The organism is Deinococcus sp. YIM 77859 (genome assembly GCF_000745175.1).
In the GTDB taxonomy this organism is placed as follows: domain Bacteria; phylum Deinococcota; class Deinococci; order Deinococcales; family Deinococcaceae; genus Deinococcus.
In genome coordinates this window covers 891,863-1,002,043 of the sequence record NZ_JQNI01000002.1, presented here as the reverse complement: position 1 = coordinate 1,002,043, position 110,181 = coordinate 891,863, and the positions used below count along the sequence as shown (strand labels likewise).

The following is a 110,181-nucleotide window of genomic DNA, read 5'->3' as shown; positions in this document are numbered from 1 at the left end:
AAGCACGCTGCGGCCAAAGCGGCGGTCCCGCAGCAGCGCCGCGATGTCCCCATACCGGGTCAAAAAGACGCGTTGAAGCACCGGATCACGAAAGGCGGGGGTTTCTTCACGAAGCTGGGCCAGCAGGGGATACGGGTCACGCACAAAGGCCGGATCGTGAAGGGGCAGCGTGAATGTGGGGAGGGCCATGGGTCTAGCGTAGAGCAGCTGGACCTCGGGCCGCCTCACCGTTTGGCAGAATGCAGGAGTGGGTTTTCTCCTGTGGCTTCCCGGCACGCTGCTCATTCTGTTGGCGCTGGGAGAAGCCCTGGCTGGTGCCATGCAGTCCGGCGAGAGCCCCTTGACGCGCTCGGTACACCACGCGCTGCATTCCGCGCTGCGGGGAGTTTCGCGCCTTACGGGCCGCCGCGGACCGCTGGTCTGGTCGGGCTTGACCCTGGTGATCGGCACGTTCGTGGTTTGGCTGCTGCTCACCTGGTTGGGGTGGACGCTGATCTTCCTGTCGAGGCCCGGCGCGCTGGTGGGGGCTTCGACCGGCACGCCTGCGGACCCCTGGGACGTGGTGTATTTCGTGGGCTATACCCTCTCCACCCTGGGGTTGGGCGACCTGAGGGCGGTGTACACCGGCTGGCGACTGCTCACGGACCTGACCGCGCTCAACGGCTTTATTCTGATCACGTTTGCGATCACCTTTATCGTGCCGCTCGCGCAGGCCCAAGAGGCCCGGCGCATCTTCGCGCTGCGGCTGCACCGGTCGGGCGCGACGGCACAGGGTCTGGTGCTGACCGCCTGGCATGACCATCCCAAGGGCCTCCAGGGCCTGCTCGACGATGTCGAGGCGAGTCTGCTTTCGCTGGACGTGCAGCACTGGAACTACCCTGCCCTCCACCGCTTTCACACCGCTCTTCCGGCAGAGGCCCTGGAACTCGCGCTGCCCGCCCTCGACGAAGCCCTGCACCTGATCGAGTTTGCGCTGGACGTGCCCCCGCCCAAGCGGCTGCGGGTGGTGCGCGCGTCCATCGACAGCCTCCTGGATACCTACCGCCGCCTGCGGCCGGGGCTCAACCTCGCGCCCCCGCCCCTGCCCGACCTCACGCCGCTGCGCGAAGCCGGGTTGCCGCTCCGCCCCAGCGCAGAGGTCGAGGCCCGCTTTGCCGCCCTGACAGAACGCCGCCGCCTGCTGCGCCGAATGGCCGAGGGTGGCGGCTTTTCCTGGTCTCAGGTGGAGCGCTGAACGCTCCCGGCGCCCAGTTAGGCAAAGGACTGTTCGTCCCGCCGAGCAAGGCCATTCGAGTCCTCTCCGGCCAGCGGGACATCCAGCGCCAGCGAAGCGGGGCGGCCAGGCAGCGTGGTGGCCGGCAGGCTCAGGTCCTCCTCGGCGGGGAGATGGCGGGCACTGAGTTCGGCAAAGGACTGCACCAGGGCGCGGTACTGGCTGACAAACTGGGTGTACTCGGTGCGAACAGCGCTCAGGCGGGCCGTCAGCTCGGCGTGGCGCTCATGAAAGGCGCGCTCCAGGTACACGGTCCGCTCGGCGTGTGCTCGGTCGCGTTCTAGGGTGAGCTGGTGGTACTCGCTTTCCAGGTCTGCAAAGCGCCCGCGGAAGGCGGCTTCCAGTTCCTGCATTCGGGCCTGATGGCTGGCTTCCAGTTCGGCTTGCCGGGCCTCCGCCTCGCGGTCCAGCGCCTCTCGTCGCTGCTGCGCCTGCGAGAGCAGCAGTTCGCACTGCCGAGCCGCGTTCTCCCGCAGGTCATGCCCGATGCGCTCGGCCGCCACCACGGCTCGCCGGATCTCATCTTCTGCCTGGCGGCGCTCTTCAAGCTCGCGTTCCAGGTCCTCCACCCGAGCAAGCAGGGCCTGGCGCTCGTGCAGCAGCGCTTCGACCTGGTCGGCCACCTGTTCCAAAAAGGCCCGTACGCCCGCGCGGTCGTAACCGCCGGGGCGCCCCGGAAACTGCCGCTGGCTGATGTCGAGGGGGGTGAGGGGCTCGTGCTTGTGCGGATTCATGTGCTGGCTCATGAAAAAAGGCTCCTTCCGACGCGCACCAGGGTCGCGCCTGCTTGCACGGCGAGCGGGTAGTCGCCGCTCATGCCCATGCTGAGTTCCGGGAGGCCGAGGTCGTGGGCGCGCTCGGCGGTGTCCCTAAAGATCCGCCGCGCGGCGTCCGCGTCCCCCTCGGGGGCCATCACCATCAGCCCCCGCACGTCCAGTCCGGTCTGCACCACTTCAGCGTAAACGCTGCGCAGCGCCTGCGGGTGAATGCCGTGCTTCTGCGCCTCCCCGTTGTGCACCTGCAGCAGCACGGCGGGTGCGTGGCCCCACTTCGCCCCCGCCTCCGCAAGGGCGCGGGCCTGCCGCACGTCCTCCAGCGAGTGAACAAGCCGCACTGAGCGCAGGTACTTCACCTTGTTCAGCTGCAGCGGCCCGATGAAGTGCCATTCGATCTCGGGCCGTTCGGCTGAAAGTTCGGCCGCCTTGTCGCGCAGCTCCTGCCCCCGGCTTTCGGCCAGCGGGAAGCCGCCGGGCTGGAGCGCGGCATGGGCCAGGATACGGGTGCGGATCTCGTCCGGGCTGTGCCCCTTGGTGACGGCGACCAGGCGCACGCTGCCGGGAGCGCGCCCCGCCGCCCGCTCGGCCGCGCGAATGCCCGCAAGGACGTCGGGCAGGCTCACGCGGACACGCTCCCCGGCTGGGCTTGAGGAGAGCTCATCTGCAGCTCCTGAGGGGGTGGATCACGTTCGGCATTGTGGCCTGTTTGCTCGCGGGCCTCAAGTCCAGCGCGAGAATTCCCGGGCGCGTGAGAGGTGGAGACCCGGTCAACATTCCTTCACCCTTCTCAGGCGCCGAGCAGGAAAGGTGACGCAAGGCACCTGCGCCTTTTCTCTCGCCAGGAGAAAGGGCCACTGTGCAACACTAGGAGACGCATGCGACACCCCCACACGCTCGCCCTGACCCTCCTCCTCGCCGCTCCCGTCGCCTTCGCGCAGCAGGCCGGAACGGTGCAGGACGTGGTCGTGAACGGCACCACCGACCTGCTTGCCAACTACGTCAAGGCCGTGCTGAGTATTCAGCCCGGCGCGCCCCTTTCCAGTGTCAACCTGCGCCAGGTTGAGCAGGACGTGCTCGCCAGCGGCTATTTCAAGGCGGCGACCGCCGAACTGCGGACCATTGGTGGCCGCGACACGCTGGTGATCAGGGTCACGCCCAATGCCACCATCAAGACGGTGGAGGTGAGCGGCCTGACCTTTTTGGCCCCCGAAGCCTTTAAGGAACGCGTCGCGGAGCTGCTGAACATCGCGCCCGGCGCCACGCTGAACACCCAGCGCATTGACCAGGCCAAGGAAGCCTTGGCGCAGAACTACCGCTCGGAGGGCTTCCCCTTTACGCCCAGCATCAGCGCGACCACCAAAACCAACTCGGACGGCACCGTCACCGTCAGCTTTGTGGTGGACGAGACGGCTCCCCTCACTCGGGTGGAGGTCGAGGGCGTGACCCTGCTGCCCGCCTCCACGGTCACCAACATCTTTAAGCCGCTCTACGACGCCCGCAAGTTCACGGTGCCCGCCTACTACGGGGCCGTGCAGCAGCTTCAGCAGGCGTATGACGCCGCCGGCTACGTGCAGAGCGGCGTGAATGTTCAGGCCAGCACGCTGGAAAACGGGGTGCTGCGCGTGCGCGTGGTGGAGGGCCGCGCGGCCAGTGTGAACTTTGACGGGATCGACCCCACGGGCGTGACCCTCCAGACCAGGGTGGGAGAGCCCCTCTCGGTGGAGCGCCTGCGCGCCGACGTGCGGACCCTCGCCAACAAGACGGGCAAGCCGGTGGGCTTCGCGCTGCAGGCCGACCCCCAAAACCCCGGCCAGGTCGCGGTGTATTTTGGCGCGGCAGACGTGGCCAGCGGTCCGGTGCGGCAGATCGTCTTTAGGGGCAACACCCGCGTGCCGACGGCGACGCTCGCCGCCGCCATCAAGACCAAGGTGGGGGACGTGTACTCCCCGCAGCTCGCCCAGGAGGACTTCCTGGCCCTGCGCGACGTCTACCGCAAGGCGGGGTTTGAAATCAGCACCCGCGACGCGATCACCTTCAACGAGGGAACCCTTACCTTTAACATCCGCGAGGTGCGCCTCAGCGGCTACGAGCTGCAGTGGCAGGGGCGGCACCGGACCCAGGACCGCGTCATTCTGCGCGAGCTGCCCGCTCCCGGCGGCCTCTTTAACCTCAATGACCTGCGCGCCGGCCTCGCGCGCGTGAGCCGCCTGGGCTACGTGCAGGTCGTGGGCGAGAATGTTCGCAGCGATCCCCAGAATCCGGAGAACGTCACCTACGTCCTCACGCTGGCCGAGAGTAGCCAGGGTATCCCGCTGGGCCTGAGTGCGGGCTACGACAGCCTGACCGGCTTTAGCGGCGAAGCCTCCTATTCCAACCCGAATGTCTTTGGCCTCGGTCACAACCTCGCGGTGACGGCAGGAGCTCAGCAGAATGACGCCGGTCAGAACTGGTACGGCAACGTGTCCTACACCATTCCCTGGCTGGACCTGAATTTCCTCGACTTCCGTGAGAACCGCACCAGCCTCAGCACCTCGGTGGGCAGCTCGGTGGCCGGAAACCTCACCCTGAACGACAAGAGCAGCGGCAGCGCCGTGGACACCGGCCGTCAGTACACCGTTCGCAGCACCGGCTTTAGCGTGCGGGCCGGGCGCAACCTTACCCAGAATCTGGCTGCATCGCTGGGAACGGGCTTCAGCTACCGCACCTACTTCCTCGAACCCCTGAAGGGAGACGAGCAGAGCAGCTACACCGACGCGCAGGCCCAGGCGCTCCTTCCGCCGACGAGCCGCATCACCAACGTCAGCGGTACCCTGAACTACGACACCACCGACAACCCCGAGTTCCCCAGCCGCGGCGTGCGCGCCAACACCGAGGCGTCCTACAACTTCGGCGTGTCCGGCACGACCCCGGTGGCTTGGACGGACGTGCAGGGCGGTGCGAGCACCTACCTGGGCCTGGGCCGCACCCTCGACAAGGGCTTTGGTGTGCAGACCCGCCAACAGGCCCTGGCGGTGCGGGTCAACGCGGGAAGCATTCTGGGCAATCCGGCCAGCGGAACGGGATACAGCGTCGGCGGTGGCAGCTCCCCCGCGGCGGCCTACCAGATTCGCGGCCTGGACAACAACCAGCTTTTTGGCACCAACTACTTCACCGCGAGCGCCGAATACCGCTACGACTTCAACCTCAGCAACTCCTTTACCCAGGGCCTCTACGGCGTGCTCTTTGCCGACGCGGGCGACGCCTGGAACAGCGGCGAGACCTTCCAGCTCAACTACGGGGTCGGCGCTGGCGTTCAGCTCAACCTGGGCTTTGGCGGCGCGCGCCTTCCCAGCCTGCGCTTTGACTACGGCTTTAGCCCCCAGAGCGGCAACGGCAAATTCTACTTCCGCATCGGAAACTTCTTCTAAAGGCGAAGAGGGAAGAGGCGGGCTTCCTGCGGGGGCCTGCCTCTTTTGGTGGGCTGCCTTGATCCGTTGACTCTGCCCTTGGGGCGACCTTCAGACTGTGGCCGTGACCGAACACTCAGGACCACGCCTTACGACCGGCCATTTTGCAAGGCTGGCTCGCCTCTCCTCTAAGGCCCTTCGGCTTTACGACGCTCTAGGCTTATTGCGACCCATTGATGTTGATCCAGAGACTGGCTACCGCTTCTACGCTGCCCAACAGCTAGAACAGGCGCGCCTCATCGGAGTACTCAGGCGATTGGAGATGCCTCTTGCTCAGATTCAAGAACTGTTGCAAGCGCCTCGCGGAGACCAGCTGAAGGTGCTGGAGCGCTACTGGCAGAGCCTGCAGCAGTCGATGAGTGAAAAGGAGGGTCTTGTTGCCTACCTCACTGCCCATCTCAGTCAACAGGAGGTCCGAATGTTTGAGATTTTTGACCGCGAAGTCCCATCGGTACAGGTTCTTGGTTTTCGAGGAAGGGTTAATATAGAAGCCTTGCCAGATTTTATTGTTACAACGTTTCAACGTTTACAGCAGCATTTAGCTGCTCAGGACATACCATTTGCTGCGGCGCCCTATGTTCTTTTTTATGGTCATGTGGGTGCGGATGCGGATGGACCAGTGGAAGTTTGTATTCCTTGTTGCGGTCGGGTGACACCCGGTAAAGGCATGGCGGTCCGGCAAGAACCTGCCTACCGGGAGGTTTATGTCTCGCTCACCCAAGAGCAGCAGAGGCGGGTGCAAACCATCTTGAGGGCCCACGATGAAGTTGCGCGTTCGCTCCAGTGGCAAAGCACCCTTCCAGTGCGTCCCGCTCGTGAGGTCTACCTTCAGCCCGCAGCGGAGCAGGACCCAGCGTTGGAGGTGGCTTACCCCTTCTGGGTTGCCCCCCTCAGGCCGCAGGGACAGCGGAATCTGAGCGCCTCTCCTTCTCGGCCCGCTACCATGCCCCGGTGAACCGCTGCCGACTTCCCGTTTCCGAGGCTTCCACATGGAAGGGTTGATGCTCGCGCGGGTGCTGCGTGAGCTCGCGCCGCACCTCCCCGCCCGCCATCTGGGCTGGGTTTTTCCCGACGAGACGACGGCCGCCCTGCTGCTCGACGGGGTCGGAAACCTGGTGCTGAGTTATCGCCCGCCCCAACCCGTGGTGTTCGTGTCACGCGAGCGGTTGCGCGGCGAGCCGCATAATCCGTTTCAGCGCTTTCTGGCTCACCGAGTGCGCGGCGACCTGGTGAAAGCCGAGCAGCTCAAGCTCGACCGGGTGTTCGCCCTGCACTTTGCGGGCGAGACGGGCTTTGTGGACCAGCCGCCCACCCGTCTCGTCTTCGAGGTGACGGGCCGCAACGCCAATCTGCTGGTGCTCGAAGGGGGAGAGGGTTTCGGCGGGCGCATCCTGCAGGCCGCGCGCGAGATCACGGGGAGCCGCAACCGCTTTCGTACGGTGCGAACGGGCGGAACGTACACGCCCCCGCCCCCCTATGAGAAGCTTGACCCCCGCACCCTGACCGAGGCGGAGGCGCAGGCCCTCGCGGGTGTGCCGCTTGGGCGGTGGCGCGAGCGGCTGGACGGGCTGGGGCCGCTGCTGGGGGCCGAACTCGTGCGCCGCGCAGGCCTGGACCCCTCCGAGGCCCCAGGCGAACGCTGGCCCCAGGCGCTCGCTGCTCTGCGTTCCCTGGTGCATGATCCCACGGTCAGCGAGGGCGTGATGCAGGAGGGAGCGCGCGAGGCGGCGCGAGTGGAAAAGGCTGCGCAGCTTCGCAAGGCGCTGCGCGAGCCGCTGGAAAAGCGGGTGACCCTGCTTCAGAACCAGCTTGCGGACGTGGCCCGTGCCGAGGCAGGGGTGGACGCCGCTGCCCAGGACCGCGCTGAGGCCGACCTGCTGATGGCCTACGCGCACACCCTGGAGCCGGGTGCGGCGTCTGCCCTGCTCCCGGCTTTTGATGGAAGCGGTGAGGTGGCGGTGACGCTCGATCCTCAGCTCAGTGGGGTGCAGAATGCCGAGAAACGCTATGCCCGCGCCCGCCGACGCGAGGAGGTGTACGAGCGGCTCGCCGAGCGTGAACCCGCCCTGCGCGCCGAGCTGGCGGAGGCGCAGGAGCGGCTCACGCAGCTGGAAGCGGCGAGCCTGGAAGAGTTGGAGGCGCTCTCCGCGACCCTTCAGGCCGAGCGGCCCGCCAAGAGTCCCTACGGTCTGCGCTTCACCACGCCGGGCGGCTTCGAAGTGCTTGTCGGCCGCAACAACAAGGAGAACGCGGCCCTGACGCACCGCATCGGGCGCAGCCTGGACTACTGGTTTCATGCCCAGGGCTATCCCGGCAGCCATGTTCTGGTCCGTACGGGGGGGCGCGACCTCTCTCTTCCCGACATCCTCTATGCCGCGCAGCTTGCCGCCGCCCACAGCAAGGCGCGTGGCAGCAGCAATGTGCCGGTAGACTATACCCGGATCAAGCACGTCTGGCGGCCGCGCGGGGCACCAGCCGGGCAGGTGCACTACACTGGTCAGAAGACGGTGTTCGTGGACGGAACGCCGCCCGAGGACTAGGAGCGAGCACAAGGGCGGTGGAGGAATCCGGATGCCCGTCACGTCCCCCCGTGTCCCCAGCGCGTACAATGCCGGGCTGTGGAACGCATCATGTTCAGGGCCAAGATTCACCGCGCGACCGTCACGCAGGCGGACCTCGACTACGTCGGGAGCGTGACCATCGACCAGGATCTGCTGGACGCGGCGGATATCCTGCCCCATGAGCGGGTGGACATCTACAACATCACCAACGGGAACCGCCTGAGCACCTATGCCCTTCAGGGGCCCCGCGGCAGCGGCGTGATCGGCATCAATGGAGCCGCCGCGCACCTGGTGCGTCCCGGCGACCTGGTGATTATCGCCGCCTATGGCAACTTTACCGAGGAAGAAGCCCGCACCCTCGAGCCGCGCGTGGTTCTGGTGGACGCCCAAAACCGCCTCCTCGACCCCCAGCCTGCCTGAACCCGACCTCCTGCCGCTGGCCACCGCCAAGCGGGACACGAGTGGACTTTAGCTTACCTTTACAAAAGTGGTAGCGTAGCGCCGTGTTCCTTCCTCCGCCGTGGCTCTTTCTGATCCTGCTTGGACTGCTGGGGTTCCTGTTGGTGCGCGACTGGAGGGCGCGGCGCGAGTTGGCCTGGAGGCGTGAGGTCACGCGCGCGTTGCAGGTCGGAAGTGAACGTCTCGCCTCCGCTCAGGGCACGCATGCCATCGTTCGCGTCGCGGTAGAGGTGCTGGGCGGCCTGCGCGTCGCGCCGCACATCGCCTTTGTGGCCTATCAGCAGGGAGTGCCCTGTATCCTCGCGGGGCAGGGCGGTTTTGGAGGGCAGGTGACGCGAGCGCTGACGGCGGCCAATGACAGCCGCAGCGTGCAGGCCGACCACTGGGTAGCGGCCGAGGTGCTGACCCTGCTGCGCCCGGAAGACCGCCGGCATACGTGTGTCCTTCCGGTGTACGACGGCACGCAGCGGCACCTGGGGCTACTTGTCCTGGCCCGCGCTGGCCGGGTATGGCGGGACGAAGAAAGGGAGACGGCGGCAGCCTTCGCGCGGCTGCTGGGGGCGCAGCTCGGGCAGTGGCAGGCCATGCAGGATCTGCGGGACGCGAATGACCTCACCCTCCGGTCGCTGGGGGCAGCACTGGAACGCCGCGACGACGGTACCGGTGGCCACACCACCCGAGTGGTGGGCCTCAGCGTGCGGCTGGCGCGGGCGCTGGGTTGGGATGAGGACCGGGTCAAGGCGCTGCGCTGGGGAGCCTACCTGCACGACATGGGCAAGCTGGGGATTCCTGACCGCATCCTGTACAAGCATGGTCCCCTCGACCCCGAGGAACGCCGCATCATCCAAAGCCACACCACCCAGGGGTATGACCTGCTGCAGGACCTGCACTTCCTGCCCGCCGAGACGCTCGACCTCGTGCGCTACCACCACGAACGTTGGGACGGAAGCGGCTATCCTGCGGGGCTCTGCGGTGAAAACATCCCCGAGGCCGCTCGCCTCTTTGCGATCGTGGATGTCTACGACGCTCTCACCAGTGCCCGCCCCTACAAACCCGCCTGGTCGCGCGAACGCGCTCTACAGGAGATCGGCGCGCAGGCCGGACGGCACTTTGATCCCCACTACGTCGACGCGTTCCTGGCCCTGATGACCGAGCAGGACGACGTGCGCCTGGTGAGCTGAGCGCTCCTCCTTAGCCGGGCAGCGCGGCGAGATCAGCGCGGGTCGGCGCGTAGGCGCCGGTTTGAGTACAGGCGGCAGCGGCGGCTTGCAAGCCCAGCCGGAGGTGTTCTGTCCACAGCGCCTCGGGGCGTTCGGTGGCGCTGACCAGGAGCCCGGCGCAGAGGGCATCTCCCGCCCCAACCGTATCGGCGACCTGCACGGGCACGGCGGGTACGTCTGCGCGGCCCGCCGGTTGATACAGGGTCGCGCCCCTGGCCCCACGCGTGATGACGATGGGGCAGCGGGCATTCAGACCACGCAGCTGCCGTAGCGCGTCCTCTTCGGACAGGACCGGGAAGAAGAAGCGCAGGTCCTCGTCGCTGAGCTTGATCAGGTCTGCCTGCCGCGCGACCGCCTCGAACACGGCGGGGTAGTCCGGGTGGCGATGCGTGACCCGGGCGTTGGGGTCGAAGCTGATGCGTACCCCACAGGCCCGCGCCTCTCCGACAAGTTCCAGCAGGGCAGTGGCCAGTGGCCAGCGGCTCAGGCTGATCCCGCCCACGTGCAGCCAACGGGCGCTCTGCAGCCACCCTGGTGGCAAGCGAGTGGGATCAAAGTGGAGATCGGCGCTGTTCTCGCCCAGAAAACGGTAGGCGGGCGGGTCGAGCCGGTATACCACCGCCATCAGGGTGGGCTGCGGGACCCGCTGAAGAAAGCGCAGGTCAAGGCCTGCCGCCGCGCTCTCGCGCCAGAGATCGTCCCCGAAGTTGTCCTCGCCCACCGCTCCAGCAAAAGCGCTGGGGGCGCCCAGCCGCGCGCAGGCCCGCGCCACATTCCAGCCTGCACCCCCCGGATGCGCGCGCCACAGGTCTTCTCCAGCCGTCACCAGGTCGGTCAGCGCCTCCCCGGCGCTCACGATCAGGGGGAGAGAGTCACTCATGGGACCAGCCTACGGGATGGGGAGAGGACCCGGACGGAAGGCCGCGTCTTGTTCAAGGCTCGAAGAAGGTATGGGGCGCTGCTGCGCCTGCCCTTTGTGTGGGCGAGACTAGAACTTGTGTCCGCGCCTGTTGCCTTCTCTCACCCCTTTCGGGCCTACACGCCTGCCGCCTACACCTTCCCACTCCCGGAGGGACACCGCTTTCCGGCCTACAAGTACGCGGGGGTGGCCGAGCGGCTGAGGGGGCTGCTGCCCGTGCTGGACACGCCGCCCCTGCGCTGGGCCGACGCCGCGCGCGTCCACGACCCGGCCTGGCTGCGGCGCTGGCGGCGCGGAGAGGTCACGGCGGCCGAGGAACGCGCCTTTGGTTTGCCCTGGAGCCCGGAGGTGGTGGAGCGGGCCCGGCGGGCGGCGGGTGGCAGCCTGGCCGCCCTGCACGACGCGTTGGCGTTGGGCTGGGGGGCAAATCTCGCGGGCGGCACCCACCACGCCTTTCGGGACCGCGCCGAAGGCTTTTGCCTGGTGAACGACGCGGCCATTCTCACCCGGGTGGCGCTCGATGGGGGCTGGGCGCAGCGGGTGGCTGTGCTGGATCTCGACGTCCACCAGGGAAACGGCACGGCGGCGCTGCTGGCCGGGGAAACGCGGGCCCTGACCATCAGCGTGCACGGCGAACGCAACTATCCCTTTCGCAAGGAGCGCAGCAGCCTTGACCTGGGCCTGCCCGACGGCGTACAGAACAGCGAGTACCTGCGGGTGCTGCGCGAGCAGGTGCTGCCCGCCCTGCATGACTTTCGCCCGGGGCTGCTGCTGTATCTGGCGGGGGTCGACGTCCTGGCCGGGGACCGCTTCGGGCGCTTCGCCCTCACGCTGGAGGGCGTGCGGGAACGCAACCGCACCGTGCTGAGCTGGGCCAAAAGGGCAGGCGTGCCGGTCGTGACCATGTTGGCCGGCGGGTACAACCGCGATCCGGCCCTCACCGTCGAGGCCCACGCGAGCACGGTGCTCGACGGCCTCGAGGTCTTCGGCTGACGGGACGTTCACGCGGGTTGAGCAGGACTTCACAAAGTGGAGGCAGAACGGTTTCGCTTTGTTCAAGGTTCGTACAGTGAGAACGCTAACGCCCTGCCCCCTGCCCCTTGAGGAGCGTGCCATGACCCTGTCTGCCCACCTTTCTGCCCCCCTCGACACCGCCCACCGCCGCCCCCTGCGCCGGGGGGACACGCTGTATCACGCGGGCGACCCCGCGCCCAACCTCTACCGACTGGAAAGCGGCCTGCTGCGCGCAGTGCGCCTGACCGCCCAGGGCCGCACCCTCACCGTCCGGCACATCTGGCCGGGGGACATCTTTGGGGAGGAGGTGTTGCACGGCCTGCCGCGCGGGCACCAGGTGACAGCGCTGTCTGACGCGAGCGTCACGGCCCTGCATCCCCAGAGCCTCGGCAACGCCGAACTGTGGGAGGTGACCCGCAGCCTCAGCGCCCAGCTTCAGCGCGTGATGACCGACGGCGTTCATATCCAGGACGGTGAGTTGCGCGAACGCATCGCCCGTTACCTCCTGAATCTGGCGGACAGCAGCCTGGGCGGGCGGCACGGCAACGGAATGCGCTTTGTGCGCGCCACCCACGAACTGATTGCCGAAGGCACCGGCGCCACCCGTGAAAGCGTCAGCAAGCTGATCGGCGAGATGCGAGACGACGGCCTCCTCACGCCCGCCTACCGCTGCCTGACCCTGACGGACGAGGCGGGCTTGCGAGCGCTGAGCGGGTATCACGAGGAATAGAAGCACGCAGGACGCGGGGCCGAAGCGCTGCCTGTTCTGGGTGTTTCGCCGCACAAACGCTGAGCCGCACGAGGACAAAAGCTGGCCTCGCTGCGGCTGTCTCTCTTTTGTCTTCATGGTGGGGGCAACAGGCCTACAATGCGCTCCATGCGCATTCGCCTTGACCCCTGGCCGGTGGATACCCACGACGGACAGTTGACCTTAAAGCCGTTTGCGGGGCTGGTGATGGATGCCGAGACCAACCGCTGGGCCGCTCTTCCTCCCCGCGGGGTGCCGCAACGGGTGCGGCGGGTCCTGGTTGTGGACGGCAAGCCGCGCATGGAAGCCCGGCTGCTGCTGGACGATGAGGCAGGCCATCTCAGCGTGGCCGGTTTTGGTGCCTACGTCGTGGGGGCAGTGGACCTCTGTCCGCACGGAACGCGGCAGGCCAGCCTGCAGGATGTGGCCGCGCGCCGAGTGCTCGCCTACAGCGGAGACGTGCCGCTTGAACCGGCCCAGCTCAGCCCCCGCAACCCGCACACGGGACGCCTAGAGTACCAGCCGCAGCCCTTTCGCGGCGCGCAGGTGGAAGGCGCGCGGAGTCAGATTCAGCGCCTGATGCTGGATGCCGAGCAGCAGCTCAGCGCGGACCTCGCTTCGCCCCTGCCCCTCGATGAGACGGAGCCGGACGCTCTGCCGGACACGCTGGTGCTGCAAGACGGTCCGGTGCGGGTGGGCGAGGCCGGACGCGCGGTGGTGGGCTACGTCAAGACGCTCCACACCGACTACCTGGGTGCCGACCGCATCGGTCTGCTGACCGAGCTGAAGCCGGGCGAACGCACGCCCATTCTGCGCTTCTCGGTGGGCGACCGCGGTGAGGGCGGGGGAGGCCGCGAGCAGCGCTTTACCTGGTATGTCCGCCTGTGTCAGGCCCCCTTCTACCAGCATCCCCTCGCGGGCGTGATGCGGCTAGAAATGCACGCCCCCGAGGATGTGGAGTTCGTGCCGCGCGGCGTGCGGGACATCGCGGACCTGTCGGGCGCGCTGCTGTGCCGCCTCGCCAGCCAGCCGCACAAGGACCCCCGCGCGCCCCAGAACCTGATTCCAACCGCCGCGCTCGAGCAGGCCATGACCCGCGCGCTGGGCAGCCTGGAACTCGTCACCCGGCGTATCCGCATGCACCTCGCCGCGCAGTACGGGTCGGGGGTGGTCGCGTGACCTCGGTGGAGCGTCTGGGACGGGTGCTGGGCACCGAGGACGTCACGCCCACTGTCTTCTGGTTCGCGGTGGCGGCGGGCGCGAGCGTAGGCCTAGATGATCTGGTGGTGGTGGAAACCCGCAGGCCGGATGGCCGCAGCGTGCACTTCTACGGGCTGGTGGACAATGTTCGCAAGCGGCATGAGGGCGTTACCTTTGAGTCGGACGTGGAGGACGTGGTGGCGGGGGTGCTGCCCGCTTCGGTCAGCTACGCGGCGCGGGTGCTGGTGACGCGGGTGGACCCCGAGCACTTCATTCCGCCGCAGCCGGGTGACGAGGTGCGCCGGGCCCAGGGAAACGCGCTGGCGATGGCCCTCAGCGCCGACAAGATGAAGGAGGCGGCCTTTCCGGCGGGCCTGCTTGCCGACGGACAGCCCCTGCCGCTCAACTTCCGCTTTGTGAACGGCGAACAGGGCGGGCACATCAACATCAGCGGCATCTCCGGCGTGGCGACGAAGACGAGCTACGCCCTTTTCCTGCTGCACTCCATCTTCCGCAGCGGCGTGATGGACCGGGTGGCGCAGGCAAGCGGCGGACGAACCGCGGGCACGGCGGGTGGACGCGCCATCATCTTTAACGTGAAGGGCGAAGACCTGCTCTTTCTCGACAAGCCCAACAGCAACGTTCGGGGGCGTGAAGCTGCGGCTTGTGCCGAAAAGGGCCTGAGCGGCGACCGGTATGCCCTGCTGGGCCTGCCCATGACGCCCTTCCGCGACACGCAGTTTCTTGCGCCGCCCCGCGCCGGGAATGGGGCCATCGTGCCGCACACCGACCAGCGTTCGGAGGGCGTTACTCCCTTCATCTTCAGCCTGCGCGAGTTCTGCGAGCGGCGGATGCTGCCCTACGTGTTTGCGGATGCCGGAAGCAGCCTCAACCTGAGCTTCGTGATCGGCAACGTCGAGGAGAAGCTCGCGCGCCTGGCAGCGGGGCAGACAACGCCCGGCACCGGTCTGCACGTGGACGACTGGCAGGTAGACCGCAGCGAGACGCCTCCCGAGGACCTGGAATTCGGAGACATGGGCAGCGTCAACATCCGCACCCTCGACCAGCTCATCTCGTACCTGGAATTCAAGCTGCTCGAAGAGCGCGACGGCGAAGGTGACCCCAAGTGGGTGCTCAAGCAGGCGCCGGGAACCCTGCGCGCCTTTACCCGGCGCCTGCGGGGGGTGCAAAAACACCTCTCGCCCCTGATCCGCGGCGACCTAACGCCCGCTGAGGCTGCCCGCTACCGTCCCAACCTGCTGGGGGGCGCGCAGCTCAGCGTGGTGGACATCCACAACCTGTCTGGCCCCGCGCAGATGTTTGTGGTGGGGGTGCTGCTGCGCGAGGTGTTCGAGCACAAGGAACGCTACGGGCGGCAGGACACGGTTTTTGTGGTGCTGGACGAGCTGAACAAGTACGCCCCGCGCGACGAGGGCAGCCCCATCAAGGACGTGCTGCTGGAGATCGCCGAGCGGGGCCGTTCGCTGGGCATCATCCTGATCGGCGCTCAGCAGACCGCCTCTGAAGTCGAGCGGCGCATTGTCTCCAACGCGGCGATTCGTGTGGTGGGCCGCCTGGACCTGGCCGAAGCCGAGCGCCCCGAGTACCGCTTTCTGCCGCAGAGCTTTCGCGCTCGCGCGGGCATCCTTCAGCCGGGCACCATGCTCGTTTCGCAGCCGGACGTTCCCAACCCCGTCCTGGTGAATTACCCCTTTCCTGCCTGGGCCACCCGCCGCGACGAGGTGGACGATCTCGATGGCCGCGCCGTCGAGGATGTCGGCGAGGAATGGCTGCGGTGACGCGAGCACGGCAGCCCGGGTGCGCTGCGCCGGGGTCACCCCGCTGGACACCCCGGCCCATTTTCGGCTCCGCACCCCTACACTGAATCCATGACGAGCACGAACGCGAAGGCAAGCAAGTGGCTCGACGCCGAGATGCGTTTTGATTCCGGCGTCTACAACAAGCATCAGGTCGTGATGGTGCGCGGCCAGGGCGCCACGGTCTGGGACGAGGGGGGCCGCGCGTACATCGACTGCGTGGCCGGGTACGGCGTGGCGAATATCGGTCACTGCCACCCCGACGTGGTGAGGGCCATTCAGGAACAGGCCGCCCGATTGATCGTGATGCCGCAGACCCTGCCCAACGACAGGCGGGCCGAGTTCCTCACCGAACTGGTGGGCGTGCTGCCGCAGGGTCTTGAGCGCGTCTTTCTGTGTAACAGCGGCACCGAGGCGATGGAGGCGGCCAAGAAGTTCGCCATCACGGCGACGGGCCGCTCGCGCTTTGTCAGCATGAAGCGCGGCTTTTCGGGCCGCTCCCTGGGGGCGCTGGCCTTTACCTGGGAACCGAAGTACCGCGAGCCCTTTGGGGAGGCGGTCGACAACAAGCACGTAGACTTTGTGACGTACGGGAATGTCGGTGAACTGCGCGCCGCGGTGACGGACCAAACCGCCGCTGTGATCATGGAACCCGTACAGGGCGAGGGCGGCGTGCGTCCGGTCAGCCGCGAGTTCATTCAGGCAGCGCGCGAGATCACCCGCGAAAAGGGTGCCCTGCTGATTCTCGACGAGATTCAGACGGGATTTTGCCGCACCGGCAAGATGTTTGCCTCCGAACATTTCGGCGTGGTGCCCGACGGCATGACCCTGGCCAAGGCGATGGCGGGCGGCGTGCCGGTGGGGGCCTTTGCGATGACGGGGGAGGTCGCGGACCGCATGCCCGCAGGTGGTCACGGCACCACCTTCGGCGGGAATCCGCTCGCGATGGCCGCTGGCATCGCCGCCATCCGCGCCATGAAGCGCGAGAATATGGCCGAGCAGGCCCGCGAGAAGGGCACCTACTTCATGGAGCGGCTGCGCGCCATTCGCTCCCCCAAGATCCGCGAGGTACGTGGCCTGGGTCTGATGATCGGCGTGGAACTCAAGGAAAAGAGCGCCCCCTACATCGCCGCCCTCGAACACGAGGAGGGTGTCCTCACCCTGGCCGCCACGCCGCTCGTCGTGCGCTTCCTGCCGCCCATCACCATCAGCCGGGAGCAGATCGATCAGGTGGTCGCCGCCTTCGAGCGTGTGCTGAACACGGTGAACCCACGTGAGGTCCCCGCGCAGGAGGTGCGGGAGGACAAGCAGACGGAATAGAGACCTGCGGGCGGAAGGCTGGAGGTCTCTTCCGTCATTCGGCTGACGTTCGGTGACGGCCAGAGGTGTACCCTGACCCGACATGTCTGCTGCTCCTGTTCTCCCCTCTGAATCGATTCAAGCCCGCGCGCCCGCACGCGAGGTGGCCGCCATCGCCGTTCCTGTCAGCCTGGAGATGGTGCTGCAACTGGTGCTCACCTTTGTGAATCAGGTGGTGGTGGGGTCGCTGGGGGCGGTGGCCGTGGCGGCGGTCGGGCTCTCGGGGAGTGTGGGCTTCCTGTTTTTCGTGACGCTGGGGGCGCTGGGCTCGGGGACCAGCATTCTGATCGCTCGGCGCGCCGGGGCGGCAGACCAGGCGGGCGTCAACGGAACGCTGGCGGTGGCGCTGGCCGTCAGCACGCTGCTGGCCGTGCTGGTGACTGTGCTCGTCATTCCCGGCGCGGCGGGCCTGCTGGGGTGGGCGGGCGGCGCGGCGGACGTCACCACCCTGGCCGTGCCGTACCTCCAGGTGAGCATGCTGGCCCTGGTGCCCGGTGTGATCGGCGGGATTCTGAGTGGCGCGCTGCGGTCCCTGGGCCACGCGCGAACGCCGATGGTCGCCACGATGGTCACTGTCCTGGTGGAGAGCCTTGCCGCATTGGGCTTGGTGTTCGGGGTCGGCCCGCTCCCGCCGCTGGGGGTGGTGGGCGCGGCCTGGGCGCTGGTGCTCGCGCAGACGCTCAAGGCTCTGCTGCTGGCCGGGCTGGTGTACGGGCCGCGCCGCCTGGCCGCCTTCCGCCTGCCCAGCCCCGGCACGCGCCGCGCTGTTGCTGGGCCGCTGCTCACCCTCTCTGCGCCCATCGGCCTGACCGAGTTTCTGTGGAGCCTGGGGGGCTTTCTCTACGCCGCGGTCTTCGCGCGGGTGGGCACGCAGGCGCTGGCGGCCAGTCAGATCGTGGGCACCCTGGAGGGGATCTTCATCGTGGGGAGTTTTGGCCTGATGAGCGCGGCCACGGTCCTGATCGGGCGCGCTTTGGGCGCGGGGGACGCCTCTGGGGCGCGAGGCTGGCTGAACCGTGTCTCCCGCACCGGCCTGCTGACCGGGCTGGGCTTTGGTCTGCTCTTTGCCCTCAGCGCGCTGCTGTTGCCGCTGCTGTTTCCCGCCGTTGGCGCAGATGTGCGGGCCATCGCCGCCGGGGGCATCCTGATCAACGCCGCCGCGCAGGTCATCAAGGTGCGGAACATGATTTTGGGAGGCGGCGTGCTTCCCAGCGCCGGTGACGGAAAGGGCGTCATCACGGGTGATGTCGTCGGGGCCTTTGTCGTCGGCTTGCCCCTGGCTATTCTCCTGGGCCTGTATACCCCACTGGGCGTGTGGGGTGTCTTTCTGGCCCGCGTGCTGGACGAGGTCGCCAAGGTGCTGATTTTCGAGTGGCGGCGCCGCCGCGTGAACTGGGAGGCGCTGGCGGCGGCGCAGGGAGGTGCCCCCTGAGACAAGCGCTACCCTTCCAGCATCTCCCGTAGTTGCCCTACGCTGAGTTCTCTGGCTGCTGCGTCAAGGGCGATCTCCCCGGCGCGCAGGGCCACGACGCGTTGACCGAGGGCGAGGGCCTCTTCGAGGTGATGGGTCACAAAGACGACGGTGATCTTGCGCGCCCACCAGATGGCAAGCAGTTCGTCGGCAAGGACCGTGCGCGTGCGGTCGTCCAGGGCGCTGAAGGGCTCGTCGAGCAGCAGAAGCTGGGGCTGTACGGCCAGGGCACGGGCCAGGCTCACGCGCTGCCGCTGGCCACCCGAGAGCTGGTGCACGCGGCGGGGGCCGTAGCCGCCTAGGCCCACGAGCTTCAGGGTGTCTTCTACGCGGGTGGCCCGCTCCGCGCGCGGAAGGCGCTGACGTTCCAGACCAAAGGCGACATTTCCAGCAACCGTACGCCAGGGAAAGAGCGCGGGCTCCTGCTGAACCAGGGTCAGGCGGGGGTCTGGGCCCCGAAGTGGCGTGTTTCCCAGGCGAATCTCACCTGCCTGGGGGTGCAAAAAGCCCGCGAGCAGGGACAGCAGCGTGCTCTTGCCGCTGCCGGAGGGCCCGACCACGCACAGGAACTCTCCGGCCCGCACCTGGAGATCCAGGGGCCCCACACCCGCGTGGCCGCGGCCGTACCGGTAGGTCACGCGGTCCAGCGTGAGGGGAACTCCCTGCGGAGCGACGCCGGCACTGGTGGTGGAACGGGTCATCGTGGCCGTCATTGTTGCACCTCCAGGCCGTAGTCACGGCGAACGCGGCCTTCCAGCCCACGCAGCCCCGCGTCAAACAGGCCGCCGATCATCCCGATGATCAGGATGGTGGCGATCACGAGCGCCATATTCGCGGTGTTGCGCCCCACTTCGAGCTGTGCGCCTAGGCTGGCACTCGCGCTCACAAGCAGTTCGCCGCCCACCAGAGCACGCCAGGCAAAACTCCAGGCGGTGCGCAGTCCGGTGAGGATGCTGGGCACCGCGGCGGGGAGGAGCACACCCGTGGTGAGCCCCAGGCCCCGAGCGCCCAGCGTTCGCCCGGCAAGACGCAGCGCCGGGGGCACGTTCAGCAGGGCCCCGGACACAGCAAGCGCGACGGGAATAAAGCCCTCCAGAATCACCACGAACAGCACCGCCCGTTCGTTGAGTCCAAAAAACAGGATCGCAAAGGGCACAAAGGCGATGGAGGGCACGCTCTGGATGCCCGTCAGGTACGCGCCCAGCGTGTCTCGCAGGGGTCGCCAGGCGCTCATCAGCAGCCCGATCACGCCGCCAAGCAGGACGGCGACCACATACCCAAGAAGCACCCGGCGCAGGCTGTTGCCGATGGCGGCCAGAAGCTTGCCGTCTTGGGGGCCACTGCCCCACAGCCCGTAGCTGATCTCGGTCCAGACGGCTCGGGGACTCGGGAACACGTAGGGCGGATAGAGCCTAAGGACATCGGTCACCAGCCACCACAGCGCAAGGAGCAGCAGCAGACCCAGCAGTTGCCACAGCAGCACCCGGCCCCGGGGACGGCGGGGAGCGGAGGTGGTGTCCAGCGAAGAGAGACTCGTCATGTCTTTACTTTTTCAGGAATGCGGTGTTGATAAAGCGCTGGAGGTCCGGCACGCTGCGGGCATACCCAGCTTCCACGTTCAACTGCGCGTACTCGTTGAGCGCTTCAGCCCGGAGGGCGGTCGTGAAGCGCGTACGCGTCATGGCGCGTTGCAACACCCGCAGGTCGAGCTTCTGCCCGGTCAGCTTCTCAAGCTGGCTGTTTACGGCCCGCTGCGCCGCCGCTGGGTTCTTGTTCAGGAAGGTGACGGCGTCGGCATGGGCCCTAAGAAAGGCTGAGACCAGCGCAGGGTTGGCCTGGGCAAAGCGCGCATTCACGATCACGATCGTGGTGGGGTACTCCCCTTCGCGCCACACCGTCTTCTCGTTGCCGACCAGGCGATGACCCTGAGATTCCAGCAGTGCGCCCCACGGTTCTGGGACCAGCGTCGCGTCCACCCGCTTGGCGGCAAAAGCCGCCGCGATGTCGGCGGGTGGAACGGGCGTCACGGTGACGTTGCCGCCGTCCGTCTGTGCCTTCAAGCCCTGTTCACCCAGGAGGTGGCGCAGGCTGATGTCCTGCGTGTTGCCCAGGCTGGGCACCGCCACCCGCTTTCCAGCGAGGTCCTTGTACGTCTTGATGCCGCTATCCTTGCGCGCGATGAGGACAGCCCCCGCCTCGCTCGCTCCCGCGACAATCTGAAGGGGCATGCCGCGCGTGGCCCCGTTGATCGCCGGACCGGGACCGACATAGGCGAGATCCAGCTGACCTGCAGCAAAGGCCTCCATCAGGGTGGTCCCGGAGACGAACTCGCGCGCGTCTAGCCGCACGTTGCCCAGCGCCTTTTGAAAGGTGCCCCGCTCCAGCCCAACCAGGGCGGGGGCATGGGTGAGGTTGGGGAAAAAACCGAGGCGGACCGTCGTGGCGGACTGGCCGTGAGCGGCGGTGGCGAGCAGGGCGGCCAGCAGGGCCAGGGTACGGCGCATGAATCCCTCCTTGGGCTGAGTGTGAGTCAACACGGCTCCGGTAAGGTCAGGAGCCCATTGAGAGAGAACAGAGATTAATCCTGAGTGGTATACGCTTCGCGCAGCACCTCGGCCACCTCGGGCCGAGTGAATTCGCTGGGGAGTTTCTCCCCGGCGCGCAGCCGCTCGCGGACCTTGGTGCCGCTCAGCACCAGGTGGTGCGAAGCGTCGTGCGGGCAGGTGCGCGGGCTGACAAGCTGTCCGCAGGTGCGGCAGTAGAAGGTGTGCTCGAACTTCAGGATGCGGATCCCCAACTCCTCCGGGGTGTACGCCGAAAAGATTTCCTGCGCGTCGTAGGTGCCGTAGTAGTTCCCCACGCCCGCGTGGTCACGGCCCACAATGAAGTGGGTCACCCCGTAGTTGCGCCGCGAGAGCGCGTGCAAGATCGCCTCGCGCGGTCCGGCGTAGCGCATCGCGGCGGGGTACACGCTCAGCAGGGTGCGGGCTTGCGGGTAGTACTTCTCCAGCAGCACCTCGTAGGCCTTGACGCGCGTCGCGGCGGGGACGTCGTCCCCCTTGGTCTGCCCGACCAGGGGGTGCAGCAGCAGGCCGTCCACCAGTTCCAGCGTGACCTTGTGCAGGTACTCGTGCGCCCGGTGAATCGGGTTGCGGGTCTGGAAGGCGACGGTGGTGCGCCAGCCGCGCGCCTCGATCACCTCACGCACTTCTGCGGGCGTGCGGTGATGCTGCGGAAAGGCGCCGCGCGGCACCGCAAACAGGGTGACCGGCCCGGCCAGGTACACGTCGCCCTGGGCGTACAGCGCCGCTACACCGGGGTGGGCGGGGTCTTCCGTGCGGTACACTTCACGCGCCTCCAGGCTCTTTTGCGCCTCAAAGCGTTCCTGCACGTCCAGTGTGCCCACCGGTTCTCCGCCGCGCGTCAGCACCACGCGGCCCGTGTACTGTCCCGCTGCCTCGCGGCTCACCGGCAGGGTGATGGGAATGCTCCAGGGCGTGCCGTCTGCGAGCCGCATATGCTCGATGACGCTGAGGTAATCCGCCTCACCCAGAAAGCCTGTGAGCGGGGAGTAGGCCCCCGTGGCCAGCATCTCCAGATCGGCATAGGACCGGGCACTCAGTTCCAGCTGGGGACAGGCAGCGAGTTCCGCCCCATCGAAGTCATGGCCAGGGCGCCGCACCCGGTTCACCAGGGTGCCGCCCAGGGGAGTCGGAAGGAGAAGAGAAGAGGAGAGCGTCGTCATGAAGAGCCTCGCAGAACAAGAAAAAGAAGTGGATGAATAAGGTCAACTTTAAGAGCACAGGCGGGAAAGCGGGGCGATCTTACAGCCTGTTTTCCCCGGTCCACAGCCCGCACTCGGTTTTGCCCTTCCCGGCCCAGCGGCCCGCACGGGCGTCCTCACCGGGCCGAACGGCGCGGGTGCAGGGCCAGCAGCCGATGCTCAGAAAGCCGTCCCAGTACAGTGGGTTTACCGGCAGGTCGTGTTCTCTCGCGTAGGCTTCTAGGCGCTCGCGGGTCCAGTAGGCCAGGGGATTGACCTTGACGCGCGCGCCGCCGGTTTCTACAAAGGGGATATCGGCGCGGGTGCTCGCTTGGTCGCGGCTGCGGGCATTCAGCAGGGCGGAGGGCATTTTCTCCCGAAGATAGGCCTGGAGGGGCGCCACCTTGCGCGCCGCACAGCAGGCGTCGGGGTCACTCGCGTACAGGTCGGGTGCGGTCTGCCCGTCTTCGGGATGTGCGCCCCCGTGCAGCGTGACAAAGGTGAGTTCCGGGTAACGGGCCGCGAGACGGTCACGCGTCGCTAGCGTCTCGGGGAAGTGGTAGCCCGTGTCTACAAACACCACCTCACCCCGGTAACCCGCCCGCACAGCCAGATCAAGCAGCACCACGCCGTTGAGGTTAAAGGCACTCGGCATCAGCAGGTCGGGGTGCTGTGCCAGCGCCCAGCGGATGATCTCGCGGGGGTCGGTGTCGGGGGTAAAGCTCGGCGCGGTCGCCAGCGGTTCGCCTCCCTGTTCGGGCGTCCGCACCTCGGCGCGGTTTTCCAAAGCGGTCATGCCCGGCCCTCCAGATGGGCGAGCAGTTGTCGCACGCCTTCTTCCACCGTGATGCGGTCGGTGCGCAGGTGCAGGTCAGGGTTCTCGGGGGCCTCGTAGGGATCCGAGACGCCGGTGAAGTGGGGGATCTCTCCGGCCAAAGCCCTGCGGTACAGGCCCTTGACGTCGCGCTCGGTCACGACTTCCAGAGGCGCGTCCACAAACACTTCGGTGGCGTTGGGCAGGGTGGCGAGCACCTCGCGCCGGGTGTCTCTGTAGGGGCTGATCGCGCTGACCAGTACGGTCACGCCGTGCTTGGCAAGCAGGCCCGCCACAAAGGCGATTCGCCGGACATTGGTGTCACGGTCGGCCTTTGTGAACCCCAGCCCCTTGCTGAGGTTCTCGCGAACCGCGTCACCGTCGAGCAGTTCTACCCGCTCGCCCCGTGCGGCGAGCTCCGCGTACAGGGCGTTTGCCAGGGTGCTTTTGCCCGCGCCCGAGAGGCCAGTCAACCACACGACGCGGCCGGTTCCGACTTCAGGACGGTTGAGGGTGCCGGTCATGCGAGGACGGCCTCCTCGTCGGGCTTCAGCAGGGTGTCGGGCGCAAAGCGCTCGTGGCCCACCCGGTCAGCGTACTCCACAAAGCTCTCGCCGGGCCGCTTGTTCGCGCGGAAGTCGGCCAGCACCGCCTCGGTGTACTCGTTCAACCGGGTGCCGGGCACAAAGCCCTTCAGCTTGGTGCCTGTGCGCTGCGCTTGCCCGATGCTGCCCGCCAGGTGCACCTGGAAGACTTCCTCTTCTCCGCGGAGCGAGCCCATAAAGCCCAGGTCGGCCACCTGGTAACGGGTGCAGGCGTTCGAGCAACCCGTCAGGTTGATGGTAAAGGGCACGTCCAGGTCGCTGAACTTGGGCTCCAGGTCATTGACCAGGGCGGCGGTGCGGGCCTTGGTCTCGGTGAGGGCCAGGCGGCAAAACTGCGTGCCGGTGCAGGCGATGGTGGTGCCGCGCAGGGTGGTCTTGGGCGCGAGGTCGATCGCCTCCAGCTCGGCGCTGAGCGCCGCGAGATCCTCTGACTTCACGTGGGGAATCATCATGTTCTGGAAGGCGGTGGTCCGCAGCACGCCCTGGCCGTAGCGGTCGGCAAGCTCCGCCAGCCGGCGCGCCTTGAAGGGATCGATGCGCCCCACGGTGGTCGCGACGACCACGTAGTTCAGACCGTCACGCTGGGGATGGATGCCCAGCACGTCGTTGCCGCCAAAACGGGCCACGGGCGCGGGGGGACCGTCCGTGAGCCTGCGGCCCAGGTACTGCGTCTCCACCATCTCGCGGAACCGCTCCACGCCGATGTCCTTGATCAGGAACTTCAGGCGGCTTTTCTTGCGGCTCACGCGGTAGCCGTGGTCACGGTAGGCGGCGGTGATCGCCTGGCCCACCTCCACCACCTCTTCCGGCCGCAGAAACACCCCCAGCCGCTTGGCGAGGTGCGCGAGTGCCCCCAGACCGCCGCCTACCCACACGTCAAAGCCGACCTCATCGCCGACGCGGTGGGCCAGAAAGCCGATGTCATTGATGAGGTGAACGCCTTCGAGCTCGGGCGTCCCCGTCAGGCTGATCTTGAACTTGCGGGGCAGGTCCTGGAAGTCGGGGTTGCCGCTCAGCGTTCCTTCCATCGCGGCAGCCAAGGGCCGTACGTCGATCACCTCACGGGCGTCGAGGCCCGCGAGCGGCGAGGCGATCACCGCGCGCACCGTGTCGCCGCAGGCCCCCTTGGTGTGCAGCAGGCCCGCGTGTTCCAGGCGCTCAAAGATCTGCGGCACCTGCTCGATGCGCAGCCAGTGGAACTGAAAGGCCTGGCGGTCCGTCACGTCCAGAAAGCCGCGCCCGAACTCTTCCGAGATGCCCGCCACCACCCGCAGCGTGTCCGACGAGAACTCGGCGGTCGGGACCTTGACGCGCATCATCAGGTAGCCGTCTTCCTGCGGGCGCTGGGGATAGACGCCCGCCCACTTCAGCAGGTCGATCTTGTCGGGGTCAATAAACCCCTGGGCGGCGAACTGCGGGATCAGCTCAAACACCTTAAAGGGCGGAATCTCTTTTTTCAGGGCTTCGATATCGCTCATCAGAAGGCTCCGTGGGGTTCGGGGAGGCGAGAGGCAGAGCTGTGGGGCCAGAGTCAGCGACTTCCACGACCGGCGGACGGCCGGGACCTTTGCAGGGGACAGTGACAGTGGAGCGACCGCAGCATCATTGATAAAAATGGTAATCTTCTATGGCGGATAAAACAAGTCAACTGTTCTAGGTCTCTTTCAGACCGGGGGGGTCAAACTGGGCTGGCCGTTCCCGGCTCCTCAAGCATTCGGCTTGAGCAGGTGCCCCAGGCAGTGCCCGTAGCTCACGCCCTGGCGGGCATCCTGCACGAGGTCTTCGACGCTGAATTCCTGCAACACGGCGAGCATCGCGTCACGCATTCGCTGGTAGACCGTCGCGCGGGCGTGACAGCGGTGTTCCTCCACGCACGGCTCGTGCCAGTTCAGGCTGATACAGGAGAGGGGGGCGACCGGGCCGTCGACCGCCCGCACCACCTCACACAGCGAGATCAGCTTTGGCTTGCGGCTGAGGGCGTACCCGCCGCCGATGCCCTTTTTGCTTTTGACGATGCCCCGGGCGGTCAGCGCGGCCAGGATGCGCACCAGGTAGGGGCGGTGAACGCCCGTCGCCTCACTGATCTCCTCGCTGGACACCCAGCGCGCGTTGTCCTGGAGCCCCAGGTAGCCCAGCGCTTGAAAGGCATAGACATCGGTGGCCGAAAGCCGCATGGGAGGAGGCTACCAGCTTCCAGCGGCCAGCCGCCAGCAGGAATGGGGGCGAGCCGCTACCTTCCAAACCGCTCCCGCAGGTATGCGAGCGCCACCGGGTCGAAGCGGCCCCCCGGTACCCAGCGCTCCTCCAGGTTCTCGGTGCCGAAGAGGGCCCAGGCCGCGGCTTCCGTGTCGGGGTCCCAGGGACCGGCGGGAAGCGAGGTCGCGTAGTCCTCTTGGATCAGCAGGGCGCGCAGCCACTCCAGTTCCTCCCCCGTCAGTTCACGGGTGCGGTGAGGGCGGCCGAACAGCAGGTCATGGAGGTCAAGGAGCCGCGCCAGCTCCGCGCAGGGGTCGGGATGGTCGTCGGCGCGCAGGTTCACCCAGTCGTCGCTGAGGCCGCCGTACCCCCGCCCCGGCCCCACGCACAGGAGCGCAGCCGATTGCCGACCGCGCCGGTCCCCGCCTGCCCCGTCTCCAGCCCGGAGCGCGGCGAGCAGGCGCCGGGGGAGGGGCTCTTCCGCCGCGGCGGTCCAGGCCGCCAGCATCGCCTCCAGCACCTCCGGACCGGTCAGGATGTTGCCCTGGAGCGCCACGTTTTCGCGTGCTAGGCCGCCTGCCCAGGCGTGGCAGCCCTCGCCCGTAAAGGTCACGCTGCGTCCGTCGGCCCCCACCATCCCGAACTGCCGCTGCCGGATGTCGGGGTCCGTCGCCTGGAACTTGGCCGCCACCTCCGCGGGGGCCAGACCCGCCGCCAGTTCGCGCAGGCCGTCCGGACCGTACTGGGGATTGACGTAGCTTTGCGTGGCGACCGCGCCCACGCCCGCCCGCGCGAAGGGAACCAGCGCCCCCACGGCCAGGAACTTGCTCGCCACAGCGACACCTAGGTCGCCCGTTACCGGGTCGCGGCCCACGATAGAAAAGGTCATGGGAAGACGCTAGCAGTTGCCAGCCCCGGCGGTGGGTTGCGCGTGTTAGCCTCGGCCGGATGACCTTTGCCGCCGCCGTCACCGACCGCACCCGCCGCCTTCAGTCCCGGCTGTGTGTGGGTCTCGATCCTCGTGCGGGCGCCTACCGTGACCACGCCCAGCTGCGCGCCCACACGCTGGACGTGCTGGAGGCGACCGCGCCCTACGCCGCCTGCGTCAAGCCGCAGCTCGCCTTTTTCGAGGCCCTCGGTCTGCCCGGGTTCGCGCTGCTAGAAGAGCTGTGCGCCGCTGCCCGCACGCTTGGTCTGCCGGTCATTCTCGACGGCAAACGTGGCGATATCGGCTCCACCGCCGCAGCCTACGCGCAGGGGTGGCTGACGGGCACGCACGCGGGAGATGCCCTCACGGTGAATCCCTTCCTGGGATTTGGGACCCTCGCGCCCTTTGTGGAGGCTGCCCGCGCGAACGGCGGCGGGGTCTTTGTCCTGGTCAAGACCAGCAATCCCGATCAGGCCGACCTTCAGGGCCAGGGGGTCAGCGAGCGCGTGGCGGTGGAGGTGGCCCGGCTGGACGCCGAGGAGGCAGGGGAATACGCGAGCGTCGGTGCGGTGGTGGGCGCGACCCACCCCCGGGACCTCGCCACCTTTCGCGCGCTGATGCCGCGGGCGCTGCTGCTGCTGCCCGGCCTGGGGGCCCAGGGGGGGCAGGCCGCGGACCTCGTCCCGGCCTTTCATACGGGCGGAACGGGCGCGCTGGCGAGCGCGAGCCGTGCCGTGCAGTACGCAAACGGATTGGAGGTGGCGGCGAGCCGCGCTGCCGCCCAGAGGCTCCGCGACGAGCTGAACGCCGCGCTTGGCCTCTAACTCCCCTCCCCGTGCGCTTCCCGCAGCTTGCGCCAGCGCCCTTCTACCCGCGCCTCCCAGCCCTCGCCCGCCGGGGCGTAGAGGTCTAGCCGCACGCCGTCCGGAAGGTAGGCCTGCGCAAAAGACCCTGCGGGATCGTCGAAGTAGTAGGCGTACCCCTCACCGTACCCCTGCGCGCGCAGAAGCGAGGTGGGCGCGTTGCGCAGGTGAAGCGGCACGGGGAGCGTCTCGCCTTCGCGCACCGCGTCCTGTGCCCGCTTCCACGCCACGTACACGCTGTTACTCTTGGGCGCGAGGGCGAGGTACACGACGGCCTGCGCGAGCGCGAGTTCGCCTTCTGGGCTGCCCAGGAAGTCCACCGCGTCCCGTGCGGCGATGCTCAGCCGCAGCGCCTGCGGGTCAGCGAGGCCGATGTCCTCCGAGGCCATCCGCACGATGCGGCGAGCGACGTAGAGGGGGTCAGCGCCGCCTTCGAGCAGGCGTGCCAGCCAGTACAGGGCGGCGTCCACGTGCGAACCCCGCACGCTCTTGTGCAGCGCCGAGATCAGGTTGTAGAAGTCTTCGCCGTTCTTGTCCATGGCGGGGAGGTGCCGCCCAAAGGCTTCGCGCACCGCCTCGGGCGTCACCGGGTTGGCGAGGGTCGCGGCTACTTCCAGCGTCCCCAGCGCCCGGCGCGCGTCCCCCTCCGCCAGGCGCGAGAGCAGGTCGAGCGCCTCGCTGGAGGCGGTGACCTCCGGTAACCCGCGCGGGTCGTGCAGGGCCCGTTCGAGCAGGCCGCGCACATCCTCGCTGGACAGCGGCTCGAGCACCAGTGTCCGCGCCCGCGACCGGAGCGCCGGGTTCACCTCGAAGCTCGGGTTCTCGGTCGTCGCGCCGATCAGGGTGAGCAGGCCGGATTCGACATGGGGCAACAGGGCGTCTTGCTGGGCCTTGTTGAAGCGGTGAATCTCGTCCAGAAAGAGGATGGTGCGTTGCCCGCGCGCTCGCAGGCGCTCGGCCTCCGCCACCGCCTCGCGCACGTCCTTGACGCCCGCCGACACCGCCGAGAGCGGGATGAAGTGGGCGCCGGTTTCGTGCGCGATCAGCCGCGCCAGGGTGGTTTTGCCCACGCCGGGCGGTCCCCACAGAATCAGCGAGCCCAGCCGCCCGCTGTGCAGCAGGCGCGTGAGCGGTTTGCCTGGCCCGAGCAGGTGCCCTTGGCCCACCACTTCCGCGAGCGTGCGGGGGCGCAGGCGCTCGGGCAGGGGGGCGGGCGGATCGAAGAGCGTCACCCGGCGAGGATAGCGGGGCGCACAATGGTTCCGTGGACCTTCAGGCACAGATCGAACGGGAAGGCTTTCCGCCCGGCACCTCTGTCATCCCGCTGGCCGAGCCCGGCGGGCAGCTTTTCCGAGCGACCCAGGACGGGGGCACGCGCGGCCTCGAACTCCTGCTGACGAACGAGGCCGTTCGGATGTACGGCGCGGGCCCCTCGCTGGCCCTGGTGCTGAGCCGCCTGCGCGAGCGGGCCGAAAGGGGCTTGCCGCCCGCCCTGGCTCCGGGCGTCTATGAGCGGCAGGTGTTTGTGGGAGACTAAGCGTCCCGCTTGCCGAACACGTCCCGCAGCGCCGCACGTGCCGCCCAGAAGCCGCACATCCCGTGGATTCCGCCGCCCGGGGGCGTTGCGCTCGAGCACAGGTACACGCCGGGGACGGGCGTGCGGTACGGGGTAGGGGAGGGGACCGGCCGAACAAGCAGGCCCCGGAGGTCACCCCTTCCACCGTTCACGTCGCCCCCCTCAAAGACCGGGCTCAAGGCCTGAAGCTGCCGGGCGTTCGTCGTGCTCCGCGCGAGCACGAGGTCACGGAAGCCGGGGGCCGCACGTTCGATCTGGGCCTCGATCACTTCCGCGTAGGCGTCCGGCGTGCTTGGCGGCGTGTGGGCATAGGCCCAGAGGACGTGTCTGCCGGCGGGAGCGCGGGACGGGTCAAACAGGGTGGGCTGTGCGGCCAGCACGAAGGGCCGCTCTGGGGCCCTGCCGCGTGCCACGCTGGCCTCTGCCCCCGCAATCGCTTCCAGCGTACCCCCCAGGTGAACGGTCCCTGCGCGCCGTAGGGCGGGGTCACGCCAGGGCACCGGACCGCTGAGCGCGTAGTCGAGCTTCAGCAGGCCGGGGCCATAACGGAAACGGCGCAGCCAAGCACGGTAGCCGGGTGTTCCCCTCTCCCCCAGGATGTTCAGCAACACGGCGGGACTGGAATCCACCAGAACCGCGCGGGCGGGGGGCAGGTCACGGGCGGTTCTCACCTCCACGCCCAGTTCGATCTCGCCGCCCAGAAAGCGCAGGTACTCGGCCAGGGCATTCGCGAGCGCCTGCGCTCCGCCGCGCGGAAAGGGCCAGCCCGCCGCGTGGGCCAGCGTGCCCAGCAGGAGGGCGTAGGCTCCGGTGCCGAGCGCGGAGAGGGGCAGGGTGCTGTGTGCCGCGAGGCCTGCCCAGGCGGCCCGCGCCTCCCGTGTGTTCAGAAGCCTTGCCGTGAGGGTGGCCGGAGTCAGCCCCCGAATGCCGAAGTGAGCGAGCGTCCAGGGGTGGCGGGGAAGCCGTGGCAAAGGCCTGAGCACGTCGTCGAGCAGGCTGCGCCAGTCCGCCACCAGCGGACCGAACAGGGCCAGCCAGGTCGGCGCGTCCCGCCCAAAGGCCGCCGCCGCCGCGTGCAGGTCGCGTTCCACCACCACACCCGTCCCGTCCTCCAGCACGTGGGCGAAGGGGGCGTCCGGCTGTATCCAGCTCAGCCCAAAGGCGCAAAGGGGCCAGTTCCGGAAGGCTGGGGAGGCGATGCCCAGCGGATGCACTGCGCTCCCCACGTCATGCCGGAAGCCCGGGAGGGTGAGGGGAGCGCTGCCCAGGCCTCCGCCGACCTGGCAGCGACGTTCCAGCACCCGGACCCGCAGGCCCGCGCGCGCGAGCGTGATCGCCGCGGCCAGGCCGTTCGGTCCCGCGCCGACAACCACGGCGTCGAGGGCGGGCTGCCCGGTCTTCACCTCCCGGCGCGCCCGGCGGACTGCACCGCGTCCACCGTTCGTAGGGCTGCGTCCACCGTCTCCCGGATCAGGGCGGGGTCCGCCAGCGTGTCCCCCGGCTGGTGGTAATTCGCGTCCAGCCCCCGGTGGAAGAACAGGGTGGGAACGCCCGCCGCGCTAAAGGAGGCGTGGTCACTGTCCCCGCCCGCGCGGAACGACCCCAGCGCCGGTGTTCCCCGAAGCGCCGCGTCCACCAGGGCGCTGTCTCCACCGACCGCGAGGGGCGCGGCGTTGACGCCCACCATGTCGAAGTTGAACATGGCTTTGAGGCTCTGGAGAACGGCGGGGTTCGCCTTGACAAAAGCCCGCGAGCCGCGCAGTCCGTCCTCCTCGCCGTCGAACAGGACGAAGAGGCTGCGGGCCGCGAGGGGCGTGTTCACGGCGCGGCGGGCCAACTCCAGCACGGCCAGGCTGCCCGAGAGGTTGTCGTTGGCGCCGGGTGCGCCGGGCACCGAGTCCAGGTGTCCGCCGAACAGAAATTCGGGCGGCTCCGCGCTCGCCTTGTAGGCCACCACGTTCACGCCGTGCACCTCGCCTTCCCGCACGCGCACCCGCAGGCTGACCGTCTGCCCTTCCCGCAGGGCCGCGCCCACGGCGGGGGGAACGCCCAACACCGGCAACTCCACCCGCTCGCCCAGGCTGCCGCGCAGCTCTCCCGCCTCGCTGTTCACCACGATCAGGCCTGCTGCACCCGCCGCCAGGGCGTTGCGGGCCTTGTGCAGGAAGGAAAGCTCACCGCGCCGCACGACCGCGATCCTGCCGCGCACGTCCACCTTCCCGAAGTCGCTGGGCGTACCGACGCCGGGCACGGGGACGGCGGGGGCGGTGACCTCTCCGCCCACCGTTCCCTGAAGGGCTCGCCCGGTCAGGACCCGCTCGCCCACCCGCACGTCCGAACCGAGGTCCTCGAAGCGGGGGTAGGAGAAGGCCTCCCGGCGGGTGCCGTAGCCCAGGGCGCGAAACTGCGCCTCAAAGTACGTGCGGGCCTGTTCGCCTGCGGCGCTTCCGGCCACCCGGGGACCGAACGGCAAGACGGTGGCAAGGTCGGTTTCAACGTCCGCTCGGGCGAAGGAACCCAGGGTCAGCGCGGCCAGGAGGGCCCGCCCGTTCAGTGGCCACATGGAGACAGCAAAGCATACAGGGCCAGGGCGAAGGTGAGCGCAGGCCTGCCTCGGTGTTCGCCGCGCTACACTCCCTGCGATGGAGATCGGCGCGACCATCGCGGGCCGCTACCTTCTGCACGCCCTGCTTGGCGAGGGCGGCAGCGCGAAGGTCTACCGCGCGCGCGACGACCTGTTGGGCCGTGAGGTGGCCGTCAAGGTGCTGCACCCGCACCTGCCCGAGGGCGACCGGGCCCGCTTTCTGCGCGAGGTGCGCACGCTCGCGCGCCTGACGCATCCGGGGGTGGTACCGGTGCTCGACCTGGGCGAGGTGACCGACGCGAGCGGTCTGCCGCGCAGTTTTTTCACCATGCCGCTGCTCACCGGTGGGCCGCTGACCGCCCTGGGGCCGCTGGAGGACGCGCCGCGCCCGCTCGCGCACTTCCTGACGGCGGCGGCTTTTGCCTCGCGCGCGCTGGGGTACATCCACGCGCAGGGGATCATTCACCGCGACCTGACGCCGGGAAACATCCTGCTTGACGCCGCTCGGATGCCGCGCATCATGGATTTCGGGCTGGTGGCCCTCAGCGAGCATTCTCGGCACCTCACCCGCAGCGGGGTCACGCTGGGTACCCCTGCCTACATGGCGCCCGAGCAGGCGCGGGGTGTGGGTGTAGGGCCGCGCAGCGACCTGTATGCGCTGGGGGCCGTGCTGTACCGGGTGGCCTGCGGCTCTCCCCCCTTCGTGGGTGACAGTGACCAGAGCGTGCTCTTTCAGCACGTGTACGAGCCGCCCCCGGACCCCCGTGACCTGAACCCGGCCGTACCGGACGCCGTCGCGCGGGTGCTGCTCGCGCTGCTTGCCAAGCGCCCGGAGGACCGCCCGGAAAGCGGCGAGGCGGCGGCGCACCTGTGGGCCCTTGCACGGCGGGACGTGTGGGCACGGCACGCGCGGGGCCAGTACCGCGGCGGCCGCACCCGCACGGGCGAGCACCCCGACGGTCCCGCTCGCCCGGAGCACCTGCGCGAGGCGTGGAGCGTGCCTCTTCCCGGCGAGGTGACCTGGCCCGCCGCCGTCGTGGGCGAGGGTGACCTGCTCGCGGTGGGCACACGCGGCGGTCAGTTGGTCCTGCTGCACACCTCCGGGCGGCCCTACGCCACCTACGCCGCCCGGGACGAGGTGACGGCGCCCGCCACCTTTCAGGAAGGCCACGTCCTCTACGGCGCGTGGGACGGCACCCTGCGCCGTGTTCGGCTGGACGGACAGGAACTGTGGCAGCATCAGGCCCGCGCCGAGTTCACCGGGGCGCCGACCCTCTGGGGCGGGCGGGTGCTTGCCGCCAGCCGGGATGGTCACCTGCACGCCCTCGACGCTCGGCGTGGCGAACTCGCCTGGGCCTACCGCGCAGGTGGACCGCTGGCCGCCTCGCCCGTTCTGTGGGCCGGGGCCGCCCTGCTGTGTGACGAGAACGGCTGGCTGCATGCCCTGGACGCCCGCAGCGGCAGTCCCCTGTGGAAGGTAGAGGTCGGCACTGTTCATGCCACACCCGCCCTGCTGCCGACCGCACCGGGCGAGGCCACCCTGATCGTTCCCACCTGGCCGGGAGAGGTCCACGCCCTGGGCCTCAGCGCCGCTTCGGGCCGCGCGCAGCTCGCCACGCCAGAGCCCACCCTCTGGACGTACGACCTCGAGGATGAGATCTGGGCCGCACCCGCCCTCACGCCCGGCCTCGCCCTCGTCGCGGGCTGGGGCGGGACCGTTCGTGCCCTGCGCCTCGCAGACGGCGAGGACGTGTGGAGCCATACCCTGCAAGGCCGGGTCACTGCCAGCCCCGTCGTCAGCGCTGGACTGGTTTTCCTCGCCTCCGAGGCGGGTGAACTGACCGCGCTTGACGTGCAGACCGGCGAGGTGCGCTGGCAGCAGCGGGAGCGGGAAGGCGTGCAGGCCACGCCCCTCGCGGCGGGCGGGACGCTCTACGTGGCCTTTATGAACGGCACGTTGCGTGCCTACCGGGAGAAGCCTGAGCCCTGAGGTTCTCATATCCCCCTGACATTTGCCTGCACGAGCGCCCCTACACTTGAAACTGGACGCCGCCCTCAAGCTCCGTCCCCGTCACGGAGGTAGGAACATGCCCAACATCGGACCCGGTGAACTGTTTGTCATTCTTCTCATCGCCCTGCTCGTCTTTGGCCCCAAGAAGCTGCCCGAACTCGGCAAGAGCCTCGGTGCGGGGATCCGCGAGTTCCGCCGCGGGACGCAGGGCCTCAAGGAAGAACTGGAAGGCAGCTTCCGCGAGGCGCCGTCTCAGGCTGCGGCACCGGCGCAGACCATCACCGCGCAGGCCGTCGTGCCGCCCGCTACAGCCCAGGTGGTCACGCCTGCCCCGGCTGTGGTTGAAGAAAAGCCGCACGCTTGACGTCTGAAGGGAAGTCGCCTCCTGAGGTGGAGGCGGCTTTTTTTGAGGGGCAGGGCTTCTTGCTTCGGTTTGCTCTCTCCCCCCAGACGGGCACAGCTGCGGGGAAGCGGCGCTGCGCTGGGCAAGCGTGGTTCTGGACGCTGACGGGGTTGCCTCGCCCCGAACGGCTCGTCTGCCTGGCAAGCGGATTGGGAAGGGGAGAACGTGGACGCGCCTCTTGCTCCTCTCCCCTTGCGGGGGAGGCTGGGAGGGGGTGGCAAGCAACGCTTCCCCTCACTCCAAGCCCCTTTGAACCGGAATGCCGCGCACCCTTCCCCCCGAGCTGAAATGTTGCCTGTCCGGCGGCGGGCCGGGCTGCTAGATTGTCCGGGTGATCCCGGAACGTGTGGCGCTGGTGACGGACAGCACGGCGGGCCTGGGCGCGGCGGAGGGCGCGGCGCTCGGCGCCTTTGTGGTGCCGCTCACGCTGGAGGTGGGCGGTACGGTCTACAGCGATCCCGGCACGCTGGTTCGCCCCGAGCTGTCCGTCATGACGAGCGAGGCCCTAGCGGCGCAGATGCTGGCCGGTGCCCTGCCCCGCACCAGCCAGGGCACCCCGCAGGACTTCGCCCGCCTGTATGAGGCGGCGCTTGTGGAGGCAGACCGCGTGCTGTGCCTACCGGTCGCCTCGACCCTCAGCGGTACGTACGCGGCGGCGGTGCGGGGGGCAGAGGCGTTCGGGGGCCGAATCCGGGTGGTGGATACCGGGCTGGTCAGCGCGGGGCTGGGAGCGGCGGTGCGGCAGGCGCGCGCCTGGCTGAACGCAGGCCGTGACCCCGAGAGCGTCGCCCAGGCGCTCGCCCAGTACGGAGAACGCGTCTTTCTGCGCATTGTGCCCCAGGATCTGCGCTGGCTGATCGCGGGCGGACGGCTTTCACGGGTGGCCGGAGCTGCGGCGCGGGTGCTCAAGGTCCGCCCCATCATTCGGGTGGAGGGCGGAAAGGTGGAAGCGGCAGCCCGCGTGCGTGGCTTTCACGCCGCCCTGCGCGAAGTGGTGCGAGCATTCCCCGCAGGCCTTGAGGCGGTGGTGCTGCATGCGGGCAACCCGGCGGACGCCCGCTGGCTGGCTGGAGAACTCGCCCTGCGCAACGTGCGGGTGCTGGGCACCCAGGAGGTGGAGGCCGTGCTGCTGGTCCACGCGGGGCCAGGCACCGTGGGGGTGGCGGGCGTGCCGCCGGTGGAACGCTGATGCTGGCCCGCGCCCGCAGCGTGGCCCTGATCGGCGTGGACGCCGTGCCCGTCGAGGTGGAGGTGGATGTCAGCCCGGGCCTCCCGGCCTTTACGGTGGTCGGTTTGCCGGACCAGGCGGTGAGCGAGGCCCGCGAGCGGGTGCGAGCGGCGGTGCGCAACGCGGGGCTGCCCTTTCCTGCCGCGCGCATCACCGTGAACCTTGCTCCCGCCGACCTGCGCAAGGAAGGACCGCTGTATGACCTGCCCATCGCGCTCGGGCTGCTCGCGGCGCAGGAGCTGCTGCCCGCCGGGGCCCTCTCCAGGGTCGTGAGTGCCGGAGAACTCGCGCTCGACGGCTCGCTGCGGCCCATCGCGGGGGCGGTGAATCTTGCCCTGCTCGCCGCGCAGGAGGACCGGCCCGCCCTGCTCCCGGAGGGAAACGCGCCGGAAGCCGCCCTGATCGGCGGCTTGAGGGTGTACGGCGCGCGCACGCTGCTCGATGCGGTGCGCCACCTCAGCGGCGAGCGTCCGTTGCCCCAGGCGGTGCCCCCCGAGACGGCCCCCAGTGAGGACACGCCCCTTGACCTCGCGGACATCAAGGGGCAGACGGCGGCCAAGCGAGCGCTTGAAATTGCCATTGCGGGCGGCCATAACCTGCTGCTTGTCGGCTCGCCCGGCAGCGGCAAGACCATGCTGGCCCGGCGCGCCCCCACGCTCCTGCCGCCCCTCACCCGCGCCGAGGCACTGGAGGTGACCCGCATCCATTCCGCAGCGGGGCTGCTGGCCGTGCGCGCGGGCTTGGTCAGCCAGCCGCCCTACCGCTCTCCTCACCACACCGTGAGTGACGCGGGGTTAATCGGCGGCGGGAGCGTGCCCAAACCCGGTGAGGTGAGCCTGGCGCATAGAGGCGTCCTTTTCCTGGACGAATTTCCGGAGTTCTCGCGCAAGGCGCTTGAGAGCCTGAGGCAGCCCCTGGAGGACGGGCAGGTCACCATCAGCCGCGCCCGCGCCACCGTGAGTTATCCGGCCCGCTTTCAGCTGATTGCCGCCATGAATCCCTGTCCCTGCGGTCACCACGGTGATCCCGAGAGGCCCTGCACCTGCACGCCCACCGAGCGCACCCGTTACGCCGCGCGCCTAAGCGGGCCGCTCCTCGACCGCATCGACCTGATTGTGCGCGTTCCCAGGTTGACGGTGGACGAGCTTGCTCGCGCGCCCGAAACCGAGAACAGCCTCACCGTGCGTGACCGCGTGACCCAGGCCCGCGCCGTGATGCTCACGCGGCAGGGGGGACGCAACAGTGACCTCACCGGACAGGCCCTGCGGCGACACGCCCCCCTCGCGCCCGGCCCGGAAGCCTTTTTGCGTGCGGCGGCTCGGCAACTGAACCTCAGCGGGCGGGGCTTTGACCGGGTGCTGCGGGTGGCGAGAACCGTGGCTGACCTGGCGGGTAGCGCTGACATCCGTGAGGCACATCTGGCAGAGGCGGTCACCTACCGCCCGCGCGAGCTGGGGTGAGGCCATGCCCCTGATCCTGCTGCCTGACCTGGGCGACCTGCTGCGCCTGCACCCGCAGTTCAACGCGGGCACCGTGGCCGAACTCCTTCACTGGCTGGCGGGCCAGGGGGTTCCGGCGCGGGAGCTTCAGTGGGCCAGCGGCCCCGACCCCGATCATCCCTTGCGCGACGCGCTGCCCGCCGCCGGGGTGACGCTGCGCGAGGTGCCCTTTCGCTGGGCGGAGGCCGAGGCCGATCACGGGCAACTCCTGACCTTCCTGAGCCAGTACCCCCAGGGCCGCGAACGCCTGCGCGAGGCGAAGAGGGCCGAGCAGGCCTTTGCGGCGGTGCTCACCGCGCCGCTGACCCCCCAGCGTGCCCTGAGCCGTGAGGTGCAGGACGCGGCCCAGACCTACCACGCCGCCCTGCGTGCCGCTCTGGGCGAGGGACCGGGAACCCGCTGGCGAGCGCGGCGCCTGGAGGAGACCGCCGCCGCCCTGCGTGGCGTGGCCGAGGGGGTGGCGCTTCTTCCTCTGGACGACCTGCACGACCTGCTGCCGCATCTGCCCGCCGCCCGGCTGCCAGACCTCACGGGCTTTCTGCCCGGTGAACTGTCCCGCGTTCGTGCCCTCGCTGACCGGGCCTGGCAGCTTCGCGAGGAAGACGACGTGGGAACGCTTCTCGCTGCCCTGGAACGTGAGGCGGGTAACCGGGTCACGCCCCGCGCCGAACTCGATGCCGCTGCGGCCGGGGTGTACCTGGCTGTCGGGGAGCTGGAGCGCGCCCGTAGCCTGCTCGAACGCGCTGCCCACGCCCTGAGCGATAACCTGCCGCGCAGCCTGCCGGGGCTGGTGCTCGCCCGGCTGGGGCAGGTGCGGGACGCCCTGGGGGAGCGCGAGTTGGCCATGCGCACCTACCGCGGCGTGCTGGCCCTCCCGTACGCGCCTGAAGTCGCTCGGCACACCGCGCAGGAGGGGCTGCGGACCCCCTTCCAGGTGGAGCGGTAACACCGAACGCGGGAAGGGGTTTCCCACGTTCGGCGCGGTCCTGCCTGCTTATCCCCGCTTGCGCCGCCGCAGACGTTCCATCGCCGCTTCCAGGCTCAGGCGCATGCGTTCGAGGGCCTGGGCCAGGTCGCCGATCTCGTCGTTGCGGTCCGCCTGGACCGGGCGGGTGAGGTCACCCATGCTGATGGCGTCGGCCGCCTGCACCAGACGCTCGATGGGCTGCACGACGCGGCGGGTTGCCCGCAGGGCCAGGACCGCCGCGAGGATCAGCGCGAGCAGCGACACCCCCAAGACGAGCAGCAGCGTGTTGCGCAGGTTGGCGTCAGCCTCGTTGGTGGGCACGCCGACAGCGATGCGGTACAGCAGGTCCGCGTTGTTCTCGCTGCCGGGGATGGTCGTGCGCTGGTTGTTCTCGGTTTCCACCACGCCCAGACGGCTGACCACGTAGCTGTTGCGCTCGGAGCGCTGGTTCTCCTGAGCTTCGGCCAACTCGCGCAGCGTCTTGGCCTGCGGGGTATCCGCCGCTCCAACCGCTTCCAGCTGCGCGAGCTGTTCGCGGTAGGCCTCGGCGGCGCTGCCCCGGGTGACAAAGGTGCCGGTTTCCGGGTGTTCGCGCAGGAAGGTGGCCACCCGCCCTTGCAGGATGCTGTCAAGCTGGGGGGTTTGGCTGCGGAAGTAGGTGGTGCCGTCGGGGAGCTCGACGCGCACGAAGCCGACGTTGGAGCGCCGCAGCAGCGCGTCGAGCTGCGCATTCACCGTCTCCTGGTCTCGGGTGTCGAGGCTGGTTCCGACCGCAACCGCAACCGCCTGAGCGTTCTGTCCCACGAGTTGCCGTTGGAGGCTGGGCAGGATCGCGGTGAGAAGCCCCAGCGTCAAGGCCGTCGACAGGGCAAGCGGTGCCAAGGCCCCAAAGGTCATCTGCCGCGCCAGGCTGCGGCGACGGCCAAGCGGTCCACGCCCCTCTTCTACAGGAGCCGCCGTCAGAAACTCCTCGGGGGACGTGGTGGGTCCCTCCTGCGGCTTGGCCCCCTCAAGGGTCAGGGCGCCCGTGAAGTCCGACCAGATGTCTCCGTCCTTGGACTCGGAGGCGGCAGGCTGAACGGGGGCTGGGGAAGACGGGGCCGCCGTAGCGACCGCAGGAATCGCTGCGCCAATCACGGTCGGCGTCGCAAAGGGATCCGTGTTCACAGCGGTCGGCGCAAAGGGATCAGCCGCCAACTCGGCCCAGGGGTCCTGCGGGGGCAAGGTCAGCACGCCCGGCTCGGCCCGGCTTGAGGCGGCGGAGGCAGAGGCGCCTGCTGTCTCTGCCCGCGTGGTCCCGGCGGGGTCAAACGCCGCGGCATCCGGGACGGGCAGCATGGGGGCTGCGGCTTGAAAGAGCCCCTCGCGCCCGGCGTCTTCCTCGTGCACCTCCTCCAGGGTGACCTGTGCGCCCACCTCCTGAAAGACGCGCAGCAGCAGCTCGGCGCGGGCGTGCCCGGTCGGCTTCATCAGGCGGCCCGACCGGCGGGCGGCCAGGCGGGCGGCCTGTTCTTGGGACAGCCCAAAGCGTTCCACAAGCTGCCCTTCGAGAACCGGACGCACCTCGTCCGGGACAGGTTGACGGATGACGACCGTGTACTTCATGCGTTGCCCCTCCTGGTCCCGGGCAGCACGCGTTTCCCCTCAGACGCGTCGCCGGACCACCACTGCTGAATTTGCCGCTGCCGAACAGCTCCTTGCGGAATGGGCCGGGGACCGCGGGGGAGGCGGATCACGCGATCCCCCGCGCCCGGAGCTGCCGAACAAACGCCTGAACCTGCGCTCCTTCCAGTTGTGCCGCGACCCCGGAGAGAAGCGCCCCGAGGGTGGCTCCCTCCCCCAGCTCGTCCAGCACGTCGTCCACCATGAATTCGCCCATCGGACCCACCACGGCGATCACACACTGCGTGACGGCCTGTGCCGCGGCGTCCGTGACCGGCTGGCTGCGCTGTGCCGCGCGGCCCACCCAGGCGGCGGCCTGCGCGAGCGCAGTCCCTACGTCCTGGGGCGTGACTTGGGCCAGCTCCGCGACCTGGGCCGCGCTGCGCTTGCCGTCCACGTGATGCAGCACGCGCCACAGCGCAAAGGGCAGCGGCGTTGCGTCGGTCAGCCCGGCGGGCCAGGCGGGCACGCTGCTTTCCGGGGCAGTCATGCGCGCTCCAGTCCGGCCGCCCGCCACTCGGGCCGCGCGCGCAGTTCTGCGAGCGGCAGGTCAGCGAGCCGTTGGCCCAGCCGGGCCAGGGTGGCTCGGAAGGCGTCCAGCAGGGCGGGCTGGACCTCGGTCGGGGGTACATCCGGATCCACGTGCAGCTGACCGTTTTGCACAGACACCTCCCGAGCGAAGGGATCGAGGCAGGGATGCTGCTCGGCCAGGCGCATGCTGACCCCCCGCCACGCCTCGTCGAGGGGCGCGGCGCGGTGAACGGTGGCGATCAGCTCCGTCCAGAAGGCCAGCAGCGCCTCGGGACCAGGCGCGAGGGGGACAGCCGAGGCGAGGACGCTGCAAGCCGCGCCGGGTGAGGGCAAGGTCCCCGCGATCCTCTCGCCGCCCACCCAGAAGCTGCACGCCTGTTCGCCCAGCAAAACGCCGCTGAAGCGCTGGCGGGTCAGGTCCGCTTGCGGCTGTGGCCAGGCGCCCTCCAGCGGCTGCGGCGCCTGCATCCGGCTTCTCCACACCAGCTCGGCGACAGCCGGGTTCAGCGCGACCAGCGTGACCTGGGCGCGGGGGAGGGCCGCCATGGCCGCAGACCAGGTGAGGTCACCAGCCGGTGTGAACCCGCCCTGCAGGGTACCCTGGACCCACACGAACCGCGCCCAGTTCGGGCCCTGCTGCGCGTCGAACACGGCGCTCAGGCCCTGGGCCTGCCGGGTGGCGAGGTCCAGCGTGACCTCCGTCCAGGGGTAATGGTCGGTGTGCAGCCCGGTATAGACCGCTTGCTCGAGGGGAACGGCGAGGCGGGTTGGAAGGATCGGCATGGCAATCAGGGATTCCGTGGCGGAGAAAAGAGCGAAAAACTTTCTGGCCGTGGCCCGTACCCGGAGCGTCACGGCGGCGTGAACGACACTGCCCCCCCATCACACCGCACCAGCTCTTACGCGCCGCTTACATTTGGCGGGGAGTTCACGCGGCTGTCACCCTTTCCTCATGCCAGCGGCACAAAACACCCGCCGCAGCGGGGGGCTGGGCGGGACAGCAGCGGGGCAGCAATCAGCCGAGTTCTGCGAGGAGGGCCTGTACGCGGGCCCTGAGGTCGCCGCGCGCCTGCGGGGCCCCGAGCTGGTGCAGGCCGCCGTGGTAGGCGTCGGGGTCGCCGAAGAGGCGGGAGAGCAGCTCGAATTCGCGCTGGCTGCGCAGGCTGGCGTCGTCGCGGAACAGGGTCACGTACTGGTCCTGAAAAGCCCAGTCGCTGAGCTGTCCGTCAAGGTAGGCGCGCATCAGCCGCCGGTACGGTTCGACGTTGTCTTCGGTGGCTACGGTTCCTGCTTCGTCGCGGCGGGGAACGAGCCGCTCAAACACCGGGGCAAGGGCTTCGGGCGTGATGTCCCAGTTGTTGACCTCGAACTGCGGCTCACCGTCCTTAAACAGGATAAACTGCGGGCTGTGGTGCACGATCCCGGTTCGCTCGGCCACGTGGTTGCTGGCGGGCCGCCACTCCACCACCCGAATAAAGCCCACGGGCAGCTCGTGCCGTTGCAAGAAGCTCTCCACCACGCCGAACCCCTGCATCGTCTTGTGGCAGGTGCCCGCCTTGAACACCGCGGCCAGCGGGTATTCCTGCAGGAAGTCGTCCACCTCTTCCGGGGTGGTGAGGGGGACCAGCACCTGCCTCTGCTCGGCTGCATTCTGCGTCATGGGGACAGCATACCCCCTGCTTTAGACAACGAAGTGAGGTGGACCACAGGGCCGGGACGTGGGGGCTTCAGTCCAGGCTCCACACCTGCGCCTTGAGGTGCGTCGCGCCAGGGTAATCCTCGCCCGCGCCGAGGTGTTCGGTGAGTCGCCCGTGCCGTTCGGCCTGCTGCACTCCGGCGCTGACCATCCGGGCCAGGGCATGGGCCGTCACCCCTGCGTGGTTGGTGGTGACAAGGAGCCGCCCACCGGGGTTGGTCACCGCCGCGGCGAGGGCCGAAAGGCGGGCGTAATCGCGCTCAGCGCGCCAGATCCCCGCCTTGCTCCGCGCGAAACTGGGCGGATCGAGAATCACCAGGTCGAACGTGTCTCCCCGTTTGGCAAGCCGCCGCAGCCACTCGAACACGTCCCCAGAAAGGAAGTCCGTCGCCGGGGCGGGCAAGCCGCTGAGGGCGTAGTTCTCCTGTCCCCAGGTCAGAACCTTGCGGGAGAGGTCCACGTTCTTGACGTCCCCCGCTCCGCCCAGCGCGGCCTTGAGCCCGAACCCGCAGGTATAGGCAAAGGTGTTCAGCACCCGCGCGCCCGGCGGCACGTGCTCCCGCACCCAGGCGCGCAGCGGGCGGGCATCGCTGAAAAGGCCAATGCTGAGGTCCGCGCCGGGCCGCAGCAGGAACGGCACCCCTTCTTCAAGCGCGATCACCTCGGGGCGGGCCTCGCCCCAGACCGGTTCCGGCGGCGAGAGCCGGGCCCGCGCCACGTTCGCCGCGTGCCGCGCCTCCACCGGGCGGCGTTTAAGGTACACGCCGGCCACGCCGGGCAGCGCTCCGCAGGCCCCCGCCAGCCGCGCCTCCTCCTGCGGCGTGAGGTCAGCGTACAGGCTCAACACCGCAGCGTCCCCCGCGAGGTCAAGCGCGAACACCCCGCCCGTCTCGGTCGTGTGCGCCGCCCGAAAGACGGTTGTGCCCTGGGCGGGCAGGTGCGCGCGGCGGGCGAGGAGAGCGGCAAGGTCGGGGAGGGGACGGGTCACGTTAGGGCCTTCCCCCCAGCACCCACCACACCGCCGCCGTCGCGACCGCCGTGATCACCCAAAAGCGCGCTGTGACGTGCGTTTCCGGCCAGCCGCTCAGCTCGAAGTGGTGCTGAATGGGACTCATCTTGAAGATGCGCTTGCCGCGCGTGCGAAAGGAGACGACCTGGAGCACCACGCTGAGGACCGCTGCCACCGGAATGATGGCGGCGAGGGGCAGCAGCCACACGTCCGCATGGAGCACGTAGGCTCCGGCCGCGACCGCGCCGATGGCGTGGCTGCCCATATCACCCATAAAGACGCGCGCAGGGTGTGCATTGAACCACAGGAAGCCCAGCAGGACGGCCACCAGCAGCGCGCTGACCGGCGAGACAGCGACCAGCGGCAGCAGCACGATGATCGCCACGCCCGCGAGCAGGCCGTCTAGACCGTCGGTGAAGTTAAAGGCGTTCACGGCGCCCACCATCACCAGCGTGAGCAGGATGATATCGGGCACCGTCCCCAGGCTGGGTAGCAGCTCGTGGCTGGCGAGCGGTGCGGCAAAGAACGCAAAGACGAGCCCTACCAGGAATTGCAGGGGAAACTTCTCGCGGGCCAGCAGTTCCTTTTTGCCGCGTCCACGACTGCGCGACACGATCTTGAGGTAATCGTCGATGCCGCCGATCACGCCCATCGCCAGAGCGGTCAGCATGATAAGCAGTTCCCGTTCACCGCCCGCTCGGCCGGTGAGGTACAGCGGAAAAAACACCAGGGCGAGCGCCAGAACAAAGGCCACCCCGCCCGCGGTCGGCGTGCCTTCCTTGAGCAGGTGCGTCTGCGGGCCGTCCTTGCGAACGGGCTGACCCCAACCGCGCGCCCGGCTAACGCGGAGAAAAAGCCCCACCAGGAACCACGACAGCAGCGCCGCGACGACGGTCACGGACGCCTCCCAACGGAGAAAAGAAGCCTCATCTCAAGCGGGGAGCCTAGCACGTGGGGCGAGGTGCCCGCCCGGCGGCAGGGGGCCTCGCCTTCCTCAAGAAGTTCTTCAGGCGGGTGATGGGGGGCCTGGCGTAGTGTCAGCCCATGCACATGCAGGGGACAGGGGTGAGGCCGACATGATCAAGCCCCAGCGCGTCAGCGACCTGGACATCACGCAGGATCTGGAATTCCACCGGCGTGAGCTGCGAGCGGAGAAGATCGGCTGGCTCCTCATGCTGCTGGTGGTCGTGGCAGCGCTCCTGGGGGTGTTTGGCAGCGGGCCACTCAGCAAGGGCCAGGTGCGAGCGGCGGGCGGCGCGTTGTCTGCCGAGTACCCCCGCTTTGCGCGCTACCTTGCTCCCGCCGAGCTGCGGCTGACCTTTGACCCCGCCGCGGTGCAGGAGGGGGCGCTGCACGTCTGGCTGAGCCGCGAGTTTCTCGACGAGGTGCAGGTAGAGGCGATCACGCCCGAACCGGACGCCCAGCAACTCGAGGGAGACCGCCTGACGTACACCTTTGGGGCTCGCAACACGGGTGAGCCCGTCGAGGTCGTCTTTCAGCTGCGGATGGCTGACATCGGCCGTCTCCCGGGCCGGGTGGGTCTAACGAACACCACCGCTGAGGAACTCCGCTTTAACACCTTGATCTATCCCTGATCCGGAGGTTTTGATGGACGCTGTCTTGCGAGCGACTGCCATCTACCTGGTGTTGCTGCTCCTTTTCCGCGTGGCGGGCAAACGCACGCTGGCGCAGATCACCACCTTTGACCTGGTGCTGCTGCTCATCATCAGCGAGGTGACGCAGCAGGCCATGATCGGCGACGACTTCTCGGTCACACAGGCGGTGCTGGCGATCGTCACCCTGATCGGGCTGGACGTGGCCCTGTCCCTGTGGAAGGAGAAGTCGTCGCGGCTCGAACGGCTGGTGGACAGTGTTCCGGTCCTGATTCTCGAAAACGGCCGCCCCATCAAAGACCGGATGCGGCAGCTGCGGGTTGATGAGGCGGATATCCTGAACGCCGCCCGAGAACTTCAGGGCCTAGAGCGCCTCGAGCAGATCAAATACGCCGTCTTGGAGCGCTCGGGCAATATCAGCATCATCCCCAAGGCGGGCGAGGGGGGCTGATGCTCGCTGCGCTTGGGGTTCGTGCTACTTCAGCTGCGCGATCACCGCATTCGTAAATTCCTGCGTGCTCGCCGTACCGCCCAGGTCGCGGGTGCGCGGGCCTTCGGTCAGCACGGTATTCACGGCATTGTCGATGCGCCGGGCCACGTCGTGCGCGCCGATGTGGTCGAGCATCAGCACGGCGGCGAGGATGGTCGCGGTGGGGTTGCTGATCCCCTGTCCGGCGATATCCGGCGCGCTGCCGTGCACGCTTTCGAAGATGCCGAAGCGGTCCCCGACATTGCCGCTCGCCGCGATGCCCAGGCCGCCCACCAGACCGGCGGCCAGGTCGGAGAGGATGTCTCCGAACATGTTGGTCATCACCATGACGTCGAACTGTGCGGGGTTGCGAACGAGCTGCATGGCCGCGTTGTCCACGATCATGGTGCCCACGTTCAGCCCCTCCATGTCCTTGGTCAGGTCGAGGATGGTGTTCATAAAAAGGCCCTGCGTGACCGGCAAGACGTTACTCTTGTGCACCACCGTCAGCTTGCCCCGACGCTTGAGGGCGAGCTCCGCCGCAAAACGGCCGATGCGCTCGCTGGCCTCGCGCGTGATGACCGTATCCGCGATGGCCGTGTCCCCGTACCGCCGTTCCTGCTCGACGTACAGGCCCTGGGTGTTCTCGCGGACAATCACCAGGTCCACGTTCTCGTAGGCACCGGGGACCGGACGGGTCTTGGTGGGGCGGACGTTCGCGTACAGGTTGTACTTGCGGCGCAGGTGGCGGATAGCGCCGAAAAAGCCCGCGGGTTTCTCACCGCTGGGGCTGGTGGCCGCGCCGAACAGCGTGGCATCGGTGCTCTCGATGGCCTCGTAGGTGGCTGGTGGCACGCTCGTGCCGTGCTCGAGGAAGTACTCGTACCCGGCCTCGGCCGTCACGTACTCGGCGTCCAGCCCAGCAGCTTCCAGCACGCGGCGGGCAGCAGGAACCACCTCGTGGCCGATGCCGTCCCCTTCAATCAAGCAGATGCGGTATTTCGCCATGACGCTGCCAGTCTAGATGGTCCCCGGAAGGTGCGTCACACGGTCAGGTGCCGCAGCACGTCACCGGCAACGTGACGCGCCAGGAGCGGCCCCAGCAAAAAGCCCTTGCTGCCCAGACCGGAAAGCCGCCACACCCCATCTGCGCCTCGCTCCGCGACAAGCTCGGCAAGCCGCGTGCCGCTCCACCGCCCGGTGACCTGCAGGCCGCCCAGCGCCGTCAGCGCCTCCCCCTTGCTCAGCAGCCAGCGCAGGGACGAAAGGGGGAGGGCAGGCTGCTGCCAGGTGGGCGTAGGTGCCTCGAAAGTTGCCCCCAGCACGCCGCCCTCGGCCGCCGGGGCGAGGTACGCCCCAAAACTCACGGGGACGTCTGTCGCTGCTCGGTGGAGGGTCAGCAGGGTTCCGGCTCGGTGCGTTCCGCGCTCTCCCGCCCAACTGGAGCCCACCGCACCACCGCACCAAACCACCGCGTCGCCGCGCAGCACGCCTCCCCCCTTCAGCGCGACCGAGCGTGCGTCCCAGGCCTCTGCCCGCGCCCGCACCACCTGCGCCCCGCTTGCGCTCAGGAGCCCCGCTGTAAAGGCGGCGCCGTCCAGCCAGCCGCCCTCGGGGAGGTGCAGCACGTGGGTCCAACCGGGAGCCAGAGGAACAGGCACCCTGGCAGGGCTAAGCCACGTGTGGCGCACCTGTGGGGAAAGGTGGCGCTCGAACTTCTGCCGGATGTGGTCGTCAGGAATGGGGCGCAGCACCCCCGTCTGTCCGTGGGGGACCCGCACCCCGGCTTCTGCGAGCGCGGTCACCAGGGACCAGGTCAGCCGCAGGCCCGCCACCGCCCGCTTGTCCACCTGCCCAGCTTGTCCGCGTACGGGGTTGACCAGCGCGGAGGGAACGTGACTTGCCGCGTGCCAAGCGGCGTCCACCACCGTGACCCGCGCGCCTCCCCGGGTGGCGAAGTAGGCGACCGCCGCGCCGGCTATCCCGCCGCCGATCACCAGGACATGGGGCGTGCTCATCCTTCCCGCACCGCCCGCAGGCACTCGCGTTTGCCGGGGGGGCCGGGGCGTTTCTCGACCTTGAGGCCGGTGGCCGCCAGCGTGCGGCGGACGTGCCCGGCGGCACTGTAGGTGGCGAGGATTCCCCCGGGCGCCAGCGCACGTGCCAACCGGGCCAAAAGCTCCGGTGTCCACACCTCTGGGTTACGCGCTGGTGAGAAGCCGTCGAGGTAAAGGGCGGTCGCCCACCCCACCGGGAGGGCCGCTGTCCGCACGTCCGCGAAGTGAACCGTCAGGGCCACGTGTTCGGTGCGGACCACCAGGGGTGACTGCTGCCCCCACGCCGCGAGCAGGGCGGCCCAGGCAGGGTGCTCCGCTCCCTCGCCGCCTTCCCCAACGGCCCGCAGCAGGTCGGGGGGGGCGGGATCAAACTCGTAGGCGACGTAGGTGAGCGGAGCGTTTCGCTGGGCGGTATGGGCGAGCGTCACCCGGAAATTAACACCCAGGCCAAAGCCAACCTCCAGCACGCGGGGCGCGGGGTGAGTCTGCGTCTGCGTGCCCTCTAAAAAAACGTGCCGGGCCTGCGCCGCCGCGCCGTGCCGTGAGCCGTACGCCTCGCCGAACCGCAGGCTGAAGGCGGTCCGCGACCCGTCTGGAGTCAGGATGATGTCACCCGCCGCACATCCCCGTTTCACAGAAGCAGGATAAGCGCGGCGGGCAGAGAAGAGACAGCTGTTAGCGTTGGGAATCGTTCGTGCGCGGGGTCGCGTCGGGCGTGACGTTCAGGTGCTGGACATCAAGCTCCTCGCGCCGCAGGGTCACCTGCTCGTCCTGGGTAAAGCGGCGCAGCTCCTTGGCGATGATGACCTCCTGAAAGGGGTACACCTGCTTGCGAACCTCCGCCCGCTCCTCGCTGATGGGGATCTCGTAGGTGCGTCCCGGTTCCAGGGCTTCGCCGTTCATCAGGACCTGACCGCCGCCGTCCTTGACGGTGATTTCCAGCACCTCACGGTACAGGGTGATGGGAACGGTCTCCTGCCGCTCGGTCACCACCCGGCGCACCTCCACGCTGCCCGCCGCCTCGCGAACCACGTCCACCGTGGCCCGCTCCTCGTGCAGCACCAGACGCTGGACGATCTGCCGCCCCTCGCTGTCCCTGACAACCTCTCCCGTTTCCCGTTCGTCCATGGCTCCTCCTGTAGGGCAGGCCGCGTGGAAAAAAGGCGGGGTTGCCCCCGCCCACCGCCCACGCGACGCTCAGCGGTTGTTGCGGTCGCGGTCCGTCAGGGTGGTGTCGGTCGTGGTGCTCGTGCGGTCGCCCGTTTCCAGGCGCACGTCACCCGTCTTGTTCACGTCCAGCACCTCGCGGCCCACGGTATCCGTCACCGTCTGGGTTTCCGTGACGGTGCGCTTGCCGATCTCGACCTCCTCGGTCACGTAGGCCTGTTTGCTGACATTGGCGCGCTCGGCTTCCAGGTCCACCCGAACGGTCTCGCTGCCTTCGCCCAGCACCGCGCCCTCGACCGGGCGAGCATCGGTCACCGCGTGGCGCTCGATGACGACCTCCTCGCGCTGGAGGGGCACGTTCACCGTCTCCTGACGGGTTTCGACGTGCTTGCTGATCTCTACCGCTCCCGCGCGGAAGCGTTCCTTGTTGACCACCAGGCGCTCTTCCAGCAGTTGCAGGCGCTCGGGCGTCCGGTAGGCGCGCTCGCGGTAGCTGGTGTCGGTCTCGGTGGTGTTGGCCGCACGCAGCACACGCTCGTCGGTCGAGGCGTACGTCTCGTCGGTGTACGTCTGGTCGTAGCGGTACTCGCCCAGGTCGCGCACCTGTTCCTTGGTGAGGTCGTCAAAGTACACGCCGTCTTCTGCAAAGCGCGCGTGCCCGACGGGCACCATCACTTCCTTGGAGGAAAACCAGCCGCCCACATCCACGATGAGGTAGCGAATGCGTCCGGTGCCAGGGTCAACAAGCGCGTCTTTGACGCTGCCCACCTTCTCACCGTTGTACCCGTAGGCCGTGTTGCCCACAGGGTTGTACACACCCTGCCCCGACAGATCAAGCTGGTAGTCGCGGTTGAGGTCCGATAGGCGCATCAGGGCATTCTGGTTCTGAGTCATAGGAAGCCTCCGGTACTGCTGAGATGGGGTGTCAGGGTTGTCCCTGTACCGTTGCAGTCTGCGTGCAGAAGCTCACGTTCTGCTGAGCCCGACCTAAAGCCTTCCCTCAGCTGACCTTGAGCGCAAGGTCATGATGATTCGGGCCCACCGGCCTGCTTCTTGCGGGGGCTCACGCCCCGACGTCCTGGCTGCTCTGGGGTGTAAGCTCTGGGCACCTTCCCTTACTGGTCTTGGTGTGGTGGCCGTTCGCCTGCCTGCCTCTCTTGTGAAAGGTCTGGTGGTCTTGATGCCGTCTGAGTTCGTCTCCTCTGAGCACATGCCGGTTCGGATTGTGAGTCTGGCCGCCCACAGCGGCGCGGGAAAAACGACGCTCTCCGAGGCCCTGCTCGTTCACAGCGGGGCCTTGCCACGCATGGGCCGCGTCACGGACGGCACCACCCAGAGTGACCACACCGAGGCCGAGAAGCGGCACGGTTTTTCCATCACGACGGGGGTGCTGCGCCTGCAACACGACGGGACCGACATCACCCTGCTGGACACGCCGGGCTACGCGGATTTCGTGCGTGAGATTCGGGGCGGCATTCGGGCGGCGGACTCCGTGCTTATCCTGGTCAGCGCGGTGAGCGGCGTGGAGGTGGGCACCGAGCGGGTGTGGGCCACCGCTGACCGCTTTGCCATGCCGCGCCTCGTGGTGGTTTCCAAGATGGACCGCGAGCGGGCGAACTTCTCTGCGGTCCTGGCCGATATCCGCGCGTCCCTAAGGGGCCCGGTGGCGGCGGCCTTCCTGCCGGTGGGGGAGGGGCCAGACTTTCGGGGGGTGGTGGATGTGCTTGCGGCGGACCCGAACGAGGTGCCGGGTGCACTTCGCCCCGCCCTCGCAGAGGCGCGCGAAGCCCTGGTGGACGCCATCGTCGAAACGGATGACCACCTGATGAACCGCTACCTGGAAGGGGAAGAGATCAGCTCAGACGAGCTGCGCGCGGCCTTGTTGCGGGCTGTGCATGCGGGCACCCTCTACCCGGTTATTCCCGTCAGCGCCGAGACGGGCGTGGGCGTGCCCGAACTGCTGAAGCTGATGGTGCAGGGCCTGCGCAGCGCTGCTGAACGTGGGGTGCTGACCGGCCTGGACGGACAGACGCGCGAGCCCACGCCGAGCGCGCCCGCCAGTGCCCGGGTGTGGCGGGTCTCGGTGGATGCCTTTGTGGGCAAGCTGGCGTACATCCGCGTCTGGAGCGGCACCATCCGCCCCGGCGACACGCTGCGCAACACGACGCGGGGCGTGGACGTGAAGCCCGCTCACCTCTATGTCGTGAGCGGCAAGGAACTCACCGAGGTGCCCGAACTGCGTGCCGGAATGATCGGCGTGCTGACCAAGGTCCCCGAGCTGCACACCGGGGACACCCTGGCCGACCCCGCCCATCCCATCGAGTATGACCCCCTCGTCCTGCCCGATCCGGCCCACACCGTCGCCCTCTTTCCGAGGACGCGCCAGGATGAGGACCGCCTCAGCACGGCCCTGGCCCGCCTCCTCGACGAGGACCCCACCCTGCGCTTCGAGCGCCAGGAGCAGACGGGCGAACTGCTCCTTTCCGGCATGGGTGACATGCACACGACCATCGCGGTGGAGAAACTCGCCGCACTCGGCGTGAACGTGGAGACCGGCACGCCGCAGATCCCGTACCGCGAGACGATCCGCGCCGTCTCGCAGGCGCAGGGCAAGCACAAGAAACAGACCGGCGGGCACGGCCAGTACGGTGACTGTCACCTGCGGCTCGAGCCGGGTGAGGGCTTCAGCTTCCGCTCCGAGGTGGTGGGCGGCGTGATTCCCTCCAAGTACCTTCCCAGCATCGAGAAGGGCGTGCAGGACGCCCTGCAGAAGGGACCGCTGGCGGGCTACCCCATGCAGGACGTGCACGTGACCGTTACCCACGGCAGCTACCACGACGTGGACAGCAGTGACGTCGCCTTTCGCACCGCTGGGGCGCTGGCCTTTCGGGCCGCGGTGGAGGGGGCGCGGCCGGTCCTCCTCGAACCGGTGATGCTGCTCAAGGTGCGCGCGCCTGCGAGCTTTACCGGCGACCTGATCGGCGACCTCCAGACCCGCCGTGCCCGCGTGCAGGGCATGGACCCCGAAGGGACCGTGATCACCGTTACCGCTGTTGTTCCGCAGGCCGAACTTCAGACCTACAGCGCTGACCTCCGCTCGCTCACGGGGGACCGGGGCGCCTTTAGCGTCAAGCCCTACGGCTACCAGGAACTGCCCGAGCACCTCGCCAAAAAGGTGATCGAGGCGCGGCGGGCCGCAGCGGCGGGATAGGGGAGACAGGTTCCTGCACCCGCTTTCCACGCGGCGTAGCATGCCTCCCATGACGGCCACCCTCCCCCGTGTCATCGCCGACCTCCGTTCCGATACCGTAACCACGCCCACACCCGAAATGCGCGAGGCGATGGCGCAGGCCCCGGTTGGGGACGACGTGTACGGCGAAGACCCCACCGTGAACGCTCTCCAAGCCGAAGTGGCGCGCCTGACCGGGTTTGAGGCGGGGCTTTTCATGCCCAGCGGCACCATGACCAATCAGGTGGCGATCGCGCTGCACACCCGCCGCGGCGAGGAGGTGATCTGCGCTGAGGGTTCTCACATCTACGAGTGGGAACTGGGCATGATGGCGACCTTTTCGGGCGTGGTTCCGCGCTTTGTGCCCGCGCCCCTCGGGGTTCCGGACCCGGAGGGGGTGCGCCTCGCGGTGCGGCACTCCGTTCATCAGTCGCCCACGGGCCTGATCAGCCTGGAAAACACCCACAACAAGGCGGGGGGCACGGTGCTGCCGCTCGACGTGCTGGCGGCGATCCGCGAGGTGGCCACCAGCGAAGGCCTGCCCCTGCACCTGGACGGCGCGCGGGTCTTCAATGCCGCCGCCGCGCTGGACGTGCCTGTCTCCGAGATCACCCGGCACTTCGACACCGTGAGCGTGTGCCTCAGCAAGGGCCTGGGTGCCCCGGTAGGCAGCGTGCTGGTGGGAAGCGCCGCGCAGATGCGGCAGGCGCACCGCTACCGCAAGATGATGGGCGGCGGGATGCGGCAGGCCGGGGTGCTGGCTGCCGCCGCGCTGGTCGCCCTCCGCGACGGTCCTGCCCGGCTCAAGGAGGACCACCGCCGGGCCCGCCAACTCGCGGAAGCGTTGGTGGAGGCCGGGTACACCGTCAATCTCGCCGCCGTTCAGACGAATATGGTCTACGTGACCCTGCCGGATGCGGCGGCCCAGGTGGAGCGCTGGGCGAAGAAGGGTGTGCGAGCAAGCGCCCTGGGCCCGGACAGCGTGCGCTTCGTGCTGCACCATCAGGTGACGGACGAGGCGTTGGCGGAGGCCATCCGCGTGCTGACGACCTGAGGGATCCCCTCGGTGGAGGTTCCTCGGGTGCGCGGCGCGCTACGCTGCGTCCTATGACGGCCCCGGATGTCCCCCCCGCCCCCTCCCTCCCTGCCCCGGATGCCCCCGCGCCGCCCCTTCCCGGCATTCGTGCCGTGGACGGCAACCGAGCCGCCCTGACGCTGCTGCTCACGCAGAATGTCGTGTCGGCGCTGCTCATCGGGCGGGGCGTACCGCTGGGTACGGCGCTGCTGGGGGCCTTTGTCGCCACGGTGCTGCTCGGCCTGCTCTGTTTTCGGCGCACCCTGGGCGCCTTGCTGCGCGACTCGCGCTGGCGCACACCGCCCGCCTGGGGGTTGGCACTGGCGGCCTTCCTGCTGGCTTTCCTGGCGTCGCGGGCCTTTACCCTCGCGTTCGTCACGCTGTGGCCGCAGGGTGCCGATACCATTCCGCAGTTTCTGAGCCGGGGGCCGGACCTGTGGGTCCTGCTGCTGGCGGCGGGCCTGCTCGTTCCCTTTGCGGAAGAGGTGGCGTTTCGCGGCCTGATGCTGCGTGGTCACGAGCGGGCAGCGGGTTTCCTGGTCGCGGCGCTCACCACTTCCTTCGCCTTTGGCATCGCCCACGGGGTTCCGGCCAGCGTGGTGGGCATCGTGCCGCTGGCCTACGCGCTGGCTCGCCTCACCCAGCACACCGGCAGTCTGTGGAATGCCGTGATCGTCCACGCGCTGAATAACAGCATCGCTGTCGCCGCTGGAGCCTTTCTCGCGGGCCGCGAACTGGGCCAGACGGGCCGGGCTGCCCAGATGCTGCGCGACCCCACGTTCGCCGTGCCCGTCGCGGGAGGAGCGCTGCTGTTCGGAACAGTGGTGCTCGTCGTGCTGCACCTGTGGCTCACCCCCAAACCCGACCCACAAGCGCGCAGTGCGCCTGGCCCGTGGCTGAGTGCCGCCTATGTGGTGATCGTGCTGTTTGGCCTGGCGTCCGCCGCCTTTACCCTTCCTACCGTGCAGGAGACGCTGACGCATCTGCGCGGCGCACTGCGGTAGGCCGGATGCTCAAGCGCTCGCTGGAACGGTTGCGCAGGCTCGCCCGGCACCTCAGGGGCGAGCTGCTCGCCCTCCACCTCGCCGCTCGTGATCCGCGCACGCCCTGGCCTGCTCGCCTGCTCGCGCTGCTGGTGCTCGCCTATGCCCTGAGCCCCATCGACCTGATTCCGGACTTCATCCCCGTTCTGGGTCAACTCGATGACCTGCTGCTGGTCCCCGCCGGGCTGTGGCTGGCCCTGCGCCTGGTTCCTCCCGCCGTCCTGAAGGAAGCTCGGGCACGGGCCGCCGCGCACCCTGCCCGGCTGGAGCGCAGCCTGGGAGGGCTGCTACTCATCCTCGCGCTGTATGCGCTGGCCGCGTTTCTGCTGTGGCGGTGGCTGGGCCGCTAGAGTGGCCCGGTATGGCCCGCCGTCCCCGCCCTGCCCCGCCCGCCGCCGAACTGCTGACCGCGCCCCGAACCTTTTTCGAGCGGTTGAGGGCCGCCGAGCCGCGCGTGTGGCGCTACCTCGCACCCGTCCTCCTCTCCGCGCTGCTGGCGGGCGTGCTGTACGCGCTGCTGCTGCGGCCCGTCGTCGCGGCCCTCGCGGGTGCGGCACACGCGGCCCCCGCTTTCACCGCGCACGTCACCAACGCCTTCGGCTCCTTCTTCCTGACCGTGCTGGGGGCGGGGGCGATGGCGGGCCTGGGTGCTCTGGGTGCAGGGCGGGAAGGGCGCGCGGCCGAAGTGTACGGGGCCACCTTCGTCCTGCTGCCGCCCGTGTACCTGCTGCTTGCCGTGCTGCTGCTTGTACTGCCGGGGCCGGAGGCGACGGCGGCCGCTCCGGGCACGGACCTGCTCGCGGCCCAGCGGGTGGCCCTGCGTGCGGTGGCGCAGGCTCCGCTGACCCGCCTGACCGTCCTCGTGCTGCTGCTGGCGACGCTCGCCCAGTGCGTTCTGGCCTACCCGGGCTTCCTTGTCCTGACGGGTGACCGCCGCCGCGCTCTTCTGGGGACGCTGCTGCCCCTGTTGCCCGCGCTGGGGCTGACCGCGCTGAGCCTGGCCCCGCTGCTGACGGCGATGTTCTAACGGTTATCCGAAGATGCTCTTCGCCGGGTCCCACAGCCGCCACAGTTCGTAGATCCCGATCAGCAGGTGCAGCACCAGCTTTGCGGCGATGCCGGTCAGCAGGCCGATCAGGGTGCCCCACGCTGCCCGCACCGCGGCGCCAAGCGGTTTGCGAACCACGAACAGTTCTGCGGCAAGCGCCCCGGCAAGCGGCCCCAGGATCAACCCAAAGGGGAGAAAGATTCCCGCCAGCCCGCCCAGCAGGGCACCCCACCCCGCCTGAGGGCTGCCGCCGTAGCGCCGCGCCCCCCAGGCCGAGGCCACGTTGTCGATCATGGAGATCAGGAAGGTGATGACCGCGAATGTCAGCAGGAAGGGCAGATCCGGCCACACCTGAAAGCCGTTGATGAAGGTGGCGGCGACCGTTCCGGCAAAGATGATGAGGGTAGCGGGCAGCGCGGGGACAAAGGTGCCGATCATGCCGGTGACCCACGCGAGCAGAAAGACGAGAAAGGCGAGACTCATACGCTGGGCAGGTACGGGGTGAAGAAATCGGGAGTTCCGAAGCTTCCTAACGGGCGTTAGGCCCCTTGCGGTAAGCTGGAGGCATGACCACAACCCAGGCTGATGCCCGTACGAACCGCCTCTCGTACCTGCCCGTTCCCGACGAGACGCAGGTCCCCGAGGGTGTCCGCAAGCTGTGGAGCAAGGCCGAGGCGAACCTGGGCTTCGTGCCCAACGTGTTCCGCGCGCAGGCGGTCAACGGCGAGCAGTTCTTGGCGTGGTGGAACTACTTCAACCTCCTCCTGAACAAGGAGGGCTACCTGACGAACGCCGAACGAGAACTTGTCGCCGTCGTGGTCAGCGGGGTCAACCGCTGCCTGTACTGCGCCGTCTCGCATGGGGCGGCCCTGCGCGAGTTTTTGGGCGATCCGCAAAAGGCCGACGCGGTGGCGGTGAACTGGCGCCACGCCGACCTGACCGAGCGCGAACGGGCCCTTGCCGCCTACGCCGAGAAGCTCACCCTGCACCCCGCCGAAGTGACCGCCGCCGACCTCCAGCCGCTGCGCGATGTGGGCCTAGATGACCATCAGATCGTGGAACTCGTGCAGGTGATCGGCATGTTCAACCTGACCAACCGCGTGAGCAGCGCGCTGGGGTTCGTGCCCAACCCGGAATACTACCGGCAGGCACGTTGAGGGCGTCTTAAGCTGGCCTCCTTCTGCCCCGAGCAAAGGCTAGGCTGGGAGCCAGAAGGAGGCCCGCCATGACAGATCCCAAAGGCGAAAGCGAAAGCGGCCAGCTCTCCGAAAGCGCCCGCTCGCGCACTCGAGAGAAGAGCGAGCGTGAGTCCACCCATGAGACGCTACGCGGCGCAGACGAGCAGGACGAGAACCCGGGCAAGCACGGGCGGCCCACGGATGACTCCGACCCCGGCCACAGCTGAGGGGCCAGCAGAATGAGGAGCAAAGAGGCCTAAGCCTCTGCTCCTCTGGCTTGCGCCACGGCCTCAGTACCGGTAAAACCCCTGTCCGCTTTTGCGGCCCAGCAGCCCCGCCTGCACCATCTTCCGCAGCAGGGGAGAGGGGCGGTATTTGTCGTCACCCAGGCCCTGGTGCAGCACCTCCATGATGGCGAGGCAGGTATCGAGCCCGATGAAGTCGGCCAGCGTCAGCGGTCCCATGGGGTGATTCATCCCCAGCTTCATGATCTGGTCGATCGCTTCCGGCGCGGCCACGCCCTCCATGACGCACTGGATGGCCTCGTTCAGCATGGGCATCAGGATGCGGTTGGAGACGAAGCCGGGGTAGTCGTTACACTCCACGGGCGTCTTGCCCATCGCCCGCGCCGCCTCGGTCACGCGCTGCGCCGTCTCGTCGCTCGTGGAGTAGCCGCGAATCACCTCCACCAGCTGCATCAGCGGCACCGGATTCATAAAGTGCATGCCGATAAACTTCTCTGGGCGCCCCGACGCCGTGGCGAGGCTGGTGATCGGGATCGAAGACGTGTTGCTCGCCAGGATCCCCTCCGGCTGGACGATCTCGCCCAGTTGCCGGAAAAGCTGCGTCTTGATCGCCTCGTTCTCCACGATGGCTTCCACGACGAGGTCACAGGCCGCGAAGTCTTTGAGGTCAGTGGTGAACCGGATGCGGCCCAGCACCTCGGCGGGCGTTTCTGTGAGCTTGCCTTTCTCGTGCAGCTTGGCGAGGCTTTTTTCGATGGTGGCCTGCCCTCGCGAAAGAAATTCATCTTTCACGTCGTGCACGGTGACGCCAAAGCCGCTTTGCGCGGCCACCTGCGCGATACCGCTCCCCATCTGTCCTGCTCCGATGACTCCGAAGTTCATGGTTCTCCTTTCAGGAGGCTTCCAGCAGCCAAAGCGGGCGACGGGCTGCTGTTCACTCCACCAGCGGCACGCCCTCCAGCATGAGCGCCCGCCCCCGCTTGACGGGCGTGAAGGGCGTGTAGCTGTACTGGGAGCAGCCCTCCAGCACAAAGGGGTCATCCCGGAAGACCTCTTCGAGCTGCTCCTGGCTCTCGGCCTGTGCCAGCAGCACGCCGCCCGTGCCGTCCACCTTGCGGCCCGACACGAGGAAGAGGCCCGAGCGGTAGTGCTGGTCGAGCCACTCCCGGTGGCGGGGCGTGACTTCCGCCAGTTCCTCTGGCGGCTTGAGGTAACGGCTCTGAATCACCCACAGGGTCGGGGCGCCGCTGTGTTCGTTGGGATTGGGCGTCATGCGGCCTAGCTTAGCCGCTTGACGCTGAGGGCAAGGCCATTGCCGCCGCCCATGCACAGGGTCGCCACGCCCGTTTCCTTGTCCTGCTGCCGCAGCGCGTACAGCAGCGTGACCAGGATGCGCGCCCCCGAAGCGCCGATAGGGTGCCCCAGGGCGACCGCGCCGCCATTGACGTTCACCCGCTCGGGGTCGAGTCCCAGCTCGCGCTGCACGGCGAGGCTCTGTACGGAAAAAGCCTCGTTCAATTCCCAGAGGTCCACGTCGTTCACGCTCATGCCGCTTTTTTCCAAGAGCTTCTTCGTGGCGGGCACGGGCGTCATCATCACCCACTCGGGGGCCAGGCCGCCCGTCGCGTAGGCGGTGATCTCGGCCAGCGGGGTCAGGCCGTGCGCCTGCGCCGCCTCTTCCGACATGATCAGGAGAGCGGAGGCACCGTCGTTCAGGCCGGGCGCGTTCCCCGCCGTGACCGTCCCGCCCTCCTTGAAGGCGGGTTTCAGCTTTGCCAGCGTTTCCGGGCTGGTATCGGCACGCGGTCCCTCGTCGGTGTCCACGACCGTCTCTCCCTTGCGGCCCCGCACGGTGACGGGCGCGATTTCTTCCTGAAAACGCCCGGCCTGCTGCGCGGCGACGGCGCGCTGATGGCTCTGTGTCGCGTAGGCGTCCTGCGCTTCCCGCCCGATGCCGTACTTCTCGGCCACCCGCTCGCCGGTCAGGCCCATGCCCTCGTCATTGATGGCGCACCACAGGCCGTCGTGGGTGTTGGCGTCGAGCACCTGCGCGTGTCCCAGGCGGTAACCCTTGCGTGCGCCGGGGAGGAGGTGGGGCGCGTTGCTCATGCTCTCCATGCCGCCCGCCAGCACCACCGACTGATCCCCGGCCCGGATGCTCTGCGCGGCCAGAATCACGGCCTTGAGGCCCGAGCCGCACACCTTGTTGACCGTCACGGCGCCGACTTCGGGGGTGAGGCCCGCTTTTAGGGCCGCCTGGCGCGCCGGGTTCTGCCCGCTTCCCGCCTGCACGACCTGGCCCATGATGACTTCCTCGACAAGTTCGGCGGGAATCCCGGCCCGTTTCAGCGTCTCGCGCAGGGCGGTGGCCCCCAGGTCGACGGCGGTCACGTCCGACAGCGCTCCCAAGAACTTCCCCGTTGGCGTGCGCGACGCCGAGACAATCACGGCTTTGCTCATGGGGGCAGTGTAACGCGGGGAGGCGAACGGGCGTTCGGTTGGGTATGGGTGGGAACCGCGCAATGCCCCGTGCACCACAGGCCCGCTCCTCTCCCCGCGCTAGACTTCATCCATGTTTGAGGCGCTCGGAAACAAGTTGCAGGATATCCTCGACCGGATAGGGCGCGAGAGCAAACTCACGGGCGAACAGGTCAAGTCTGCCATGCGCGAGATTCGCATGGCTCTCCTGGAAGCGGACGTGAACTTCACTGTCGCCAAGGACTTTGTTGCCAAGGTGAGTGAAAAGGCCGTCGGGCAGGAGGTCGCGGGATCGCTGACCGCCGGGCAGACGGTCGTGAAGCTCGTCCACGAGGAGCTGATCGAGACGCTGGGCGGCGAGGCGAAGCAGCCCACCCTGAAAAACGACGGAAATCTCTGGTTCATGGTCGGCCTGCAGGGCGCGGGCAAGACGACCAGCGCGGGCAAGCTTGCCGCCTTCTACAAGAGCAAGGGCCGCCGCGTGCTGCTCGTGGCCGCCGATACCCAGCGCCCCGCCGCGCGCGACCAGCTCGAAGTGCTGGCGAAGCAGGTCGGGGTGCCGGTCCTCAAGGTGCAGGACGGCGAGACGCCGCAGGAGACGCGGCGCCGCCTTGACGAGTACCTGAAGACCGACTACCGCGACCTGGTGATCGTGGATACGGCGGGCCGCCTCCAGATCGACGAGGCGCTGATGGACCAGCTTGCGGACCTCCAGGCCGAACTCCAGCCCACCGAGACCCTGCTTGTGGTGGATGCGATGACCGGCCAGGAGGCGCTCAACGTCGCCCGTGTGTTTGACGAGCGCGTCCATCTCTCCGGCCTGATCATCACCAAGATGGACGGCGACGCGCGCGGCGGGGCGGCTCTCTCGGCACGCAGCGTGACGGGCAAGCCGATCTACTTCGCAGGCACCAGCGAGAAGCTCACCGGCCTCGAACCCTTCTATCCAGACCGCGTGGCCGGGCGCATTCTCGGTATGGGTGACGTGCTGGGGCTGATCGAGCGGGCCCAGCAGGCCGACCTCAAGGCGATGGAGGTCAAGAAGCCGGGGGACTTCGACCTCGAGGACCTCCTGATTCAGCTGCGCCAGATTCGCAAGATGGGGCCGCTCGGCGACCTCCTCAAGCTGATTCCCGGCATGAGCCGCGCGCTTCCCGAGGGCTTCAGTGTGGATGAGAAGCAGATTGGGCGCATCGACGCGATGATCTCCTCGATGACGCTGCAGGAGCGCCGCAACCCCAAGATCATCGATGGGCGCCGCCGCAAGCGCATCGCGGCGGGCAGCGGCACCAGCGTGCAGGAGATCAACCGCTTGCTGAAGATGCACGAGCAGATGAAGGAGATGATGAAGCTCTTGCAGCGCCTCAGCGGCCCCGGCAGCAAGGGCATGAAGCCCCCCAAGATGCCGCCCCTGCCGCCGCAGATGAAGCGCTGACGGCAGATTGCATTGACACCTTTCGGCTCGCTCCCTATACTCAGGCCCGCTGCTTCGGCAGCCCCTGAGGCGGCGGGTCGTTAGCTCAATCGGTAGAGCAGCTGACTTTTAATCAGCGGGTTGTAGGTTCAAGTCCTACACGACCCACCAGAGAAAAGCCCGTTCTAGACGGGCTTTTGCTTTTTGGGGCTGGCCCGCTGTCAGGGGCGAGGGCGAGGGCGTGGGCCAATCGCGGCCCATTTGCTTTTTGGGGGGGCGGAAAGATGCCCCTTTCACCCCCCCCAGAGGTCCGGCGAAAGGAAAGGGGCACCCGTGCCCTTTCGCCCCCACTCGCGCCCCACTTTCACGCTGCAAAAACACCTATGCGTCTCTAGGTTCAAAAATGGTGGGATAAGTGGGATAAACGGAAAATACGCCGTTACAGACGATAAAAAACTTATCCCACCAGGTGGGATAGTTCTTTGAACTACAAAGTGGTTTCGGGGCGCTCCCAGACGGCAAAAACGGGTATGCCCATTTATCCCACCAAAAAAGCCCCCCGGTGGGATAAATCGCCTACCCCCGTTCCGGGCGGCCCGTCCGGGGCGGGGCTGAGGCGTCCGCTGCCTCTGCCTTCGCCGTCTGGGGGCGCAGGTCTGCCACCCCGTAGGCCAGAGAGCGCAACTTGTCCGGCAGGGCGTGGGCGTAGATGTTCAGCGTTGTGGATACCTGTTTATGCCCCAGCAGCGCGGCCACGCTCACCGGGTCATGCCCCCGTGAAATGAGGTAGGTCCCCGTGCTGTGCCGCAGGGCGTGGGGGGAGAGCAGCGGCACCCCCGCCCGCTCGCAGGTCCGGCGCATAACTGCCCGCAACACGTCTTGCCGCATGGGGCGACCGTCTACCGCCGCAAAGAGGGGCGCGTGTGGGGCCGTCCCCGCGCCCCGGTAGCCGTCTGCCCGCGCTTCGATGCTCACCCTTCGCCGCATGTCTTCCACGATGCCCAGGGCTTCGGGCCACAGGGGGACACGCCGCGCTCCAGACTTCCCCCCGCCCGTGTAGTACCGCCCCTGAAACTCACTGCGGGTCTTCAAGACTTCCACGAAGTAGCCCCCCGCCGCGTCCGGGTAGGGCTTCACATCCCCCCAGGTCAGCCCCAGCGCCTCGCCTATCCGCATTCCCGTTAGCGCAAGAAAGGCCAGCGGCAGGGCGTAGCGGTCTTCGAGGGCCACCGCAAGAAAGCGCCCCAGGTCTTCGGGGGTGAAGTGCTTGACCCGCCCGGCCACAGGTGCGCCCGCTTCCCGTACCGTCTTCGCCGGGGACACGGGCCGGGCGTGCTGTGCCGGGTTCTCGCGCAAGAGGCCGTCTGCTATGGCCCGCTTGTACGCCCCGGACAGCAGCACGTGTAGCTGCCGCTGCCCGCTGTACCCCAGGGGCACGGGGCGCTGTTCGTCATGGCGGGGCCGGGGCGTGCTCAGCAGTTCCCAGTAGGCCCGCAGTCGCCGGGGGTCTACCCCCGCCGCTTTCAGGTGCCCCAGGTGCGGCAGCAGGTGGCGCTCAAACAGGGCCGTGTTATTCCACAGCGTCCGGGGTGCCCAGCTTGCCGCCTTCGCCGCCATGTACTCCCGCACCATCTCGCCCACCGTGAGGGTCTGCGAAGTGGGCCGCTGCCCCGCCTGTGCCTCTTTCTGCGCCGTGATAATCGCTTGCTGTGCTTCCGTCCGGGTCCGCACCGTGCCCCCGCGCCGCTCGCGTGTCCCGTCCGGATACGTCACCCGCACGCGCCACCGGAAGCGGCCCGAAGGCAACTCTTCAATCGTGCCCGCGTGCCAGCCCCGCCGCCCCTTCGCCTTCCCCCGCCCCGTCATGGCCCTCAGGGTAAGACAGGCCCGGACAGCATGGGGCGTGCCCGCACGTGCCCGGAAAGGGGCGGCCCCCGTCTTCTCTTCGCCGCCTACACTTGGGGCGTGTGAGTCCGGGCGCACTTACGGGCACGTCCCGAAGTGCTAGAATCTGTCTACATTTGGCGTTAGCCACTGATCCCCCTGGCGAAAGTCGGGGGGTGACTATTTACAGGCCCATGAAGGCCCGGAAAGCGGCCCGGAGTGCCCGGAAGTCTGAGTCTGGAAGTTCCACCATGCGGGACCGGAAGCGGGCCGCGCTCACCATGCGCGTTTGGTGGAGCATGGCCCATTGGTCCCGCCCGCGCCAGCGCATCGGGTGATACCAGTCACTCACGCGGGCCGCCCGCCGCGTGTAGTGCCTTCTTTTCCTCATTCCAGGCGTCAAAGTCCGCCGCCGTGGGGCCGCCCGGCGTGCCACTGCCCCCAGTCACCCGGCCCCTTCCTCTTCGCCGGACTCCTTCGCGGCACCGGGGGCCACGGTCAGCCGCAGGTCTAGGGCTTCGAGGATGGCCGCCCACAGCGGGGGCACCTTCCCACCGTCTGGAAGGCCATTTAAGGCACGTGTGATGTGGTTAGGGTGTTTCCCCACAGCGCGGGCGAGGTCTGCCCGGCTCATGCCTTTCTCTTTCAGGCGGGCGTTTACTGCCGCCCGTATTTCGTCATTCATGCCTACAGTCTACCGCCCCCCGGTATCTACCGGAAGGTGGTTGACATACATACCGTTTTCCGGTAGTATCAGGCCAGCAGAAAGAGGGCAAGCATCCGCCAAGATTCCGCCCCCTGACTGACTCCCCCCTAACGAAAGGAAGCACCGTGAACACTATCACCCCCACCCCGAAAGACGGCACCTACAGCTACCGCGCTCCCCTGAGTGGCGCTTCAATGCTCGCCCGCTTTGAGGGCGGCAAGCTGGCCTACCTCGCCCGCAACGGCGAAGCTCAGCCTCTCACCCCCCTGGCCGCGCTGCACGTGGCCCATGAACTGAGCTACCTCGACGGCGTGGCGTTCATGCCCCTGGCCCGGCCCATCGGGAAGGCCGCCGGGTGCCGCCTTCACAAGCACATGGCGCGGGCGGGCATCCCCAGCGGGGAACATTACGCCTTCGCCGCCCGCACCCTGGGGCGGCCCGTGGCGAGCCTCGCGGCCCTGTCCCCCGTAGAAGCCCGGCGGGTGTGGCGTGACCTGTGCGCCTACGCCCCACGCCTGACCGCCTGAGCCGCTGGGGGGCCACCGTGCCCCCCACCCCCTGCCCCCGGCTGGAAGCCGTGCCCGCGTGACTGATTCCGGCGAAGAGAGAGGCCGCGCCCCCTTCGCCCTTCCGCTTCCAGCCCCGGCCCCGCCGCTGTATTCCTCGCCCTGGCCCTGACCGTGGGCCGCCTCACCCGGAAAGGACGTGCCGCCCGTGTCTGACCTCGCCCACTCTCCCACCCTCGCCCACCTGCCCACCGTGGCCCATGTGGAAGCCCTGCCCGGCCATGCGGCCCGCCTCACCCTCGAAGACGGCACCGCCCGCACGATCAGCAGCGCACAGCCCCGCGCCTACTTCCTGCCGCTGCCCGGTGCCCTGGGGGGCGTCTTCGCGGAAGACTGGAAAGACCCCGCCGCGCCCGTCTATCACGTGCCCGCCGCTGCCCTGCCCGCTTTCCTCGCCGCGTTGCACCTTCGCCGGGTGGAAGCATGACCGCCCCCATGACTGACCGCACCCTGCCCAAAGGCGGCGAAGCGTGAGGCGGCAGGGCAGGGGACGGCCCCTCTTTCCGGGGGCTGTGGCCGTCAGCACCGCCGCTGTGATCTTCGAGGGGGACGGGCGGCCCGCCCTGTACCTGGGGACACTGACCGCCGGGGGGCATCCGCAGGTCTTCCGGGTGCCTGAAGGGGTGGGCGTGACCGTGGAAGTGCCCCACCCGCTGCCCGAAGGCAAGCGCCGCGTCTTTCTGCCCGCCAGGTCCGGCGTGACCTTTGAGGGCGAAGGGGGCCAGGGGCAGCGCCTTGCCCTGCACGCGGTCCGGGCGGCCCGTGAGCTGATAGAGGCCCTGGGGACGTATGCCCATGCCCGGCAGACGTGGGAAGAGGCCCGGCAGGTCTTCGCGGGTGAGGGCGCGGGGGCCGCGTGACGGCGAAGAAGGAAGCCCAGCCCGTGCCCCACCTGCCCAACTGACCTGCCCCATCAAGGCCCCCCGGACCTGCCACCGGGGGGCTTTCTCTTCGCCGCGTCATGCCCCCACCGATGCCCGCAAAAATGCGGTGTCTGCGCCCCCACGCACGCGGGCGAGAGGCAACCCTCAAGCAATTCTGCGGCAAACGCGGAGGGCCGCCCACGCGCACGCGGGCGAGACATCTAACAAATTGTTATTTTTGAAGACCTCGCCGGGCCGCCCACGCGCACGCGGGCGAGACCATCTTGAAAAGTTTTCAAGATGGGACCGAGTCCTCGCCCCCACGCGCACGCGGGCGAGACGTCGCCAGTCGCCACTGATTCGCCACCAAAAAAGGGCCGCCCCCACGCACGCGGGGCGAGACCTGCTATCTGCGAGAAAAACGCAGATAGGCTCAGCGCGGCCTATCCGCCCAGGTGGTGGCTTTCACGCACTTATCCCCCGTAATTGCCACCCCAAAAAAGACTGCGGATAGCGCGCTCGCTACCTAACCGCTACCAGCTCGCCGCGCGCCCAGCAGCGCCAGGAGGAACCCGAACAGCGCGTTCGCCATCAAACCGCTACCGGCTCGCCGTCGGCGCTCGGCTGTTAATAAATGTTAAGGTCGCTCTCGCCCGCATGGGGGCCGCGCTATCTGTCATTCGATGACAGACGCGCCCGCTCTCTCGCCCGTGTGCGCGCGGGGCTGAGCTAGAGGCGACTTGCGAAATTAGCAAGTCAAACGAGCGCGCAGCTGACTTCGCAATTTGCGAAGTGGACTCAAGCTCCTCACCTCTACTGGGCAAATTGCCCAGTCAACCGAGCGCGTAGGCCGCGATGGGCGCACATTTTCCGACATTTTCCTACTAAAAAAAGAGCGCCCACCCTCGCCGCGTCATGGGGTGTCCCCGTACTCCACAAAGACCCGCAGGGCGGGCCGGGGCCGCCGGGCTTGCACCTGGGGCGCGGTCAGGGCGTCCCCCGTGCCCTCACCCCTGGGGAAGACCTGCCGGAACTCTCCCGGCGCGTCTTCGGCTTCCTGCCACACTTCCACGCCGCCGCCGCCCTGCCGGGCTTCCAGGCGGGCGAGTCTGCCGCGCCGGGTCATGCGGGCCACCCTTCCGCCCCCTCAAAGGACAGCCGGGCCAGTTCCGGGGCGCTCAGCCCGGCGAGGTCCGGCAGGGGCAGCCCCACCTGCCGGGCCAGGGCTTCGAGTTGCGCCGCCGTCTTCCCCTGGAGGGCACTGAGCACCCGCCCCGCCTGATATTCGACGATGCCCCGGCCCACCCGCGCCCCCACGTCCGCCCCGGCTTCCTCGCCTACCACGGACAGCACGGCGAAGAGAAAGCCGGGGATGTCTGAGCGCCGGACGTGCCGGGCTTCCCACTCGCGCCGCTTCGCTTCGAGGGCGGCCACCCGCCGCACCCGGCCCCGCGTCACGCCGCCCCCCTGCCCAGCCGGGGGCCGGGCGTGCCTTCCTCTTCGCCGGGCTGCCCTTCGAGGGCTGCTATCCGGGCTTCCAGCTCGCCCACTTCCACAATGCGGGCATAGGCCGCCGCGCCCTGTGAAACCGCATGAATCGCTTTCAGGCTCAGCAGCGGGTCTTCTTCTTCCAGCAGCTCGCCCGCCCGCGTGAGGGCACGCCACAGCAGGGCGCGGGCATCTTCCAGCGTGCCGGGCTTGCCGCGCCGCTTCCTTCGCTTGCCCATCCGGGCCTCTACCGGGTTGCTGTTCATGCTCACCTCGCCCCGCGTGGGGGCCGTGAATAGACGGGGGGGGGGATGGAGATACCCCGCAGGTATTCCAGCGCGTCCCCGCGCCCTTTCGCGGTCAGTTTGCCCGCCCGCAGGTGGCCCGTAACGTGCGCTTCCAGGGCCGCCCGGCGCAGGTGGGCGGGGTGCGGTTCATGGCGGCGAAGGAAGGCGGCCCAGGCCACCCGGACGGGCAGGGGCACGCTCTCAGAATCTGAGAGCAGCGCCAGGGCCAGGGCGTAGCCGTGGGGGGTGAGGGTCTTCTCTTCGCCGCTCATAGCCCCAGCCCTTCCCGGCGCAGGTAATGGCGGGCCACCGCCTCGCCCTGGGGGGTCAGCTTGCCCCGGCAGAGGTAGCCCAGCCCTTCCGCCGTGCCCAGGGCCACCCCCTGCCGTGTGGGGCGGCCCGCTAAGGCCAGCGCCCGCACCCGTGACCGCGTAGGACCGGGGGGCAGCGTCCGGGCGTAGGCGGCGAGACACGCCCATTCCACCCCCGTCACGGGGCCACCCGCCGGGGCCGGGGGCGCGGGGCTGGGGCCTGCCCCTTCGCCCGGTAGCCGCGCCCCACCTCTTCGCCCTCTTCGCGGTAGGCCGCGCATCTGTGCCCGGCGTGTATGGCGAGGGGCGGCAAGCCGCCGGGCCAGGCCGCCGGGGGGCAGCCGCAGACGCCCATCAGCGGCCCCCAGTCCGGAGCCTCTTCCCAGCGGGCGCAGCTTCCGCAGTGGCCGGGCCGGGCAGACAGCGCCCCCCAGTCCGGGCGGGGCGGGCCGCGCCTTTCCTGCGCCGGGGGCAGGGCTGCCCAGGGGGCCACGTCCGGCGAAGAGGAAGCCGGGGCCGGGGCTGCCTCTTCTTTCGCCGCGCCCCGCAGGTGGGCGAGGAGGGCCGCCCGCTCTGCCCGCACCGCCTCCAGCAGGGCCGCCGGGGGCCGCTTGCCGCTGAGGGTCAGGCCCTCGCCGTCTTCGGAAAGGGCCAGCCGCGCCCCCGCCGCTTCCAGGGCGGCGAAGAGAGATGCCGCGCTCACAGCGTCACCGTCCCCGGCAGGTCTGCCCCTTCCGGCAGGTCTTCGAGGTCTTCCAGGGTCAGGGCACGGGGGGCGGGCGGCGAAGAGAAAGGGGCCTCTTTTATCCCATTTATCCCACTCTCTTTCTTGAAAAATAGAGTTAATGGGATAGAAGAGAACGCCGTCTCAGTCGTACTTTCTTCGCCATTTATCCCATTTATCCCACTTATCCCACCATGGAAGATATCGGGGTCTATGGGCAAGCGCAGGGTCAGCAGACGGGGCTGCCCGCCCATGCCGTAGACCGTGGCTTTCCACATGGGCCGCCAGCCCGTGACCTGCCCGCCTTTTTTCACCGCTTCGCAGCGCATGGCCCCCAGGGGCTGTAAGCGGTCGCGCATGTTGGCCCACAGCGTTCCGGCGTCGGGAAGCTGCCCCGCGCCCTGCCCCGTGGCCGCCCGCTGCAAGGCTTCATGCAAGGCGTCCGGCTGGAAGTACCCCCACTCATCCCCGCCGTCTTTTTCGTGCCAGCCCACCCGCGTGGCACCGGGCCGCGTGCGCCACTCGCCTACTTCTTCGCCGTCCCGGTCCCGGCGGGGGTGGTATTCCCAGCCGTACCTTTCCGGCGTGACCTGGGGCGGGCCGCCTTCCCTGCGGTCTTCAAGAAAGACCCGCCCGGACCCCAAGAGGCCCGCCAGGATGGAGAGCGCCCGCTCTACCGGGTCTTCTGAGCGCAGGTGCTCGCCCTGGCCCCGCGCCACGTCCCCCAGCGCCGCGAGCACCCGGCCCCACAGGGCCTCGCCTTCGCCGGGCGTGACCGCCCCCACCTCCAGAGCAAAGGCGAGGAAGACCCCCCACCCGTAGGCGAGTTCAGCCACCGCCGGACCCGTGCGCCCGTGGAGTCCCGCGAAGTGCCCGGTCATCTGCCGCACCGCGTCCCGGTGCCCCGGCGCTTCGGCCATGAGTTCCCCGAAGTGGCCCGCGATGTGCCGGACGTACCCGGCGAGGGCATGGGCATAGACGCCCGCCGCCCCCAGGTCTTCCGCCGCGTCAAAGGCCGCCTTGAGAGCGGGCGAGTGAATCAGCCGGGCCGTGACGGGCACCGCCAAAAGCCGCGCCCGGTTGCTGTAGCCCTGGGGCAGCCGCTCACTGGAAGACATGACCGTACCGCGCGGGTACAGGGCCGCCCGTTCCCGGCGGTCTGCGGTCAGGGTGCCGCGCCCCTGCCCGTCTGCCACCCCATGGAGAATCCGGGCCGCCGCCGCGTGCATCCGCGCCGCCTCACCCGCCTGACCGGACGGCTTGAAGTCATCAATCAGAAAGAGGGCATCTTTCACCCGGAAGGCCGCGCTTTCCAGGGCGTTGGGCGAGCTATTCCAGCCGTCCGGCAGGTGCCGCCTGTGCCACCCGGCCCCGAAGTGCGCCATAGCGAAGGCGGCGAAGGCGGTTTTATGGCGGCCCGTCTCGCCCGTGGGCCACACGGCGAAGTCTGACCGCCCCAGGGGGGCGCGGTACACCGCCCCCAGGATGGGCACGGCCACCGGGTCCGGGGCGAGGTTCAAGAGGGCCAGAGAGTGGCGCACCGCCGCCCGCAGGTCGCTTCCTTCGCCGGGGTCCGGCAGGGCGTAGGCGTTGAGCCGACCGCCGAGGTCCACTTCCACGCCGCTCACCGCGCCCGCCCGCCCAATCACCGCGCCCGCCGTGAGGTACAGGGGGCCGTGCTGGGGGTACTGTATCCATCCCGTATGGCGGTAGACCGTGCGCTCTGCCACGCCACGGGCCGCGCTGAGCAGTTGGATAGCCGCCCGCGCCTTGTCTTTCTTGCCCTGCCCAGCGTGAACAATGCCGCCCGCGCCCCACTTCGCCACAGGCCAGCGCATCCCTTCAAACTCTGCCGCTGTGACCCGGACGCGGGGCAGCCTTCCCCCATCCGGGCGCGTGCCTTCCAGCTCGAAGAGGCGGGCCGCCTCACCTGCGCCGTCTTCTTCGAAGACTTCCGCCGTGATGTACGCCGTGAACTCCGCGAGTGTTTCCGCGCTTTCCCACTCGCGCCCGTCTGCCGATTGAATCTTGAGGGCGCACAGCTTCCCGCCCCGCACCCCATAGCCGCTCACGTCGGAAAGCCACACGTCCCCGGCTTCGCCCTGGCCCTCTTCGGGCGTGGCCTCTTCCTTCGCTGGGGGCTGCCACGTGCCCGCCTCTTCAAGGGCTTCGAGCAGCCGCGCCCCCTGCCACGCGGCCACGTCTTCCGCTGTCCCGAAGTCCGGCACCCGCCCCAGGGCGTCACAGGCATCCCCACCCGTCACGTCCCCGGACCCGGACGGCGAAGGAAAGGCGAAGGGGATGACGTGCGCCCCCGCGCCGCCCCCGCGCCCCACCTGCCGCACCGTGGCCCCCGCACTTGCGCACAGGGCCGCCCACGCGCCCCGCGCCGCGTCCCCTTCCGCGTCCGGGTCCGCATAGAGGTAGGCCACGCGGCCCGCTTCCAGGCCGTGCAGGTGGGGCCACGCGGAAGCGCTCGCCACCCCCTGCACCCGGTAAGCGTGGCCCTGCCCCGCCGCTTCGAGCATCACCTGCACGGCTACCGCGTTCAGTTCGCCTTCTATGGCGAGCATGGGCCGGGCGGCGTCCCCCTCGAAGCCGGGGGCGCACCATGCCGGGCTGTGGCCGCCTTTCGTGAGGTAGGCGTATCTGTTTGCCTTCGCCGCTTCCAGGTCTGCCTTACTGCCGGGGTTCCGCACCTTGACCGCCCAGGCTTTGCCGTCCGGGCCGCGTACCTCGAAGGCCACGGCACCGGGCAAGACAAAGCGCGGCAAGCGGTAGGTCTTCCACGGGCCACCTTCCCGCCCCACCTTCCCGGCGAAGCGGTAGGCCCGCAGGATGCCGGACTCTAGGGCAGGGGAGAGGCCGCGCCGGGCGAGTTCCGCATGTTCCGGGCTGTCTTCCCCCGCTTCGATGGGCACCCACCCCCGCAGGGCGTGGGCCAGGGCGTCCGGGGTGAGCGGTCCCTGGAGGGCCAGCTTTTCCCGCACGGTGTCCGGGCTAACCCGTCGGGGGGCGACCGTTCCCGGCGACCCGCCCTGCCGGGCTTTCTTGCCCTCTTCCTTCGCCGGGCTGGGGGACTTGCCCCGCTTCCGGTCCAGCGTGGCCCGCCCCCGTCCCTTCCGGTCTTCGGGGGGCGTGTCGGGGATTCCGGCCCACTCAATCAGCAGCCGCGCCGCCTCGCCTTCGCTTATCCCCAGGGCCGACGCGGTAAAGGCGAGTGCGCCCCCCTCGAAGCCGTCCCCGCCAAAGCGCTTGAAGACCGCCCCGTCCCTGCCCATGCTCACCGACAGGGACGGGTCTTTCTCTTCGAGACCGGGCCGGAAGTCGCACACCACGCCGCCCCCGTCTTCCAGGCCGCGTAAGTCTGCCGCCGGGTTGACGATGCCCGCCAGCCGCCGGACCAACGCCCCCGGACGGTTCGCGGGGTGCCGCAGGGCGTTCATTAAGGCGCTCATCGCCCACCCCCCAGGCGAGGGGGACACAGCGGGCCGCGCTGCCCGTTATGCTGTGTCCGGAGCCACCCCGCTTCGCCCACTCGCCCGGTCTTCCCGCCGGGCGTCATTTGTTGCCCTTCGCCGCAGGGGCCACCCGCAGACTTTCGCGCCACGTGAGGAAGTCCGGCAGGGCGACCAAATAGCGGGGCCTACCCCGCCGGGCCGTGTTGTAGGCGGGCAGCTCGCCCTCTCCAATCGCCCTGTAAATCAGGTCACGGGGCAGCCCGTAGCGCTTCCACAGGGCTTGAGGGCTGAGCATCCGGTCTTCTGCGGGCAGCACGTCCGGGCGGGCCGCCGCGTGAGGGTCTAGGTTCAGCGTCATATGTTCCCCTGCCCCTGACCGGGCTGTATCAAAGCCGGGTCAGGGGTGCATGTCTGAGGGGCCGCGCCTGTCCACTGGGGACAGGGGCCACACGTCAAAGCAGGGCCGGGCCTACCGCGTGCCGCTTCGCCATACTCGAAGCAGCCCGGCAGCTCAGGCCAGGGGGGGTGCTAGGGGTGCGGTGGGGGGCCGTGGCCGGGCGTACAGGGGCCGGGGGGCACGTGTGCGGCGAGAAACAGGCTTAACCCGCCGGGCGAGGTGGGCGCGGTAGGCGGCAGCTTCAAGGGCGCGAAGGGCGAGGGTGAGGGCGAGGGAAGCCTGCCGCGCCTGCCGCTTCATAGCCCGCATGATGGCCCGCGCTGCCCGGCTGTCATGGGTAAGCAGGGCATAGGCCAGCATGTCCCGCGCCCCGCCTGCCTTCCAGAAAGTGAACTGCTCCGGCTGTTCTTCCGGCTGCCATGCCACATAGCAGTTATCGGCAAGCTCCCGCAGGTACTCCCAGTCCACGCCATCCGGGTTGCTTTCATCTGCCCACGCGGGGGCGAGTGCCCGCAGCCTTTCCATACGGCGTTCTTCTTCAATGGACCGCCGGGCCTTCTTCTTCTCCGAGGGGCTAAGGACAACGCACTGGGCCGTAGCCCCTCGGAGACCCGCCACGCGGCGGGCTTCTCTCATGGCAAGAAACACAACCCATGCAAGGGCCTGCTTTTTGATATAGCCAAGCTTAGACCCCAGCTTCATACGCCATAGGACCAACATCCCCACGCGCCGCCCCCGGCGCGGCCCCTTTGAGATGTGCCCCCGCCCCCGCGTCGCCCGTTGGAAGGCCAGAAAGTGCGGGGCCATGTTCAGCCGGGCCGCTGCCACTTCCAGCGGCGAGGGCTGGGGCGGCCCCAGGTGCGGCAGGTCTTCCCCTTCGCCGCCCCCTTTGGCCCAAACAATCAGCGGCCCGCGTACAACTTTCGCGCCGAACATACCGCCGGGCGTCAGGGTGTGAGCTGCCCACGTCACCGGGGACGCCACCCGCGCCCATGTTCCGGGCGCGTAGGCGTTCAGGCTGGGGGCGGGTGCCATGCCGTACAGCGTAGCAGATTACGTAAAGGGCCGAATACTACAGGGCACCCGTGGGCCAAGCGTGGCCCATATGGGCCAGAAAGTGCCCCTTTTTCGCCGGAAAGCCCCGGATGGGCTTTCGCCATGAATGCCCTCCCAGACAGCGCCCAGCGACAGAAAAGGGGAAGGGGCAGGGCATCCCCGGCCCGCCCTTACGTCTCCTTTTAATCAGCGGGTTCCGGGTTCGAGTCCCGGGCGACCCACCAAGAAAAAGCCCCGCTACACGCGGGGTTTTTTGTTTTTGCCTCACCCGCTGACAGGTGTGAGGAGGCCAAATGTAGCCCATGTGGCGCCTCTGTATACCAACAGCAGGAACGCATGAGCCGAGATCGTGGCGGGTATGGGATCGGTACGAGAGATTCATGCCCTGCTGGAGGTGGATGATGACGGTTCTGGAACGTAAACGGGTTGACTCGCGTGCCATGCGCGAGCTTTCTGATCGTGTGGACGGTCTCATCCGTGCCGGACAATGGGACGAGGTCGCCTGTAACGCGGCGCTTGACGAGGCTACCGCCTATGCAAACGGCATTCGGGGCGCTCGGGATTGGCTCGCCAGTCTGGCAGAACCTGAGTGGTCGGATCGGCGTATTACGACCACACCTTCGCCCTACGCCTGACTGTTCTCCGCAGGGAACGTTGAGCCCCCCCTCGGGGCGGTTTTCTTCTGCCGGGTGTCACTGCTCCCCGCAGACTGAACCCATGCCCGCCGACACCCGTTCCTTCCTGACCCTCCGTACGCCGGGGGGGTTGTGCCGCTGCCTGCGCCCGCTCGCGTTGGGCATTCCTGGGCAGGCGGGCACCGTTGCGCAGGACCAGCCCACGCACACCACCCCGGTCTCGGAGGCGATCATTCCCCACCCGCCGACCTCGCGAACAACGTGACGGTGGACGTGGGGCCGGGCGAGCAATACGCAGAGGGCGGCCTCTCCACGCAGGTCATGGTGCTCGTCAGCGTCAGCGGCCTGGAGGTTCACGGACAGCCCCTGACTGCGTACAGCGAGAAGCAGGGAGCCGCCTTCCTGCGCCACCTCCCCTCTCTGTGCCTGTCGCTGTTCTTTTCGGCAGCTCTACACAAAGGAGGCAACTTCTTCTCAGCCTCTACCGCCGCCGCACCCCGCAGCTCCCCAACGGGACTTCTTTGCCCTCCTCCACCCGCACAAAGTCGCCCGAGAGGTAGTCGAGTCCGGGTTCGCCCGCCCGCACGCGGCAGCGGTACACGGCGCCGGCCTGTCCGGCGTTCCAGAGGAAATCCGTCTCACCCGTCGCCACGGTCTGCACGATCATGGGCGTGCTGCCGGGAAACAGCAGGCGCAGGGTCATCACCGGGGTGAGGTTGCTGCGGACCCGAATACTGGCCTGTTCTCCCCCCGCGGGCACGTCGCTGCGGTCCATGTCATAGGTGCCGAAGCGGCCAGTCGCGACCTCGGCACTGACCAGCCGCTCACCGTCGCGGCCCTGCACCAGCCAGCTCTGACCAGCGGCAAAGGTCGTGGGTCGAGACAGACCAGGCAGGTTTTGGAGGCGGGGTGTGCAGGCACTCAGGAGCAGCAGGCACAGGCAGGCGGGAACGGAAAGAAACCGGGCCATGGCTCCCAGTCTAAAACCCGGCACCGGCGCTTAGACCGGGGCGGGCGCCCACTCCTCGTCGAGCGGGGCAAAAAGCACGTCGAGGTCGCGCGAGGTGAGCTGCGTGGCGCTGGTGAGGCCGCCGTCCAGCACGCCCTTGGCCAGCGCGGCCTTCCTCTGCTGAAGGTCCAGAATGCGTTCCTCCACACTGCCCGCCGCGATCAGCTTGTACACGAACACCGGCTTGTCCTGCCCGATGCGGTAGGCGCGGTCGGTGGCCTGGTTCTCGGCAGCGGGGTTCCACCACGGATCGAGGTGAATGACGGTATCGGCAGCGGTGAGGTTGAGGCCGACGCCCCCGGCCTTCAGGCTGATCAAAAAGACCGGGACCTCGCCGTTCTGAAACCGCTCCATCGCCGCGGCGCGGTTCTTCGTCTGCCCGGTGAGCTTGGCGTACCCGATGCCCAGCTCGGTCAGGGTCTCTTCCAGCAGGCCCAGCAGCGTGGCGAACCGCGAGAAGATCAGCACCCGGCGGCCCTCCTCCACCATCTGCGGGAGGTTCCCCGCGAGCCAGTCGAGCTTGGCGCTCCCCTTGACCCGGCGGGCGGCCTCCAACTTCACCAGCCGGGGATCCGTCGCCGCCTGCCGCAATTTGAGCAGCGCGTCGAGGATGGCGACGGTGGAGCGGGCCAGGCCGCGCGCGCCGAGCTCCTCGCGCACCCGCTCCAGCATGGTCACGCGCACCGTCTCGTAGAGGTCGCGCTGGTCGCCGTCGAGCGTGACCCGCACCGGAATCTCGGTCTTGGGCGGGAGTTCCTTGGCCACGTCGCGTTTCTCGCGGCGCAGGATAAAGGGCTTGACGCGGGCGGCGAGGGCGGCCTGACGGGCACGGTCGCCCCCCTTCTCGATGGGGGTGCGGTACAGCTCGCGGAAGGTCTGCTCGTCGTGCAGCAGGCCCGGCACGAGGAAGTTGAACTGCGACCACAGCTCGCCCAGGTGATTTTCCAGGGGCGTCCCGGTCAGGGTGAGGCGGTGACGCGCCCTCAACGCCCCGGCCGCCTTCGCCGCCGCGCTCCTGGGATTCTTGATGTTCTGCGCCTCGTCGAGCACCAGGAGGTGAAACTCATGCTGGCGCAGGGCGTCAACATCGCGCGGCAAAAGGGGATAGGTGGACAGCACGAGGTCGTACTCGGGAATGCGGGCGAAGTCGGCCTTGCGCCCCGGACCGTGCAGCGTCAGGACGTTCAGGCCGGGGGTGAAGCGGGCGGCCTCGGCACGCCAGTTGCCCAGGACGCTCGTGGGGGCGACCACCAGGCTGGGGCGGTCGGCGCGTCCGGCCTCCTTCTCGGTCTGGAGGTGGGCCAATGTTTCGAGCGTCTTCCCCAGTCCCATGTCATCCGCCAGAATTCCGCCCAGATCGTACTCGCGCAGGAACTGTAGCCAGGCGAGGCCCTGGCGCTGGTAGGGGCGCAGCTCGGCCCGCAGACCGGCGGGCGGCGTGACCTCCGAGACGCCCTGAAAGGACCGCAGGCGGCGGCCCAGCTCCAGCAGGCGTTCGGTTCCCAGCCAGCGGGCCTTGAGGGCCTCTTCAAGCGCAGCGAGGCGAACAGCGTCGAGGATGGGCAGCCTCAGGGGCCCTGGGGGCAACTCGCGCAGGTGCAGCTCGACAAGCACGCTGAGGATCGCCCGGACGCGCCCGGCGGGAAGCGGCAGCCGGCGCCCGTCGGGGAGGCGCGCTGTGATGAGGTCATCGTCCCCCAGCGCAGCGAGGGCTTCGGGCGTAAACAGCTCGGGATGCTCGGCGATCAGGGAAACGAGGATGGGAATGAGGCTGTGGCGCTGGCCGTCCACGATCACGCCGAGTTCGAGAGTGAACCAGCCGCCCTCCTCCTGCGCCTCGCCGTACCAGTCCTCGACCTCCGCGAAGCGGTAGGGGAAGCTGTCCTCCACCACGACGCGAAAGCCTTTTGCCCCCAGCTTGGGGACGGTGTCCTTTAAAAATGCCTGCCAGTGGCCCTCGTCGGCAAAGGCGTACAGGAACGCAGCAGCGGGGTGACGCAGGAGGTCGCCGCGCGGGCGCAGGTTCTGAAGCCGCCGCAGGCCCGTGCGGGCAAGCTGCGCGGCGGCGCGCTTCTCGGCGGCAGGATCGCGCGCGGCCAGGTGCAGCACGCCGTCCTCAAAGCGTTGTCGCTCGGTGGTGAGGGGTTGACCGTCATAGAGGTGGGTGAGTCGGGCCACACCAAGCCGCTCCTCGGAGGTGACCCGGCGGCCTCCCCGGCGGCGGGTCACCTCCACCCGTTCCTCACACAGCGTCAGAAGCGGCTGATAGGCCAGCGGGACGCGGCGTACCGGAATAGGGCGGGGGGTGGGCACCGCCAGCGCCGGAAAACGCTCCTGCAGAGCCCGCGCGAACCCAGCCGCCTGGGCGGGCGGCACGGGCGGCACGCTCAGCAGGGCCTGTTCTAGGGCGGGCGGCAGCGGGGAAGTGACGCGGCCCAGCGTCCCCGCTGCCTCGTTCAGGTACCAGCGCGGTGAGACGGGCAGGACGCGCACCCCCTCCGGCAGCGTGAGCCGGGGCCGCTGCACGCCGCCCACGTCCATCGCCCATTCGAGGGTGGCGGGCAGGTCGGGACCAGACACGAGGGGCGCTTGCCGCCCCGTCCAGAAGAGCCGCCCGGTGTCCCTGAGCCGCGCAAGCAGCGGGTCCGTGAGGGGGTGGTCTCCCAGGAACCACGTTTCCTCGCCGCCCCGCACGCTGCTCTCGGCCCCCAGCGCGAGGAGCTGAAGAAGGTCGTGGTCAGGACGGATGGAGTCGGGCAGGGTCTGGACCCGCTCCCCCCGCGGCCCCTGGGCCCAGCGCAGCGTGGGCGGCAGCGTGAAGCTCGCGGTGCGTTGCCACTCGCCCCGGTGCTCCAGCACCCGCCACACCCGCAGCGCGAGCACCTCTTTCCCCGAACGGCTCAGCAGGCTGAGGTCGTAGCGCAGGCTCTGCCGCCCTCCCGCCGCCAGCCCCGCTGCCCTGTCCAGCCAGGTCCGCAAGGGGGTGGCGAGGGGCAGGGGTTCAGCCTCGGGTGCGTCCGGCACGTCCGGCACGTTCGCCTCCGGCTCCTCCGCGCCCGCCTCCGCGAGCGCCCGTTCCAGCGCTGGACTCAGCAGCACGCGGGCGAGGTGGGGGCAACCCTTCTTGCCACAGCCGCATTCGCCCCCCGTCAAGATGCCCTCAGGATTCAGCAGGAAAGTCTGCCGGTAGAGGCGCCCGTTTTCTTTCACCTGCGCCTCACCCGTGTAGCCGAAGCGGGTCCGGGTAAGGCGCAGGTCACGAACCGCCTTCGCGCTGAGGTTCAGCGCCGCGCTGACGGCGGACATGCTGAACAAGGTGGCCGGGACACGCTCCAGCTTCATCGGATCACACCCGCGTCAGATCCCGGGGCAGCGGCAGGAACTCGATGTCCGGGTGCTGCTCCTGCGTGTACTCCAGGTCGTAGCGGGAGCGAAAGAGCATCACCGGGCGGCCCTGGTCGTCCTCCACGTGACGGGCAAAGCGGGCCACGCTCCCCGGATCACCCGCCAGCCAGCGCACAAGCTGATAGCCGGTCACGTGGAGGTCCACGTCCACGCCGTATTCTTCCTGCAAGCGGGCCTGAAAGACCTCGAACTGGAGGGGACCCACCGCGCCCAGGTAGGGCTCACGGGCGCCGTCGGTCGGGTAGAAGACCTGCACCACGCCTTCCTCGGCGAGCTGGGTGAGGCCCTTGATGAACGCCTTGCGCTTGCCCACGTCCTTGAGGGAGAGGGTGGCAAAGGTTTCCGGCGTGAAGCGCGGGAAGGAGGGCAGCGTCACCTTGGGATCCACGCTCACCACGTCCCCGATCTGAAACACGCCGGGGTTCACCAGCCCCACGATGTCACCGGGATAGGCCTCCTCCACCTTCTCGCGGTCCTGGGCAAAGAGGCTGTGGGCCTGCGAGAGCCGCAGCTTGCGCCCGGTGCGGGTATGGGTCACGTCCATGCCGCGCGTAAAGTGGCCGCTCATCACCCGCATATAGGCGGTGCGGTCACGGTGGGCCCGGCTCATGTTGGCCTGGAGCTTGAAGATAAAGCCCGCAAAGGGCGCGTCCGGGGCCCGCTGCCCCAGGTTCGTCTCCACCGGGCCAGGGGGCGGCGCGAGCTCCACGAAGTTCTTTAGGAAGTGCTCGACGCCGAAATTGTTCATCGCGGAGCCGAAAAAGACTGGGGTAAGGTCACCCGCCAGGAACGCGCCCGCGTCGAATTCGGGCACCGCCCCCTGGATGAGTTCCACGTCTTCGCGGAGTTTGGCGGCGAGGTCCGGCCCCACCAGTGCCTCGAGCTGCGGGTCCGTGAGTCCTGCCGTCTGCACGGGCGCACGGTGCTTGCCGCCCGACGTGCGCTCGAAGACGAGCACCTGCTCGGTCTGGAGGTCATAGACACCCTTGAAATCGGGGCCGTCGCCGATGGGCCAGGTGAGCGGCACGGCGGTGATTCGGAGCGTGTTCTCCACCTGCGCGAGCAGCTCAAAGGGGTCGAGCGCCGGGCGGTCCATCTTGTTCACGAAAGTGAGGATCGGAATGCCCCGGTTGCGGCACACTGCAAAGAGCTTCTCCGTCTGCGACTGCACGCCGCGCGCCGCGTCGAGCACCATCAGGGCCGAGTCGGCGGCGGTGAGGGTCCGGTAGGTGTCTTCAGAAAAGTCCTGGTGGCCGGGCGTGTCGAGCAGGTTGATGTGGCGCCCAGCGTACTCAAAGGTGAGTGCGGAGGACGAGATAGAAATCCCGCGCTGCTGCTCGATGCTCATCCAGTCGGACCGCGTGTGCGAGCGGCCCTCTTTGGCCGTCACGCTGCCCGCCTCCTGAATCGCGCCGCCGTACAGCAGCAGCTTCTCGGTGATGGTCGTCTTCCCGGCGTCCGGGTGGGAAATGATCGCAAAGGTCCGGCGGCGGGCGATCTCGTGGTCAAGCTGGGCGGTGGGGATGGTCACGGCAAACTCCTGCGGGCAGACAAGGGTGCCCGGTTTGAAGGGAAAACAACGGAAGAACGCGGCACCTGCGACTCGCGCTACGGGGGCGGGAGGAGGTGCGTCATCGGGACATGATACCGCAGGGAAGGAAGCGCCGGAACGGAGGGTGAGGAGCCAGCGCGTGGAGATGACCACGTCGTCCAGCAAGGGAAGTCGCGCCTGGTCCACGAATTCACGCGGGAGAAACGGGCGGCGGGGAGGAGGCCCGGCCGCGGGAAACGCGGTTCAGGCCGAGGAAAGAGCCGGGTCATGGGTGCAGGGTACGGCGCAGGCCCCTTAAGCTGACACCATGAATCCCCTGATGGAACGCCTGGGCCTGCGCGTTCCGGTCATCCAGGCCCCGATGGCGGGTGGACCGACCACGCCGGAACTCGTGGCGGCGGTGTCGCAGGCAGGCGGGTTAGGCAGCCTGGGGGCGGCGTACCTCACCCCGGCTCAGCTTCGGGAGGCGGGCGAGGGGGTGCGGTCGCGCACAGCTAGGCCCTTTGCGGTCAACCTGTTCGTGCCCGAACCCCCGCCGCCCGTGACAGAGGCGGAGGTCACGGCGGCCGTGGCTGACCTCGCGCCGCTGTACGCCGAACTGGGGCTGCCCCCGCCCACGCTGCCGGAGCGCGTGCAGGAAGACTTCGGCGCGCAAGTAGAGGCTGTGCTGGAGCTGAGGCCTGCCGTCTTCTCCTTCACCTTTGGCCGCCTGGGCACGGCTGAGCTGGCGTCCCTGCACGCGGCGGGCATTCTGGTGATGGGCACAGCGACCGGCGTAGAGGAAGCCCGCGCGCTCGCGGCAGATGGCGTGGATGCGGTGGTTGCCCAGGGCGGCGCGGCAGGCGGACACCGGGGCGGCTGGTGGCACGACGAACGGGCGGACACGCTGGCCCTCACGCGGGCGGTGGCGCAGGCCATTTCGCTCCCGGTGATCGCGGCGGGCGGCCTGATGGACGCAGCGGACGTGCGCGCGGCGCTGAACGCCGGGGCCAGCCTGGCCCAGTGCGGCACGGCCTTTCTGCGGGCCGCCGAGGCAGGCACCTCCAGGCCGTACCGGGCGGCCCTCGCCACGGCGCAACCTGGCCAAACCACCCTCACGCGGGCTTTTTCTGGCCGAACGGCCCGTGGCCTTGCCAACCGGGTGACCGCAGAGGTCCGGCACCCGCTTCCCTATCCCCTTCAGAATGCCCTGACGCGCGACCTGCGGACAGCAGCAGCCAAAGCGGGCCGCGCCGAGTTCCTGAGCCTCTGGGCGGGTGAGGGCGCGCATCGGGGACAGGAAGGGTCGGCGGCGCAGCTTCTGGCGGGGTTGTGGCCGGATTGATCCGGCGTCACGGCGCGGGGGCTGGGCTGCTACCCTAGGCCGCGTGAGTGTTCACCTGAATGCCAAGCCCGGCGAGATCGCCGAAACCGTCCTGCTGCCCGGCGATCCCCTGCGCGCGCAGCACATCGCGGAAACCTTTTTTGAGAATCCGGTACAGCACAACACCGTGCGCGGCATGCTGGGCTTTACCGGCACGTACCGCGGCCAGCGGGTCAGCGTGCAGGGGACTGGCATGGGGATCGCCTCCTCCATGATCTACGTCCATGAGCTGATCCGGGAGTACGGCTGCCAGAACCTCATTCGCGTGGGCACCTGCGGGAGCTATCAGCCGCAGGTTCATGTCCGCGACCTCGTGCTTGCCCAGGCGGCCTGCACCGACTCCAACATCAACAACATCCGCTTTGGCCCGCGCAATTTCGCCCCGATCGCGGATTTTGGCCTCCTGCAGCGCGCCTACCAGATCGCTCAGAAACGCGGCTTGGCCACCCACGTCGGCAACATCCTGTCTTCGGACACCTTCTATCAGGACGATCCGGAGGGCTACCGACTCTGGGCGCAGTACGGCGTGCTCGCGGTGGAGATGGAAGCCGCGGGGCTGTATACCCTCGCGGCAAAGTACGGCGTACGGGCCCTCACCATCCTGACCGTCTCGGATCACCTCGTCACCCGTGAGGAAACCACCGCCGAGGAACGCCAGAAGACCTTCAATGGGATGATCGAGGTCGCGCTCGACGCGGCACTGGGGGGGGAAGTTTAGGCGCCCACTCGCCCCCGGCCACCATTCTTGCCGTTCTTCCCGGCGCGCAGCACGTCGCTGACGCCAGGAACGCGCAGAATCGCTCCGCGCACGGCTTCTACATCGGCTTGCCCGGTCACGGCCAGACGCAGGTAGATGTGAGCGGTGTTGTCGGCGCTCACCCCCGCCTCGACCTTCATCGGACTGCGCTTCTCGGCCGCCAGCACACCCAGCACGTCGGCCAGCAGGCCCGGACGGTCGGGCGCGACCACATCGAGGTCCACAATCGTGCCGCCCGGCGTGCCGGAATCCCAAGAGGCCGCCACGCACCGCTCGGGCTCGTCCTTGAGCAGCCGGATCATGTTGGGGCAATCGATGCGGTGAATGCTGACGCCTCGGCCCCGGGTGAGGTACCCCATAATCTGGTCGCCGCGAATGGGATGACAGCAGTGGGCAAGCTTGGTGGCGGTGCTGAGGCCCTCTACGTACACTCCACCCGGCGCCGGAAGCTGAGGCGCGGGCGTACGGGCCTGGGCTGGTGCGGCGGCCTGCTCCTGCGCCAGGCTGGGCGAAAGCAGGCGGCCCACCATGCTGGGCGTGAGCTTGCCCGCATGCAGGGCGAGGTAGAGGTCGTCGGGGTTGCGGGTGCCGATGAGTTTTTGGGTGGCTTCCTCGAGCAGCTTGGTGCGCATCAGCTGCCGTACGGGCAGTTGCCGCTTGCGCAGGTAGCGTTCCAGCAGGTCATGCCCGCGCTGAAGGGCTTCCTCACGCTCCTGCTGGCGAAAGAAGTGGCGAATCTTGGCGCGCGCGCTGCGCGTGACGGCAAAATTCAGCCAGCCCTGACTGGGCTTGCTGTTCTTGCTGGTCACAATCTCGACCATATCGCCGTTTTTGAGCCGGTGACTGAGCGGCACGATGCTGCCATTCACCCGCGCGCCCACCGTCGTCTCGCCAATCCGGGTGTGGATGTGATGGGCGAAGTCGATGGGCGTGCTCCCCGCCGGGAGGCTGATCGCCAGGCCCTTGGGTGTAAAGACCCGCACGCGCTGCGAGAGGATGTCGGTCTTGACCGCGTCGAGGTAGTCCGAAGCGTCGTTGATCTCGTTCTGGAGTTCGCGGAGCTGCGCGATCCAGTTCTCGCGGTCCCGCTGGGCGAGTGTGGCTCCCTGCTTGTACATCCAGTGGGCGGCTACGCCGTACTCGGCCACCTCGTGCATACGGCGCGAGCGAATCTGCACCTCGATGGGCTGACCGCTCTGGCTGATCACGGTCGTGTGCAGGCTCTGGTAGCCGTTGGGCTTCGGGACAGCGATGTAGTCCTTGAAGCGGCCCGGCAGCGGCGTCCACATCGAGTGCACGATGGAGAGCGTGTGGTAGCAGATGCGCTTTTCGCGCGTCTCCTCGGCCCGCTCGCGGCGTTTCTCGTCGGTGCCGGGGGGCACGCTGAGTTCTCGCGGCGTCAGAATCACCCGGATGGCGAGCAGGTCGAAAATCTGCTCCAGCGTCTTGCCTTCTTTCTGCATCTTGTTGTGGATACTCCACAGATGCTTGGAGCGGCCCGCGATATCGATATCACTCACCCACTCCGGCAGTTCAAGGTCATCTTCCAGAGCCTCACGCAGTTGCCGGATGGCCTGCTCGATCAGCGCGTCACGCTCTTCTTGGCGGGTCCGCAACCGGCTTTGCAGGTAGGCATAGGCGTCGGGATGCAGGTACCGGAACGCCAAATCCTCGAGTTCCCACTTGATCTGTCCGATGCCCAGCCGGTGCGCGAGCGGGGCGAAAATCTCCATCGTCTCCCGAGCGATCCGCTGCTGCTTTTCGGGCTTCATGGCTCCAAGGGTCCGCATGTTGTGCAGCCGGTCGGCGAGCTTCACCACGATCACCCGGATGTCACTCGTCATGGCAATGAGCATCTGGCGCAGGTTCTCGGCTTGTAGGTCGCGGCCCGTGTCGTGCACCTGCGCCTGCTGGCTCCCCTGCTTGGAGAGTTTGCTGACCTTGGTCTCGCCCTCCACGATCCGGCGCACGTCCGCCCCGAACTGCTCCTCGATGACTTCAAAGGTGACGCCGTCAACGTCCTCAACGGTGTCGTGCAGCAGCCCTGCCAGGATGGAGTCGGTGTCCATGCCGAGTTGGGCCAGGATCACCGCGACCGCCACCGGGTGGGTGATGTACGGCTCGCCACTTTTGCGGTTCACGCCCGCGTGGGCGTCACGTGCGAACACATAGGCCCGTTCAATCCGCTCGCGTTCCTCTGCGGGACGGTCAGCAATCAGCGGGCGGAGTTCCTCCATGCCATGTTCGGTGCGCTCTTGCGGGGCCTGCACGGGGGGCAGCATAGCGCGCCCCGCCGAGCAAGAAAGGTGGCTTCACCCCTCCCCGGGGGAAACCGTAAGAGCGGCAACTGGGCGGCAGGCCCGCCGCACGTTACCCTAAGGAACGTGAAGGTGGACCGCGCCGAACAGGATGACGCCCGGCGAGAACGCATCGCCCGTGCGGCGTTTGAGCTGTTCGCCCGCAGCGGTCTGGAGGGAACCAGCGCCCAAGACATCGCCCGTGCCGCCTTTGTGAGCCGCACCAATCTCTACCGCTACTACCCGAGCAAGGTTCATATGCTGCTGGCCCACTTCGAGCGCACCGTGCGCGACACGCAGGAGGAGGCGGTGCGCCGACTTCACGCGGGGGCGGCCCCCCAGGCGGTCTGGGGGCACGTTACCGCCCGAATGGCCGATCTCGGCGTGCGTTACCGTCACCTTGTCGGTGCCGTGGGCCGCGCCGTGCTGAGCGCGCGGCGGGAGGGCGGCGAGGGCGTGCGGACAGCGCTCGCGCTGGTGGCGCTGGTCGAACCCGTCCTGGTCGCCATGCGTGACCGCGGTACCCTGCGGGACGGCATCAACACGCACCTGCTCAGCGCCCTGCTGGTCGACGCCTGCCTGCTCGCGCTGCTGCACGGCGGCCACCGCAACCAGCGCGAGGTGCTGCACGACTGGCAAGACCGCTTCAGCCTGCTGCTGCACGGCACCCTGGCACCGGGCGTGACCGAGGAGAGCCTGCGAGCGGGCGAACAGGACAGCGGCCTGATCCTGCCAAGGCCGGTCAGCGTCAGCCAGCGCTGAGCACCCGGAGCTCCTCCCTGAACCTCGCGCCCGTCGTGGCCCGAACCTCCTCGAGGGTCGCGCCGGGCATCAGCTCGGTGAGGGTGAGCTCACCGCCTCGAAACTCGAAGACCGCCTTGTCGGTAATCACCATGCTGACGTTGCCGCGGGCGGTAAGCGGCAGCGTGCATTCGGGAACAAGCTTGGGCGTGCCGTCGGGATCGGTGTGCGTCATGGTGACGATCAGCCGCCGGGCTCCGCTTGCCAGGTCCATCGCCCCGCCCACCCCCAAGAGGGGCTTACCGGGAACCGCCCAGTTGGCCAGATTCCCGCGTTCATCCACCTGGAGACCGCCCATCACCGCCACGTCCACATGTCCGCCCCGGATCATCCCAAAGGACTCCGCCGAGTCGAAGTAGCTCGCGCCAGGCAGGGCCGTGACCGGAATCTTGCCCGCGTTGACCGGATACTCCATCGCGCCGCCGTCCTCGGGAGCAGGGCCGACACCCAGCATGCCGTTTTCGGTGTGGAGGGTCACCAGGTGCGCGGGGGTGATCAGGTCCGCGACGAGCGTAGGAATACCGATGCCGAGGTTGACCACGTCGCCGGGGCGGAGTTCTTGCAGGGCGCGGCGGGCGATGTGCATCCGCGCCTCATCCACCCGCTTCGCCCCCCCCTTCACGTCGGCGCTGGAGCCCAGGTCCTCGGGCGTGAGGTGGGCCTGCACGAGGTAATCGACGTACAAGCCGGGGGTGTGAACCTGCTCCGGGGCGATCTCGCCCACCTCGACGATCTCTTCCACCTCGGCCACGACCACATCAGCTGCGGTCGCCATCGCCCGGTTGAAGTTCTGCTCGGTCAGGCGGTACTGAAGGTTTCCGGCGCGGTCGGCACGCCAGGCCCGAATAAAGGCCACGTTTCCCCGAATCGCAGGAACAAAGACCATCTCCCGGCCACCGAGCACCCGCACATCGGCGCCCTCGGCCAACACGGTGCCTGCCGAGGTCGGCGTGTAGAAGCCGCCGATGCCGGCTCCCCCGGCCCGCAGCGCCTCGGCCAGCGTGCCCTGCGGAAGGAGCTGCACTTCCAGCGTCCCGTGTTGTGCGGCGGCCACCGCTTCCCGGTTGGATGTAAAAAAGGACCCGATCGCCTTTCTGAGTTGCCCGCGCCGCAGCAAACGCCCCCCGCTCAGGCCCGGCTCACCCACGTTGTTGCCCACAAAGGTGAGGTCGCGGGTCTCCGTCTCCGCCAGGGCGTGGACGAGGTGAACGGGGTTCCCCGTCATCCCGAAGCCCCCGACCAGGAGGGTGTCCCCGGACTTCACCAACCGGGCCGCTTCCTCCAGGGTGATGATCGGAACGGTCTTCATGCCTCCACCCGCTCGATCAGCGCCGCCTCGCCCTGACCGACCCCGACGCAGAGGGTGGCCAGCGCAAGACGGCCCTCGCGCCGCCGGAGTTCGTGGGTCAAGGTGGTCACCAGGCGCGCTCCACTCATGCCCAGAGGATGTCCCAGCGCGATGGAGCCGCCGTGGACGTTCACGCGGTCGGGCGTGAGGTCCAGTTCGCGCATACACGCGATGGCCTGCGCCGCAAACGCCTCGTTGATCTCGATCAGGTCGACATCCGCCAGGTTCGTCCCCAGGCGGTTCATCAGCTTGCGGGTCGCGGGCACCGGCCCGAGGCCCATCAGCCGGGGATCCACGCCGGCCGAGGCCGCGCCCACCCAACGGGCCAGGGGGGTCACGCCCAACTCGCGCGCCTTCCCCGCACTCATCAGCACCAGGGCGGCGGCCCCGTCATTCAGCCCCGAAGCGTTCCCCGCCGTGACGGTCCCTCCTCGGCGAAAGGCGGGCTTCAGCGCACCCAGGGTGTCCAGGTCGGTCGCGAGGGTAAAGGTGTTCCCCTCGCGCCGGTAGCGGGGGTGCTCGTCGGTGTCAAAGACAGTCGCGCCCTTTTTCCCCTTCACCTCGATGGGGACGATCTCTTCCCGAAAAATGCCCGCATTGAGGGCCTCCACCACCCGGCGCTGCGACTCCAGCGCAAAAGCGTCCTGCTCCTGACGGGTGATCTCGCCTCCCGCCAGGCGCCCCTCGCGGCTGCACTCGACGATGTTCTCGGCGGTTTCTCCCATCGCCTCCAGGGGGAAAAGCGCCTCCATCGCGGGGTTGGGAAAGCGCCAGCCCAGGGTGGTGTCATAGACGGTCACGTTGCCGTTGGCAAAGGGCTGCGCCCCCTTGGGCATCACCAGGGGCGCGCGGGTCATGCTTTCCACGCCGCCCGCCACGTACACGTCCCCGTCCCCGTTGCGAATGGCCCGGGCCGCCGTGTTGATGGCGGAAAGGCCCGAGGCGCACAGGCGGTTGACCGTGAGGCCCGCGACGTGGTGCGGCAACCCGGCCAGCAGGGCGGCCATTCGGGCCACGTTGCGGTTGTCTTCGCCCGCCTGATTGGCGCAGCCCAGGATGACCTCTTCAACCTGCTCGGCAGGAACACCGGCACGCCGCAGCGCCTCCTGGATGACGGTGGCCGCCAGATCGTCTGGACGAACGGTGGAGAGCGAGCCGCGAATGGCCCCGATGGGCGAACGAACAGCCGAGACAATCACGACGTCGCGGTCTTGTAGGGACGGCATGGCTTGGGACATGACAGAGCTTCCTTTCGGTAGAGCGGGTTGGACCGTGCACCCGACATTCAAGCGTGCTCCGCCCCGCTTTTCCAGAGCCGTGGTCCGCCATTCGGAACAGGAGCACCTGACAGGTGCCAAGTGCGGGCGGCCAGGCACTTCTCTGGCGGAGCCGCTGGTATGCTCGCCCCATGCGTGACGCTTCCTCGCGGTCCTCCCTGACGCAGCTTCCCGCCTGGCAGGCCCTGAAGGCGCACTTCGAGGAGGTTCGCGGCCTGCACCTGCGCGACCTCTTCGCAAACGACCCCAGCCGCGGCGAGCGCCTGGCCGCCGAGGGGGCCGGCGTGTACCTGGACTATTCCAAGAACCGGGTCACCGACGAGACGTTACGCCTGCTGCTCCAGCTCGCACGCGAGACGGGGGTGGAGGCGCGGCGCGACGCGATGTTCGCCGGAGAGCGCCTCAACGTCACCGAGGGGCGGGCGGTGCTGCACACCGCCCTGCGTGCGCCGCGGGGCACCACTGTGACGGTAGACGGGCAGGACGTGGTGCCGGACGTGCAGGAGGTCCTTGACCGCATGAGCGCCTTTGCGGAGCGCGTGCGGGCAGGAACCTGGCTGGGCGCGACCGGCAAACCCATTCGCAACATCGTGAACATCGGGATCGGCGGCTCGGACCTCGGGCCGGTGATGGCGTACGAGGCGCTGAAGCACTACAGTGACCGCCGCCTCACCCTGCGGTTCGTGTCCAATGTGGACGGCACCGACCTCGTTGAGAAAACCCGCGACCTCGACCCTGCAGAAACCCTCTTTATCGTGTCCAGCAAGACCTTTACCACCCAGGAGACGATGGCGAACGCAAAAAGCGCGCGGGCCTGGCTCCTCGCGGGGCTCGGGTCAGGAGGAAACGAGCCCGCGGCGATCGCCCGCCACTTCGTCGCGGTGAGCACGAACGCCGCCGAAGTCGAGAAGTTCGGCATCGACACCGGCAACATGTTCGGCTTCTGGGACTGGGTCGGAGGCCGCTACTCCGTCGACAGCGCGATCGGCCTCTCGCTGATGATCGCCGTTGGGCCAAATGGTTTCCGCGATTTTCTGGCGGGCTTTCACGACATGGACGAGCACTTCCGCACGGCCCCGCTGGCGGTGAACCTTCCCGTCTTGCTCGGGGTGCTCGGGGTGTGGTACCGCAACTTCTTTGGCGCGCAGACCCACGCCGTCTTGCCCTATGACCAGTACCTCGCCCTGTTTCCGGCGTACCTCCAGCAGCTCGATATGGAGAGCAACGGTAAGCACGTCACCCGCCAGGGAGAGGCGGTGAACTACGACACGGGGCCGGTCGTGTGGGGCCAGCCCGGCACGAATGGACAGCACGCCTTTTACCAGCTCATCCATCAGGGCACTACCCTGATTCCCTGCGACTTCCTGGGTTTTTGCCAGACCCTCAATCCCCTCCCCACTCCGGAGGGACCGTCCCACCATGACCTGCTGATGGCCAACGTCTTTGCTCAGACCGAGGCCCTCGCCTTTGGCAAAACGCTGGAGCAGGTCCAGGCCGAGGGGGTGAGCGCTGACCTCGCCCCGCACCGCGTCTTTGAGGGGAACCGCCCGACAAACACCCTTCTGGCCGACCGCCTCACCCCCCGCACGCTGGGCGCGCTGATCGCCCTGTATGAGCACAAGGTGTTCGTGCAGGGCACGATCTGGAACATCAATTCCTTTGACCAGTGGGGCGTAGAACTGGGCAAGGTGCTGGCGAACCGAATCGTGCCTGAGCTTCAGGCCGAAGACGAGCCGAAGCTGCAGCACGACTCCAGCACAAACGCGCTGATTCGGCGCTACCGAGCGCGGCGGACCCCGGGGAAGGGCAGCTCCAAAGAAGGGTGACGTTAGGGCGTAGCCCTCATCCCACCGCCCCGCCCACCTCCTGGGCGTAGACCTCCCGCACCGTTCGGACCAAGTCCTCTTCGTCGCCTGAAGTGCCCAGATCCAAAAGGTATAGGACCTCGCGCGGTTCGAGGCCCGGGTTGGCGCAGACCCGGAGCAGCGCGTACTGCACGACGCTGGTGCCGGGGCGCAGCCCCCCCGCGGGCCTCCACACTGGGCGCAGGCGCGGCATCAGGTTTCGGCCAAACCGCTGTACCTCGGCCTCGTGGCGGGCGAGCTCCTTGAGCAGCAGCCCGACCGAGTGCACGCCCACGTAGTGCAGCAGGCTGGCGAGCCGCTGCGGACGTTCCGGATCGGTCCAGCCGCTGAGAAGGGGCACCTGTAGAGCAGCGGCCAGCGCCTCGTCCAGGGTGCAGATAGGGGGCACGCCCAGCAGGTAGGTGATGCTCTGCGCGTCAATAAAGACGCTGTCCGCATGGTTCGCGATGCGCTCGGGGAGGGTGTCGGCGTAGTCACGGCTCAGGCGGTGCAGGGCCATGAATTCCTCATCGGCCATCTCCAAAAGACCCGCGAGCCGGTAGAAGCGGCGACGCACCTCGCGCGGCACGGCCTGGGGGTTCTTGTACCCGAGGTCGTGTTCGATCTCGGCCCAGGCGTGCTGGAGGATGGAGCGAATCTGCACCTCAAAGCGTGTCCCGGCGAGTTCGGGCACAAGGTCGGGTTCGGTGCGCAGGACGTAGTGAACGCCCAGGTAGCCAAAGCGGTCGGGGTCATGCATCTTGGACTTGTCCATGCTGTGGTCCCAGTCCACGACGTGGTGCTCTTCCATCAGCCGGGCCACCACATTCACGTCATTGGCAAAGTAGGTGATCACGCGCACGCCGACCAGGTCGGTCACGTCCTGTAGGGTGCGGTAGCGGCCAGGCTTGCGCCGCAGCTTGTCGAAGAGGCTCGCGGGGCGTTTCACACGCCCAGTCACGTGGTGGATCTTCAGGCCCGCCGCCGTCAGGAGCCTGGTGGTGTGCGCCACCACCGCGCCAAGGAGCCGCTCATACTCCGGCAGCGCCTCCCGGTACGCCTGCACCAGCGCCTCGTTGTCCATCGTAGGGGCATGATAGGCGTTGACCCCGGCGCGCAAGCCCCCTTCGCCTTCAGGGAAGGTTGGGGATGGGGGAGGGGAGAAGCGGCCAAAGGTGCATGCTAAGGCCATGGAAGATGCCGTCACCTTTCCTGCTCCGGGCCTGATCCCCTACCCGGGCGGCTGCGTGTTGGAACCTGGCCCCTACGCGCTTGACTATCTCCTGCGCTGGCGGGCCGACGTGACCGTCAACGGTGAGGTGTACCCTCAAACGCCGGTCTTTCCGCTGCTGCGGGAACTGCTTGCGAACCCGGCAGCCCACGGCCTCACAGCAGCGCAGGCCCAGGCGGCCCGTGACCGTTTCCTTACCCTGGCTGGACAGGCCCTTGCCGCCGAAGGGGGCGACCCGGCGTGGCTGGCGCGTGAGTTTGAACGCTAGCCGACCGGTCCTGCCGAGTGGCCTGCTGCCGCCCCTGCCCGGTGAGGCGCTGCATGCACGGGTCGCGCGAACGCTGCGCGAACTGGTCCTCAGTGGTCGCCTCCCGGAGGGCACCCGGCTCCCGGGACACCGTGCCCTCGCCGCCCAGCTGGGAGTCTCGCGCAATACGCTGGTCGACGCCCTCACCCAACTGGAGGCGGAGGGCTACCTGCGGGCCAGCGCGCGCAGTGGGACGCGGGTGGCGGTTCCTGGTCCGGGGCGCTCGGCGGCGGTGAACACGCCCCTTCCGCTCAGCGCCTGGGCCACTCGAGCGCTGGCGGGACGAGTACCGGACGCGGGGGGCGGGTACGCGGTGGACTTCCGGCCCGGACAGCCGGTGCCCGAACTGTACCCGGCGGGCGCCTGGGCTCAGGCCCTCGCACGGCGAGCCCGTGAGGCCGGACAGACGCCAGGGGCGCTGGAGCCCGAAGCCGAGCTGGGGCCGCTGGAGACGCGCCGTGCCCTGGCTGCCTACCTGAATGCCGAGCGGGGCGCTCGAGTCACGCCCGAGATGGTGATGCTGACCGGGGGCACCCAAGCGTCCCTGGACGCCCTCGCCCGCGTGTTTCTGGAAGAGGGGCGGAAGGCCGCCCTGGAAGACCCCACCTATCCGGGGGCCCGCGCGGCTCTAAGCGCAACCGGGGCTACCCTGGTCCCGGTGCCGGTGGACGGGGAGGGGTTGATTCCCGCGGCGCTGCCGCCGGAGGCCACCCTGCTGTACCTCACGCCGGGCGCCCAGTACCCCACGACGGTGACGCTGCCCGCCGCCCGACAGGCGGAGGTGATCGCCTGGGCCCAACAGACCGGCGCCTTGATTCTGGAAGACGACTATGCCGCCGACCTGCACCACAGCGGCCGGCCCCCGGCGGCACTCCAGGGCCTCGCCCCCGAGCGGGTTCTGCTGCTGGGGACCTTCAGCAAGAGCCTCGCGCCCGTGACCCGCAGCGGGTACCTCGTGGCCCCAGAACGCGTGATCCGAGTGCTGGCCGGGACACGGCCCCTGACCGACCGCGTCCCGGCCACGCTGGACGCGCTCGCGCTGGCGGACGTGCTGGCCTCGGGGGCGTACGCCCGGCACCTGCGCCGCGCCCGGCAGGTGATTCGTCACCGCCACGAGGTGCTGCTGGCCGCCCTGGCCGCCAACCTCCCGGACTGGACAGTCACGCCCACCCGCGCGGGCCTGCATGTTCACGTGACCCTGCCCCCCGGCCTCAGCGAGGAGGAGGCCGTCACCGCCGCTGCACACGCTGGGGTTGCGCTGACCGCCGCCGGACCGCTGGCCCAGGAACCACGCCCCCCAGCGGTGCTGCTGGCCTTCGCACACCTCCCGCCCGAACGGCTGCGGGAAGGCGTTTTTCGTCTGAGCCAGGCCTTGGCCCGGTTCCCCAGCCGGGCTTTTCTCCACGACAGCTCTAGGTAAGCCGCGTTACACTGCGGCGATGCGCTTCCTGCTCCTTGCCCTGGTCGCCGCCGTGTTGCTGCTGTATCTCACCTTCGGTTTGCGCTTCGGGTACGTCACCCTGACGCCCACCCACCTCCTGAACGCGCAGGGCGAAAACCACTACACGTTTGAGCTGTACGAACCGAACCAGAAGGTGGGCGTGACGGGAACCTGTGCGGTACGCAGCGGGCAAGCCACCCTGCGGCTCCTCGACCCCAGCGGAACGCAGGTTGCCGGACAAAGCTGCCCCAAAGGCACCTGGTCCCTGAGCCTGTTGGGCCAAGGCGAGCCGGGCATCTACCGCCTGGTCGTAGCGTTCGACCACTACACCGGGACGCTGAACCTCCAGGAAACGCGCCAGTAGGAGACCAGCACCACAGCAAAAAGCCACGCCCGGGGGCGTGACCTCTGAGGGCTGGCGGCGCCTTACGCCTGCTGCGCCGCGGCGCGGGCCTTGTTGAGGGCCTTGGCGAGGCGGCTCTTCTTGCGAGCAGCTGCCTTCTTATGCAGGGTGCTGCCCTTGGCCGCCTTGTCGATCAGGCTCTCGGCCTTGCGGTGCAGCTCGGCCACATTCTCCGCGCCGCTCTGGGCGGCAGCGATGGCCTTTTTGGAAAAGGTCTTGATCGTGCTCTTACGGCTGCGGTTGCGCAGGCGGCGCTTCAGACTCTGACGGTGACGCTTCTGGGCGGACTTGTGACGCAGGGCCATAGTGATACTCCTTCTCCCGCAGGAGCGGGGCGGTTCCCCCTCCGGGGAACACGATGCGCCGGCGACACGGCGCGCGCGCCGCCCGCGTCTTGCGGGCTGCACGGCTGCCCACCCGGAGATGGGCAACTTTGGAAGTTTACCTGCTGCCGCCAGGCGGTGCAAGCGGCATACTGCGGGTGATGGACGGAGAGCAGCGGCAAAAGGCGCGTGACGACCTGCTGGCCTACGCCTTCCGGGCACTGGGGGGGCGCGCGCTCACCGAGGCAGAACTTCGCGTTCGGCTGCTGCGCCGCACGGATGACGCGGCGCTTGCCGCCGAGGTGCTCGCCCGCGTGCAGGAACTTGGGTACCAGAGTGATGCGGGGGTAGCCCGCACCGAGGGCACCCGCCGGGGCGTGGGGGGCTTTCGAGTTCGTCAGACCCTGCGGCGCCGCGGCGTGCCCGAAGAACTGATCGAGGCCACGCTGGCTGACCGCGACCCTACGGCGGAACAGGCGGACGCCACGGCCCTGCTTGCGCGCCGCTGGCCCACCTTCGCCCGCAAGCGTGACCCCCGCGCGAGCGCCGCCGCCTTTCTGGCACGGCGCGGCTTTGCCCCCAGCGTGATCTGGGCGGCGATCGGCGAGGTGGCGGGCACAGGCGGTGAAGCTCTCCCGGAGGAAGAATAAGCCTCGACGCGCTTGACACCCCCTAGGGGGCCGCGTAGACTACCCCACGCACTGGACGCGGGACTTGCCTGCTGCCGGAGCCGTGGTTGAAGCGGGGCGTAGCGCAGCCTGGTAGCGCACTTCGTTCGGGACGAAGGGGTCGGAGGTTCGAATCCTCTCGCCCCGACCACGCGGGAAGCCTCCCCCCTTGGCGGGAGGCTTTTCTTGTTCTGTCTTTTCCCGCCCTCTGTGAGCCCACCCTATGCGCGTGTTCGCCATCGCCGATCTGCACCTTGCCAGCGTGACGCCCAAACCCATGACGGTCTTTGGGCCGCAGTGGGCCGGTCACCCAGAAGCGATCTTCGAGCACTGGCGGGAAGAGGTACGCTCCAGCGATCTGGTGCTGCTGCCCGGCGACCTCTCCTGGGCGATGCGCTTGCCGGACGCCGTGGTGGATCTCGCTCCCATTGCCGCGCTGCCGGGCACCAAGGTGCTGCTGCGCGGCAACCACGACTACTGGTGGACGAGCGTGGGCAAGGTGCGCGCGGCCCTGCCGCCCGGTATGCTCGCCCTGCAGAACGACGCCGTACGGATAGAAAACGTGGTGGTGTGCGGGTCGCGTGGCTGGGTTACGCCGGGCTATGACCCCCTAGGCGAGGACGACGAGCGCCTGCTGAACCGCGAGGCCGAGCGCCTGCGCCTCAGCGTGCAGGCGGCCGCCAAACTCCGTCAACCCGGTGACCATCTGCTGCTGATGCTGCATTACCCGCCCGCAAGTCCGCCCTACCCGCCCAACCCGCTGACCGCCGTCATCGAAGCGGCGCGGCCCGACCTGATCGTTTACGGGCATCTGCACGGGGTGAATCCAGAGCGGGCCCTGCGGCACGTGAGCGGCATCCCCGCCTTTCTCGTCGCGGCGGACGCCCTGAAGTTTCGCCCCAAACTGCTGCTGGACACCGGCCCGCGCTGAGGCCTCCTGCTTATTGAGAATCATTCCTATTAAGGGTAGGATGGGAGCATGTCCTCCGCTCCACCCCGCATCCTCCCGGCCCCGCCGCAGGAACACGTGTTTGTCTTGCAGAAGGTTCAGCCTGCCCTCCTAGGGCTGATGGACGGCAGCGTCAGCACCCTGGCGCCCATCTTTGCAACGGCCGGGTTGACGGGCAAACCTATCGACGCCTTTTTCGTCGGCCTGGCCGCCAGTCTGGGGGCCGGAATCAGCATGGGTCTGGCCGAGGCCCTCTCGGATGACGGCCGGGTCAGCGGGCGTGGGACGCCGTTGCTGCGCGGCCTGATCACTGGTCTGGCCACGGTGCTGGGCGGAATGCTGCACACCCTGCCCTTTCTGCTGCCCGACCTTCGCACGGCCCTCACGCTGGCCTACCTGATCGTGCTGGCCGAACTGCTGGCCATCGCCGTGATTCGCTGGAAGTACATGAAAAGCCCGCTTGGACAGACCATCGTTCAGGTTGTTGTGGGGGGGGCGGTCGTGTTTGGTGTAGGCGTGTGGCTGGGCAGGCTGGGCGCGGCAGGCTAGCGCTATGGTGACTGGCCGCCGTATTCGGCCGTGCTCTGTGTCACAGACTGCGAATATGTCGCCTGCCTCCTCTCCTCTGCCGCTGTCCGTGCTGGACCTCGTGCCCGTCTCCAGCGGGATGGACGCGCCCGCCGCCCTGCGGGAGACCCTGGCCCTGGCTCGGGAGGCCGAGCACCTGGGCTTCACGCGCTTCTGGGTCGCTGAGCACCACAATATGCCCGCAGTAGCGGCAAGCGTCCCCGCCGTCGTCCTGGCCGCGCTGTCGCAGGCCACCTCGACGCTGCGGCTGGGCGCGGGCGGCGTGATGCTGCCCAACCACGCCCCACTGAGCGTCGCCGAGACCTACCGGCTGCTGTCTGCCCTCGCCCCGGGGCGTATCGATCTGGGCCTGGGCCGCGCACCCGGCACCGATCCCCGTACGGCGCGTGCCCTGCGGGGGGCCGCGGGACTCACCGAAGACGCCTTCGAGCGGCAACTCACGGACCTGCTGGCCTACGGCACTGGAACCTTTCCTGCGGGGCATCCCTTTGCGGGCATCACGGCGTCACCGGTAGATACGGCGGGTCAACCCACGCTCTTTCCACCGCTGTGGCTACTCAGTAGCAGCGGGTACGGCGCGCGGACGGCGGCGCTGTTAGGAACTGGGCTCGCCTTTGCTCAGCACATCAACCCCAGCGTGAGTGACGCGGCGGCGGCCCTCCAGGCCTACCGCACCACTTTTCGGCCCTCGCGGACGTTTCCCGAACCGCGCACCATCGTCGCGGCAAGCGTGGTTTGCGCGCCCACCCCAGAGGAGGCAGACGAGCTTGCCGCGTCCCTGGACCTGATGTTCCTGCGGCTCACCCGGGGTGAACTCGCGCCCTTCCCCAGCGTGGCCGAGGCGCGCGCCTACCCCTACACGCCCCACGAGCGGGCGCAGGTGGCGGCATACCGAGCACGCGTCGTCGTGGGTGATCCAGCGCAGGTCCGTACCCGCCTGCTCGACCTGGCCGAGCGAACAGGGGCAGACGAGCTGATGCTGACCACGTTGCTGCATGACCCGGCGGCGCGGCGGCGCTCCTACGCCCTGGTGGCGAAAGCGCTGGGACTCAGGCGCGCGGCGCGGGTCGCGGTATAGCCTGCGTCCGTGCGCTCCGGCCCCTCCCCTTCCCGCTATCCTGAACCTCGGAGGCACGTTTGCAGGATCCGGACAAAGTACAAGACCGCTTGGTGGCCGACCGCAAGGTACGCGCCGTCGCCCAGGCAGGCAGCTACGGCACCGAGGAGGCGTGGGCGGGAAGTCAGCCCACCCTGGTGACCTTCGAGCGTGGTCTGCTCTCCCCACAGACGGAAGCGCGGGCCGGCGTCACGGTGCGCCGCTTCCCCTACGAAAAACTGGAGGCGTGGCGCGACTGGGACACCGCACGCGAGGAAGCGCCCATCGCCCTGCTGGCCACCAGCCGCGTGGTGTATGACCCCACCGGCCACTACGGACGCATCCAGCGTACCCTTTGGAACCTGAATGAGGAGCGTCTCGCCGCGCACCGCGAAGACCTGTTGGGACAGGCGGCCGCTCGGCTAGAAGCGGCGCGCCGCACCACCGGCCCCGGCCACGGCATCCAGGAACAGTTGCTCGCCTTGGCGGAGGCGAGGGCGGTGGCGGTCGAGCTGCTGTACCCGGCGCTCCTCACCCATATCCACAGCTGGCCCGAGTTCGAGATTCGCCTGCCGCATGCCTGGCGCGCTGCTGCGGGCCTGCGCTTTCCCAAAGCCGTGTACCGCCTGGACGGCCTGTACGGCTTTGGCGGTGAGGCGGAAGCCCGCCGGGTGCTGCTGGCCACCCGTGGCCTCGGCCTGGTCGAACAGGAAAAGCGTGCCCGCGCCGCCTTTCAGGCCGGGTACTACGATGGCGCGGTGCGCTACCTGCGCGATGAGGCCGCTCGCACACACCGCCCGGACCTCGAGCGCTGGACCTACCTCAGCAGCGCTCGCCGTGAAAAACTGGGGACGCTCCTGGGCGTCACCCTCAGCCCACTGGGCCCCGCGGCCCTCGCCTTGGCCGGTGAGCTTCTCCAGGACGCCCGTGAGGGCCGCTGACGTCCTCGGCACCACTCCCCCCCGTCCCATACCCAGCTGTGGGCAGCGAACATACCTATGGTTTACCTGAATGCTCTTCTCTTTGCCGTCCTGGTCGCCGTATTTTCCTGGGAAGAAGACCGCGCCCTGCACTTGGGCTCAACCTGGCAAGTCCTTCTGGCTGGGCTGGGTTGGCTGCTGGCCCTCGCCCTGCTGCTTTCGACCCTGCGCCGGATCTACCCACCGGAAAGGCGCTAAGCCAACGCCGCCCGCTTGGCTGTCCCGAATCGCTGAAGTTGACCTGCCGTAGTGGACAGGGAGTGAAGCGACCCGCGACGACTGCTCGAACTCGGCTGGGCTGAGATAGCCCAGCGACGAATGCCTGCCTGCCCTGTTGTAGAACATTTCCAAGTAGCTGAACAAGGCCGACCGGGCTTCCTGCCGCGTCGCATAGACCGAATCAGCGACCTCCTCCCGCTTGAGGTGCGCGAAAAAGCTTTCTACGACAGCGTTATCCCAGCAATTTCGTCGCGGTGGCGGTCAATGAACGGGTACCTCACCGACTTTCCTTCGCGAAGAAGGCCACGGCTTTTTTCAGGATGTCCCGCTCCTGCTGGGCAATGTCCAACTCTCGCTTCAGACGCTGGATTTCAGCCTGTTCAGCGTTCAGCCCTGGTTGACTTGCCTTAAGCTACGACGTTTGTCCACGGTCGACCTCGATTTCCCCTTGTCCGGCCTTATCTCCGTGTCCATGAGGCTGGGGCAAGCTCACTCGACATCGGACTTCCCGGAATGGACGGGATTCAAACCGCAGCAGAGGTGAAGCGCGGTTGGCCAGGGAGCGGTATTCGCGTTCCTCATGCGACCTCCCCGCTGACGCCGCGCGAGACCGAGGTGCTGCGGTTGATCGCCGATGGCCAGGGCAACAGGGAAATCGCTGAGCAACTCGGTATGAGCGTCAGCACAGTTAAGCTGCACGTGCAGGATATTCTTGTCAAACTCAGGGCTGCTGACCGCACTCAGGCCGCTGTGCAGGCTCTTCGGCGAGGGTTGCTGTAGGTTTACACGAACCGTCCTCCCTCCTGCAGCACTTCCCCGTCCAGGCTCAGGCGCCCGCCCGTCCGCAGGTCGGTGATCAGGTCCCAGTGAATGGCGCTGGTGTTCGTGCCGCCTGTCTCCGGATACGAACGCCCCAGCGCGAGGTGCACGGTGCCGCCGATCTTCTCGTCGAAGAGGATATTCCCGGTGGGCGTCTGAATTCCGAAGTTGGTTCCTATGCCCAGCTCCCCTAACCGCCGCGCACCGGGGTCGGTGGCAAGCGCGGCTCGCAGCACGTCCTCGCCCTCCTCGGCGCTGGCCTCCACCACCTCGCCCGCGCGGAAAACCAGCCGAACGCCCCGCACCATCTGCCCGCCATAGCTCGCCGGGACCGTAAAGGTCACCACGCCCTCGGCGCTGTTTTCGATTGGCCCGGTGAAGACCTCACCGCTGGGCATGTTGCGCTTGCCGTCGCTGTTCGCCCAGCCTCTCCCACCCACGCGCAGGGTGAGGTCGGTGCCGGGGGCTTCGAGGCGCACAGTATCGGCGCGGCTCAGGCGCTCGATCAGCCGCGCCTGCATCTCCCGCACCTCACCCCAGGCGGCCACGGGGTCCGTACGGTCGAGGAACATCGCGCGCATCACGAAGGCGCCGAACTCGGCTGCGGTCATGCCCGCCTGCGCCGCAGCGTGCGGGGTAGGGAAGAGGGTGAGGCTCCACTTCTTCCGCGCCCGTACAGCGGCGATGGGGGCGCGAGCGGCCGTCAGCCGAGCGCGGCGAGCGGCGTCCCCCACCGTTCCCGGTTCGGGCGTCAGAATCCGCAGGCTGCCGTCCAGCGCCTCCACATCCGCGAGGTCGGCGGGGTGAATGCTGTCGAGCACGGCGTCACTCGCCAGCTCGGCGAAGTCATCATCCTGGCCGGGATACTCAAGCCGAACCACCGGACGGGCGCCCCGCATCAGCAAGGCCCGCGTGACCTCGCGCACCAAGGGCAGGGCCGCCGTGCCGCCCGCGACCAGCAGGCGTTCGCCCGCCCCAGCGCCCAGGCAGTAGTCGGACAACAGCGCCGCGTGCCGGGTAGGGTCATAGCTTGGGCCGGAAACCAGCTCTGGAGTCGTCTGCACGCGCCCGAGCCTAGCACCCGGGTGAAGCCGTTATCCTGCTCCGACATGACGGTTGCGCCCTCCGTTCCCAGACTTGACCCCCTTCATACCGCTGTGCTGACCGTCACCTGCCCGGACCGCAAGGGCATTGTGGCGGCGGTCTCCCAGTTTCTCTTTAGCCATGGGGCGAACATCATCCACTCCGACCAGCACTCCACCGATCCGGCGGGCGGCACCTTTTTTATGCGAATGGAGTTTCACCTCGACGGGCTGGACCTTGCGCGCGAGCCCTTTGAGCGGGCCTTTGCCCAGGTTGTCGCCGCGCCCTTCGGGATGGACTGGCAGCTGAGCTACACCGCGCAGCCCAAGCGTATGGCGATTCTGGTCAGCCGCTACGACCACTGCTTCCTCGACCTGCTGTGGCGCAAGCGCCGGGGTGAACTGAATGTCGAGATTCCCCTCGTGATCAGTAACCACGAGGACCTGCGCCGCGACGCCGAGATGTTCGGCATTCCCTTCCACGTCGTCCCCGTGACGAAAGAGAACAAGGCAGAAGCCGAGGTGGAACAGGTCCGGCTCTTGCGGGAGGCGGGGGCTGACTTCGCGGTTCTTGCCCGCTACATGCAGATTCTGAGTGGCGACTTTCTGCGCGAGTTCGGGCGGCCGGTGATCAACATCCACCATTCCTTTCTGCCCGCCTTTGTCGGCGCCAACCCCTATCGCGCAGCCTTCCAGCGTGGCGTGAAGCTGATCGGCGCCACCAGCCACTACGTGACAGAAGAACTCGACGCCGGGCCGATTATCGCCCAGGACGTGATCCCCGTGACCCACCGCGAAACCCCTGAGGCCCTCGTCCGGCTTGGCCGCGACGTGGAGCGCCAGGTTCTTGCCCGCGCGGTCAAGGCCCACGTCGAGGACCGAGTGCTTGTGCATGGCAACAAGACGGTGGTGTTTTAGGCCTGAGGGGGGTGGTTCAGCCCTTCAGTTCAGCTCCCGCGCCTCTCCCGGCACAAAGCCCAGCAGGATGCTGAGCCGGTCGAGGAGCGTGGGGGCAGTGAGGGCCGTCTCGCGCTGCTCGGCGCTGAGGGGCAGCAGGGCAGCGGCGAAGCTGGCGAGCAGCAGCGGGTCTTCTGGAGCGCTGTCGCGGATGGCCGGGGCATCGGCGGCGTGCAGGCGCAGCAGGTCGGCGAGAAGGTGGCGGGCGGAGGCGACTTCGGCGTCAGGCCCCAGCGTGTGCGGGGCCAGCGGCCAAAGCGACACCTCGGCGCTGAGATAGGCGTGGCTAAGGTCGAAGTCCTGCACCCGAAACCGCTCGCCGCCCACCACCAGGATGCTGCTGGTGCCGTCCTCGTGCTGCTCGGCGCGGGCGAGGTGCGCGAGGGTCCCTACCCGGGAAACACGCTCATGGAGGGGCAGCGGCGAAGTCTCACGGAACTGCACAATGCGCACGATGCCGAAGGGGCTGCCGCTGGCCTGGACGTAGGCCAGGAGTTCCCGGTAACGCGGCTCGAACACGTACAGGGGGAGCACCTGTCCGGGAAACAGCACGACGTTGGGGAGGGGAAACAGCGGCACGCGCATCTTGGAGGTCATGGTGCGCCCTTCTGTGCGGCAGGAATTGGGCCAGCCATACAGAAAACGCGCCCGTGGCTTTTGCCCCTACGTCTCCCTCGCGGGGGGGCGCGGTTTCCGGCGGTGTTGCGGAGTCGGGGGGGGCGGCGCGCCCCAGGCCGCCAGTTGCTCGGGCGTCACGCCCAGCGTGAGGAGGAAGGCCGAGTCCTGCGGGGTCAGGCCCGCTGTGGAAAGCAGGTCGGGCCGCCGCGCAAGCGTTCGCGCGAGGGCCTGCTCGCGCCGCCAACGGGTGATCGCGCCGTGGTTGCCGCTCCGCAGCACCTCCGGCACCTGCTCACCGCGCCACTCGGGGGGACGGGTGTACTCCGGGTAGTCCAGGAGGCCGCTGCTGAAGCTGTCCGCTTGATGAGACTCCTCGTCCCCCAGCACGCCCGGTACCAGCCGTGCCACCGCTTCCAGAACACACGCCGCTGCCGCCTCCCCGCCCATCATCACAAAGTCCCCGATGCTGAGTTCGCGGGTGACCAGGCGTTCTACTCGGGCGTCAAACCCCTCGTAGCGCCCGCACAGAAAGGCGAGGTGCTTCCGGCGGCTGAGTTCCTCTGCGGTGCGCTGGGTCAAGCGTTCCCCAGCGGGCGTCAAGAGAATGACCTCGTCGGCGGGCGGCAGGCTGGCAAGGGCGCGCTCGGCCACATCCACCCGGATCACCATGCCCGCGCCGCCCCCGTACGGCGTGTCGTCCACCTTGAGGTGTCTGTTGCCCGCGAAGTCACGCATGTTCACAAGCCGCACGTCGAGGAGGCCCCGCGCCCGCGCCTTGCCCACGATGGCCTCGGCGGCAAAGGGTGCGAGCAGTTCGGGGAAGAGGGTCAGAAAGGAGAACGTCAGCATGCCCGGCGCCTCACGCCTCTTCGCCCAGGAGCCCCGCCGGGGTGTCTGCCGTCAGATCGATGGCGGCGGGACGTCCCTGCGCGTTCGTTTGAACAACCACGTAGGGGGCTTGCAGCGGCAGCCAGGCTTCGCGCTGGCCATGCTGGACCACCAAGAGATCCTGGTGACCGGCATCCACCACGTCGGTCACGGTGCCGACCTGTTCTCCCGTGGGACCGTGCACGGGCAGGCCACGCAGCTCGTGATAGTAGTAGCTGCCTTCCTCGAGGGGCGGGAGGTCGGCGTCGGCCGCGTACAGGTTCGCGCCCCGCAGGGCCTCGGCTCCCTCGCGCGTGAGGATCCCCACGAGGTACAGGACCACGCCGGGCGGCAGGAGCTCGGCTCGGCGCACCCGCAGCCAGCCGCGGCCTTCGATCCATACGCGCCGAAGCGCCAGCAGCTGCTCGGGGTCGCCGAGCACGTACACCTTCACGCCGCCCTGAACGCCGTGCGGTCCCAGGAAGTGCCCCAGCCGCGTTGTCTCTGCGGGGGCCGTCACGGCTTGCGCGGCGCGTCGAGATCCACATTCACGCGCTCGCGGGGGTCCGTGGCCGCGCGGACCAGCGTGCGAATCGCCTGAATCACGCGCCCCTGCCGGCCGATCAAGCGGCCTTCCTCGCCGGGACCAACCCGCACGATCACGTTTGGCCCGCGCTTCGACACGCGCACGAGCGACGGTTGATCCACCACGCTCTGCGCCAGGAAGAGCGTCAGGTCTACAGGGTCTGTTTTCATGGCGGGCATTGTAGAGGGTCGTGACCCCCGCAGCTCAAGGAGAGGCCGGGCCGCTGAACGGCGCTCCGGTTTCTCCCCACGGCCCACCCCGCGCCCCGACCAACAACACAAACGGACCACAAAAAAAGAGGCCCCTTCAGGAGCCTCTCTCGTCAAGACCTGAACTCAGGCGACCTTGACGCCCTGCATCTTCAGCAGGCGGCGGGCGGTTTGGGTGGGCTGGGCACCCACGGAAAGCCAGTAGGCCGCGCGCTCGGCATTGACCTTCAGGTAGTTCTCGGTGGTCTTGCGGGGATCGTAGTGCCCCAGGTTCTCGATGTAGCCACCGTCGCGGGGACGGCGGGAATCGGTGACCACGATGCGGTAGTGCGGGTTGTGGGTAGAGCCGAAACGGGACAGGCGAATCTTGACCATCTTGAAAACCTCGGGTTGGGATGTTGAGGGTAGCTTCCCGCTTAGGAGACGGGATGATGCGCCCGCAGCAGCCCACCGGAAGCGCACCGAAAAAGATTAGCAGAGGAGGGGAGGAAGGAGCAAGGGTCTAAAAGGAGGGCGGTACCGGCTGGCGCGCCGTGCCGTTGACGCGGTTGACCTGAAAGGCCATGCGGCCGGGACCAAAGATGGGACTTCCCCCCACCGTACCCAGCGGTGTGCCGCGCGAGACCCGTTCCCCTACCTGTACCTGCGCGTCTTGCAGACCGATGTAGGCGGTGACCGTAGGGCCGTGGTCGAGCAGCACAACCCAGCCCAGGCTGGCGTAGTAGGTGGTGGCAATCACATTGCCTTCGAGGGCCGCGACGGCCTGGCCGCCCTCTTCCCCCTGGAGCACACTCCACTGCGCTCCCCCCGTGCCGTAGGGCTGCACCACCTGGCCGCCCGGGAGGGGAAACCCGAGCGAACCCGTCACGGGCGGCAACGGCGCGAGTTCCTGCACAGCGCGCGCTTGAGCGGCCCGCACCTGGGCCTCACGGCGAGCCAGGGCCTCGCGCTCGCTCTGTACCTGGGCCTGCCGCTGGCGTTGCGCGGCGAGGGCCGCCTCTCGCTCGGCCTGCGCGCGGGCCTGCGCGGCGGCTTCTGCCTCAGCCTGTGCCTGCGCGCGGGCGCGGGCCGCAGCTTCTGCTCGGGCGCGAGCTTCAGCAGCGGCGCGTTCGCGGGCCAGACGGGCCTGCCGTTCCTGCTCGGCACGCAGGCGGGCCAGGCGCTCGGCCTCACGGCGGGCCCGCTCGCGCGCCTCGCGGATGCGCCGCAGCTCAGCCTCGCGCCGCCGGCGTTCCTCCTCCAGACGGCGTTTGCGTTCGGCCTCGATTCGGGCGCGTTCCTTGACGACAGCTCCGATCAGCTCGTCGATGGTACGGGCCGTGAGCGCCTGCTGGGCCTGGGTGCGGGCAGCCAGGGTACGTTGGCCCTGCTCGCTCTGTCTCAGTTGGGCCAGCAGCCGGCTCTGCTCGGCGCGGCGGTCGCGCAGCTCGGTGAGTTTGGTGACCCTTTCCTGCTGGAGCGCCTGAAGACGAGCGGTCTGCTCGGCCTGCTGCACCCGTTGCGTTTCCAGCGTCTGAACCTCCTCCCGCAGGGCGCGCGTGACCTGCACGTGGTACTGCCCAGCGATATTGACGTACTTCAGCCGAATGAGGAGATCGGAGAGGCTACGGGCCTGCGACAGCAGCGCGAGGTAACGGCCACTGCGCTCGCGGTAGAGAGCCGCCAGCAGTTCCCGCACGTCGCCCTGAAGTCGCGTTACACGCGCCTGCGTCACCTCACGCTGCGCTGCCAGGTCCGAGAGTTGACGCTGGGCGAGGGCCACCCGCGCGGCCAGCGTCGCCGTCTCGTTTTCCAGGCGGGCAACGCGGCCAGAGAGCGTATCCAGGCGCTCCAGCGTCTGCCGCTGCTGCGCGCTCAGGTTCTGGATGTTCGCCCGCAGCCGCTCCAGTTGCCGGCGCTGCTGGGTGCTCAGTTGCCGCTGCTGCTGCAATTCGCGCTGAAGCTGCTCCAGCCGCGCGCTTGTGGTGGGCAGAACCAGGGGGGGAGCACCCGGCAGATCGGGAAGCGGAGGGTCGACGTCGGAGGTGCGCTGCGCGCCCACCAGCAGCGCCGCCGACAGCAGCGCCAGGGCGCACCAGCGGGGCAGGGCCAGGCTCACTCCAGCTCCCGCAGGTAGCGCCGTGACGCGAAGAGGCTGCCCGCCAAGCCCACCAGCACCCCCAAAACGGCCACGCCGCTCAGGATCGGCAGCAGGCTGGGCAGGTCGCGCACCACGGGAAAGACCGGCGCAAAGAGCTGCACCTGTGCGGCGAGTTCGAGGTACGTCGGCGTGAGCAGGGCCAGCGCCAGCGCGGAGGCCGTAAAGCCCAGCAGCACGCCCTCAATCACGTGCGGCAGGCGAATAAAGCCGCGCGTCGCTCCCAGAAGCCGCATCACGCTGATCTCGCTCCGCCGGGCATACATGGCGACCCGCACCGCGTTCAGAATGTTAAATAAGGTTCCCAGCAGCAGCAGCCCCACCAGCGCGTAGCCCGCGGCCCGGACCGCCGTCAGCGTGCGCACGGTCTGGTCCACGTACCCTGCCCCGTACTCCACGTCCTCGACTCCGACGAGGCCAGAGACAGCCGCCGCGACCGTGCGCGAGTCTTCTACCCGGCTCACCCGCAGCCGCAGCGTGTCCGGGAAGGGATTTCCGGCGAGCTGCGCGGCTTCCCGGGCGTAGGGATAGTCGCGGGTCATCTCCTCGAGCACCTGCTCGCTCGTCACCAGGGCCGCTTCCCTCACCTGCGGAAAAGCACGCACCCGCGCGAGCAGGGCCTGTTCGTCTGCGTCCTCGCGCAGAAACGCGGCCACCTCCACCTGTGACTCCAGGTGTGCGAGCGTGCGGTTGACGTTCAGCGTCAGCAGCAGCACCGCGCCCAGGATGAGGAGCGTCAGGGTCATGGTGGTCAGGGTGGCAAACGTCGCGGTGAGGTTGCCGCGCATCGCGAGGAGGGCTTGCCGGAAGTGGTAGGTCATAGCGCGTACCCCCCGTGCGGATCGTCCCGCACCAGCCGCCCCTTGCGCAGGGTGAGCGTTCGGTGCCGAAAGGTTTCCACCAGGTCGCGGGCATGGGTGGCCACGATGACGGTGGTACCGCGCAGGTTGACGTTCTGGAGGACCTTGAGAACCTCGCGGCCCTGTTCGGGGTCGAGGTTGCCGGTGGGTTCGTCGGCGAGCAGCAGGGGCGGATTGGCGACGATGGCGCGAGCGATGGCCACGCGCTGCTGTTCGCCCTGCGAGAGCTGCACGGGCAGGGCATGCCGCTTGTGGTCTAGGCCGACGGTTCGCAGGGCGGCCTGCACGCGGGCTGGCCACTCGCGTCCGGGGACGCCCGTGACGCGCAGGGCAAAGGCCACGTTGTCGTAGGCATTCAGGTGGTCGAGCAGCAGGTTGTCCTGAAACACCGTACCGATGCGGCGGCGCAGCAGGGCGGTGCGGCCCCCGCGGTAGCGGCTGATGTTCTCGCCGGCCACCCGCACCTCACCCCGCGTAGGAAGCGCCCGCTTGAGCAGCAGGTTCATAAAACTGCTCTTGCCCGCCCCAGAGTGCCCAACCAGGTAGACGAACTCGCCCTTACCGACCTCCACGCTCAGGTCGTCGAGCGCGAGGGTGCGGGTCACCGGGTACTCCAGCGTGACATTCTTGAATTGGATCATGCCGGGCCTCCACCGGGCAGGGCGGCGGCGCGCGGCCACGTGTGCATCTGCGTCATGCTCGCGGCTCAGCATAGCCCACGCTTCCCCCAGAACGTGAAGGAAACTTCATGTCTGGGTGGTCCACCCCTGTCACTTCCGCCTCAAATCTTCTTCACTCGCTCGCCCTATCTTGAGGCTGTGAACCGTAACCGCATCGCGCTTGTGGCGGGCGCCCTCGCTGCCACCGCCGCTGTTGGGTATGCCCAGCTCGGGGCCTACTCGCAGGCCGAACTGCTGAAGTCCAAAGAGGGCCAGACCCTGCTTCAGGTGCTGGGCACCCTCAACCGGTACTACCTCTATCCCGTCGATCAGGACAAGGTGCTGCGGGGCGCGATCAACGGCGCGCTGGGCAGCCTGGAAGACGAGTTTACGTACTACCGTGAACCGGAGAACAACGCCATCGAGGCTCAAAACCTCAACGGTGAATTTGGCGGCATTGGCGTGAGCCTGGTCGCTGCCAACCCCGACGGCACCGGAGGCAAGGTGGACAACGTGTACAAGGGCGGGGCCGCCGCTCAAGCTGGCGTACAGATCGGCGACGTCTTCGTCAAGATCGGTGACCAAGAGGTGCTGACGAGCAAGCTGGACGAGATCGTGCGTCTGGTGCGCGGTCAGGAGGGCACCACGGTCAATGTGACCTTTGCTCGCAACGGCAAGCCCTTCACGGTGAAGATGGAACGCCGCAAGGTCACCATCGTGAGCGTCGAGCAGACCATGCTTCCGGGCAATGTCGGCTATATCGCCCTGAATACCTTCTACAACGAGAAGGTCGGCGAGCAGTTCCGCGCGGCGATTGCCGACATGAAGAAAAGGGGCGTACAGAAGCTGATTCTCGATCTGCGCGACAATGGGGGAGGTCTGCTGAACGCCGGGATTGACGTCGCTGATCAGTTCCTCGCCCAGGGCAAGATCGTCAGCCTGCGCGACCGCAGCGGCCGCACCGAGGTGGCGGGCAGCGCCACGAATCGTCCGACGGACTATACGGGCAAGCTGGTGGTGCTGGTCAACAAGAACAGCGCGAGCGCCAGCGAGATCGTGGCGGGGGCCTTGCAGGACACCAAACGGGCCACCATCGTCGGCGAACAGACCTTCGGCAAGGGCGTCGCGCAGATTCCGATCGATACCGTGGACGGTGGACAGGTCGCCATCGTGAACAGCGAGTGGTTGACGCCGCAGGGTCGCCAGATCCACAAGAAGGGGATTACACCCGACGTCGCGGTCAAGGACACCCGCTACACCGTGCCGCTGAACTTCACCGGGGGTGGAGCCGAGCCGGGAGCCAAGATCACCGTCACGGTCGACGGCAAGCCGGTCACGGTCACCGCTGACAAGGAGGGCAAGTTCACCTACACGGGCGAGGTCAAGCGCCCCAACCGCAGCGCCACCCAGGGCGAGGCCGTGGTGGATCTCCAGGGTGACGCGATCCTCAAAAAGGCGCTGGAACTGCTGAACTAAGCCCCGCGCCTCAGTCCCAGTCCCACTCGCGCCAGTCGCTCGGTTGAGCCTCGCTGCGGCTGCTTTTCCCAGTGGGCGCCGAGTACCAGGGGTAGGCCGCAGCCAGGGCCGTGTCCAGACGTTGCAACAGCAGGTCGCGCAGGGTTGCCTCTTCACGGGCGGTCACCCTGCCGAGTTCGCCGACCAGCCGCCTCAGCGTTTCTTCCAGCGCTGGAAGGTACGGGGCGCGGGCCTTGCGGACGGCCCCCTTGCGGAGCGGTTCGGGGTGGATGGTGGGGCTGTAGCGGTCGGCGGCAGCTTGCAGCAGCGCGGCGCGCTTCGCCTCACGGGTTTCGCGAGCCCGTTCGGCTCGTGCACGGGCATCGGCGGCGCGAGCCTGGGCCACCAGAAACGCCTCCTCGCGCTCGGCGTCCTGTACCCGTTCCTCGCGGTAGAGCTTGACGGGAGGGAGGCGGCGGCGGCCCATCTTCAGGCCATTCTCGCGCGTGAGGTCGTGCTGGCCCAGGAATTTTGCGATCAGGCCCGCCGTCCAGCCGCGTTCCTTGAGGTCTTGTGTGGCCAGAAAACCGGGTGGTGTGACCGGCACCGGGGGCCGCGAACGCCGGTGATGACTCATGCGAAATGGCGGTGAGTCGCAGACGGACCCCATCGGCGGGAGAAGCAAAGAAGACCGACTGGCTTTGATGTTCTGGAATCAGAGCCAGTTCGTGTCATGGGCGGTTCCGGCCCGTTTCCCACTCGGCCCGCAGCAGGTCGAGGCGCACCTGAGCAAAGCGCCGCCCCTCCACCGCGTAGGCTTCGCGGACCCGCGCGCATTCGCGAAAGCCGACGCGCCGCGCGGCGCGGATCATGCGCTCGTTGCCGCTCCAGGTGGTCACCGTCACCACGTGCGCATTCGTCCACTCAAAGGTGTCGGCCACCCACAGGGCCAGCGCCCGCGTACCCACGCCGCCTCCCCAGTACGCCGGGTCGTAGATCAGGATGCCCAGGTCCCACCACCCGCCGCCCTGGGGTTCCTCCTCCGAGCGGTTGACCATGCCCACACAGACGCCGTCCACGTCGATCACCTGCTCGTCGGCATCCGGGCTGTGTTCCGCGAGGTAGGCGGCGTAGCGGCGCATGGTCTCGTTGGTCGTTGCAGGGGGAAGGTACGGCGCGTCCCAGCGGCGCCACTCCGCCTGCGGGTCGGTCAGCCAGCGCGCCAGCGTGGGGAGGTCGTCCGGGCGGCGGTCGCGCAGCACGACCGGGCGAGCGAGGAAGACATTCACAGCGTGCATCATGGCACCTGCTCCGCCGGGACCACCGTATAAGAACGTCTCAAGCCCTTCTACAGAACGGGGCCTCCAGCCGTTGCTAGGGTACCCTATGCCGCTTAAACCCGACTTGCCCCACCCTGAGCCCCAACAGCGCCGCGTGGGGTACGCCATCGTCGGCATCGGAGAGCTGAGTGCCGACGAACTGATTCCCGCCGCGCGCACCAGCGAGCATGCCTACGTCGCGGCCCTGGTGACGAGCGACTCCCAGAAGGGCAACGCCTTCGCGCGGGCCTACGACCTGACCGAAGAGGACGTGTACACCTACGACCGCTTTGAGGAGCTGAAGGACCGCGAGGACGTGGAGGCCGTCTATATCGTCCTTCCCAATCGCCTACACCGCGAGTACGTGGAGCGGGCGGCCCGCATGGGCAAGCACGTCCTGTGCGAGAAGCCCCTCAGCGTGAACGCGGAAGACGCGCAGGCGATGGTGGAGGCTTGCCGAGCAGCGGGCGTGCTCCTGATGACCGCCTACCGCTGCCAGTACACGCCGCAGCACTGGGCCGCCCGAGAGGCAGTGCAGGGGGGCAAGCTTGGTCCAGTGAAGCTGCTGGACGCCATCCACGGTCAGGTGGAGGAGGATCCCGAAGCGTGGCGGCTGCGGCGTGACCTCGCGGGGGGCGGTCCCCTGCCCGACGTGGGCATCTACTGCCTGAATACCATCCGCTTCGTGCTCGGGCTAGAGCCCGAATGGGTTTTTGCCACCCTTCATCAACCGCAGGACGACCCGCGGTTCCGGGAGGTCGAGGAATCCATGAGCTTTATGCTGGGCTTTCCTGGTGGCGTCATCGCCAACGGCCTCACGAGCTACGGCACTCAGAAGACTGCCACCCTGCGTGTGCTGGGAGAACAGGGCACCGTGCTGATGGATCCGGCCTACACCTACCAGGGCCTGAGCCTGACCATCTCCGACGGGCACGGTGACTTTCAGCCGAAGCTTCCCGATGAGGATCAGTTCGGCCTGGAGATGGACCACTTCGCCGAGTGCATCCGCGCGGGCAAGACTCCCTGGACCCCCGGAGAGGAAGGCGTGCAGGACCACCGGATCATGGACGCGCTGTACGAGAGTGCTCGCAGTGGCCGAGTGGTGCGGCTCGACAGGATCGAGGGCCGAGATGTGTTCCGGGGAGAGCGGCCACAGGTTCCGGGGCAGGGCTGACCAAGAGAGCCGCGCAAGCCCCTCCCTTCAGGGATGGGGTGAGCGGCAGCAAAGCCGAAGCTTCCTTGTATTAGATAGGTGCGTGCCATGTAATCTCCCTATGGCGAAATTGCCGCTCCGGTACAAGTCCAATCGCAACGTGGTCTACTCCTGCAAGTACCACGTTGTCTGGACGCCCAAGTACCGGAGAAGCGTTTTGGTGGAAGGCGTAGACGAACGGCTGAAGGCCATCCTCAACGAGCTTTGCACCGAGAAGGAGTGTGAGTTGCTGGCAGTGGAGGTTATGCCCGACCACGTTCACCTGTTGGTGGAGGTAGCCTCGCAGTTCGGCATCCACACGTTCGTCAAGCTCGCCAAGGGGCGTTCCAGCCGCCTGCTGCGCTCTGAGTTCCCGTGGCTCAAGTCCCGTCTTCCGACGCTCTGGACGAACTCGTACTTCGTGGCAACGGTGGGCGGCACTCCGCTGTCCGTCATCCAGCAGTACGTGGAAAACCAGAAGGGCGTCTGAATGCGAGCCTTCCGGTATCGGCTCTACCCCACGAAGACGCAGGAAGCAGCGTTGCTGGACACCCTGCGCCTCACGCGGGAGCTGTACAACGCCGCACTTCAAGAGCGCCGGGATGCCTACCGGAAGGCGGGCAAGAGCGTATCCGTCTTTGAGCAGATGCGCTCCCTGCCCGAAGTCAAGGCGGTGCGCCCGGAGTTCAAGAAGGTCCACGCTCATGTCCTTCAGGGCGTGGTCACGCAACTGGACAGGGCCTTTCAGGGGTTCTTCCGTCGCGTGAAGCAGGGCGTCCCAGCGGGCTACCCCCGGTTCAAGGGGGTAGCCCGCTGGGACAGCTTCTCGTTCAAGCAGGTGTGGGACAACAGCCGGAATACGTGGTTCGGCCCTGGGAAGGTGCTGGACTCCGGGCGCATCTACCTCCCCAACATCGGAAACGTGCGGATGAAGATGCACCGCCCGATGGAGGGCAAGCCCAAGACACTCACCATCAAGAAGGAGGGGAACGAGTGGTATGCCGTCTATGTCTGCGATTCCCCCACCCGTCCGCTGCCCGAAACGGGCAGCGTCGTCGGACTCGACCTCGGCACCACCCACTTCCTCATCACCTCGGACGGAGAGTTCGTCGACAACCCCCGCTTCCTGCAATTGAGCTTGAAGAAGCTCCGGGTTGCCCAGCGCTCCCTCTCCCGCAAAAAGCGCGGCTCGAACCGCCGTCGCAAGGCCAAGCAGCATGTCGCGAGACTGCACCGCAAGGTGGCGCGTCAACGCCTCGACTTCCATCACAAGACCGCCCGCAAGCTGGTTCAGGAACACGACCTCATCGCGCATGAGCAACTGAACGTTTCCGGCATGGGGCGCGGCCGTCTCGCCCGCTCGATTCACGATGTGGGGTGGGGCCAGTTTCTCAACCTCCTCTCCCTCAAAGCGGCGGATGCTGGACGGAGAGTCATTGGCGTAGACCCGCGTTTCACCTCGCAAGCGTGCAACCGCTGCGGACATACCGAGAGGGCCAATCGGCGCTCTCAGTCTGTGTTCGTGTGCGTGTCCTGCGGCCATGAGACGAACGCCGACCACAACGCCGCAA

Annotated in this window: 114 protein-coding genes, 2 tRNA genes and 1 pseudogene (2 of these 117 only partly in view); 55 read left to right on the top strand and 62 right to left on the bottom strand. The window is 68.3% G+C overall.

The features are described from left to right. Positions 1-189, bottom strand: partial view of a cytochrome P450 gene (locus EI73_RS05065; RefSeq protein ID WP_034384805.1) — the beginning only. 1,056 nt of this gene lie to the left of the window's left edge; only the first 189 of its 1,245 coding nucleotides appear in the window; the start codon lies at positions 187-189; its stop codon lies off the left edge, out of view. 58 nt (positions 190-247) lie between these two features. On the opposite strand from EI73_RS05065, the gene EI73_RS05060 reads away from it, so the two are divergent. Continuing rightward, positions 248-1,234 carry a potassium channel family protein gene (locus EI73_RS05060; RefSeq protein WP_034384803.1) on the top strand — a complete coding sequence of 329 codons (987 nt, stop codon included), beginning with the start codon at positions 248-250 and terminating at the stop codon, positions 1,232-1,234. A 17-nt stretch (positions 1,235-1,251) separates the two neighbouring features. Here the strand turns inward: EI73_RS05060 and EI73_RS15610 are convergent, their stop codons facing one another. Together EI73_RS15610 and EI73_RS05050 are read right to left on the bottom strand one after the other, a co-directional pair. Next, on the bottom strand, positions 1,252-2,019 hold the full coding sequence (locus tag EI73_RS15610) for a DivIVA domain-containing protein (RefSeq protein ID WP_051935417.1): 768 nt from the start codon (positions 2,017-2,019) through the stop codon (positions 1,252-1,254). Continuing rightward, a complete protein-coding gene (locus EI73_RS05050; RefSeq protein ID WP_034384802.1) occupies positions 2,016-2,672 on the bottom strand; it encodes a YggS family pyridoxal phosphate-dependent enzyme in 657 nt (218 codons plus the stop codon). Before EI73_RS05050 ends, EI73_RS15610 begins: the two co-directional genes overlap by 4 nt. A 252-nt stretch (positions 2,673-2,924) precedes the next feature. Here EI73_RS05050 and EI73_RS05045 point away from each other — a divergent pair, with 252 nt between their 5' ends. The 5 genes from EI73_RS05045 to EI73_RS05025 all read left to right on the top strand — a co-directional run bounded on the left by EI73_RS05045 (position 2,925) and on the right by EI73_RS05025 (position 9,696). Then, positions 2,925-5,456 (top strand): outer membrane protein assembly factor, encoded by a 2,532-nt coding sequence (locus EI73_RS05045; protein WP_034384801.1) that lies wholly within the window; start codon positions 2,925-2,927, stop codon positions 5,454-5,456. A gap of 103 nt (positions 5,457-5,559) precedes the next feature. Further along, positions 5,560-6,450 carry a MerR family transcriptional regulator gene (locus tag EI73_RS15855; RefSeq protein ID WP_197050741.1) on the top strand — a complete coding sequence of 297 codons (891 nt, stop codon included), beginning with the start codon at positions 5,560-5,562 and terminating at the stop codon, positions 6,448-6,450. Positions 6,451-6,484: 34 nt separating this feature from the next. Further along, the gene (locus tag EI73_RS05035) at positions 6,485-8,035 is read left to right on the top strand and encodes an NFACT family protein (protein WP_034384799.1); all 1,551 of its coding nucleotides are present in this window, start codon (positions 6,485-6,487) and stop codon (positions 8,033-8,035) included. Between the two features lie 78 nt (positions 8,036-8,113). Next, positions 8,114-8,476, top strand: coding sequence for an aspartate 1-decarboxylase (gene panD / locus EI73_RS05030; protein WP_156103465.1), 363 nt, complete (start codon positions 8,114-8,116; stop codon positions 8,474-8,476). 83 nt (positions 8,477-8,559) lie between these two features. Then, positions 8,560-9,696: an HD-GYP domain-containing protein gene (locus tag EI73_RS05025; RefSeq protein WP_051935416.1), complete on the top strand. Its 1,137-nt coding sequence runs from the start codon at positions 8,560-8,562 to the stop codon at positions 9,694-9,696. A 10-nt stretch (positions 9,697-9,706) separates the two neighbouring features. Here EI73_RS05025 and EI73_RS05020 read toward each other — a convergent pair whose 3' ends face one another. Beyond that, on the bottom strand, positions 9,707-10,615 hold the full coding sequence (locus EI73_RS05020; RefSeq protein ID WP_034384797.1) for a carbohydrate kinase: 909 nt from the start codon (positions 10,613-10,615) through the stop codon (positions 9,707-9,709). A 117-nt stretch (positions 10,616-10,732) separates the two neighbouring features. Between EI73_RS05020 and EI73_RS05015 the strand changes: the two genes are divergently transcribed. The 6 genes from EI73_RS05015 (at position 10,733) to EI73_RS04990 (ending at position 18,224) form a co-directional block, all read left to right on the top strand. Further along, complete coding sequence (locus EI73_RS05015; RefSeq protein WP_034384796.1) at positions 10,733-11,647, top strand: histone deacetylase; 915 nt, start codon at positions 10,733-10,735, stop codon at positions 11,645-11,647. 121 nt (positions 11,648-11,768) lie between these two features. Further along, positions 11,769-12,398 carry a Crp/Fnr family transcriptional regulator gene (locus EI73_RS05010; protein ID WP_034384795.1) on the top strand — a complete coding sequence of 210 codons (630 nt, stop codon included), beginning with the start codon at positions 11,769-11,771 and terminating at the stop codon, positions 12,396-12,398. 147 nt (positions 12,399-12,545) lie between these two features. Then, on the top strand, positions 12,546-13,595 hold the full coding sequence (locus tag EI73_RS05005) for a DNA double-strand break repair nuclease NurA (RefSeq protein WP_034387767.1): 1,050 nt from the start codon (positions 12,546-12,548) through the stop codon (positions 13,593-13,595). Continuing rightward, complete coding sequence (locus EI73_RS05000; protein WP_034384794.1) at positions 13,592-15,415, top strand: ATP-binding protein; 1,824 nt, start codon at positions 13,592-13,594, stop codon at positions 15,413-15,415. The genes EI73_RS05005 and EI73_RS05000 overlap by 4 nt, the downstream gene beginning before the upstream one ends. A gap of 90 nt (positions 15,416-15,505) precedes the next feature. Beyond that, entirely contained in the window at positions 15,506-16,753 is a 1,248-nt protein-coding gene (locus EI73_RS04995; RefSeq protein ID WP_034384793.1) for an aspartate aminotransferase family protein, read from the top strand. An 82-nt stretch (positions 16,754-16,835) separates the two neighbouring features. Continuing rightward, complete coding sequence (locus EI73_RS04990; protein ID WP_034384792.1) at positions 16,836-18,224, top strand: MATE family efflux transporter; 1,389 nt, start codon at positions 16,836-16,838, stop codon at positions 18,222-18,224. Positions 18,225-18,232: 8 nt separating this feature from the next. Here EI73_RS04990 and EI73_RS04985 read toward each other — a convergent pair whose 3' ends face one another. From EI73_RS04985 to EI73_RS04945, 9 genes are all read right to left on the bottom strand, one after another. Then, entirely contained in the window at positions 18,233-18,976 is a 744-nt protein-coding gene (locus EI73_RS04985; protein WP_034384791.1) for an ABC transporter ATP-binding protein, read from the bottom strand. Next, positions 18,973-19,803: an ABC transporter permease gene (locus EI73_RS04980; RefSeq protein ID WP_034384790.1), complete on the bottom strand. Its 831-nt coding sequence runs from the start codon at positions 19,801-19,803 to the stop codon at positions 18,973-18,975. The genes EI73_RS04985 and EI73_RS04980 overlap by 4 nt, the downstream gene beginning before the upstream one ends. 4 nt (positions 19,804-19,807) lie before the next feature. After that, complete coding sequence (locus tag EI73_RS04975; protein WP_034384789.1) at positions 19,808-20,767, bottom strand: ABC transporter substrate-binding protein; 960 nt, start codon at positions 20,765-20,767, stop codon at positions 19,808-19,810. 74 nt (positions 20,768-20,841) lie between these two features. Further along, positions 20,842-22,008: a sulfate adenylyltransferase gene (gene sat / locus EI73_RS04970; RefSeq protein WP_034384788.1), complete on the bottom strand. Its 1,167-nt coding sequence runs from the start codon at positions 22,006-22,008 to the stop codon at positions 20,842-20,844. Positions 22,009-22,087: 79 nt separating this feature from the next. Next, positions 22,088-22,822 carry a phosphoadenylyl-sulfate reductase gene (locus EI73_RS04965; RefSeq protein WP_034384787.1) on the bottom strand — a complete coding sequence of 245 codons (735 nt, stop codon included), beginning with the start codon at positions 22,820-22,822 and terminating at the stop codon, positions 22,088-22,090. Then, positions 22,819-23,364, bottom strand: coding sequence for an adenylyl-sulfate kinase (gene cysC, locus EI73_RS04960; RefSeq protein WP_034384786.1), 546 nt, complete (start codon positions 23,362-23,364; stop codon positions 22,819-22,821). The genes EI73_RS04965 and cysC overlap by 4 nt, the downstream gene beginning before the upstream one ends. Next, the gene (locus EI73_RS04955) at positions 23,361-24,923 is read right to left on the bottom strand and encodes a nitrite/sulfite reductase (protein WP_034384785.1); all 1,563 of its coding nucleotides are present in this window, start codon (positions 24,921-24,923) and stop codon (positions 23,361-23,363) included. Before EI73_RS04955 ends, cysC begins: the two co-directional genes overlap by 4 nt. Before the next feature lie 228 nt (positions 24,924-25,151). After that, positions 25,152-25,619, bottom strand: a complete 468-nt coding sequence (locus EI73_RS04950; protein WP_034384784.1) for an RrF2 family transcriptional regulator — start codon at positions 25,617-25,619, stop codon at positions 25,152-25,154. Between the two features lie 56 nt (positions 25,620-25,675). Next, a complete protein-coding gene (locus EI73_RS04945) occupies positions 25,676-26,530 on the bottom strand; it encodes a DUF1028 domain-containing protein (RefSeq protein WP_034384783.1) in 855 nt (284 codons plus the stop codon). 59 nt (positions 26,531-26,589) lie between these two features. Between EI73_RS04945 and pyrF the strand changes: the two genes are divergently transcribed. Then, positions 26,590-27,393 (top strand): orotidine-5'-phosphate decarboxylase, encoded by an 804-nt coding sequence (pyrF, locus tag EI73_RS04940; RefSeq protein ID WP_034384782.1) that lies wholly within the window; start codon positions 26,590-26,592, stop codon positions 27,391-27,393. Here pyrF and EI73_RS04935 read toward each other — a convergent pair. Next, positions 27,390-28,664, bottom strand: a complete 1,275-nt coding sequence (locus EI73_RS04935; RefSeq protein WP_034384781.1) for a replication-associated recombination protein A — start codon at positions 28,662-28,664, stop codon at positions 27,390-27,392. The genes pyrF and EI73_RS04935 overlap by 4 nt on opposite strands. Before the next feature lie 32 nt (positions 28,665-28,696). On the opposite strand from EI73_RS04935, the gene EI73_RS04930 reads away from it, so the two are divergent. Then, positions 28,697-28,969: a hypothetical protein gene (locus EI73_RS04930; protein ID WP_034384780.1), complete on the top strand. Its 273-nt coding sequence runs from the start codon at positions 28,697-28,699 to the stop codon at positions 28,967-28,969. On the opposite strand, the gene EI73_RS04925 is transcribed toward EI73_RS04930, so the two are convergent. Further along, positions 28,966-30,411, bottom strand: a complete 1,446-nt coding sequence (locus tag EI73_RS04925; protein ID WP_034384779.1) for an NAD(P)/FAD-dependent oxidoreductase — start codon at positions 30,409-30,411, stop codon at positions 28,966-28,968. The genes EI73_RS04930 and EI73_RS04925 overlap by 4 nt on opposite strands. Beyond that, positions 30,408-31,571 (bottom strand): M28 family metallopeptidase, encoded by a 1,164-nt coding sequence (locus tag EI73_RS04920; RefSeq protein ID WP_034384778.1) that lies wholly within the window; start codon positions 31,569-31,571, stop codon positions 30,408-30,410. The genes EI73_RS04925 and EI73_RS04920 overlap by 4 nt, the downstream gene beginning before the upstream one ends. A gap of 79 nt (positions 31,572-31,650) precedes the next feature. Between EI73_RS04920 and EI73_RS04915 the strand changes: the two genes are divergently transcribed. The 5 genes from EI73_RS04915 (at position 31,651) to EI73_RS04895 (ending at position 37,679) form a co-directional block, all read left to right on the top strand. Next, positions 31,651-33,582 (top strand): serine/threonine-protein kinase, encoded by a 1,932-nt coding sequence (locus EI73_RS04915; protein ID WP_034384777.1) that lies wholly within the window; start codon positions 31,651-31,653, stop codon positions 33,580-33,582. Positions 33,583-33,679: 97 nt separating this feature from the next. Further along, positions 33,680-33,967: a twin-arginine translocase TatA/TatE family subunit gene (locus tag EI73_RS04910; protein WP_034384776.1), complete on the top strand. Its 288-nt coding sequence runs from the start codon at positions 33,680-33,682 to the stop codon at positions 33,965-33,967. Positions 33,968-34,337: 370 nt separating this feature from the next. Further along, on the top strand, positions 34,338-35,195 hold the full coding sequence (locus EI73_RS04905) for a DegV family protein (protein ID WP_231557288.1): 858 nt from the start codon (positions 34,338-34,340) through the stop codon (positions 35,193-35,195). Next, the gene (locus tag EI73_RS04900) at positions 35,195-36,694 is read left to right on the top strand and encodes a YifB family Mg chelatase-like AAA ATPase (protein ID WP_034384775.1); all 1,500 of its coding nucleotides are present in this window, start codon (positions 35,195-35,197) and stop codon (positions 36,692-36,694) included. Before EI73_RS04905 ends, EI73_RS04900 begins: the two co-directional genes overlap by 1 nt. A gap of 4 nt (positions 36,695-36,698) precedes the next feature. Then, positions 36,699-37,679, top strand: a complete 981-nt coding sequence (locus EI73_RS04895) for a hypothetical protein (protein WP_034384774.1) — start codon at positions 36,699-36,701, stop codon at positions 37,677-37,679. Positions 37,680-37,727: 48 nt separating this feature from the next. On the opposite strand, the gene EI73_RS04890 is transcribed toward EI73_RS04895, so the two are convergent. The 6 genes from EI73_RS04890 to EI73_RS04865 form a co-directional block, all read right to left on the bottom strand. Continuing rightward, positions 37,728-39,305 (bottom strand): HAMP domain-containing protein, encoded by a 1,578-nt coding sequence (locus EI73_RS04890; RefSeq protein WP_034384772.1) that lies wholly within the window; start codon positions 39,303-39,305, stop codon positions 37,728-37,730. A 127-nt stretch (positions 39,306-39,432) separates the two neighbouring features. After that, positions 39,433-39,852, bottom strand: coding sequence for a hypothetical protein (locus tag EI73_RS04885; RefSeq protein WP_034387761.1), 420 nt, complete (start codon positions 39,850-39,852; stop codon positions 39,433-39,435). Next, positions 39,849-40,676, bottom strand: coding sequence for a hypothetical protein (locus EI73_RS04880; protein ID WP_034387758.1), 828 nt, complete (start codon positions 40,674-40,676; stop codon positions 39,849-39,851). Before EI73_RS04880 ends, EI73_RS04885 begins: the two co-directional genes overlap by 4 nt. 232 nt (positions 40,677-40,908) lie before the next feature. After that, on the bottom strand, positions 40,909-41,553 hold the full coding sequence (locus tag EI73_RS04875) for a monothiol bacilliredoxin BrxC family protein (protein ID WP_034384770.1): 645 nt from the start codon (positions 41,551-41,553) through the stop codon (positions 40,909-40,911). Between the two features lie 67 nt (positions 41,554-41,620). Then, positions 41,621-42,577, bottom strand: a complete 957-nt coding sequence (locus EI73_RS04870) for a class I SAM-dependent rRNA methyltransferase (RefSeq protein WP_034384768.1) — start codon at positions 42,575-42,577, stop codon at positions 41,621-41,623. A 1-nt stretch (position 42,578) separates the two neighbouring features. Further along, a complete protein-coding gene (locus EI73_RS04865; RefSeq protein ID WP_034384766.1) occupies positions 42,579-43,496 on the bottom strand; it encodes a phospho-N-acetylmuramoyl-pentapeptide-transferase in 918 nt (305 codons plus the stop codon). 178 nt (positions 43,497-43,674) lie between these two features. Here EI73_RS04865 and EI73_RS04860 point away from each other — a divergent pair, with 178 nt between their 5' ends. After that, the gene (locus EI73_RS04860; RefSeq protein ID WP_051935415.1) at positions 43,675-44,193 is read left to right on the top strand and encodes a hypothetical protein; all 519 of its coding nucleotides are present in this window, start codon (positions 43,675-43,677) and stop codon (positions 44,191-44,193) included. A gap of 13 nt (positions 44,194-44,206) precedes the next feature. Further along, positions 44,207-44,662 (top strand): DUF421 domain-containing protein, encoded by a 456-nt coding sequence (locus EI73_RS04855; protein WP_034384764.1) that lies wholly within the window; start codon positions 44,207-44,209, stop codon positions 44,660-44,662. 24 nt (positions 44,663-44,686) lie between these two features. Here the strand turns inward: EI73_RS04855 and EI73_RS04850 are convergent, their stop codons facing one another. The 5 genes from EI73_RS04850 to EI73_RS04830 form a co-directional block, all read right to left on the bottom strand. After that, positions 44,687-45,688, bottom strand: a complete 1,002-nt coding sequence (locus EI73_RS04850; RefSeq protein ID WP_034384762.1) for an isocitrate/isopropylmalate dehydrogenase family protein — start codon at positions 45,686-45,688, stop codon at positions 44,687-44,689. Positions 45,689-45,723: 35 nt separating this feature from the next. Next, on the bottom strand, positions 45,724-46,698 hold the full coding sequence (locus EI73_RS04845; RefSeq protein WP_034384759.1) for an FAD-dependent oxidoreductase: 975 nt from the start codon (positions 46,696-46,698) through the stop codon (positions 45,724-45,726). Continuing rightward, on the bottom strand, positions 46,695-47,372 hold the full coding sequence (mnmD, locus tag EI73_RS04840; protein ID WP_034384757.1) for a tRNA (5-methylaminomethyl-2-thiouridine)(34)-methyltransferase MnmD: 678 nt from the start codon (positions 47,370-47,372) through the stop codon (positions 46,695-46,697). The genes EI73_RS04845 and mnmD overlap by 4 nt, the downstream gene beginning before the upstream one ends. A 40-nt stretch (positions 47,373-47,412) precedes the next feature. Then, positions 47,413-47,865 (bottom strand): YsnF/AvaK domain-containing protein, encoded by a 453-nt coding sequence (locus EI73_RS04835; protein ID WP_051935414.1) that lies wholly within the window; start codon positions 47,863-47,865, stop codon positions 47,413-47,415. A 69-nt stretch (positions 47,866-47,934) separates the two neighbouring features. Next, complete coding sequence (locus tag EI73_RS04830) at positions 47,935-48,798, bottom strand: DUF2382 domain-containing protein (protein WP_034384755.1); 864 nt, start codon at positions 48,796-48,798, stop codon at positions 47,935-47,937. A gap of 316 nt (positions 48,799-49,114) precedes the next feature. Here EI73_RS04830 and EI73_RS04825 point away from each other — a divergent pair, with 316 nt between their 5' ends. The 5 genes from EI73_RS04825 to EI73_RS04805 are packed head-to-tail and all read left to right on the top strand — an operon-like array spanning position 49,115 to position 54,278. Beyond that, entirely contained in the window at positions 49,115-51,115 is a 2,001-nt protein-coding gene (locus EI73_RS04825; RefSeq protein WP_034384752.1) for a translation factor GTPase family protein, read from the top strand. A 49-nt stretch (positions 51,116-51,164) separates the two neighbouring features. Then, positions 51,165-52,187, top strand: coding sequence for a low specificity L-threonine aldolase (locus EI73_RS04820; RefSeq protein WP_034387751.1), 1,023 nt, complete (start codon positions 51,165-51,167; stop codon positions 52,185-52,187). 53 nt (positions 52,188-52,240) lie between these two features. Continuing rightward, complete coding sequence (locus EI73_RS04815; protein ID WP_034384750.1) at positions 52,241-53,212, top strand: CPBP family intramembrane glutamic endopeptidase; 972 nt, start codon at positions 52,241-52,243, stop codon at positions 53,210-53,212. Positions 53,213-53,217: 5 nt separating this feature from the next. Further along, a complete protein-coding gene (locus EI73_RS04810; protein WP_034384748.1) occupies positions 53,218-53,601 on the top strand; it encodes a YkvA family protein in 384 nt (127 codons plus the stop codon). An 11-nt stretch (positions 53,602-53,612) separates the two neighbouring features. Next, complete coding sequence (locus EI73_RS04805; RefSeq protein ID WP_034384746.1) at positions 53,613-54,278, top strand: YIP1 family protein; 666 nt, start codon at positions 53,613-53,615, stop codon at positions 54,276-54,278. Positions 54,279-54,281: 3 nt separating this feature from the next. Here the strand turns inward: EI73_RS04805 and EI73_RS04800 are convergent, their stop codons facing one another. After that, on the bottom strand, positions 54,282-54,782 hold the full coding sequence (locus EI73_RS04800; protein WP_034384744.1) for a DUF456 domain-containing protein: 501 nt from the start codon (positions 54,780-54,782) through the stop codon (positions 54,282-54,284). Between the two features lie 83 nt (positions 54,783-54,865). On the opposite strand from EI73_RS04800, the gene EI73_RS04795 reads away from it, so the two are divergent. Next, the gene (locus EI73_RS04795) at positions 54,866-55,456 is read left to right on the top strand and encodes a peroxidase-related enzyme (protein ID WP_034384742.1); all 591 of its coding nucleotides are present in this window, start codon (positions 54,866-54,868) and stop codon (positions 55,454-55,456) included. 68 nt (positions 55,457-55,524) lie between these two features. Beyond that, positions 55,525-55,704 (top strand): hypothetical protein, encoded by a 180-nt coding sequence (locus EI73_RS04790; RefSeq protein ID WP_034384740.1) that lies wholly within the window; start codon positions 55,525-55,527, stop codon positions 55,702-55,704. Positions 55,705-55,767: 63 nt separating this feature from the next. Here EI73_RS04790 and EI73_RS04785 read toward each other — a convergent pair whose 3' ends face one another. Genes EI73_RS04785 through EI73_RS04775 form a run of 3 tightly spaced genes read right to left on the bottom strand, consistent with a single transcriptional unit; the run spans position 55,768 to position 58,182 of the window. After that, entirely contained in the window at positions 55,768-56,604 is an 837-nt protein-coding gene (locus EI73_RS04785; RefSeq protein WP_034384738.1) for a 3-hydroxyacyl-CoA dehydrogenase family protein, read from the bottom strand. Between the two features lie 52 nt (positions 56,605-56,656). Continuing rightward, complete coding sequence (locus EI73_RS04780) at positions 56,657-56,995, bottom strand: YciI family protein (protein WP_034384736.1); 339 nt, start codon at positions 56,993-56,995, stop codon at positions 56,657-56,659. 5 nt (positions 56,996-57,000) lie between these two features. Continuing rightward, on the bottom strand, positions 57,001-58,182 hold the full coding sequence (locus tag EI73_RS04775) for an acetyl-CoA C-acetyltransferase (RefSeq protein WP_034384734.1): 1,182 nt from the start codon (positions 58,180-58,182) through the stop codon (positions 57,001-57,003). A 112-nt stretch (positions 58,183-58,294) separates the two neighbouring features. Here EI73_RS04775 and ffh point away from each other — a divergent pair, with 112 nt between their 5' ends. Then, positions 58,295-59,635 (top strand): signal recognition particle protein, encoded by a 1,341-nt coding sequence (gene ffh, locus EI73_RS04770; protein WP_034384732.1) that lies wholly within the window; start codon positions 58,295-58,297, stop codon positions 59,633-59,635. A 74-nt stretch (positions 59,636-59,709) separates the two neighbouring features. Continuing rightward, positions 59,710-59,785 (top strand) — tRNA-Lys (locus tag EI73_RS04765). Between the two features lie 405 nt (positions 59,786-60,190). On the opposite strand, the gene EI73_RS04760 is transcribed toward EI73_RS04765, so the two are convergent. Then, on the bottom strand, positions 60,191-61,480 hold the full coding sequence (locus EI73_RS04760; protein ID WP_034384730.1) for a site-specific integrase: 1,290 nt from the start codon (positions 61,478-61,480) through the stop codon (positions 60,191-60,193). Positions 61,481-61,943: 463 nt separating this feature from the next. Next, positions 61,944-62,183 (bottom strand): helix-turn-helix transcriptional regulator, encoded by a 240-nt coding sequence (locus EI73_RS04755; protein WP_034384728.1) that lies wholly within the window; start codon positions 62,181-62,183, stop codon positions 61,944-61,946. A gap of 146 nt (positions 62,184-62,329) precedes the next feature. On the opposite strand from EI73_RS04755, the gene EI73_RS15605 reads away from it, so the two are divergent. The 3 genes from EI73_RS15605 (at position 62,330) to EI73_RS04740 (ending at position 63,630) form a co-directional block, all read left to right on the top strand. After that, positions 62,330-62,731 (top strand): hypothetical protein, encoded by a 402-nt coding sequence (locus EI73_RS15605; RefSeq protein WP_051935413.1) that lies wholly within the window; start codon positions 62,330-62,332, stop codon positions 62,729-62,731. A gap of 178 nt (positions 62,732-62,909) precedes the next feature. Next, on the top strand, positions 62,910-63,197 hold the full coding sequence (locus EI73_RS04745; RefSeq protein WP_034384726.1) for a hypothetical protein: 288 nt from the start codon (positions 62,910-62,912) through the stop codon (positions 63,195-63,197). A 43-nt stretch (positions 63,198-63,240) separates the two neighbouring features. Then, positions 63,241-63,630, top strand: a complete 390-nt coding sequence (locus EI73_RS04740) for a hypothetical protein (protein WP_156103463.1) — start codon at positions 63,241-63,243, stop codon at positions 63,628-63,630. A gap of 916 nt (positions 63,631-64,546) precedes the next feature. Here EI73_RS04740 and EI73_RS04735 read toward each other — a convergent pair. The 9 genes from EI73_RS04735 to EI73_RS16210 form a co-directional block, all read right to left on the bottom strand. Next, the gene (locus EI73_RS04735) at positions 64,547-64,759 is read right to left on the bottom strand and encodes a hypothetical protein (RefSeq protein WP_156103462.1); all 213 of its coding nucleotides are present in this window, start codon (positions 64,757-64,759) and stop codon (positions 64,547-64,549) included. Beyond that, positions 64,756-65,091 carry a hypothetical protein gene (locus tag EI73_RS04730; protein WP_034384720.1) on the bottom strand — a complete coding sequence of 112 codons (336 nt, stop codon included), beginning with the start codon at positions 65,089-65,091 and terminating at the stop codon, positions 64,756-64,758. The genes EI73_RS04735 and EI73_RS04730 overlap by 4 nt, the downstream gene beginning before the upstream one ends. Beyond that, positions 65,088-65,387, bottom strand: coding sequence for a hypothetical protein (locus tag EI73_RS04725; RefSeq protein WP_034384718.1), 300 nt, complete (start codon positions 65,385-65,387; stop codon positions 65,088-65,090). Before EI73_RS04725 ends, EI73_RS04730 begins: the two co-directional genes overlap by 4 nt. 2 nt (positions 65,388-65,389) lie before the next feature. After that, positions 65,390-65,680, bottom strand: coding sequence for a hypothetical protein (locus tag EI73_RS04720; RefSeq protein WP_034384716.1), 291 nt, complete (start codon positions 65,678-65,680; stop codon positions 65,390-65,392). Next, complete coding sequence (locus EI73_RS16215) at positions 65,677-65,901, bottom strand: hypothetical protein (protein WP_156103461.1); 225 nt, start codon at positions 65,899-65,901, stop codon at positions 65,677-65,679. Before EI73_RS16215 ends, EI73_RS04720 begins: the two co-directional genes overlap by 4 nt. Then, entirely contained in the window at positions 65,898-66,422 is a 525-nt protein-coding gene (locus EI73_RS04715; RefSeq protein WP_034384715.1) for a hypothetical protein, read from the bottom strand. The genes EI73_RS16215 and EI73_RS04715 overlap by 4 nt, the downstream gene beginning before the upstream one ends. After that, complete coding sequence (locus EI73_RS04710; RefSeq protein WP_156103460.1) at positions 66,419-69,901, bottom strand: hypothetical protein; 3,483 nt, start codon at positions 69,899-69,901, stop codon at positions 66,419-66,421. The genes EI73_RS04715 and EI73_RS04710 overlap by 4 nt, the downstream gene beginning before the upstream one ends. A 103-nt stretch (positions 69,902-70,004) precedes the next feature. After that, complete coding sequence (locus EI73_RS04705) at positions 70,005-70,262, bottom strand: hypothetical protein (protein WP_231557287.1); 258 nt, start codon at positions 70,260-70,262, stop codon at positions 70,005-70,007. A gap of 153 nt (positions 70,263-70,415) precedes the next feature. Further along, positions 70,416-70,826 carry a hypothetical protein gene (locus tag EI73_RS16210; protein WP_027460404.1) on the bottom strand — a complete coding sequence of 137 codons (411 nt, stop codon included), beginning with the start codon at positions 70,824-70,826 and terminating at the stop codon, positions 70,416-70,418. Between the two features lie 932 nt (positions 70,827-71,758). On the opposite strand from EI73_RS16210, the gene EI73_RS16205 reads away from it, so the two are divergent. Both EI73_RS16205 and EI73_RS16200 read left to right on the top strand, forming a co-directional pair. Continuing rightward, positions 71,759-71,992, top strand: coding sequence for a hypothetical protein (locus tag EI73_RS16205; protein ID WP_156103459.1), 234 nt, complete (start codon positions 71,759-71,761; stop codon positions 71,990-71,992). A gap of 82 nt (positions 71,993-72,074) precedes the next feature. After that, positions 72,075-72,257 (top strand): hypothetical protein, encoded by a 183-nt coding sequence (locus EI73_RS16200; RefSeq protein WP_156103458.1) that lies wholly within the window; start codon positions 72,075-72,077, stop codon positions 72,255-72,257. Between the two features lie 216 nt (positions 72,258-72,473). Here the strand turns inward: EI73_RS16200 and EI73_RS04690 are convergent, their stop codons facing one another. Genes EI73_RS04690 through EI73_RS04680 form a run of 3 tightly spaced genes read right to left on the bottom strand, consistent with a single transcriptional unit; the run spans position 72,474 to position 77,937 of the window. Then, the gene (locus EI73_RS04690; RefSeq protein ID WP_034384708.1) at positions 72,474-72,962 is read right to left on the bottom strand and encodes a hypothetical protein; all 489 of its coding nucleotides are present in this window, start codon (positions 72,960-72,962) and stop codon (positions 72,474-72,476) included. A gap of 30 nt (positions 72,963-72,992) precedes the next feature. Further along, a complete protein-coding gene (locus EI73_RS04685) occupies positions 72,993-76,343 on the bottom strand; it encodes a DEAD/DEAH box helicase (RefSeq protein ID WP_034384706.1) in 3,351 nt (1,116 codons plus the stop codon). 4 nt (positions 76,344-76,347) lie between these two features. Continuing rightward, positions 76,348-77,937 carry a peptide chain release factor 3 gene (locus EI73_RS04680; RefSeq protein WP_034384704.1) on the bottom strand — a complete coding sequence of 530 codons (1,590 nt, stop codon included), beginning with the start codon at positions 77,935-77,937 and terminating at the stop codon, positions 76,348-76,350. A 328-nt stretch (positions 77,938-78,265) separates the two neighbouring features. Between EI73_RS04680 and EI73_RS04675 the strand changes: the two genes are divergently transcribed. Together EI73_RS04675 and deoD are read left to right on the top strand one after the other, a co-directional pair. Then, on the top strand, positions 78,266-79,282 hold the full coding sequence (locus EI73_RS04675) for a nitronate monooxygenase family protein (protein WP_034384702.1): 1,017 nt from the start codon (positions 78,266-78,268) through the stop codon (positions 79,280-79,282). Positions 79,283-79,325: 43 nt separating this feature from the next. Beyond that, positions 79,326-80,039, top strand: a complete 714-nt coding sequence (gene deoD / locus EI73_RS04670) for a purine-nucleoside phosphorylase (RefSeq protein WP_034384700.1) — start codon at positions 79,326-79,328, stop codon at positions 80,037-80,039. Here deoD and EI73_RS04665 read toward each other — a convergent pair. Beyond that, the gene (locus EI73_RS04665) at positions 80,036-82,315 is read right to left on the bottom strand and encodes a bifunctional (p)ppGpp synthetase/guanosine-3',5'-bis(diphosphate) 3'-pyrophosphohydrolase (protein ID WP_034387745.1); all 2,280 of its coding nucleotides are present in this window, start codon (positions 82,313-82,315) and stop codon (positions 80,036-80,038) included. The genes deoD and EI73_RS04665 overlap by 4 nt on opposite strands. 147 nt (positions 82,316-82,462) lie before the next feature. Here EI73_RS04665 and EI73_RS04660 point away from each other — a divergent pair, with 147 nt between their 5' ends. Further along, positions 82,463-83,137: a TetR/AcrR family transcriptional regulator gene (locus tag EI73_RS04660; protein ID WP_034384698.1), complete on the top strand. Its 675-nt coding sequence runs from the start codon at positions 82,463-82,465 to the stop codon at positions 83,135-83,137. On the opposite strand, the gene EI73_RS15850 is transcribed toward EI73_RS04660, so the two are convergent. Both EI73_RS15850 and EI73_RS04650 read right to left on the bottom strand, forming a co-directional pair. Continuing rightward, positions 83,124-84,485, bottom strand: coding sequence for a 3-oxoacid CoA-transferase (locus EI73_RS15850; RefSeq protein ID WP_034384696.1), 1,362 nt, complete (start codon positions 84,483-84,485; stop codon positions 83,124-83,126). The two genes, EI73_RS04660 and EI73_RS15850, sit on opposite strands and share 14 nt — an antisense overlap. Further along, the gene (locus EI73_RS04650) at positions 84,482-85,762 is read right to left on the bottom strand and encodes a thiolase family protein (protein ID WP_051935412.1); all 1,281 of its coding nucleotides are present in this window, start codon (positions 85,760-85,762) and stop codon (positions 84,482-84,484) included. Before EI73_RS04650 ends, EI73_RS15850 begins: the two co-directional genes overlap by 4 nt. A 170-nt stretch (positions 85,763-85,932) precedes the next feature. Between EI73_RS04650 and pgi the strand changes: the two genes are divergently transcribed. Beyond that, positions 85,933-87,627 carry a glucose-6-phosphate isomerase gene (gene pgi, locus EI73_RS04645; protein WP_034384694.1) on the top strand — a complete coding sequence of 565 codons (1,695 nt, stop codon included), beginning with the start codon at positions 85,933-85,935 and terminating at the stop codon, positions 87,625-87,627. 16 nt (positions 87,628-87,643) lie between these two features. On the opposite strand, the gene EI73_RS04640 is transcribed toward pgi, so the two are convergent. Further along, positions 87,644-88,729 (bottom strand): GTP pyrophosphokinase family protein, encoded by a 1,086-nt coding sequence (locus tag EI73_RS04640; protein WP_034384691.1) that lies wholly within the window; start codon positions 88,727-88,729, stop codon positions 87,644-87,646. Positions 88,730-88,835: 106 nt separating this feature from the next. Between EI73_RS04640 and EI73_RS04635 the strand changes: the two genes are divergently transcribed. From EI73_RS04635 to EI73_RS04625, 3 genes are read left to right on the top strand one after another with little or no spacing between them, the layout of a single operon-like run. After that, positions 88,836-89,144 carry a hypothetical protein gene (locus tag EI73_RS04635; RefSeq protein WP_034384689.1) on the top strand — a complete coding sequence of 103 codons (309 nt, stop codon included), beginning with the start codon at positions 88,836-88,838 and terminating at the stop codon, positions 89,142-89,144. Next, positions 89,128-90,603, top strand: coding sequence for a PLP-dependent aminotransferase family protein (locus EI73_RS04630; RefSeq protein ID WP_231557286.1), 1,476 nt, complete (start codon positions 89,128-89,130; stop codon positions 90,601-90,603). Before EI73_RS04635 ends, EI73_RS04630 begins: the two co-directional genes overlap by 17 nt. A 19-nt stretch (positions 90,604-90,622) precedes the next feature. Next, on the top strand, positions 90,623-90,988 hold the full coding sequence (locus EI73_RS04625; protein ID WP_034384684.1) for a hypothetical protein: 366 nt from the start codon (positions 90,623-90,625) through the stop codon (positions 90,986-90,988). Between the two features lie 62 nt (positions 90,989-91,050). Here EI73_RS04625 and rpsT read toward each other — a convergent pair whose 3' ends face one another. Further along, positions 91,051-91,332 (bottom strand): 30S ribosomal protein S20, encoded by a 282-nt coding sequence (gene rpsT / locus EI73_RS04620; protein ID WP_034384682.1) that lies wholly within the window; start codon positions 91,330-91,332, stop codon positions 91,051-91,053. A gap of 179 nt (positions 91,333-91,511) precedes the next feature. Between rpsT and EI73_RS04615 the strand changes: the two genes are divergently transcribed. From EI73_RS04615 to EI73_RS16670, 7 genes are all read left to right on the top strand, one after another. After that, positions 91,512-92,000 (top strand): RecX family transcriptional regulator, encoded by a 489-nt coding sequence (locus EI73_RS04615; RefSeq protein WP_156103457.1) that lies wholly within the window; start codon positions 91,512-91,514, stop codon positions 91,998-92,000. Positions 92,001-92,092: 92 nt separating this feature from the next. Continuing rightward, a tRNA-Pro gene (locus EI73_RS04610) sits at positions 92,093-92,169 on the top strand. Between the two features lie 72 nt (positions 92,170-92,241). Beyond that, the gene (locus EI73_RS04605; protein WP_034384680.1) at positions 92,242-92,949 is read left to right on the top strand and encodes a metallophosphoesterase; all 708 of its coding nucleotides are present in this window, start codon (positions 92,242-92,244) and stop codon (positions 92,947-92,949) included. A gap of 48 nt (positions 92,950-92,997) precedes the next feature. Continuing rightward, positions 92,998-93,516: a VIT family protein gene (locus EI73_RS04600; RefSeq protein ID WP_034384678.1), complete on the top strand. Its 519-nt coding sequence runs from the start codon at positions 92,998-93,000 to the stop codon at positions 93,514-93,516. A 55-nt stretch (positions 93,517-93,571) separates the two neighbouring features. Continuing rightward, a complete protein-coding gene (locus tag EI73_RS04595; protein WP_034384675.1) occupies positions 93,572-94,633 on the top strand; it encodes an LLM class flavin-dependent oxidoreductase in 1,062 nt (353 codons plus the stop codon). Between the two features lie 59 nt (positions 94,634-94,692). Further along, positions 94,693-95,592: a hypothetical protein gene (locus tag EI73_RS04590; protein ID WP_034384673.1), complete on the top strand. Its 900-nt coding sequence runs from the start codon at positions 94,693-94,695 to the stop codon at positions 95,590-95,592. Between the two features lie 57 nt (positions 95,593-95,649). After that, positions 95,650-95,829, top strand: coding sequence for a hypothetical protein (locus tag EI73_RS16670; protein ID WP_034384671.1), 180 nt, complete (start codon positions 95,650-95,652; stop codon positions 95,827-95,829). Positions 95,830-95,883: 54 nt separating this feature from the next. On the opposite strand, the pseudogene EI73_RS16665 reads toward EI73_RS16670, so the two are convergent. Continuing rightward, a pseudogene (locus EI73_RS16665) lies at positions 95,884-96,096 on the bottom strand (IS3 family transposase); the annotation flags it as partial. Positions 96,097-96,363: 267 nt separating this feature from the next. Between EI73_RS16665 and EI73_RS04580 the strand changes: the two are divergent. Further along, positions 96,364-96,630: a response regulator transcription factor gene (locus tag EI73_RS04580; protein ID WP_034384669.1), complete on the top strand. Its 267-nt coding sequence runs from the start codon at positions 96,364-96,366 to the stop codon at positions 96,628-96,630. 2 nt (positions 96,631-96,632) lie between these two features. Here EI73_RS04580 and EI73_RS04575 read toward each other — a convergent pair whose 3' ends face one another. Then, the gene (locus EI73_RS04575) at positions 96,633-97,733 is read right to left on the bottom strand and encodes an aminopeptidase (protein WP_034384667.1); all 1,101 of its coding nucleotides are present in this window, start codon (positions 97,731-97,733) and stop codon (positions 96,633-96,635) included. A gap of 45 nt (positions 97,734-97,778) precedes the next feature. Between EI73_RS04575 and purU the strand changes: the two genes are divergently transcribed. Continuing rightward, complete coding sequence (gene purU, locus EI73_RS04570) at positions 97,779-98,669, top strand: formyltetrahydrofolate deformylase (protein WP_034384665.1); 891 nt, start codon at positions 97,779-97,781, stop codon at positions 98,667-98,669. Positions 98,670-98,693: 24 nt separating this feature from the next. Here the strand turns inward: purU and EI73_RS04565 are convergent, their stop codons facing one another. The 8 genes from EI73_RS04565 to ftsE all read right to left on the bottom strand — a co-directional run bounded on the left by EI73_RS04565 (position 98,694) and on the right by ftsE (position 104,626). Then, positions 98,694-99,305 (bottom strand): LON peptidase substrate-binding domain-containing protein, encoded by a 612-nt coding sequence (locus EI73_RS04565; RefSeq protein WP_081908960.1) that lies wholly within the window; start codon positions 99,303-99,305, stop codon positions 98,694-98,696. 66 nt (positions 99,306-99,371) lie between these two features. Next, positions 99,372-100,175 carry a tRNA (guanosine(37)-N1)-methyltransferase TrmD gene (gene trmD / locus EI73_RS04560; RefSeq protein ID WP_034384663.1) on the bottom strand — a complete coding sequence of 268 codons (804 nt, stop codon included), beginning with the start codon at positions 100,173-100,175 and terminating at the stop codon, positions 99,372-99,374. A 10-nt stretch (positions 100,176-100,185) separates the two neighbouring features. After that, a complete protein-coding gene (gene rimM, locus EI73_RS04555) occupies positions 100,186-100,713 on the bottom strand; it encodes a ribosome maturation factor RimM (protein WP_034384661.1) in 528 nt (175 codons plus the stop codon). Then, positions 100,710-100,949 carry a KH domain-containing protein gene (locus EI73_RS04550; protein ID WP_034384659.1) on the bottom strand — a complete coding sequence of 80 codons (240 nt, stop codon included), beginning with the start codon at positions 100,947-100,949 and terminating at the stop codon, positions 100,710-100,712. Before EI73_RS04550 ends, rimM begins: the two co-directional genes overlap by 4 nt. Positions 100,950-101,114: 165 nt before the next feature. Further along, on the bottom strand, positions 101,115-101,363 hold the full coding sequence (gene rpsP / locus EI73_RS04545; protein WP_034384657.1) for a 30S ribosomal protein S16: 249 nt from the start codon (positions 101,361-101,363) through the stop codon (positions 101,115-101,117). Positions 101,364-101,490: 127 nt separating this feature from the next. Then, positions 101,491-103,086: a murein hydrolase activator EnvC gene (locus EI73_RS04540; RefSeq protein ID WP_156103454.1), complete on the bottom strand. Its 1,596-nt coding sequence runs from the start codon at positions 103,084-103,086 to the stop codon at positions 101,491-101,493. Continuing rightward, positions 103,083-103,946, bottom strand: a complete 864-nt coding sequence (locus EI73_RS04535) for an ABC transporter permease (RefSeq protein WP_034384655.1) — start codon at positions 103,944-103,946, stop codon at positions 103,083-103,085. Before EI73_RS04535 ends, EI73_RS04540 begins: the two co-directional genes overlap by 4 nt. Beyond that, positions 103,943-104,626, bottom strand: coding sequence for a cell division ATP-binding protein FtsE (gene ftsE / locus EI73_RS04530; RefSeq protein WP_034384653.1), 684 nt, complete (start codon positions 104,624-104,626; stop codon positions 103,943-103,945). The genes EI73_RS04535 and ftsE overlap by 4 nt, the downstream gene beginning before the upstream one ends. Before the next feature lie 177 nt (positions 104,627-104,803). Here ftsE and EI73_RS04525 point away from each other — a divergent pair, with 177 nt between their 5' ends. Next, positions 104,804-106,120, top strand: a complete 1,317-nt coding sequence (locus EI73_RS04525) for a S41 family peptidase (RefSeq protein WP_034384651.1) — start codon at positions 104,804-104,806, stop codon at positions 106,118-106,120. A 10-nt stretch (positions 106,121-106,130) separates the two neighbouring features. On the opposite strand, the gene EI73_RS04520 is transcribed toward EI73_RS04525, so the two are convergent. Together EI73_RS04520 and EI73_RS04515 are read right to left on the bottom strand one after the other, a co-directional pair. After that, positions 106,131-106,736 (bottom strand): hypothetical protein, encoded by a 606-nt coding sequence (locus tag EI73_RS04520; RefSeq protein WP_034384649.1) that lies wholly within the window; start codon positions 106,734-106,736, stop codon positions 106,131-106,133. A gap of 94 nt (positions 106,737-106,830) precedes the next feature. Beyond that, complete coding sequence (locus EI73_RS04515) at positions 106,831-107,397, bottom strand: GNAT family N-acetyltransferase (protein WP_034387732.1); 567 nt, start codon at positions 107,395-107,397, stop codon at positions 106,831-106,833. An 88-nt stretch (positions 107,398-107,485) separates the two neighbouring features. Between EI73_RS04515 and EI73_RS04510 the strand changes: the two genes are divergently transcribed. The 3 genes from EI73_RS04510 to EI73_RS04500 all read left to right on the top strand — a co-directional run. Next, a complete protein-coding gene (locus EI73_RS04510) occupies positions 107,486-108,592 on the top strand; it encodes a Gfo/Idh/MocA family protein (protein ID WP_034384647.1) in 1,107 nt (368 codons plus the stop codon). Between the two features lie 100 nt (positions 108,593-108,692). Beyond that, complete coding sequence (gene tnpA / locus EI73_RS04505; protein ID WP_034384646.1) at positions 108,693-109,100, top strand: IS200/IS605 family transposase; 408 nt, start codon at positions 108,693-108,695, stop codon at positions 109,098-109,100. Next, positions 109,101-110,181, top strand: partial view of an RNA-guided endonuclease TnpB family protein gene (locus EI73_RS04500; protein WP_034384644.1) — the 5' portion only. It continues 68 nt past the right edge of the window; the window shows 1,081 of its 1,149 coding nt (coding positions 1-1,081); it begins with the start codon at positions 109,101-109,103; its stop codon lies beyond the right edge, outside the window.

Excerpts from the sequence above, each read along its gene's own strand:
- EI73_RS15610 (WP_051935417.1), bottom strand. The coding sequence starts at position 2,019 with ATGAGCCAGCACATGAATCCGCACAAGCACGAGCCCCTCACCCCCCTC.
- EI73_RS05045 (WP_034384801.1), top strand. The coding sequence starts at position 2,925 with ATGCGACACCCCCACACGCTCGCCCTGACCCTCCTCCTCGCCGCTCCC.
- EI73_RS05035 (WP_034384799.1), top strand. The coding sequence starts at position 6,485 with ATGGAAGGGTTGATGCTCGCGCGGGTGCTGCGTGAGCTCGCGCCGCAC.
- EI73_RS05020 (WP_034384797.1), bottom strand. The coding sequence starts at position 10,615 with ATGAGTGACTCTCTCCCCCTGATCGTGAGCGCCGGGGAGGCGCTGACC.
- EI73_RS05010 (WP_034384795.1), top strand. The coding sequence starts at position 11,769 with ATGACCCTGTCTGCCCACCTTTCTGCCCCCCTCGACACCGCCCACCGC.
- EI73_RS05005 (WP_034387767.1), top strand. The coding sequence starts at position 12,546 with ATGCGCATTCGCCTTGACCCCTGGCCGGTGGATACCCACGACGGACAG.
- EI73_RS04995 (WP_034384793.1), top strand. The coding sequence starts at position 15,506 with ATGACGAGCACGAACGCGAAGGCAAGCAAGTGGCTCGACGCCGAGATG.
- EI73_RS04990 (WP_034384792.1), top strand. The coding sequence starts at position 16,836 with ATGTCTGCTGCTCCTGTTCTCCCCTCTGAATCGATTCAAGCCCGCGCG.
- EI73_RS04985 (WP_034384791.1), bottom strand. The coding sequence starts at position 18,976 with ATGACGGCCACGATGACCCGTTCCACCACCAGTGCCGGCGTCGCTCCG.
- EI73_RS04980 (WP_034384790.1), bottom strand. The coding sequence starts at position 19,803 with ATGACGAGTCTCTCTTCGCTGGACACCACCTCCGCTCCCCGCCGTCCC.
- EI73_RS04975 (WP_034384789.1), bottom strand. The coding sequence starts at position 20,767 with ATGCGCCGTACCCTGGCCCTGCTGGCCGCCCTGCTCGCCACCGCCGCT.
- sat (WP_034384788.1), bottom strand. The coding sequence starts at position 22,008 with ATGACGACGCTCTCCTCTTCTCTTCTCCTTCCGACTCCCCTGGGCGGC.
- EI73_RS04965 (WP_034384787.1), bottom strand. The coding sequence starts at position 22,822 with ATGACCGCTTTGGAAAACCGCGCCGAGGTGCGGACGCCCGAACAGGGA.
- cysC (WP_034384786.1), bottom strand. The coding sequence starts at position 23,364 with ATGACCGGCACCCTCAACCGTCCTGAAGTCGGAACCGGCCGCGTCGTG.
- EI73_RS04955 (WP_034384785.1), bottom strand. The coding sequence starts at position 24,923 with ATGAGCGATATCGAAGCCCTGAAAAAAGAGATTCCGCCCTTTAAGGTG.
- EI73_RS04950 (WP_034384784.1), bottom strand. The coding sequence starts at position 25,619 with ATGCGGCTTTCGGCCACCGATGTCTATGCCTTTCAAGCGCTGGGCTAC.
- EI73_RS04945 (WP_034384783.1), bottom strand. The coding sequence starts at position 26,530 with ATGACCTTTTCTATCGTGGGCCGCGACCCGGTAACGGGCGACCTAGGT.
- pyrF (WP_034384782.1), top strand. The coding sequence starts at position 26,590 with ATGACCTTTGCCGCCGCCGTCACCGACCGCACCCGCCGCCTTCAGTCC.
- EI73_RS04920 (WP_034384778.1), bottom strand. The coding sequence starts at position 31,571 with ATGTGGCCACTGAACGGGCGGGCCCTCCTGGCCGCGCTGACCCTGGGT.
- EI73_RS04915 (WP_034384777.1), top strand. The coding sequence starts at position 31,651 with ATGGAGATCGGCGCGACCATCGCGGGCCGCTACCTTCTGCACGCCCTG.
- EI73_RS04910 (WP_034384776.1), top strand. The coding sequence starts at position 33,680 with ATGCCCAACATCGGACCCGGTGAACTGTTTGTCATTCTTCTCATCGCC.
- EI73_RS04900 (WP_034384775.1), top strand. The coding sequence starts at position 35,195 with ATGCTGGCCCGCGCCCGCAGCGTGGCCCTGATCGGCGTGGACGCCGTG.
- EI73_RS04895 (WP_034384774.1), top strand. The coding sequence starts at position 36,699 with ATGCCCCTGATCCTGCTGCCTGACCTGGGCGACCTGCTGCGCCTGCAC.
- EI73_RS04890 (WP_034384772.1), bottom strand. The coding sequence starts at position 39,305 with ATGAAGTACACGGTCGTCATCCGTCAACCTGTCCCGGACGAGGTGCGT.
- EI73_RS04885 (WP_034387761.1), bottom strand. The coding sequence starts at position 39,852 with ATGACTGCCCCGGAAAGCAGCGTGCCCGCCTGGCCCGCCGGGCTGACC.
- EI73_RS04880 (WP_034387758.1), bottom strand. The coding sequence starts at position 40,676 with ATGCCGATCCTTCCAACCCGCCTCGCCGTTCCCCTCGAGCAAGCGGTC.
- EI73_RS04875 (WP_034384770.1), bottom strand. The coding sequence starts at position 41,553 with ATGACGCAGAATGCAGCCGAGCAGAGGCAGGTGCTGGTCCCCCTCACC.
- EI73_RS04860 (WP_051935415.1), top strand. The coding sequence starts at position 43,675 with ATGATCAAGCCCCAGCGCGTCAGCGACCTGGACATCACGCAGGATCTG.
- EI73_RS04855 (WP_034384764.1), top strand. The coding sequence starts at position 44,207 with ATGGACGCTGTCTTGCGAGCGACTGCCATCTACCTGGTGTTGCTGCTC.
- EI73_RS04850 (WP_034384762.1), bottom strand. The coding sequence starts at position 45,688 with ATGGCGAAATACCGCATCTGCTTGATTGAAGGGGACGGCATCGGCCAC.
- EI73_RS04845 (WP_034384759.1), bottom strand. The coding sequence starts at position 46,698 with ATGAGCACGCCCCATGTCCTGGTGATCGGCGGCGGGATAGCCGGCGCG.
- EI73_RS04835 (WP_051935414.1), bottom strand. The coding sequence starts at position 47,865 with ATGGACGAACGGGAAACGGGAGAGGTTGTCAGGGACAGCGAGGGGCGG.
- EI73_RS04830 (WP_034384755.1), bottom strand. The coding sequence starts at position 48,798 with ATGACTCAGAACCAGAATGCCCTGATGCGCCTATCGGACCTCAACCGC.
- EI73_RS04825 (WP_034384752.1), top strand. The coding sequence starts at position 49,115 with ATGCCGGTTCGGATTGTGAGTCTGGCCGCCCACAGCGGCGCGGGAAAA.
- EI73_RS04820 (WP_034387751.1), top strand. The coding sequence starts at position 51,165 with ATGACGGCCACCCTCCCCCGTGTCATCGCCGACCTCCGTTCCGATACC.
- EI73_RS04815 (WP_034384750.1), top strand. The coding sequence starts at position 52,241 with ATGACGGCCCCGGATGTCCCCCCCGCCCCCTCCCTCCCTGCCCCGGAT.
- EI73_RS04810 (WP_034384748.1), top strand. The coding sequence starts at position 53,218 with ATGCTCAAGCGCTCGCTGGAACGGTTGCGCAGGCTCGCCCGGCACCTC.
- EI73_RS04805 (WP_034384746.1), top strand. The coding sequence starts at position 53,613 with ATGGCCCGCCGTCCCCGCCCTGCCCCGCCCGCCGCCGAACTGCTGACC.
- EI73_RS04800 (WP_034384744.1), bottom strand. The coding sequence starts at position 54,782 with ATGAGTCTCGCCTTTCTCGTCTTTCTGCTCGCGTGGGTCACCGGCATG.
- EI73_RS04795 (WP_034384742.1), top strand. The coding sequence starts at position 54,866 with ATGACCACAACCCAGGCTGATGCCCGTACGAACCGCCTCTCGTACCTG.
- EI73_RS04790 (WP_034384740.1), top strand. The coding sequence starts at position 55,525 with ATGACAGATCCCAAAGGCGAAAGCGAAAGCGGCCAGCTCTCCGAAAGC.
- EI73_RS04785 (WP_034384738.1), bottom strand. The coding sequence starts at position 56,604 with ATGAACTTCGGAGTCATCGGAGCAGGACAGATGGGGAGCGGTATCGCG.
- EI73_RS04780 (WP_034384736.1), bottom strand. The coding sequence starts at position 56,995 with ATGACGCCCAATCCCAACGAACACAGCGGCGCCCCGACCCTGTGGGTG.
- EI73_RS04775 (WP_034384734.1), bottom strand. The coding sequence starts at position 58,182 with ATGAGCAAAGCCGTGATTGTCTCGGCGTCGCGCACGCCAACGGGGAAG.
- ffh (WP_034384732.1), top strand. The coding sequence starts at position 58,295 with ATGTTTGAGGCGCTCGGAAACAAGTTGCAGGATATCCTCGACCGGATA.
- EI73_RS04760 (WP_034384730.1), bottom strand. The coding sequence starts at position 61,480 with ATGACGGGGCGGGGGAAGGCGAAGGGGCGGCGGGGCTGGCACGCGGGC.
- EI73_RS04755 (WP_034384728.1), bottom strand. The coding sequence starts at position 62,183 with ATGAATGACGAAATACGGGCGGCAGTAAACGCCCGCCTGAAAGAGAAA.
- EI73_RS04735 (WP_156103462.1), bottom strand. The coding sequence starts at position 64,759 with ATGACCCGGCGCGGCAGACTCGCCCGCCTGGAAGCCCGGCAGGGCGGC.
- EI73_RS04725 (WP_034384718.1), bottom strand. The coding sequence starts at position 65,387 with ATGAACAGCAACCCGGTAGAGGCCCGGATGGGCAAGCGAAGGAAGCGG.
- EI73_RS04720 (WP_034384716.1), bottom strand. The coding sequence starts at position 65,680 with ATGAGCGGCGAAGAGAAGACCCTCACCCCCCACGGCTACGCCCTGGCC.
- EI73_RS04710 (WP_156103460.1), bottom strand. The coding sequence starts at position 69,901 with ATGAGCGCCTTAATGAACGCCCTGCGGCACCCCGCGAACCGTCCGGGG.
- EI73_RS04705 (WP_231557287.1), bottom strand. The coding sequence starts at position 70,262 with ATGACGCTGAACCTAGACCCTCACGCGGCGGCCCGCCCGGACGTGCTG.
- EI73_RS16210 (WP_027460404.1), bottom strand. The coding sequence starts at position 70,826 with ATGGAAAGGCTGCGGGCACTCGCCCCCGCGTGGGCAGATGAAAGCAAC.
- EI73_RS16205 (WP_156103459.1), top strand. The coding sequence starts at position 71,759 with ATGACGGTTCTGGAACGTAAACGGGTTGACTCGCGTGCCATGCGCGAG.
- EI73_RS16200 (WP_156103458.1), top strand. The coding sequence starts at position 72,075 with ATGCCCGCCGACACCCGTTCCTTCCTGACCCTCCGTACGCCGGGGGGG.
- EI73_RS04690 (WP_034384708.1), bottom strand. The coding sequence starts at position 72,962 with ATGGCCCGGTTTCTTTCCGTTCCCGCCTGCCTGTGCCTGCTGCTCCTG.
- EI73_RS04685 (WP_034384706.1), bottom strand. The coding sequence starts at position 76,343 with ATGAAGCTGGAGCGTGTCCCGGCCACCTTGTTCAGCATGTCCGCCGTC.
- EI73_RS04675 (WP_034384702.1), top strand. The coding sequence starts at position 78,266 with ATGAATCCCCTGATGGAACGCCTGGGCCTGCGCGTTCCGGTCATCCAG.
- EI73_RS04665 (WP_034387745.1), bottom strand. The coding sequence starts at position 82,315 with ATGGAGGAACTCCGCCCGCTGATTGCTGACCGTCCCGCAGAGGAACGC.
- EI73_RS15850 (WP_034384696.1), bottom strand. The coding sequence starts at position 84,485 with ATGAAGACCGTTCCGATCATCACCCTGGAGGAAGCGGCCCGGTTGGTG.
- EI73_RS04650 (WP_051935412.1), bottom strand. The coding sequence starts at position 85,762 with ATGTCCCAAGCCATGCCGTCCCTACAAGACCGCGACGTCGTGATTGTC.
- pgi (WP_034384694.1), top strand. The coding sequence starts at position 85,933 with ATGCGTGACGCTTCCTCGCGGTCCTCCCTGACGCAGCTTCCCGCCTGG.
- EI73_RS04640 (WP_034384691.1), bottom strand. The coding sequence starts at position 88,729 with ATGGACAACGAGGCGCTGGTGCAGGCGTACCGGGAGGCGCTGCCGGAG.
- EI73_RS04635 (WP_034384689.1), top strand. The coding sequence starts at position 88,836 with ATGGAAGATGCCGTCACCTTTCCTGCTCCGGGCCTGATCCCCTACCCG.
- EI73_RS04625 (WP_034384684.1), top strand. The coding sequence starts at position 90,623 with ATGCGCTTCCTGCTCCTTGCCCTGGTCGCCGCCGTGTTGCTGCTGTAT.
- rpsT (WP_034384682.1), bottom strand. The coding sequence starts at position 91,332 with ATGGCCCTGCGTCACAAGTCCGCCCAGAAGCGTCACCGTCAGAGTCTG.
- EI73_RS04615 (WP_156103457.1), top strand. The coding sequence starts at position 91,512 with ATGGACGGAGAGCAGCGGCAAAAGGCGCGTGACGACCTGCTGGCCTAC.
- EI73_RS04605 (WP_034384680.1), top strand. The coding sequence starts at position 92,242 with ATGCGCGTGTTCGCCATCGCCGATCTGCACCTTGCCAGCGTGACGCCC.
- EI73_RS04600 (WP_034384678.1), top strand. The coding sequence starts at position 92,998 with ATGTCCTCCGCTCCACCCCGCATCCTCCCGGCCCCGCCGCAGGAACAC.
- EI73_RS04595 (WP_034384675.1), top strand. The coding sequence starts at position 93,572 with ATGTCGCCTGCCTCCTCTCCTCTGCCGCTGTCCGTGCTGGACCTCGTG.
- EI73_RS16670 (WP_034384671.1), top strand. The coding sequence starts at position 95,650 with ATGGTTTACCTGAATGCTCTTCTCTTTGCCGTCCTGGTCGCCGTATTT.
- EI73_RS04580 (WP_034384669.1), top strand. The coding sequence starts at position 96,364 with ATGGACGGGATTCAAACCGCAGCAGAGGTGAAGCGCGGTTGGCCAGGG.
- purU (WP_034384665.1), top strand. The coding sequence starts at position 97,779 with ATGACGGTTGCGCCCTCCGTTCCCAGACTTGACCCCCTTCATACCGCT.
- EI73_RS04565 (WP_081908960.1), bottom strand. The coding sequence starts at position 99,305 with ATGACCTCCAAGATGCGCGTGCCGCTGTTTCCCCTCCCCAACGTCGTG.
- trmD (WP_034384663.1), bottom strand. The coding sequence starts at position 100,175 with ATGCTGACGTTCTCCTTTCTGACCCTCTTCCCCGAACTGCTCGCACCC.
- EI73_RS04550 (WP_034384659.1), bottom strand. The coding sequence starts at position 100,949 with ATGAAAACAGACCCTGTAGACCTGACGCTCTTCCTGGCGCAGAGCGTG.
- rpsP (WP_034384657.1), bottom strand. The coding sequence starts at position 101,363 with ATGGTCAAGATTCGCCTGTCCCGTTTCGGCTCTACCCACAACCCGCAC.
- EI73_RS04535 (WP_034384655.1), bottom strand. The coding sequence starts at position 103,946 with ATGACCTACCACTTCCGGCAAGCCCTCCTCGCGATGCGCGGCAACCTC.
- ftsE (WP_034384653.1), bottom strand. The coding sequence starts at position 104,626 with ATGATCCAATTCAAGAATGTCACGCTGGAGTACCCGGTGACCCGCACC.
- EI73_RS04520 (WP_034384649.1), bottom strand. The coding sequence starts at position 106,736 with ATGAGTCATCACCGGCGTTCGCGGCCCCCGGTGCCGGTCACACCACCC.
- EI73_RS04515 (WP_034387732.1), bottom strand. The coding sequence starts at position 107,397 with ATGCACGCTGTGAATGTCTTCCTCGCTCGCCCGGTCGTGCTGCGCGAC.
- EI73_RS04510 (WP_034384647.1), top strand. The coding sequence starts at position 107,486 with ATGCCGCTTAAACCCGACTTGCCCCACCCTGAGCCCCAACAGCGCCGC.
- tnpA (WP_034384646.1), top strand. The coding sequence starts at position 108,693 with ATGGCGAAATTGCCGCTCCGGTACAAGTCCAATCGCAACGTGGTCTAC.